At 45.4% G+C, this 115,343-nt stretch carries 94 protein-coding genes (1 of these 94 running past the window's edge); 53 read left to right on the top strand and 41 right to left on the bottom strand.

Features of this window, described 5'->3' with window-relative positions:
* A partial coding sequence (locus UF05_RS23765; protein ID WP_137406502.1) for a transposase occupies positions 1-124 on the top strand: 124 nt, incomplete at its 5' end.
* Positions 125-168: 44 nt separating this feature from the next.
* Here the strand turns inward: UF05_RS23765 and UF05_RS00300 are convergent.
* Together UF05_RS00300 and ydiJ are read right to left on the bottom strand one after the other, a co-directional pair.
* A complete protein-coding gene (locus UF05_RS00300) occupies positions 169-630 on the bottom strand; it encodes a methyltransferase family protein (RefSeq protein WP_005495530.1) in 462 nt (153 codons plus the stop codon).
* 70 nt (positions 631-700) lie between these two features.
* Positions 701-3,739, bottom strand: a complete 3,039-nt coding sequence (gene ydiJ, locus UF05_RS00305; RefSeq protein WP_045546101.1) for a D-2-hydroxyglutarate dehydrogenase YdiJ — start codon at positions 3,737-3,739, stop codon at positions 701-703.
* Between the two features lie 263 nt (positions 3,740-4,002).
* On the opposite strand from ydiJ, the gene UF05_RS00310 reads away from it, so the two are divergent.
* The 7 genes from UF05_RS00310 to UF05_RS00340 all read left to right on the top strand — a co-directional run bounded on the left by UF05_RS00310 (position 4,003) and on the right by UF05_RS00340 (position 9,959).
* Positions 4,003-4,683 carry a DUF3334 family protein gene (locus tag UF05_RS00310; RefSeq protein ID WP_005462648.1) on the top strand — a complete coding sequence of 227 codons (681 nt, stop codon included), beginning with the start codon at positions 4,003-4,005 and terminating at the stop codon, positions 4,681-4,683.
* A gap of 212 nt (positions 4,684-4,895) precedes the next feature.
* The gene (locus tag UF05_RS00315; protein WP_005462644.1) at positions 4,896-5,591 is read left to right on the top strand and encodes a DUF2786 domain-containing protein; all 696 of its coding nucleotides are present in this window, start codon (positions 4,896-4,898) and stop codon (positions 5,589-5,591) included.
* Between the two features lie 187 nt (positions 5,592-5,778).
* Entirely contained in the window at positions 5,779-6,438 is a 660-nt protein-coding gene (locus tag UF05_RS00320) for an OmpA family protein (RefSeq protein ID WP_374011541.1), read from the top strand.
* A 76-nt stretch (positions 6,439-6,514) separates the two neighbouring features.
* Positions 6,515-7,492 (top strand): J domain-containing protein, encoded by a 978-nt coding sequence (locus UF05_RS00325; RefSeq protein ID WP_045546103.1) that lies wholly within the window; start codon positions 6,515-6,517, stop codon positions 7,490-7,492.
* A gap of 177 nt (positions 7,493-7,669) precedes the next feature.
* Complete coding sequence (locus UF05_RS00330; protein WP_005462602.1) at positions 7,670-7,855, top strand: hypothetical protein; 186 nt, start codon at positions 7,670-7,672, stop codon at positions 7,853-7,855.
* A 405-nt stretch (positions 7,856-8,260) separates the two neighbouring features.
* The gene (locus UF05_RS00335) at positions 8,261-8,653 is read left to right on the top strand and encodes a SulA-like leucine-rich domain-containing protein (protein ID WP_017448643.1); all 393 of its coding nucleotides are present in this window, start codon (positions 8,261-8,263) and stop codon (positions 8,651-8,653) included.
* 202 nt (positions 8,654-8,855) lie between these two features.
* Complete coding sequence (locus UF05_RS00340) at positions 8,856-9,959, top strand: phosphoribosylaminoimidazolesuccinocarboxamide synthase (RefSeq protein ID WP_025442014.1); 1,104 nt, start codon at positions 8,856-8,858, stop codon at positions 9,957-9,959.
* 80 nt (positions 9,960-10,039) lie between these two features.
* Here the strand turns inward: UF05_RS00340 and UF05_RS00345 are convergent, their stop codons facing one another.
* From UF05_RS00345 to UF05_RS00360, 4 genes are all read right to left on the bottom strand, one after another.
* Positions 10,040-11,713 (bottom strand): alkaline phosphatase D family protein, encoded by a 1,674-nt coding sequence (locus UF05_RS00345; RefSeq protein WP_045546104.1) that lies wholly within the window; start codon positions 11,711-11,713, stop codon positions 10,040-10,042.
* 388 nt (positions 11,714-12,101) lie between these two features.
* Complete coding sequence (locus tag UF05_RS00350) at positions 12,102-12,479, bottom strand: hypothetical protein (RefSeq protein ID WP_045546105.1); 378 nt, start codon at positions 12,477-12,479, stop codon at positions 12,102-12,104.
* A gap of 236 nt (positions 12,480-12,715) precedes the next feature.
* The gene (locus UF05_RS00355; protein ID WP_045546106.1) at positions 12,716-13,474 is read right to left on the bottom strand and encodes a phospholipase A; all 759 of its coding nucleotides are present in this window, start codon (positions 13,472-13,474) and stop codon (positions 12,716-12,718) included.
* 187 nt (positions 13,475-13,661) lie between these two features.
* Entirely contained in the window at positions 13,662-16,016 is a 2,355-nt protein-coding gene (locus tag UF05_RS00360; protein WP_045546107.1) for a helicase-related protein, read from the bottom strand.
* A gap of 214 nt (positions 16,017-16,230) precedes the next feature.
* Here UF05_RS00360 and UF05_RS00365 point away from each other — a divergent pair, with 214 nt between their 5' ends.
* The 3 genes from UF05_RS00365 to UF05_RS00375 all read left to right on the top strand — a co-directional run bounded on the left by UF05_RS00365 (position 16,231) and on the right by UF05_RS00375 (position 20,422).
* Positions 16,231-17,919 carry an NAD-dependent malic enzyme gene (locus UF05_RS00365; protein ID WP_005462599.1) on the top strand — a complete coding sequence of 563 codons (1,689 nt, stop codon included), beginning with the start codon at positions 16,231-16,233 and terminating at the stop codon, positions 17,917-17,919.
* A 165-nt stretch (positions 17,920-18,084) separates the two neighbouring features.
* The gene (locus tag UF05_RS00370; protein ID WP_025612974.1) at positions 18,085-18,819 is read left to right on the top strand and encodes a SanA/YdcF family protein; all 735 of its coding nucleotides are present in this window, start codon (positions 18,085-18,087) and stop codon (positions 18,817-18,819) included.
* A gap of 232 nt (positions 18,820-19,051) precedes the next feature.
* Positions 19,052-20,422, top strand: coding sequence for an SLC13 family permease (locus UF05_RS00375; protein ID WP_005495550.1), 1,371 nt, complete (start codon positions 19,052-19,054; stop codon positions 20,420-20,422).
* A gap of 370 nt (positions 20,423-20,792) precedes the next feature.
* Here the strand turns inward: UF05_RS00375 and UF05_RS00380 are convergent, their stop codons facing one another.
* Positions 20,793-22,130 carry a diguanylate cyclase gene (locus tag UF05_RS00380; protein ID WP_029840161.1) on the bottom strand — a complete coding sequence of 446 codons (1,338 nt, stop codon included), beginning with the start codon at positions 22,128-22,130 and terminating at the stop codon, positions 20,793-20,795.
* A gap of 349 nt (positions 22,131-22,479) precedes the next feature.
* Between UF05_RS00380 and UF05_RS00385 the strand changes: the two genes are divergently transcribed.
* Positions 22,480-23,304: a DUF2797 domain-containing protein gene (locus UF05_RS00385; RefSeq protein ID WP_045546108.1), complete on the top strand. Its 825-nt coding sequence runs from the start codon at positions 22,480-22,482 to the stop codon at positions 23,302-23,304.
* 92 nt (positions 23,305-23,396) lie between these two features.
* Here the strand turns inward: UF05_RS00385 and UF05_RS00390 are convergent, their stop codons facing one another.
* Both UF05_RS00390 and UF05_RS00395 read right to left on the bottom strand, forming a co-directional pair.
* Positions 23,397-24,632 carry a cysteine desulfurase-like protein gene (locus UF05_RS00390; protein ID WP_029840160.1) on the bottom strand — a complete coding sequence of 412 codons (1,236 nt, stop codon included), beginning with the start codon at positions 24,630-24,632 and terminating at the stop codon, positions 23,397-23,399.
* Positions 24,616-25,272, bottom strand: coding sequence for a 2OG-Fe dioxygenase family protein (locus UF05_RS00395; protein ID WP_171901840.1), 657 nt, complete (start codon positions 25,270-25,272; stop codon positions 24,616-24,618). Before UF05_RS00395 ends, UF05_RS00390 begins: the two co-directional genes overlap by 17 nt.
* 360 nt (positions 25,273-25,632) lie before the next feature.
* Here UF05_RS00395 and trxB point away from each other — a divergent pair, with 360 nt between their 5' ends.
* The 3 genes from trxB (at position 25,633) to cydC (ending at position 30,197) form a co-directional block, all read left to right on the top strand.
* On the top strand, positions 25,633-26,592 hold the full coding sequence (gene trxB / locus UF05_RS00400; RefSeq protein ID WP_005495561.1) for a thioredoxin-disulfide reductase: 960 nt from the start codon (positions 25,633-25,635) through the stop codon (positions 26,590-26,592).
* A gap of 103 nt (positions 26,593-26,695) precedes the next feature.
* Positions 26,696-28,483, top strand: coding sequence for a heme ABC transporter permease/ATP-binding protein CydD (gene cydD / locus UF05_RS00405; RefSeq protein ID WP_031813408.1), 1,788 nt, complete (start codon positions 26,696-26,698; stop codon positions 28,481-28,483).
* A complete protein-coding gene (cydC, locus tag UF05_RS00410; RefSeq protein ID WP_025525322.1) occupies positions 28,476-30,197 on the top strand; it encodes a heme ABC transporter ATP-binding protein/permease CydC in 1,722 nt (573 codons plus the stop codon). The genes cydD and cydC overlap by 8 nt, the downstream gene beginning before the upstream one ends.
* A 68-nt stretch (positions 30,198-30,265) precedes the next feature.
* Here cydC and UF05_RS00415 read toward each other — a convergent pair whose 3' ends face one another.
* The 3 genes from UF05_RS00415 to UF05_RS00425 all read right to left on the bottom strand — a co-directional run bounded on the left by UF05_RS00415 (position 30,266) and on the right by UF05_RS00425 (position 34,201).
* Positions 30,266-31,597, bottom strand: coding sequence for a D-serine ammonia-lyase (locus UF05_RS00415; RefSeq protein WP_020840447.1), 1,332 nt, complete (start codon positions 31,595-31,597; stop codon positions 30,266-30,268).
* A gap of 105 nt (positions 31,598-31,702) precedes the next feature.
* Positions 31,703-32,797, bottom strand: coding sequence for a 3-phosphoserine/phosphohydroxythreonine transaminase (gene serC, locus UF05_RS00420; protein ID WP_045546206.1), 1,095 nt, complete (start codon positions 32,795-32,797; stop codon positions 31,703-31,705).
* Positions 32,798-32,935: 138 nt separating this feature from the next.
* Positions 32,936-34,201, bottom strand: coding sequence for a DUF945 family protein (locus tag UF05_RS00425; protein WP_020840445.1), 1,266 nt, complete (start codon positions 34,199-34,201; stop codon positions 32,936-32,938).
* Positions 34,202-34,387: 186 nt separating this feature from the next.
* On the opposite strand from UF05_RS00425, the gene UF05_RS00430 reads away from it, so the two are divergent.
* From UF05_RS00430 to UF05_RS00440, 3 genes are all read left to right on the top strand, one after another.
* Positions 34,388-36,328 carry an ATP-binding protein gene (locus UF05_RS00430; RefSeq protein WP_031817887.1) on the top strand — a complete coding sequence of 647 codons (1,941 nt, stop codon included), beginning with the start codon at positions 34,388-34,390 and terminating at the stop codon, positions 36,326-36,328.
* Positions 36,325-36,822: a response regulator gene (locus tag UF05_RS00435; RefSeq protein ID WP_020840443.1), complete on the top strand. Its 498-nt coding sequence runs from the start codon at positions 36,325-36,327 to the stop codon at positions 36,820-36,822. The genes UF05_RS00430 and UF05_RS00435 overlap by 4 nt, the downstream gene beginning before the upstream one ends.
* Before the next feature lie 197 nt (positions 36,823-37,019).
* Complete coding sequence (locus UF05_RS00440) at positions 37,020-37,565, top strand: hypothetical protein (protein WP_005459590.1); 546 nt, start codon at positions 37,020-37,022, stop codon at positions 37,563-37,565.
* Between the two features lie 172 nt (positions 37,566-37,737).
* Here the strand turns inward: UF05_RS00440 and UF05_RS00445 are convergent, their stop codons facing one another.
* A complete protein-coding gene (locus tag UF05_RS00445) occupies positions 37,738-38,325 on the bottom strand; it encodes a TfoX/Sxy family DNA transformation protein (RefSeq protein WP_005459593.1) in 588 nt (195 codons plus the stop codon).
* A gap of 370 nt (positions 38,326-38,695) precedes the next feature.
* Here UF05_RS00445 and UF05_RS00455 point away from each other — a divergent pair, with 370 nt between their 5' ends.
* The 5 genes from UF05_RS00455 to UF05_RS00475 all read left to right on the top strand — a co-directional run bounded on the left by UF05_RS00455 (position 38,696) and on the right by UF05_RS00475 (position 44,310).
* Positions 38,696-39,616: an HDOD domain-containing protein gene (locus UF05_RS00455; RefSeq protein ID WP_021449227.1), complete on the top strand. Its 921-nt coding sequence runs from the start codon at positions 38,696-38,698 to the stop codon at positions 39,614-39,616.
* A 94-nt stretch (positions 39,617-39,710) separates the two neighbouring features.
* Positions 39,711-40,616: a lysine exporter LysO family protein gene (locus UF05_RS00460; RefSeq protein WP_029829508.1), complete on the top strand. Its 906-nt coding sequence runs from the start codon at positions 39,711-39,713 to the stop codon at positions 40,614-40,616.
* A 207-nt stretch (positions 40,617-40,823) separates the two neighbouring features.
* Entirely contained in the window at positions 40,824-41,336 is a 513-nt protein-coding gene (locus tag UF05_RS00465) for a hypothetical protein (protein WP_005485575.1), read from the top strand.
* A gap of 160 nt (positions 41,337-41,496) precedes the next feature.
* Positions 41,497-43,143, top strand: a complete 1,647-nt coding sequence (gene panP / locus UF05_RS00470) for a pyridoxal-dependent aspartate 1-decarboxylase PanP (RefSeq protein WP_045546109.1) — start codon at positions 41,497-41,499, stop codon at positions 43,141-43,143.
* 312 nt (positions 43,144-43,455) lie between these two features.
* Positions 43,456-44,310 carry a MurR/RpiR family transcriptional regulator gene (locus UF05_RS00475; protein WP_005483567.1) on the top strand — a complete coding sequence of 285 codons (855 nt, stop codon included), beginning with the start codon at positions 43,456-43,458 and terminating at the stop codon, positions 44,308-44,310.
* A gap of 65 nt (positions 44,311-44,375) precedes the next feature.
* Here UF05_RS00475 and UF05_RS00480 read toward each other — a convergent pair whose 3' ends face one another.
* Positions 44,376-45,614, bottom strand: a complete 1,239-nt coding sequence (locus UF05_RS00480; RefSeq protein WP_031817882.1) for an iron-containing alcohol dehydrogenase — start codon at positions 45,612-45,614, stop codon at positions 44,376-44,378.
* A gap of 357 nt (positions 45,615-45,971) precedes the next feature.
* Between UF05_RS00480 and UF05_RS00485 the strand changes: the two genes are divergently transcribed.
* On the top strand, positions 45,972-46,238 hold the full coding sequence (locus tag UF05_RS00485) for a GrxA family glutaredoxin (RefSeq protein ID WP_005459605.1): 267 nt from the start codon (positions 45,972-45,974) through the stop codon (positions 46,236-46,238).
* 177 nt (positions 46,239-46,415) lie between these two features.
* Complete coding sequence (locus tag UF05_RS00490) at positions 46,416-48,098, top strand: aspartate:alanine antiporter (RefSeq protein WP_005483552.1); 1,683 nt, start codon at positions 46,416-46,418, stop codon at positions 48,096-48,098.
* Between the two features lie 84 nt (positions 48,099-48,182).
* Here UF05_RS00490 and fabV read toward each other — a convergent pair whose 3' ends face one another.
* From fabV to UF05_RS00530, 8 genes are all read right to left on the bottom strand, one after another.
* The gene (gene fabV / locus UF05_RS00495) at positions 48,183-49,385 is read right to left on the bottom strand and encodes an enoyl-ACP reductase FabV (RefSeq protein ID WP_005462412.1); all 1,203 of its coding nucleotides are present in this window, start codon (positions 49,383-49,385) and stop codon (positions 48,183-48,185) included.
* Between the two features lie 176 nt (positions 49,386-49,561).
* A complete protein-coding gene (locus UF05_RS00500; protein WP_025630910.1) occupies positions 49,562-51,844 on the bottom strand; it encodes an acyl-CoA dehydrogenase in 2,283 nt (760 codons plus the stop codon).
* Between the two features lie 82 nt (positions 51,845-51,926).
* On the bottom strand, positions 51,927-52,553 hold the full coding sequence (locus UF05_RS00505; protein WP_005462382.1) for a TetR/AcrR family transcriptional regulator: 627 nt from the start codon (positions 52,551-52,553) through the stop codon (positions 51,927-51,929).
* 426 nt (positions 52,554-52,979) lie between these two features.
* Positions 52,980-54,131: a Na+/H+ antiporter NhaA gene (gene nhaA, locus UF05_RS00510; protein WP_005462393.1), complete on the bottom strand. Its 1,152-nt coding sequence runs from the start codon at positions 54,129-54,131 to the stop codon at positions 52,980-52,982.
* Positions 54,132-54,469: 338 nt separating this feature from the next.
* Positions 54,470-55,555: a lipocalin-like domain-containing protein gene (locus tag UF05_RS00515; RefSeq protein ID WP_043041316.1), complete on the bottom strand. Its 1,086-nt coding sequence runs from the start codon at positions 55,553-55,555 to the stop codon at positions 54,470-54,472.
* Between the two features lie 38 nt (positions 55,556-55,593).
* Entirely contained in the window at positions 55,594-58,047 is a 2,454-nt protein-coding gene (locus tag UF05_RS00520; RefSeq protein ID WP_025630908.1) for an ABC transporter permease, read from the bottom strand.
* A complete protein-coding gene (locus tag UF05_RS00525) occupies positions 58,028-58,699 on the bottom strand; it encodes an ABC transporter ATP-binding protein (RefSeq protein WP_005462397.1) in 672 nt (223 codons plus the stop codon). Before UF05_RS00525 ends, UF05_RS00520 begins: the two co-directional genes overlap by 20 nt.
* A gap of 273 nt (positions 58,700-58,972) precedes the next feature.
* On the bottom strand, positions 58,973-60,349 hold the full coding sequence (locus tag UF05_RS00530) for an MATE family efflux transporter (protein WP_045546110.1): 1,377 nt from the start codon (positions 60,347-60,349) through the stop codon (positions 58,973-58,975).
* Between the two features lie 95 nt (positions 60,350-60,444).
* Here UF05_RS00530 and UF05_RS00535 point away from each other — a divergent pair, with 95 nt between their 5' ends.
* Complete coding sequence (locus tag UF05_RS00535) at positions 60,445-61,923, top strand: DUF2867 domain-containing protein (protein WP_045546111.1); 1,479 nt, start codon at positions 60,445-60,447, stop codon at positions 61,921-61,923.
* On the opposite strand, the gene UF05_RS00540 is transcribed toward UF05_RS00535, so the two are convergent.
* Both UF05_RS00540 and UF05_RS00545 read right to left on the bottom strand, forming a co-directional pair.
* Complete coding sequence (locus UF05_RS00540; protein ID WP_020840431.1) at positions 61,880-62,464, bottom strand: NapC/NirT family cytochrome c; 585 nt, start codon at positions 62,462-62,464, stop codon at positions 61,880-61,882. The genes UF05_RS00535 and UF05_RS00540 overlap by 44 nt on opposite strands.
* A 22-nt stretch (positions 62,465-62,486) precedes the next feature.
* On the bottom strand, positions 62,487-63,110 hold the full coding sequence (locus UF05_RS00545; RefSeq protein WP_025630907.1) for a c-type cytochrome: 624 nt from the start codon (positions 63,108-63,110) through the stop codon (positions 62,487-62,489).
* Between the two features lie 452 nt (positions 63,111-63,562).
* Between UF05_RS00545 and UF05_RS00550 the strand changes: the two genes are divergently transcribed.
* From UF05_RS00550 to UF05_RS00560, 3 genes are read left to right on the top strand one after another with little or no spacing between them, the layout of a single operon-like run.
* Positions 63,563-65,827 carry an OmcA/MtrC family decaheme c-type cytochrome gene (locus UF05_RS00550; RefSeq protein ID WP_045546112.1) on the top strand — a complete coding sequence of 755 codons (2,265 nt, stop codon included), beginning with the start codon at positions 63,563-63,565 and terminating at the stop codon, positions 65,825-65,827.
* 53 nt (positions 65,828-65,880) lie between these two features.
* Positions 65,881-66,861 carry a DmsE family decaheme c-type cytochrome gene (locus UF05_RS00555; protein WP_045546113.1) on the top strand — a complete coding sequence of 327 codons (981 nt, stop codon included), beginning with the start codon at positions 65,881-65,883 and terminating at the stop codon, positions 66,859-66,861.
* Positions 66,862-66,870: 9 nt separating this feature from the next.
* Positions 66,871-68,853 (top strand): MtrB/PioB family decaheme-associated outer membrane protein, encoded by a 1,983-nt coding sequence (locus UF05_RS00560; protein ID WP_045546114.1) that lies wholly within the window; start codon positions 66,871-66,873, stop codon positions 68,851-68,853.
* Between the two features lie 82 nt (positions 68,854-68,935).
* Here UF05_RS00560 and UF05_RS00565 read toward each other — a convergent pair whose 3' ends face one another.
* The 3 genes from UF05_RS00565 to rsuA form a co-directional block, all read right to left on the bottom strand.
* Positions 68,936-69,595, bottom strand: coding sequence for a DUF2913 family protein (locus tag UF05_RS00565; protein WP_005462414.1), 660 nt, complete (start codon positions 69,593-69,595; stop codon positions 68,936-68,938).
* Positions 69,595-70,797 (bottom strand): Bcr/CflA family multidrug efflux MFS transporter, encoded by a 1,203-nt coding sequence (locus tag UF05_RS00570; protein ID WP_005462380.1) that lies wholly within the window; start codon positions 70,795-70,797, stop codon positions 69,595-69,597. Before UF05_RS00570 ends, UF05_RS00565 begins: the two co-directional genes overlap by 1 nt.
* Positions 70,798-71,229: 432 nt before the next feature.
* The gene (rsuA, locus tag UF05_RS00575; protein WP_045546115.1) at positions 71,230-71,931 is read right to left on the bottom strand and encodes a 16S rRNA pseudouridine(516) synthase RsuA; all 702 of its coding nucleotides are present in this window, start codon (positions 71,929-71,931) and stop codon (positions 71,230-71,232) included.
* Positions 71,932-72,052: 121 nt separating this feature from the next.
* On the opposite strand from rsuA, the gene UF05_RS00580 reads away from it, so the two are divergent.
* The 5 genes from UF05_RS00580 to rplY all read left to right on the top strand — a co-directional run bounded on the left by UF05_RS00580 (position 72,053) and on the right by rplY (position 76,942).
* Positions 72,053-73,804 carry a DEAD/DEAH box helicase gene (locus UF05_RS00580; RefSeq protein WP_005489009.1) on the top strand — a complete coding sequence of 584 codons (1,752 nt, stop codon included), beginning with the start codon at positions 72,053-72,055 and terminating at the stop codon, positions 73,802-73,804.
* Between the two features lie 132 nt (positions 73,805-73,936).
* Positions 73,937-74,362, top strand: a complete 426-nt coding sequence (locus UF05_RS00585; protein WP_005495629.1) for a PepSY domain-containing protein — start codon at positions 73,937-73,939, stop codon at positions 74,360-74,362.
* Positions 74,363-74,380: 18 nt separating this feature from the next.
* Positions 74,381-75,040: a response regulator transcription factor gene (locus UF05_RS00590; protein WP_045546116.1), complete on the top strand. Its 660-nt coding sequence runs from the start codon at positions 74,381-74,383 to the stop codon at positions 75,038-75,040.
* Positions 75,030-76,379, top strand: a complete 1,350-nt coding sequence (locus UF05_RS00595) for an ATP-binding protein (RefSeq protein ID WP_045546117.1) — start codon at positions 75,030-75,032, stop codon at positions 76,377-76,379. Before UF05_RS00590 ends, UF05_RS00595 begins: the two co-directional genes overlap by 11 nt.
* Positions 76,380-76,663: 284 nt before the next feature.
* Positions 76,664-76,942, top strand: coding sequence for a 50S ribosomal protein L25 (gene rplY / locus UF05_RS00600; protein ID WP_005378066.1), 279 nt, complete (start codon positions 76,664-76,666; stop codon positions 76,940-76,942).
* A 140-nt stretch (positions 76,943-77,082) separates the two neighbouring features.
* Here the strand turns inward: rplY and UF05_RS00605 are convergent, their stop codons facing one another.
* Both UF05_RS00605 and UF05_RS00610 read right to left on the bottom strand, forming a co-directional pair.
* Positions 77,083-77,598: a GNAT family N-acetyltransferase gene (locus tag UF05_RS00605; protein ID WP_045546118.1), complete on the bottom strand. Its 516-nt coding sequence runs from the start codon at positions 77,596-77,598 to the stop codon at positions 77,083-77,085.
* A gap of 11 nt (positions 77,599-77,609) precedes the next feature.
* Positions 77,610-78,317, bottom strand: a complete 708-nt coding sequence (locus UF05_RS00610) for a GNAT family N-acetyltransferase (protein ID WP_024699890.1) — start codon at positions 78,315-78,317, stop codon at positions 77,610-77,612.
* 349 nt (positions 78,318-78,666) lie between these two features.
* Between UF05_RS00610 and ushA the strand changes: the two genes are divergently transcribed.
* Positions 78,667-80,382 (top strand): bifunctional UDP-sugar hydrolase/5'-nucleotidase UshA, encoded by a 1,716-nt coding sequence (ushA, locus tag UF05_RS00615; protein WP_005495634.1) that lies wholly within the window; start codon positions 78,667-78,669, stop codon positions 80,380-80,382.
* Between the two features lie 418 nt (positions 80,383-80,800).
* Positions 80,801-81,022 (top strand): hypothetical protein, encoded by a 222-nt coding sequence (locus UF05_RS26210; protein WP_005462330.1) that lies wholly within the window; start codon positions 80,801-80,803, stop codon positions 81,020-81,022.
* Between the two features lie 132 nt (positions 81,023-81,154).
* On the opposite strand, the gene UF05_RS00625 is transcribed toward UF05_RS26210, so the two are convergent.
* Positions 81,155-81,403, bottom strand: coding sequence for a DUF1289 domain-containing protein (locus tag UF05_RS00625; protein ID WP_020840419.1), 249 nt, complete (start codon positions 81,401-81,403; stop codon positions 81,155-81,157).
* Between the two features lie 189 nt (positions 81,404-81,592).
* On the opposite strand from UF05_RS00625, the gene UF05_RS00630 reads away from it, so the two are divergent.
* The gene (locus UF05_RS00630; RefSeq protein WP_005486896.1) at positions 81,593-82,039 is read left to right on the top strand and encodes an META domain-containing protein; all 447 of its coding nucleotides are present in this window, start codon (positions 81,593-81,595) and stop codon (positions 82,037-82,039) included.
* A 60-nt stretch (positions 82,040-82,099) separates the two neighbouring features.
* Here the strand turns inward: UF05_RS00630 and UF05_RS00635 are convergent, their stop codons facing one another.
* Together UF05_RS00635 and UF05_RS00640 are read right to left on the bottom strand one after the other, a co-directional pair.
* A complete protein-coding gene (locus UF05_RS00635) occupies positions 82,100-82,696 on the bottom strand; it encodes a response regulator transcription factor (protein WP_023623980.1) in 597 nt (198 codons plus the stop codon).
* On the bottom strand, positions 82,686-84,428 hold the full coding sequence (locus UF05_RS00640) for a sensor histidine kinase (protein ID WP_443083221.1): 1,743 nt from the start codon (positions 84,426-84,428) through the stop codon (positions 82,686-82,688). Before UF05_RS00640 ends, UF05_RS00635 begins: the two co-directional genes overlap by 11 nt.
* A gap of 362 nt (positions 84,429-84,790) precedes the next feature.
* Between UF05_RS00640 and UF05_RS00645 the strand changes: the two genes are divergently transcribed.
* The 12 genes from UF05_RS00645 (at position 84,791) to UF05_RS00700 (ending at position 98,715) form a co-directional block, all read left to right on the top strand.
* Positions 84,791-85,774: a sulfurtransferase gene (locus tag UF05_RS00645; protein ID WP_005462348.1), complete on the top strand. Its 984-nt coding sequence runs from the start codon at positions 84,791-84,793 to the stop codon at positions 85,772-85,774.
* Between the two features lie 21 nt (positions 85,775-85,795).
* Positions 85,796-87,592 (top strand): FAD-dependent oxidoreductase, encoded by a 1,797-nt coding sequence (locus UF05_RS00650; RefSeq protein WP_045546119.1) that lies wholly within the window; start codon positions 85,796-85,798, stop codon positions 87,590-87,592.
* Positions 87,589-88,359 carry a (Fe-S)-binding protein gene (locus UF05_RS00655; protein ID WP_005478886.1) on the top strand — a complete coding sequence of 257 codons (771 nt, stop codon included), beginning with the start codon at positions 87,589-87,591 and terminating at the stop codon, positions 88,357-88,359. The genes UF05_RS00650 and UF05_RS00655 overlap by 4 nt, the downstream gene beginning before the upstream one ends.
* Before the next feature lie 41 nt (positions 88,360-88,400).
* Positions 88,401-89,078: a TVP38/TMEM64 family protein gene (locus UF05_RS00660; protein ID WP_005462335.1), complete on the top strand. Its 678-nt coding sequence runs from the start codon at positions 88,401-88,403 to the stop codon at positions 89,076-89,078.
* 222 nt (positions 89,079-89,300) lie between these two features.
* Positions 89,301-90,461: an ABC transporter substrate-binding protein gene (locus tag UF05_RS00665; RefSeq protein ID WP_045546120.1), complete on the top strand. Its 1,161-nt coding sequence runs from the start codon at positions 89,301-89,303 to the stop codon at positions 90,459-90,461.
* A 9-nt stretch (positions 90,462-90,470) separates the two neighbouring features.
* Positions 90,471-92,180, top strand: a complete 1,710-nt coding sequence (locus UF05_RS00670; protein ID WP_045546121.1) for an ABC transporter permease — start codon at positions 90,471-90,473, stop codon at positions 92,178-92,180.
* On the top strand, positions 92,146-92,793 hold the full coding sequence (locus tag UF05_RS00675) for an ATP-binding cassette domain-containing protein (RefSeq protein ID WP_020840412.1): 648 nt from the start codon (positions 92,146-92,148) through the stop codon (positions 92,791-92,793). The genes UF05_RS00670 and UF05_RS00675 overlap by 35 nt, the downstream gene beginning before the upstream one ends.
* Positions 92,786-93,397, top strand: a complete 612-nt coding sequence (locus UF05_RS00680; RefSeq protein ID WP_045546122.1) for a CDP-alcohol phosphatidyltransferase family protein — start codon at positions 92,786-92,788, stop codon at positions 93,395-93,397. Before UF05_RS00675 ends, UF05_RS00680 begins: the two co-directional genes overlap by 8 nt.
* Before the next feature lie 124 nt (positions 93,398-93,521).
* A complete protein-coding gene (locus UF05_RS00685; protein WP_005462302.1) occupies positions 93,522-94,001 on the top strand; it encodes a glycine zipper 2TM domain-containing protein in 480 nt (159 codons plus the stop codon).
* Positions 94,002-94,213: 212 nt separating this feature from the next.
* Positions 94,214-95,743 carry a nitric oxide reductase transcriptional regulator NorR gene (gene norR / locus UF05_RS00690; RefSeq protein ID WP_045546123.1) on the top strand — a complete coding sequence of 510 codons (1,530 nt, stop codon included), beginning with the start codon at positions 94,214-94,216 and terminating at the stop codon, positions 95,741-95,743.
* Between the two features lie 173 nt (positions 95,744-95,916).
* Positions 95,917-97,578, top strand: coding sequence for a hydroxylamine reductase (gene hcp / locus UF05_RS00695; RefSeq protein ID WP_045546124.1), 1,662 nt, complete (start codon positions 95,917-95,919; stop codon positions 97,576-97,578).
* Between the two features lie 81 nt (positions 97,579-97,659).
* Positions 97,660-98,715, top strand: a complete 1,056-nt coding sequence (locus tag UF05_RS00700) for a hybrid-cluster NAD(P)-dependent oxidoreductase (protein WP_045546125.1) — start codon at positions 97,660-97,662, stop codon at positions 98,713-98,715.
* A 91-nt stretch (positions 98,716-98,806) separates the two neighbouring features.
* Here the strand turns inward: UF05_RS00700 and UF05_RS00705 are convergent, their stop codons facing one another.
* The 4 genes from UF05_RS00705 to UF05_RS00720 form a co-directional block, all read right to left on the bottom strand.
* Positions 98,807-99,739 (bottom strand): class I SAM-dependent methyltransferase, encoded by a 933-nt coding sequence (locus tag UF05_RS00705; protein ID WP_025632276.1) that lies wholly within the window; start codon positions 99,737-99,739, stop codon positions 98,807-98,809.
* A gap of 31 nt (positions 99,740-99,770) precedes the next feature.
* On the bottom strand, positions 99,771-100,463 hold the full coding sequence (locus UF05_RS00710; protein ID WP_025551686.1) for a TIGR01621 family pseudouridine synthase: 693 nt from the start codon (positions 100,461-100,463) through the stop codon (positions 99,771-99,773).
* Between the two features lie 49 nt (positions 100,464-100,512).
* Positions 100,513-102,126 carry a methyl-accepting chemotaxis protein gene (locus UF05_RS00715; RefSeq protein ID WP_025632277.1) on the bottom strand — a complete coding sequence of 538 codons (1,614 nt, stop codon included), beginning with the start codon at positions 102,124-102,126 and terminating at the stop codon, positions 100,513-100,515.
* A gap of 242 nt (positions 102,127-102,368) precedes the next feature.
* Positions 102,369-103,799, bottom strand: a complete 1,431-nt coding sequence (locus UF05_RS00720; protein WP_005462328.1) for a sodium-dependent transporter — start codon at positions 103,797-103,799, stop codon at positions 102,369-102,371.
* Between the two features lie 371 nt (positions 103,800-104,170).
* On the opposite strand from UF05_RS00720, the gene cls reads away from it, so the two are divergent.
* The 4 genes from cls to UF05_RS00740 all read left to right on the top strand — a co-directional run bounded on the left by cls (position 104,171) and on the right by UF05_RS00740 (position 109,103).
* Positions 104,171-105,625 (top strand): cardiolipin synthase, encoded by a 1,455-nt coding sequence (cls, locus tag UF05_RS00725; RefSeq protein ID WP_005462347.1) that lies wholly within the window; start codon positions 104,171-104,173, stop codon positions 105,623-105,625.
* A 253-nt stretch (positions 105,626-105,878) separates the two neighbouring features.
* A complete protein-coding gene (locus UF05_RS00730; RefSeq protein ID WP_029845783.1) occupies positions 105,879-107,087 on the top strand; it encodes a cystathionine beta-lyase in 1,209 nt (402 codons plus the stop codon).
* A 222-nt stretch (positions 107,088-107,309) separates the two neighbouring features.
* Entirely contained in the window at positions 107,310-108,239 is a 930-nt protein-coding gene (locus tag UF05_RS00735; protein ID WP_045546126.1) for an esterase/lipase family protein, read from the top strand.
* A 12-nt stretch (positions 108,240-108,251) separates the two neighbouring features.
* Positions 108,252-109,103: a lipase secretion chaperone gene (locus UF05_RS00740; protein ID WP_045546127.1), complete on the top strand. Its 852-nt coding sequence runs from the start codon at positions 108,252-108,254 to the stop codon at positions 109,101-109,103.
* 33 nt (positions 109,104-109,136) lie between these two features.
* On the opposite strand, the gene UF05_RS00745 is transcribed toward UF05_RS00740, so the two are convergent.
* The 5 genes from UF05_RS00745 to pspC all read right to left on the bottom strand — a co-directional run.
* A complete protein-coding gene (locus tag UF05_RS00745) occupies positions 109,137-109,703 on the bottom strand; it encodes a DNA-3-methyladenine glycosylase I (RefSeq protein ID WP_021822793.1) in 567 nt (188 codons plus the stop codon).
* Between the two features lie 76 nt (positions 109,704-109,779).
* A complete protein-coding gene (gene vmeI, locus UF05_RS00750) occupies positions 109,780-112,881 on the bottom strand; it encodes an efflux RND transporter permease subunit VmeI (RefSeq protein WP_005462306.1) in 3,102 nt (1,033 codons plus the stop codon).
* Positions 112,878-113,963, bottom strand: a complete 1,086-nt coding sequence (gene vmeH / locus UF05_RS00755) for an efflux RND transporter periplasmic adaptor subunit VmeH (RefSeq protein WP_021453990.1) — start codon at positions 113,961-113,963, stop codon at positions 112,878-112,880. Before vmeH ends, vmeI begins: the two co-directional genes overlap by 4 nt.
* Position 113,964: 1 nt before the next feature.
* Complete coding sequence (gene vmeG / locus UF05_RS00760; RefSeq protein ID WP_031854080.1) at positions 113,965-114,996, bottom strand: efflux RND transporter periplasmic adaptor subunit VmeG; 1,032 nt, start codon at positions 114,994-114,996, stop codon at positions 113,965-113,967.
* A gap of 161 nt (positions 114,997-115,157) precedes the next feature.
* A protein-coding gene (pspC, locus tag UF05_RS00765; RefSeq protein WP_021485402.1) for an envelope stress response membrane protein PspC crosses the window boundary here: on the bottom strand, positions 115,158-115,343 show its end. 204 nt of this gene lie beyond the right edge of the window; only the last 186 of its 390 coding nucleotides appear in the window; its start codon lies off the right edge, out of view; it ends in the stop codon at positions 115,158-115,160.

Below are 115,343 nucleotides of genomic sequence, written 5' to 3' on the forward strand. Positions count from 1 at the left end.
TACCTGTACGCTTGAAGGGATAAATAACAAGATAAAGTTAATCAAGAGGATGGGATATGGCTATCGAGACACTGATTACTTCTTCTTAAAGATAAAAGCGGCTTTCCCCGGAAAGCCGCGATGAACCTTTCTTTTTACTTAAAAAATGAGTCGATGGCAGTTCGGTATTCAAATCCAGCGACGAACTTGGTTTTTATAATCCAAGTATTCATCACCAAACAACCTTTCCAATACATGTTCTTCTGGTTTGATTTGAAATCGATTCATATAACTGACAAACAACACACCGCAAAGCACCACACTTAAATGTTGCCACCATAAACCCACCGCAATGATGAGCAGTAACAACGCCATGTACATTGGGTTACGTGAGAAGGCAAACACGCCAGTTCTTACAACGGAAGATGCTGCATCAGGTTTTACTGGGTTCACGGTAGTCTTTACTTTGCGAAATTCATATACACCGGCAATCCCCATGTAGCCAGACAACAAAGTTAGTGCGCCGACTACAAACTCAACAAAGGGCACTCGAATGTTCATGCTCGGCGTCAAGACTTTAAGCCCGTACATCAAGAGTATGACCAGCATAAACACCGCAACAGGTGGGACTTTGAGTTCAAGTTTTCTCAAGGTTCAGATCCTTTGAAATGGAATGTTCATCATTGGGGAAAAAAGCCCAGTTAGACTGGGCTTGATGTCATTATACCAAAGTTAACAGTGCTTGAACGGGATGCTTAGGCTTTGTTCCTTCAAAGCGTTTTACTTGGCTTCGGCAAGAATAACCAGTAATCAAACATCTTTCGTTATCTAACTTATCTAGGTTTGGTTTCCAACTTAAATTGTATATGTCTTTCGACATCGACAGCTTATCAACCTCGTGGCCAAATGTACCCGCCATGCCACAACAACCAACCGGTACTGTGTTCAATACCGCGCCAAAGTGAGCAAAAATAGCGCCCCATTCTTTCTCTGCGTTCGGCATTTTGGTTTTTTCAGTGCAGTGCGCAAACAAGTACCACGGTTCCTGATTTTCCCGTTGCTCTGCTGCTTCAAACGCTTCCAACCTTGGGTACAGCCATTCGTGAGCCGTCAGCACATCGAAATCGCCTCGCTTGCTACCAAGTACTTCCGCGTACTCATCTCGATAGCACAGCACCAATGCCGGATCAACGCCGACCAACGGAATGTCTAAGTCCGCCACCATCGCCAAGAACTTCGCCGTATCAGCCGCGGTCTCTTTAAACTGGCGTAGGAAGCCTTTGATGTGTTGCGCTTTACCATTTGGCTTAAATGGCAAAAGCACTGGATGCATACCTAGCTTTTTAACCAACTTGACGAAGTCTTCAACAACGTCCGCATCGTAATAACTGGTAAATGGGTCTTGAACAATTAATACGTGCTTGCTCTTTTCAGTCGAAGACAAACCACTCAACACTTGCAGGTCATACGGCGTTATCAGCGACTCTACGCGCTGTTTCAACGTAGGAACAGACAACAACGGCGCATCCACATACCCTACTGTTGAAGCCGTTAAACTCTTAACCCACGACTGTTTCAATACGCCGTTCACGACTGCTGGTGCTTTTGCCATCATTGGCAGCATGGTTTCAATGTTGGCAACCAAATAATCTTTTGCCGGACGCTGATAGCGCGAGTGATAGATGTTTAAAAAGCGTGAGCGGAAGCTTGGGACATCCACTTTGATCGGGCATTGGCTCGCACACGCTTTACACGCTAAGCAGCCATTCATCGCTTCATAGACTTCATGAGAGAAATCGTATTCATGACGACGATTAATGGAATGACGCACACGATCAATCATGGTTTTGATCGATGTTTTGTTTTCTAACGTTTGCTTTTCTAGGTCAAGAATATCAATACCCTGCTCAGTAAGCTGACGCAACCATTCACGAACCAATCCAGCGCGCCCTTTTGGCGAATGACGACGATCAGCCGTCACTTTCATCGATGGACACATCGGCGAGCTGGTATCGTAGTTAAAGCACAAACCGTTACCGTTACATTCCATCGCTTGCTTAAAGCTGTCACGTACTTGTACGTCAATTTGGCGATCATAGTAACCACGTTTGGTGTCGGTTACTTTTACCAACTCTGCATCGCTATCAAGTGGCGTACAGATTTTACCTGGGTTCATTTTATTGTGTGGGTCGAATGCAGCTTTTACGCGTCTAAGCTCAGTAAACAACTCTTTGCCGAAGAACTCCGGACCATATTCCGAGCGGAAACCTTTACCGTGCTCACCCCACATCAGGCCGCCGTATTTCGCTACCAGCTTGACGACTTCATCAGAGACTTCATGCATCAATGCTTCTTGGTGCGGGTCACACAAATCCAACGCAGGACGCACGTGCAGCACCCCTGCATCAACGTGACCAAACATACCGTAATTCAGAGATTTGCTATCTAATAGTTCGCGGAACTCTACGATGAAATCGGCCAAGTTTTCTGGTGGTACACACGTATCTTCAGCGAATGCGACCGGTTTAGCGCGTCCTTTTGCAGCGCCTAACAAACCCACCGCTTTTTTACGCATGTTGTAGATACGTCCAATACTCGCTACATCGTTACAAACTTGGTAGCCGATAATGCCCGCTTCTTCTGTTTCCAACATGATATCGAGTTTGGCGGTTAACGCCGCGACCTGCGCAGCAACTTCTTCTTCGTCTTGCCCTGCGTATTCCACCATATTGATGCCAAGCATTTCTTTGTTTGGCACGTCGGTGATCAAATCGCTCACGGTGTGCCAGACAATGTCTTGCTTCGCGAGATTAAGTACTTTTGAGTCAACAGTTTCGACAGAAAGTGCTTTCGCTTCGACCATAAATGGCGCGTTGCGCAGTGCAGAGTCAAAGCTGTTGTATTTCACGTTAACTAAGGTACGCGCTTTCGGAATTGGCGTCAGGTTTAGCTTCGCTTCCGTAATAAAGGCCAATGAGCCTTCTGCTCCACACAGCACTCGCGTGATATCGAAACGGTCATCGTCTTCATTTAACGCGTTCTTTAAGTCATAGCCCGTTAGGAAGCGGTTGAGAGGAGGAAATTTATCCACGATCTGCTGGCGTTTTTCTCGACAAACTGATTCCGTCACTTGTAACGCCGTCGCGGCAAACTCGCCTTCTTTTGGATAACCATGAGACAAATCAGACTCTAAAATCGAGCCATCAGCAAACACCGCTTGCAACGACAGTACATGGTCAGACGTTTTCCCGTATTTAAGAGAGCCTTGACCAGAGGCGTCGGTATTCACCATCCCGCCAATCGTTGCGCGGTTGCTGGTCGACAAATCTGGAGAGAAAAAGTAGCCGTAAGGACGAACCGCATCGTTCAACTGATCTTTCACAACACCAGTTTGAACGCGAACCCACCCTTCATCTTCATTCACTTCCAATACTTTGTTCATGTAACGAGACAAATCCACCACAATGCCTTTGGTCAGCGACTGGCCATTTGTACCGGTACCGCCACCACGAGGGGAGAATGTGATTCTTTCGTACTTTTCTTGATTGCTCAGTTTTCCGATGAGAGAAACATCTTGAGTCGTTCGAGGATGGACGACTGCTTGAGGAAGTTGCTGGTAAACGCTGTTGTCAGTAGCGACAGCTAAACGACTTGAATATTGGCTTTCGATGTCGCCAGTGAATCCGGCTTGTTCAAGCTCTTTCAGAAAACGAAGAACAAGAGGATCGACATCAGTTTGCGAGTGTAATCTTGGTAACATTTGCTTCCTGCCCCTACGACGCTGATCCCATCAGCTGCGGGTTATCTAATTATTTGCTCATTTCTCATACAGCGCAGCTGTCAGCACAACAAGACGCCGCAAAAAAGTGAGAGGAGTAATATTCTTTGAATTTCGTCACTTTACAACATTTAAAAAGGCGATCAAATCAGAATCTCAATACAATAATTAAACTTATGCTTTATTTTTTGAGGCTTGATGCCTTACATTGGGATAGAAATCGCGTTTCTAGATGAGCTTTCAGAATGAAAAAAAATAAAGTTGTTACCACGGAAGATATCCTTCTAAAACTTTGCCAGTCTGTTTCTGGCGTTCTTACTTCGGCCACCTCTTCTCAAGTTAATTACTCCGCAATGGTTCAAAAGATCAACAAGACCAGCCTCAAACCAGATTTTGGCTGTTTTGTCCTATTTGATGGCGGATTTACCGGACTTGTAGTGATTAACTTTACTGCAAAAGCCGCTTTAGAGATTTACACCAACTACATGCGTAACATGGGCATGCCAGAAGAAGAACTGGCTATCTCCCATACTTCTGATGAAGTTGCAGACGTATTGGGTGAACTCATGAATCAATTGGTCGGTGACTTTACCAATAAAATCCGTAAAGAACTGCAAACCAACATCACGCAAAACCAACCGAAGATGCTGGCGCTGAACAAGCAGGTAATTTTGCAAGTTGATACCAATTTGGATCGCCCTCAAGCACGTCGTGTGACGTTCTCGACCGCGAACAACAACATTTTCTATTTAGAGCTAGCGATGGACAAAACAGAGTTCATCCAGCTTGAAGAATTCGAAATTGCAGAAGATGAAAACCCAGATGACATCTTAGAAGCCGCGCGTAAAAACATGGCAGAAAAAGAGTCGGAATCTTCGAACTCTAAAGATGACGCTGACGACTTACTGAGCCAACTGGGTTTGTAACCGTCAGCGACGCCATCCCAAGAGAAGTCATCTCGATAAGGTAATATCGTTTCGCCTAATTAAGACGACCTAAAAACGCCTAGCCTCGCTCCTCGCGGGGCTTATTTTTTCTCGGAAGAACCCACTTCCACCTCGCCTTGTATTTCGTTTTTATGTCAAAAAAGGTAATATGTCTGACTTCGTAAATTTTCTGCTTTCGTTACTGGTTGTCGATGGATAAACAAAAAGCTCTGAAAAAAATCGCCAAGTGTTTGGAACTGGGTAACTCCGCCAACGTGAATGAGGCGGCTAACGCCATCAAGATGGCGCATCGCCTTATGCTCAAATATGGTTTGGACAAAGACGATATTGAGTTTATCAAAATGGGAAAAACTCAATCTTCTCATTTGTTGCCGTCCAACATCAGTTCTACCCTATTGCGCGTGATTCGTGGCATTAACACTAAGTTTGGTGTTGAAGCCGTCTTGTTGAATCACAAAGGGCTTAAACGCGTTGAGTTTATTGGTGAAGCCGATCGCGCTATCTTTGCTGCCTTTGCTTTCGACATCATCTATCGAGAATTGAATGAAAGCACCGGCCAGTTCCGTAATAGCTTTGCAGGTTCTGGTACGTCTTCAATGGAAGTGACTCGTCGCGTTAACTCTTTTGTTTCTGGCTGGGTAGAAGGCGCACTTGAAAAGCTACCTGTGATCTCACCAGATGAAGAGTCTGCAAACAAAATCAATGATTACATTGATAAAGAGTTTCAGAACATCGACCGTGAAACGTTCAAAAAACAATTAAGAGAAGCCATGAAGAATCTGACTGAAGACTACGAAGTCGGATTAAAGAAAGGCAGAAAAGTCTCTGTAAACCGTGGTGTCGGTGGAGAACAAGCCAGAAAAATGTTGGGCAACACCTCTAAATAAGCGCAACATACTCAACTAGATACGTAAAAGTGGGTTGATATTGAGCGTTATAAGAAAATTCTTACACAGCTTTCTATCAATCTTACTTTCGCATAACAAATATCAATATCTACTGATTCATAATTCGCATCCCATTATGAGGCACTCTTTCGCCTCAGTTTTATACGGAGATTTTCCCTTGAAAAAGATGTCTATTGCACTGGCACTAGTGCTAGCTCTTACAGGCTGTCAAGCTACTCAACGCCAAAATGCAACAACGGGTGAATACGAAACGAACTCTACCACGCAAGGCGCGCTAATTGGTGCTATTGCTGGTGCAGCGATCGGTTTGGCAACTGGTGATAACGCAAAAGAACGTCGTAAACATGCTCTTATTGGTGCGGCGGCAGGCGGTGCTACTGGAGCAGGCGTCGGTTATTACTTTGACCAACAAGAAGCAGAACTGCGTCGTGCGTTGCTAAACTCTGGCGTACAAGTACAGCGTGTAGGTGAAAACCAACTTCTACTTCGCATGGAAAATGGCATTGGCTTCTCTTCAAGCTCATACCAACTGGATGCAAGCATCCACAATACTCTACGTGGTGTTGCTCGTATTCTGGTTGAATACCCAGATACAAGCCTAGTCATTGATGGCTACACAGACAGCACTGGTAGCGAATCATACAACCAAACGCTTTCTGAGCGTCGCGCGGAATCTGTTCGTCAGTTCCTAGTGGCTCAAAAAGTGGCTCCAGGCCGTGCAATTGCACGTGGCTACGGTGAGCGCAATCCAATTTGCTCAAACCAAACTTCTGAAGGTCGTGCTTGCAACCGCCGTGTTGAAATCCAGATCTTGCCACTGAAGTAATTTGGTAGCACCATAACGGTAATAACAAAAATTACCGGAGCAGGCCTAGCAACATACGCTAGGCCTGACACATTCAATGTCATTCAAAACCATCGCCCTATCCTTTACGTTAAGCAGCTGTCTTTCTGTATCTGCATTTGCTTCTCAAGCACCAACATCCCCAGCAGAACAATTTGAACTGGCGCAGCAACTGGCTCTTTCTCCAAAATCAGATTCGCCATCGGATGTTCGCTATTGGCTAGAGCAATCCGCAAGCCAAGGCTATTTACCTGCGCAGAAACAGCTGGCCGAAGACTATTCCCGAGGATTGACCGGTGCGGTCAATTACCCACAGGCAACGTATTGGTTTACTTCTGTAGCGTTGAATGACCCTCGCGACCGCGGTTTTTTGTTAGCGGACTTTGTTCAGCATCACCAAAAAGACATCACCACCAGCGATCTCGTTGAGGCGTGGTACCAATTAGCCTCGGACACCAACCCTCAAGCGGAAGAAGCTTACAATCATTATCTCGAAGAGCGCTTCAATCAACTTCGTGCAAAGCAAGTCTCCGAAATTGTGGAATTAGATAAAGAAGCGACAAAAGAAGAGCAGCCTGTCGCTCCACAATCAACCGTAACGTCTGATAATGGCACGATTATGTGGTTGGCTATTGGTGGATTGGTGATCGCTCTAGCAGGCTTCGGTGGATGGGTAACTCTAAGGAAACAACAACGAGCCTTGGCCGCACTGTCTTCCCAAGAGGCAAACCAAACTCAGCAACTTGATGCGAAAGTAAAAGAGTTAGAGTTCACGAATAAACAATTGAAGCGTCAGCTGGAGAAAGTATTCAAAGAGTTTAAAAAGACTCGTAGCCAATCCGACAATCATAAAGTTGCGGTTGCCTGCGCGATGTTTGGTTACACACCACAAACCATTCCTGATAACCAAGCAGTGAAACTCCGCTATCGACAACTTTCAAAACTCTATCATCCAGATACTCGTGGAAGTGAAGAAGAAATGAAACGTTTGAACCAGGCGTTTAAAATCATCTCACAAAATGTTACAAAACAGTAAACCATAACTAGAAGGCGCTTGATGGCTAGCTTTAAGTCTAAGTAAAACAAGGTTCGCAATCGATCTCGCTCTCAAACAAATTAACAGACATTTAACGTCAATCTCTTTTTCATGCAATAATGCCCGGCGAAAAATAACACCTAACGACTCATATTTATCTAGGTGGGGAGAAAATCAATGTTCACTGAAGAAGGCACCTGCGATTGGTGTAAAAAACCTAGTTTTGTTACTCGTCACGATTATGTAGATGGCAAATATCATCACTCTTGCCAAGCCTGCTACGACATGGCGAAGATCGATGTTCGTCTATTTAACCAAGGCGAAATGCAAATGCGTGAGCGCATGGCACAACGAGCGAGCTAATCCGGTTAGAATCAATGGAACTGATTTTCAAAAGCGCCTTTTAGGGCGCTTTTTTGATCGCTTATGATTCACATCTCTTCCCCATAATCACGACGTAAACACGCTCATCGTGTGACTCATACCTGTATCGACCATCAAAAACCACTGTATAACATCAACAAAAGCACTGTATATACAGTAGTAAACACCTGTATATACCACTCGGATAATGTTGCTAACTTCACACTTTTCAATCCATACCCAACATATCAAGAACAAAGACAATTCATTACAAATCAATACTTTAAGCAAATCGCTCAACTATCAGTGAGCGTTATCTCACGTACTCATCAGTAAAAATGGGTTGATCAGATACCCAAAACAAACTACTGTATACACATACAGCATGTATAAAGGAACAGTAAGATGCAGTTACAAAGTCAATCTCGTACATACTCACGTTACAACGTACTGGCACAAACCACTCAACCAATGGATGTGTCTGATCAGCTTCTTTCTAAGTTGGCAGTATTGTCACAGCAAAAACAATGGATTCTGTTTACCGCTGAGTGTCCTCGTCCTGATTTTGAGCAACTCACTGCTTCCAATATTTGCTGCAAAAACGTTATTCAGATGAAGCCGTCTCAACAGCTTTCTGAAGTCGAAATCGTTATCAAAGCCATTCAGTCTGGCAATGCCAGCGCGGTTGTCGCATCAAACAAAATTGCTCTTATGAACCAATCCATGTTGCGTGACATCGCTCAGCGTTATCAGTGTGAAGTCTTTTTCGTCGATGGCAGAGTAAACCAGTATCACTAACAAGATCGACGTTATCCATCCTGCATCTCGCCTCCTTTTAAGGGGGCATTTTTTGTATTAAAGAAAAGAGGCAAACGTTTGCTTTTTCTCTGGCGAGTTAAAATAGTTCTGGTATGATGCCCTCATTCGATTTATTCAGCTGATATTTTCCGCTGAATATCTTCTCCTTAAGACGTTTGATTAAGATGATAGGAATGTCGCAATGAGCCTTGCTAATCAAGTACTTGCCGTCAATGACGACCTGCCAATTCGCACCCACAAACCCGTACACAGCGGAAAAGTTCGTTCAGTTTACTGGTTAACTGAAGAAGACAGTGCCCGACTGATCAAAGAAAAAGGATACGATGTCGCACCAGATGCGCCCCTGGCCATCATGGTGATCAGCGATCGTATTTCTGCTTTCGATTGTATTTGGCATGGTGAAGGTGGGCTTAAAGGTGTACCGGGTAAAGGTGCCGCATTGAATGCCATTTCGAATCATTGGTTTAAGCTTTTTAAAGACAACGGCTTAGCTGACAGCCACATCTTAGATATTCCTCACCCATTTGTTTGGATCGTTCAAAAAGCAAAACCGGTAAAAATTGAGGCAATCTGCCGTAAATACATCACTGGTTCCATGTGGCGTGCATACGCAAATGGTGAGCGCGAGTTTTGTGGTATCCAACTTCCTGAAGGGTTAGAAAAAGATAAGGCTCTACCGGATTTGCTAATGACGCCGTCAACCAAAGGCATCCTAAAAGGCATTCCTGGTGTACCAGAAGCAGACGATGTGAACATCACTCGCCAAAATATCGTGGACAACTATGAAGCGTTTAACTTCTCAAGCGCAGAAGATATCGCTCAGTACGAAAAATTGTTGAAAGAAGGCTTTAACGTTATCAGCCAAGCGTTAGAAGAAATCGACCAAATCTTTGTCGATACCAAATTCGAATTTGGTTATGTTCATGACGCCGCAGGTAATGAAAAGCTGATCTACATGGATGAAGTTGGCACGCCAGATTCTTCTCGTATTTGGGATGCAAAGGAGTACCAAGCAGGTAACATCGTTGAAAACTCGAAAGAAGGTTTCCGTCAGTTTCTACTTAACCACTTTCCTGACCCAGATATCTTATTGAACAAAGAACGTATGCCAGAGCGCGAAGCTCTTGCACGCGATAACGATCTTCCTGTTGAATCTTTGATGGATATTTCAAGAACCTACATTGGTATCGCCGAGAAAATTACAGGTAAACCAATTACGTTAAGCGAAAATCCAAAAGCTGAAATCATCGAAATTCTCAGCAAAGAGTACGGTTTGATCGACTAGCTATCTGAAAGCTGATTGAAAATTGCCAACAAAAAAGTCCGCCTTGATGAGCGGACTTTTACTTTTTTCGCCAGTTTAGATTAGATAATGTCTAACGTTGTGCCATTTGTCGTAGACGCCGACTTCGTCGTCACCTGATACTTTTTATCTTTGATGGTCGACACCAAGTACCACGTCGATTGAGCGGCATCAGCAGTAAAGGTCACTCGCATAAAGCCACGTTGTTTGATGTCAGCCCATTGCAGCTCGGAGACTAAATGCGGCAAGGTGTATTCCATTTGAGCAATCGCCACCGGGTCCAACGCCAAATACTCTTCTAACCCCGGAGAGCTCACCGAGCTCGTCGCAAACTCGACCCCTATCGGATTGTTTGACACATCTTTTAACTCACTTGCCCACGCGTTGTGAGTATCGCCCGCTAAACACACAAAATTGCCACTACTTGCTTTGGCCAGTTGGTAGACTTTTTCACGCTCGACATAGTAACCATCCCAAGCATCGAGGTTGTAAGGCAGAGAAATGGGATCTGCACTTGGATCGGCAAGATAACCTGTGATCGCTGTATTGACCGCCAACAAAGCTTCTGTTTTCTTCTCTTCTGTTGACGTAAACAGTTGGAACATCGCCGTCATCACTGAACTTGGTAGCTCCATTCGCGACATCAAAACTTGCTGGCCTAAAACGTTCCATTTTGCATCGTGCGTGTTGAACTCTTTCATCAACCAAGCAAGTTGTTCAGTGCCTAGCAGTTCTCTGTCTGCACTGCGTGATTGAGCAACTAACCCACCGATAGCTTCCATTGTTGGTGCACTGAGTGAGAAGTAATCCAACGGTTTATCACGACCGACAAGGCGCGTATCGAGCATCATGAGATTCACTAAGTTGCCAAATGAAAACTGACGATAAATCAACATGTTTGAGAATGTATTCTCACGAACTGGCAACCACTCAGTCCATGCAGCCGCAGCGGCGGCTCGACGGTCGATAAAGCTACCTTCATCGTCCTGATGGTTCTCTGCGCCATTTTTCCATGTGTCATTAGCTAACTCGTGATCATCCCAAACTGCAATCATGGGCAGTTTGGCATGTAATGCTTGCAGATCGGCATCTTGACGATATTGGGCGTATCTTTTTCGGTAATCGTCCAGCGTGATACATTCTGCACCTTTGCTCGGTTCGCGCCCTAATGCAGCGGCATCTTCACTGGCATAACCTCCAGTCCCATATTCATAAATGTAGTCACCAAGATGTAACACAACGTCAAATGGCGATTGTTCATGTTGATTTAAGATCTCGTGATAAACGTGGAAATAACCCGCTGGATAGTTGGCGCAAGACACCACAGCCATCGATGCTTTTTCTACACCATCTTCAGGCAGAGTTTGAGTTTGCCCTACCTCACTCATCATCTCGCCGACCATAAATCGGTAGTAGTACTGAGAATTGGCGTTGAGGTTTTGTACGTCCACTTTTACCGTGAAATCACGTCCTGTATCGGTAGTGAATACGCCACTTTGCACGACATTGGAAAACTCCACGTCGGATGCGACTTGCCAGGTCACATCCACGTAACTCGCGGCTGTAGTCACCCGAGTCCAAATAATCACTTGTGTTTGAGTCGGATCGCCACTGGCGACACCATGTTCAAAACTAACGGCAACGGATTCATTATCGTCGCTGCCACAACCGATTAAACCGGTAGCAACGGCGGTTGAAGAGACAACTTTCATAAAGTCTCGACGAGACAAAGACATACTGACTTCCTTTCTTATTGTGTTTTTGTTTTTGCCCAAATAACGCAACGAATAAAAATCTCCCTATCCGCAGACAAAAGAGTATTGATTCGAGCTCACAGCGCCGATGATTTGGGTCGGTAATTTGTCCTAAAAACACTAAGTTAGAAGCTAGTTATGACAATTGCATTTCCAAAAGTTACATTTTTGTTAAATTAAGTGTAAATACTCTATATTCATCACACTTCCAACAAAAGTGGCATTGGACTAAGCCAATCAATAATATGAGCTAGACAGAGCAGGTGGAATGCATAGCACTTGAGATACGAAAAAAGCGACCCAGAGAGGTCGCTTTTGTGGTGATTCTATTTAAGCGTATAAGTGAGATTAGAAGGCCACGCTTAAAAGCTTAAAACTTGATATTCAGAACATCTTGCTCCGATGCATCGACCTTCAACTTACTGCGAGATTCAATATATTCAATCTGCTTTGAGTCGAGTGAATATGGCATGACAACACGTAATTCATTTATCCCTTCATGCTTTGCGAGCTGAGTTAAACGAACTAAGTTCGATTCGTCACTTTGACGTGAAGACATCGATTTTAATGCCGCATCCCAGAGTCGATCTTCCGGTCGGCTCAACTCTGCAATGTTCTGCTTCCACATCAAACCAAAAATGGGCGCAATGGTGGCGAACGCCTCTAAGAAGGTCCATTTCTTACTTCCTGTAGCTCCTAAAAAGTTGGTGTAGTCGAACTCAATGCATGTCTTTCCTTGTTGATCCATTCTCTGCCCCCGACACTCGAAAATGAGATATACCAAATATCGTTCAACTATTTTGATATAGCAATGGGATATAAAAGAATAGTCTTTTATGCCCTTAATTACATTCAAAAGGAAATATTAAAACCAGCTTTGTAACAAGTGATGCACAGCTTCGCCATATATAAGCATTCAATTGATTAATATTTCAAACAGCAAACTAAAAACAGGGCTTAAGCGACGACGTCAATACCAAAAGCTTATAGATTCATCAGCTTAATACCAAGCCCAACACGGGTTTGAGAATGGTCATAGTCGATCAGCGTTTCACCGTAGCCATGGTAACCTTGAAGATATACACCAAGAATGTCATTGAAATAGAATGTGTAACCTAGTTCAACCCCACCTTTATCATCAGCAAAGTTGTAAAAACCGCGTGTATTGACCACGCCCGCATGAGTATAAACTTTCGCCCACAACTCGTACGGTGCGTAGTAATTTTCCATGTCGTCATTTTCTGTGGTAATCACCCACCATGCATGTACGCCATACTCGACTGGGCCAGAAAAACGCTCGGCAGCGACATATAGACGGTCCCAACTGCGTGACAGTTTGCTAGATTGACCGTTCGACTCATGTTTGTAACCGGCTTCAACATGATTGAACAACAACATGTTCGATTGATGCGCTAAGAACACTTGCGGCTTGTAGTTTGTTTCTCTAAATGGCGATGAGATATCAGAGTTTGCCAGTTGCCATAGGGACTTTTGAGTATAAGCCCCCATCAAAGCAGTGCCTGAGCTGAAGCGATAAAATGGAATTGATGCTGAGATCTGAAACTTCACTTCAAAATCTTGCAGTGAATCCATCTCTGAGCCCATTTCGCTATAGGCGCTTTGGTTGATGTCTGTGGTGTATGTACCTAGAACGTAGTTGTCTTCGTAGGTTGAGATATGGGTCATGTCTTTTCCGTAAGCAAGTACGGGACACAACAAGAGAGGAATTACTTTATACTTCATCGTTATCCTTTTGCCGCCAAATCATAAAGCGGCAATATCATTCCTTATCATCGATAACTTCGACAATAAACAGCAAGGGAAAAGCGGTTAAAGCAATTTTCATTCCGGATTTTATAATTAGCTGAAGATTTTACAATAAGCCGTAGATACACAGCTCAATATCTACCAACTCGTTGATAAAATTCGTTTATTTGACATCCACCACACGGCTGGCTTTTTTGTACTGAACTTTCCACCCAGCCCATCTTGGAAGTTCCCAGCGTTTAGGGTCACCTTTGCGATTTCCTTCTGTGTAGATGACATGAACCAACTTGCGAGACACAAAATATTCCACTTCAAGCTTGAGCTCAGCTAACACGAGCTTCAGAGGGTACTGCTCTGCGAAGTCGTTGTATTCCCACTCGGGAATGCCTTCAAATGGAAGGTCATCGGCCTCGAACAATTCGATGTCTTCAACACTTTCAACGCCGAGCGTTGCCAATTGTTCAGTCAACCAAGTAGAAAAACAAAGTTCATCAAGGACTTTCTTATCCACCAGTTCAGTACTCAGACCTAGGGAGTTGTAGATTTTCCAGTGCTGAATTTGTTGTTTTCGCAATGGAGCAAAGCCTGGCAACAACATTTCTTGTTCGATCATGTCGGCAATAGATTGAATCGCCACTTCACCTTGTAACGCTTGATGCTCGGTGAATATTATCCGGCCAGCGTACACTAAGTGCATAGTTGCTAGCGGAGTCTCATCTTCGTATTGAGTATCACCTTGCTGCCACTCTCCCAGTTCGAGCGTTTTAATGAGTTCGAGCGAAATCGGCATCATGACAGATGCAAGGTTGAGCGTTTGTTTAACTCCCCTACCCGGTACGCTGTGGCTATCTAGCACCAAAGCCGCTTCACTTTTATCCGGAAAACGACTGTTTCGACCAACGACCATTTCCATCGAACCATTGCCAAGTGCATCTCGGCGACGCTCTCTGCGCACAAACACCAATTCAGGATGCAAAGCCGCTATCGCTTGAGTCAGTTGATCTCGTCGATAACGCGAAGCCACTTCCAATTGAGGCAATTCAAATACGTCCCGCATCTGCTTTGCTAAGCCTTGCGCTTCTTCCAGCACACTGGTATCAACAATCACAGCAGGAAGCTGTTCTCCACGCACCAACCGAATCATTAGCGACGCGTCACACCCCAAAGGTTCTTCTCGCTCTAGTGCCTCTGCTGCCTCTCCCCTTTGCAGTTGATACAGCTGTGCAGGCACGGAGAGCGCTGCCGCTAAATCGATCATGGCTTCTTTTTCGGCTTTGGTCGGAATACGAGTCACCAGATCGGCGAATAACGCGTCAATTGGCAGTGGATAAACTTTTTTGCCGTGCTCTGTTACGTCACCGTTGTCGTCTAATGCACCCATCGCTTGCAAATACAGAAGTGCCGCGTTCAATGACTTTTCTGGAACTGCATCAAGGAAATGCAACTCAGATAAACGATAGCCACAACACGCCGCCGCAAGCATGGGCTCCACCAGCTCTTCACGATGCAACTCCGGTGGCGTGACCAACTCTAATGGAGCATGTTCGCCAAATAAACGGATACAGGAGCCTTCTGCTACGCGCCCTGCACGCCCCATTCGCTGTGCTGCACTGGCTTTTGAAATGTTGGTTAATGTGAGAGCAGTACGTCCGTTGCGCTGAACCGTTCTTCGCTCCAAACCGCTATCAATCACAACGCGGATGTTAGGAATGGTAAGCGACGTTTCCGCGACATTGGTTGCCAGCACCACTTTGCGCTGCGCTTGAACAGTTAAAGCTCGATGTCGCTCTTCATCACTGACTGAGGCATGAAGCTTCACCACAAGCACATCATCCAAGTGCTGTAACATCTGCGCGCACTGAGCGATCTCTTTTCGACCTGGTAAGAACACCAAGATATCGCCTTCCTCATCTTCAAGGGCTTCTTTTACTGTTTTCACCACGTCATTTTCACACCCTTTTTTATTGGGCAGATGACGACTGTCTATTACTCGATGAGTCACCGAGACAGGAAAACAGCGCCCTTCTGAGCGAAGACGATGAGCATTAAGATAATGTGCGAGTTTTTCGCCCTCTAATGTGGCAGATGTCACTATCAATCGATGCTGATTTTCTTGCTTCAAAATTGCGGTTAGTAGATCAATGTCCCAGCGACGCTCGTGAAATTCGTCCACTATCACGATGTCGAAGCTTGCAAGTTTGTCTTCCGCAAACCAACGCAACGCTACACCCGGCGTCACAAACACGACTTCCGTGTTCTCATCGAAATACGCATGCAGCTTGATCGCGTAACCAATTTTGTTACCTATCGGCTCACCAGATTGCTCCGCAAGAAACTCAGCTAATGAGGTACAAGCAATTCGACGTGGCTCGATGACCAAAACACGTCCGTGCTTTGCCGCCCAAAGAGGAAGGCGTGTTGACTTACCCGAACCCGTTTCTGCTTCCACAACTAGGTGGTGGTGCTTCACGTGTTGGTCAAATTCAGCTTGTAAGCTATCGATAGGCAGTTGAAACATAAAGAATGGATTTTGTTGTGATAATGCTGAGCATTATACCCAAGTGAAAAAATCCTGCTTTAGGTATCTCTTACAACAAATATTGACGATATTTTCGTCGGTAAACGAGTTTTTTTGCGACATTACATTGATGTGCGTCAACGCATGTTTACAACTAAATGGTGAACCCGTTAAAATTTCGTGCGCATCCTTCAACCCTACATTAAGGCACCCAATGAACAACGATAAACGCCCACTATATATTCCATATGCGGGTCCGGCTCTTATGGCAACCCCTCTATTGAACAAAGGCAGTGCTTTTTCTGCTGAAGAACGTAGTTCATTCAACTTAGAAGGTCTGCTTCCAGAGACAACAGAAACAATTCAAGAACAGGTAGAACGTGCCTACCAACAATACAAGAGTTTCGAAAGCGACATGGATAAGCACATTTACCTGCGCAATATCCAAGATACCAACGAAACCCTATTCTACCGTTTAGTACAAAACCATATTTCTGAGATGATGCCGATCATCTACACGCCAACCGTTGGTGCTGCGTGTGAGAACTTCTCGAACATTTACCGTCGTGGTCGTGGTCTATTTATCTCTTACCCGAACCGTGATCGTATCGATGACCTGCTAAACAACGCAGCCAACCACAACGTAAAAGTGATTGTTGTGACTGATGGCGAACGAATCCTAGGTTTGGGTGACCAAGGTATCGGCGGTATGGGTATTCCTATCGGTAAGCTTTCTCTGTACACCGCATGTGGTGGTATCAGCCCTGCTTACACATTGCCTATCGTTCTGGATGTGGGTACAAACAACCCTCAACGTCTTGCTGATCCAATGTACATGGGCTGGCGTCATCCTCGTATTACGGGCCCTGACTACGATGCATTTGTAGAAGAATTCATCCAAGCGGTACAACGCCGTTGGCCAGATGCACTTATCCAGTTTGAAGACTTCGCGCAGAAAAATGCGATGCCTCTACTAGAGCGCTACAAAGACCGTATTTGTTGTTTCAACGATGACATCCAAGGTACGGCAGCAGTAACCGTAGGCTCTCTACTGGCTGCATGTAAAGCGGCGGGTACTCAGCTTTCTAAACAGCGCATCACTTTCTTAGGTGCGGGTTCTGCGGGTTGTGGTATCGCAGAAGCGATCATTGCGCAAATGGTATCGGAAGGGATTTCTGACGAGAAAGCACGCTCTCAAGTTTACATGGTCGATCGCTGGGGCCTGTTACAAGAAGGTATGCCTAACCTGCTTGATTTCCAACAGCGTTTGGTCCAAAAACACAGCAACACAAAAGAGTGGGAAAATGAAGGAAATGGCTTCTCACTACTAGATGTAATGCGTAACGCGAAACCAACGGTACTGATTGGTGTATCAGGTGCTCCTGGCCTATTTAGCCAAGAAGTCATCGAAGAGATGCACAAACACTGCAAGCGTCCGATTGTCTTCCCGCTGTCAAACCCAACCAGCCGTGTTGAAGCAACACCAAACGACATCATCCGTTGGACAAACGGTGAAGCGCTAGTGGCAACGGGTAGTCCGTTTGATCCTGTGGTTCACGAAGGTCGCACTTACCCTATCGCACAATGTAACAACAGCTACATCTTCCCAGGTATCGGTCTTGGCGTTTTAGCGGTTAACGCAAAACGCGTGACTGACGAAATGCTAATGGAATCAAGCCGAGCGCTGGCTACATGCTCTCCACTTGCGATTAATGGTCGTGGTGCACTTCTACCTCCTTTGGAAGAAATCCACCTAGTATCGAAGAAGATTGCTTTTGCCGTTGCAAAGAAAGCAATCGAGCAAGGTGTGGCACTGGAAATCACAGACGAAGCGCTAAACGATGCTATTGACCAAGCGTTCTGGCAGCCAGTTTACCGCCGCTACAAACGCACAGCATTCTAAGCTTGAGACAACTTGTATAATTATTAGCCCCTACTCTGTAGGGGCTTTTGTTTTTTAAGCTGTTTTTTATCATCCTAACCAGATTTTGGCATAAATGGGCTTCTCTCTTTTTGTTTCTATCAGATATGATGAGGAATACACATTTATTAAAGGGTATAAGACGTTTTGCTGTTTTCTCGTATAAGGTCAAAGTGGAAGCTTAAGTGTTCGTGGAAGCGAATTGCTTTGATTTTGTCGATCTCTTTATTTGGACTCCTCCTGTCTGTGGTTGCTATCGACCGCTGGGTCGCATTACAGGCCAAAGACAATATCTTTATCGATTACGACCAAATACCCCAGCACGAAGTCGCGGTGGTGCTTGGTACGAGTAAATACATCGGAAAGACACTCAACACCTATTACACTCATCGCATCAATGCAGCGATTGAGCTTTATAAACAAGGCAAAGTGAAACAGTTTTTGCTTAGCGGAGACAACGCACATCGCTCTTACAATGAGCCATGGACCATGAAACGAGATCTGCTTAAAGCCGGAGTTCCAGAAGAAGTCATCCATCTCGATTACGCTGGATTTCGGACTTTGGATTCCATAGTGCGAGCAAAAAAGATCTTCGCCTCAGAGCGTTTTTTGATCGTGACTCAACGCTTTCACTGTGAGCGTGCGTTGTTCATTGCCGATGCGTATAACATTGATGCACAGTGCCTTGCAGTCGCAGGTCCAACGGCGAATAAACAAAAAACTTCGATGCGAATTCGTGAACTGCTTGCTCGTGTGAAAGCATTTTTGGATCTCTACGTGATGAATACGCAGCCACGCTTCCTTGGCCCTCAAGAGCCAATTCTTGCGGTAGAAGACCCAACAGAAGCATCAAATGCTGAACACAACATTCCTATAGAATAATCGGCTGGCACCATTTTCGTGCATCACGTCACACATGAATAACAATTCGTTAAAAACAAATGGGTAGAGTTCTACCCATTTCCAAATCTCAACCTCACATTTTCTTATTTCGCCAACGATTCAGGCCAAATTGCCCTTCGCATTCGCAGTAACATTTAATCAATAAATAACTACAAGTCAGTTACCTTGCCATAAAAAACCGACAAAAAGGCAATGCAAAAGGAGCACACCCATGACCGCACTCGCTGTGACACTGAAGAATTGGTTCTTCACTCGCAACAGCATGATTTTGAATGCCAACATTCTGCTGTTCATTATCTTGTTTAATACCCTACCCTTTGAACCACAAGTCGTAACCGGCATCAGCATCTTAGTTTTTGTTGCGATTCTTTGGTTAACAGAAGCGATTCACGTCAGCATTACTGCTTTGCTGATCCCGATGCTTGCCGTCTTCTTGGGCGTGTTTAACACCCAAACAGCACTGAATAACTTCTCGAACTCAATCATCTTCTTGTTCTTGGGTGGCTTTGCTCTCGCCGCTGCTTTGCACAAGCAGAAACTTGACCAAGCACTTGCTGACAAAGTGTTGCTGATTGCTCGTGGTCGAATGTCTGTCGCGGTATTTATGCTGTTCGGTGTGAGCGCAGGTCTTTCAATGTGGATTTCCAACACAGCAACAGCCGCAATGATGCTTCCTTTGGTGTTAGGTGTCATGACGAAACTGGACGCGAAGAAAAACCACAACACATTCTTGTTCGTTCTTCTCGGTATTGCTTACAGCGCCTCTATCGGCGGTATCGCTACGCTAGTTGGTAGCCCACCAAACGCGATTGCTGCTGCCGAAGTAGGTTTGAACTTCACGGAATGGATGAAGCTAGGTCTGCCAATCTCTTTGATTTTGATGCCAATTGCGATTTTGGTTCTGTACACCATGACCAAGCCAGATTTGAGCCACAAGTTTGAACTTGACCACAAACCTGTTGAGTGGACAAACGGCAAAATGGTCACACTGGCAATCTTCTTACTTACCGTCACTTTGTGGATTTTCAGCAAGCCGATCAACACCATGCTTGGCGGCTTTGCAAAATTCGACACCTTGGTTGCGATTGGTGCCATCTTGCTGCTAGGCGCATCTCGAGCAGTCGAATGGAAGGACATTGAAAAGACAACAGACTGGGGTGTTCTGATCCTGTTCGGCGGCGGTATCTGTTTGAGTAACGTTCTAAAAGCGACAGGCACCAGCGTTTTCCTAGCGCACAGCCTAACTGGCTTCCTCGAACAAGCAGGTGTATTGCTCACTATCCTTTCTGTGGTTGCCTTTGTCGTCTTCTTGACTGAGTTTGCAAGTAACACAGCAAGTGCTGCGCTACTGGTCCCAGTGTTCGCGACCATTGCCGAAGCACTTGGTCTATCACCAGTGATTCTGTCAGCACTTATCGCGGTAGCCGCATCTTGTGCCTTCATGTTGCCAGTTGCAACGCCACCAAATGCAATTGTGTTCGGTACGGGTCACATCAAGCAAAAAGAAATGATGAGAATCGGCTTCGTATTAAACATTGCTTGTATCGGTGCACTGACACTGTTCGCTTGGTTGTTCTGGTAAAGAAACACTGACTCGATTAGCACTACACTGCTGTTCACGGTGATCGAATTGATAGCCCAAACTTCCCCTAAAGTGGTGTTCAGCAGTTTCCCTCTTGGTGGCCAGTTGGCCACCTTTTTTCTTTCTTACCTCGTATTGGCGGATTCACTTTGCATTCTTCCCTCTAAAGGGGGAATTCCTAGTGCTCAATCAACCTTTACTCTTAAAGCCTGAACAACCTCTCATACCAGCTTCAATGAACAATCGAACTCAATAGCCTGCCAACACAAACTGTAGACACAAAAAAGCCGTCATACTTTGCTTTCATAAGCTCAGTACAACGGCGCGTTTAAACGAAAAGTGTGAATCGCTAGAACGTCATGCTATCTATTTATGCCTCATTCTTTTGGCAACTCAACAATCCGTAATTCACTTCAACGCGGTTTCGACCATTACGCTTAGCGAGATACAATACTTCATCGGCTCTTGCCATGGTCTCGGTTACGCGCTCGTTTTGCATTTGGGCCACACCAATACTACAAGTAAGCGCCTCACCATGAACCCACAAGTGGTTTACGACATTCTTGCGTATCATCTCGGCCTTTTTCACGGCTTGTTCGATATTGGTATCTGGACAGAAAACCACAAACTCTTCACCACCCCAACGAACCAAACGGTCATCAGGTGCAATAGAACTGGCAACGACCATGACGAACTCACGCAGAATATCATCCCCCATTTGATGCCCGAACTTATCGTTAATCTTCTTAAAGTTATCTAAATCCATATAAAGGATGCTCAACGTCGAGTGCCCCCAACGTACTTGGCGTGCTTGCTGTTCTAACCAAGTTTGTACAGCATGACGGTTCATCGCTCCGGTTAGCGCATCTCGGTGCGCCAACTCGGCAAATTCGTAATTCTGCGCGCGCAAAGTGCCATTCACTTTTTCTAGATGACGATGACGACGCTTCGCTTTTTCATACGCCGCTCTGTTTTTCCGTAGTTCATGCAGAGAGAAAGCCAACCCTAAAGCCATCCAAGAAAACAATAGAGCAAACAACAACGTCTCTTGTGCAAGATAGGCACCTTCAAATTCGATCTTATCAATCACAATTTTGTGCTGACCAAGCGCAGCACCTGAACCAGTGGCAATATCAATACGCGTAATGTTCGAAAACTCTGGCGCAGAATGTTCAATATCGACCTTGTTATCCGCAAGCCACCAGGTCATTACCTGTAAGTTCTTAATCGGAATCTCGATGGTTTCACTAAAATTCGATGGAGAAAACTGCATGCCATTGTATTTGATAGTGTATTCATCATCCGGTTTCGAGTATTCCGGATTGTAGTTTCTCAGATAAAGACGTAGGTCATGGCTTGGGTTTTGCCCATTGCCCGCCTCTTCATAATGAAGCTTTAATCGGATGGTATGGTAATTAGAAAGATCGATGCCATGCGTTGGCTTCGCAACATCGGTATAAACCGAGATACCGCAATACGGCCAAGCATAACTGCTTTTTTTTAGCTCACAATTGAGTACCAAGCTTTGCGCATCATAGGTGATATCGGCCGTACTTAGCCCACCTTCGCTCGCATCTTTTGTCGCATAAATATTGAATTGTTCAGGTGTGATGACGAGCTTACGCGTGTCACCTAACACACTGTACAGAGCAACTAAACTGATCGTACAAATCGAAAGAGCGAAGATTAATTTGTGTATCCACTTCATAGGCAAGTGACCTGCTTAACTTATATACAACACAGTGTACTCAATGATATTTCGAACTTCAAATAAAGTCATTTATCAAGAAACAAAATTACTTTTGGCTTGGGTTCTTATTTCCGATACATGATAACGCGTTTTGAACCGTTATCACGGTTTAAAATCGTCCAATTTGATGACTTACTTGTTATTTGCGAAGCAATTCACAACCACTCAAGTGAGGCACCATCGTGCTTTGCGACGAGAAACAATGGTCATTCATTGTGGAAACATTGCCAGTTATTAACCCTGTCAACCCTGCATCTTGAGCGCACTTCGTTATATACTGTCGCAAAACACAATAACGAGTAATGTCATGTCATTAATTGCTACTGGTACGCTAAACAAAATGTGTGCTTCTCTCGATGGTGCCGTCAGCTATCGTCTTCCTGTGGGTGATGAAGAAGTCGATTTGTCACCGTTTCTCGGTAAAACACTCACGTTGACGCATACCGGCAATATTTTTTGTTGCTCATGCGGTAAGAAAACCAAAAAGAGCTATTCTCAAGGCCACTGTTTCGTGTGTATGAAGAAGCTTGCGAGCTGCGATATGTGCATCATGAAGCCAGAGACTTGCCACTACGATCAAGGCACATGCCGCGAACCGCAGTGGGGAGAAGAAAACTGTATGGTGGATCACTTCGTGTATCTATCAAATACATCAAGCTTGAAAGTGGGCATCACTCGCCACACTCAAATTCCAACACGTTGGATTGATCAAGGTGCAACTCAGGGTCTGCCAATTTTCAAAGTCAAAACGCGTCACATTTCAGGCTTGATTGAAGTGGAACTGGCAAAGCATATTGCAGACAAAACAAACTGGCGCACTTTGCTTAAAGGCGATGGTGAACCGATTGAGTTACAAGATCGTTTTGCTGAACTGCTTCCTCTTGTGCAAGACAAGATTGCTGAAATCAAACAGCAATTTGGTGAAGATGCCATCGAGGTACTGAGCGAAACCATTACCGATCTTAGCTACCCAGTTCAACAACACCCAACGAAAATCACCTCTCATAACTTCGACAAAAACCCGGTTGTGACTGGCATTTTGCAAGGCATCAAAGGCCAGTATCTGATTTTTGATACCGGTGTGATTAACGTCCGAAAATTTACATCTTACGAAGTTGAAGTAAGCGCATAGATACGTCTGCTTTACTATACAAACTTCCTAGATAGAAAAAGCTCGAGCACTGGCTCGAGCTTTTGTTTTTCTTCGTTCAGAGCGATGAGAGATTAATCATCAAGGATGCTTTCTAGCACATCAAACAACATATCCACTTCTTCAATAGTGTTGTAATGCATACAACCAATTCGTACCACCCCACCTGATTCTTCAATGCCAAGCTGACGAACCAAACCAAGTGCATAAAAGTGGCCATTCCAAACACAGATATTGTGCTCACCTAAGGTCTTAGCGATAAACTCTGGTGAATACTTGTCAAATGTTAGGGCAAACGTCGGCGTACGTTGCTGACAATCTTCGCTCTCAATGCCATACAGTTTCACACCTTCTAGCGCGTCGAGTCGTTGCAAAAAACGCTCACTTAAGCGCTGTTCGTGTTGATTGTAAAGCGCGTAACTTTGTTCTAATCGCTGACGAAGTGGTAAGTCGTTGTCGCCAAACTGAGCCAAATATTCCACTGCGGCCGCGACACCAGCAAGACCTTCGAAGCTTTGTGTACCCGTTTCAAAACGACCCGGACCAATATTCGTAGCCGGTTCTACTTTATAAGGACGAAGGCTGCGCAACCATTGGTCGGCCACGTAAGCGATACCGACATGCGGTCCAAAGAACTTATAAGCTGAACATGCTAAGAAATCACAACCCAGCGCTTGTACATCGACCAAATGGTGAGGTGCATAATGCACGGCATCGACATAAACTTGAGCACCAACACCGTGCGCCATTTCAACTACGCGCTGAATATCAACTATCGATCCCGTGGTGTTTGACGCATATGTTACGGCAACCAAGCGTGTTTTTTCTGAAAGTAGGCTTTGTAAGTGCTCAAGATCTAAAGTGCAATCAGCTTCATTGATTCGAACTTGCTGAACCTTAGCACCTTTGTCTTCTGCTGCTTGTTGCCAGCTTGAAACGTTCGAGTAATGGTCAAGCGCTGAGACAATGATCTCATCCCCTTCTTGCCAATCACGACTGATTGCACGGCTTAACTGGAACGTCAGTGATGTCATGTTCGCGCCAAAGACAATATTACCAGACGAAGGTGCATTCAATAGCGCTTGTGCCGACTCGCGCGCACTCTGCATGACATCGACTGTAGCTTGGCTAGAGAAGTAATGCCCACCCAAGTTGGAATTAAAACGCCCAAGGTAGCCGACCATTGAATCAAGCACAGATTGAGGAACTTGCGAGCCACCTGGCCCATCAAAAAACGTAACTGGTTTGTCATTATGATACTGAGACAGGGCGGGAAACTGTTCTCTGATTTGATTAAGATTGAAGTTCATTACGTTTGTCCGTAGCGGTTAATACAAAGACATCCATGTGGCCTGCTTGGTCATCAATCACAGAACGAATTGGACAGGCGTTGTGCCAAAGTTTGCTGTCAGCCAACATCGCCACTTCCCCGTTTTCTAATATTTTGCGGAAAAATGGGGCTTGGTTATGGCTACTGTATAGCATGATGTCACCACCAATGATGTTGTGACGACCAACACCAACCATCGCGATATGATCAAAACCGTCTTGGTGCACACCTTCTGGCGCGACCTGCGTTTCGCTATCTAATGCAGTGATTCGAATCTGGTGAATTTCGATTTCTTGACCATTTGGAAGGTGGTTTGCGCTCACGAATAGCGCACACATTTCGCGAAAGCCTTCACTTGCTAAAATGTCTTTCTCGATAGGTTCAAATTGACGAATGACATCACCCTGAAATCGGTTGATATCTGAGGACTGTACAAAGCAGTTCTTGTTCAAATCGATCACTTGTCCATCTTCAAAACTCACGACTGAGTAGCGTCGTAATCGATATTGCCCATCAGCGTGCTCAGTATGAGGTAACGCTTCAAATGAAGGCGAAAGTTGCTCAATTGCTGCCATGCTGAGCTGAGTTAAATGTAGAGTGTTCTCACGCGAATGTAACATCATTGACTCCTTTAATGAGGCACATTTAATTAACATTTAATTTACAACATAGATTACGCAAATATTCTGCAATTGCCAGCTTTTAACGTTGATAGCTTCAACATAAATAAAAAAACGAGATGAAAACCCACAAACAAAAGCTAAGCTAGGTATATGTTTTAGATTAAAGCTTACGCAACATTTGAAACTAGATTTCTCTACTGCAAATAGAATTTTATGCTGGATTGAGACAATTTCTATCACGCGATAGTGAGTTCTAATCTATAACCATTTATTCGATCTCAATCGCCGTTTATGCTTTTAAAGCTATAAGAATTTCCATACAATCGAGAGAAATGTTCAGCCCTCTTTGGAGCCACAATGAGCGACGTAAAACACTGTAAACTATTAATTCTTGGTTCTGGTCCAGCAGGTTACACCGCGGCAGTATACGCAGCGCGCGCGAATCTAAACCCTGTGCTTGTGACGGGAATGCAACAAGGTGGTCAGCTAACCACTACAACAGAAGTAGAAAACTGGCCAGGTGATGCAGAAGGCCTAACAGGCCCAGCATTAATGGAACGCATGAAAGAACATGCGGAACGTTTCGAAACAGAAATCGTATTCGATCACATCAACGAAGTTGAACTGTCTCAACGTCCATTCCGTTTAAAAGGTGATTCTGGTGAGTACACCTGTGATGCTTTGATCATTTCAACAGGTGCATCAGCTAAATACCTAGGTCTGGAATCAGAAGAAGCGTTCAAAGGTCGCGGCGTATCGGCATGTGCTACGTGTGACGGTTTCTTCTACCGCAACCAAAAAGTAGCGGTTGTTGGCGGCGGTAACACAGCGGTTGAAGAAGCGCTGTACCTATCTAACATCGCATCTGAAGTTCACCTAATCCACCGCCGTGATTCATTCCGTGCGGAGAAGATCCTCATTAATCGTCTTATGGACAAAGTGGAAAATGGCAACATCATTCTTCACACCGATCGCACACTAGATGAAGTTTTGGGCGACGATATGGGTGTAACTGGTGTTCGCATTAAAGATGTAAACACAGGCACAACTGAAGATCTTGAAGTGATGGGCGCGTTTATCGCGATCGGCCACCAGCCAAACACCCAGATCTTTGAAGGCCAGCTAGAAATGAAAGATGGCTACATCGTTGTGAAGTCGGGTCTAGAAGGCAACGCAACGCAAACCAGCATTGAAGGTGTATTTGCAGCTGGTGACGTAATGGATCACAACTATCGTCAAGCAATCACATCTGCAGGTACAGGCTGTATGGCAGCTCTGGATGCGGAACGCTTCCTAGACGCACTTAGTGACAAATAACTTTTCACATTTGTGTCATATCCTTAAAGCCCAGCGGTATTCCCGCTGGGTTTTCTTTTGTATACTACCGCCTCATTAAAACAATTATCATTAAGCCTTCACGATGGATAAGAAAAAGCAAAGCAGCTTGAATAAGTGGCTTAAGCAACAGAGCAAGTTAGCCAAGCGCTGGCTCATGATTGCGATAGGCCTAGGCGTACTTTCAAGCGTGTTTTTATTGGCTCAAGCAGCCCTGCTCGCCTCCATTCTTCACCAATTAATCATCGAACAAGTCGATAAAAGTGAGCTCATTTGGCACTTTGTCGGATTAGTCGGAACCGTCATCGGCCGCGCTGCATGTGCGTGGGGCCGCGAAATTGCGGGCTACCGCTGTGGCGAACAAATCCGAGTTTACATTCGACAGCTCATTTTAGACAAAGTCCACAAGCTGGGGCCTGCTTACATTAAAGGCAAACCAGCAGGCAGTTGGGCAACATTGATTCTAGAGCAAGTTGAGAACATGCAAGACTTCTTCTCTCGCTACTTACCTCAAATGTCGCTGTCGGTATTAGTTCCTTTCATCATTTTGGTTGTGGTATTCCCAGTTAACTGGGCGGCAGGTTTAATCTTCCTTGTGACGGCCCCGCTAGTGCCTATTTTTATGGCATTAGTTGGTATCAAAGCCGCGGAAGCGAACCGTAAAAACTTCAAAGCAATGCAACGCTTGTCCGGTCACTTCTATGACCGATTGCAAGCGATGACGACTATTCGCCTTTTCGACCGTACAAAGTCAGAAACTGAGACCCTAAAAGGGGCATCAGAGGTATTTCGTACCCGCACGATGGATGTACTAAAAATCGCATTCCTTTCTTCTGCGGTACTGGAGTTCTTCACTTCTATTTCTATCGCTATTACTGCGGTTTACTTCGGCTTCAGTTACATCGGTGAATTGAACTTTGGTTACTACGGTGCTGGCGTCACCTTGTTTGCTGGCCTGTTCATCCTGATTTTAGCTCCTGAGTTTTACCAACCACTTCGAGATCTCGGCACTTTCTATCACGCGAAGCAACAAGCGGTGGGCGCTGCCGAAAGTATTGTCGAGTTTCTTGAACTAGAGGTCGATCAAGTGAAAGATGGAACTCAATCTCTTGAACAGAACACGCCAATTCAAATCGAAGCTCAAAATTTGGTTGTTTTCAGCCCTGAAGGGAAACAATTGGCTGGCCCTCTGTCATTTTCATTGGAAGCCAATCAAAGCACTGCGCTTGTTGGCCCAAGTGGCGCAGGTAAAACCAGTTTGGTTAATACCATTCTTGGCTTTATGCCATACAAGGGCAGTTTGAAAATTAACGGCTGCGAGTTGTCTCAACTTGATCTATCGACTTGGCGCGAAGCTGTCAGCTGGATTGGTCAAAACCCAATGTTATTGCACGGCAGCATTCGTGATAACGTCACGCTTGGTAAACACGATATTCCAGACGCACAAGTGAATGCAGTGCTCAACGATTCTTACGCGGCTGAGTTTGTTGAAATGCATGGCCTGGATTACGCAATCTCTGACCGTTCAGGCGGTTTATCTGTAGGACAAGCTCAACGTCTTGCACTTGCGCGAGCAATGCTACAAAACGGCCGTTTCTGGTTGCTTGACGAACCGACGGCAAGCTTGGATGCGCGCAGTGAAAAACTGGTGATGGAGGGAATTAATAAGTATACCCAATCCACCACTAACTTGATGATCACTCACCAACTTGCGCCTTTGCAAAACGTTTCACAAATTCTCGTGATGCAAGATGGTCAAATCGTACAACGTGGCGACTACGCTACCCTAGCCTCACAAGAAGGTTTGTTTAAAGACATGTTAGCTGCCAACCTAGCGCAGCGTGAATCAGACAAGGGGAACCTAGATGCGTGATTTACTCCCTTATCTAAAACTGTATAAAAAACATTGGTTCGGTTTGTCGCTGGGTATGCTATTGGCGTTCCTAACACTTGCTGCATCTATCGGCTTGCTCACTCTGTCTGGTTGGTTTATCTCCGCAGCAGCAGTGGCTGGTTTAACCGTTGCGCGTGAAACCTTCAACTACATGCTGCCAGGTGCTGGCGTGCGCGGTGCCGCAATGGCACGAACAGCTGGCCGTTGGGGGGAGCGTGTTGTAAGCCATAATGCGACATTTAAATTACTGACAGACCTGCGTATCTTCTTCTTCAAGAAACTTGCTCCGCTGATCCCAGGTAGAGTGTCAACAATGCGCGATGCTGATCTGCTGAACCGTCTGGTAGCCGATGTGGACGCAATGGATCACGTTTATCTGCGACTTGTCAGCCCAGTCATTATTGGCATCTTTGGCATTCTGAGTTTAACCGCAGTCTTAGCGTTCTTTGACTGGCATCTTGCGCTACTTTTAGGCTCAATTCTTACGATCATGCTTTTGGTGTGGCCAGTGCTTTTTTACAAACTGGGCAAAAACAATGGTGAGCACTTAACGCATAACAAAGCTCAGCTTCGTGTCGCGACACTCGATTGGCTACAAGGCTATAGCGAGCTGAGTATTTTTGGTGCAGAAGAACGCTACCGTAACCTGATTCTTGAAAAGCAAAAACAACTGCTTTCAAACCAGTTTGTAAACGCTAATCTGACTGGTATGGCGTCAGGACTTCTGATGTTGGTGAACGGCCTGACTTTAGTTGTCATGCTTTGGTTTGCTGCTGATGGCGTTGGTGGTCGGGCACCTGATCCTTGGATCGCCCTATTCGCTTTTGCAACAATGGCAAGTTTTGAAATTTTGATGCCTATTGCGGGTGCGTTCCAATACCTTGGTCAAACGCTGACTTCTGCCCGTCGCTTGAACGAAGTGATTCTTGCTGAGCCTGATGTTGTCTTCCCTGAGCAATCTAAACGCGAAGAAAAGCCACTGGATATCGAGTTCATCAACATTGATTTTGCATACCCTGATGGACAACAGAAAGTGCTGAAAGACCTTTCGCTTTCACTTCCTTTAGGCTCGAAAACCGCAATTGTTGGTCAAACGGGTTCAGGCAAGTCGACTCTGATTCAACTACTTTGTCGCTACTGGGATGTAAACCAAGGTGAGGTTCGCATTGGTGGCGCTTCACTAAAAGATTGGTGCGAATCCGATCTGCGCTCAGCAATTACCGTAGTGAGCCAACGAGTAGATGTGTTAAACGGCACGCTACGTGACAACTTGTTAATGGCGTCACCAAATGCGACTGATGAGCAACTGGCGGATATCCTAACGAAAGTAGAACTGGGTGCACTGCTTGAAGAGCCGGGTCTTGATGCTTGGCTGGGTGATGGCGGTCGTCAGCTTTCTGGTGGCGAGAAACGTCGTATTGGTATTGCGCGAGCGTTACTACGAGATGCTCCGATTTTGCTTCTTGATGAGCCAACCGAAGGCCTCGACAAGCGTACCGAACAAAAAATCATGGCGCTTTTCAACGAGTATTTTGCCAACAAGACGGTTGTGTTCATCACTCACCGACTCATCGAATTAGAGAACATGGACAACATTTGCCTTATGGAACAGGGCGAGATCATTGAGCAAGGTGACCATCAAACGCTACTCGCTCAACACGGTCGTTACTACCAGTTGCTTCAATCTCTATAAGTAAGACTAAAAAGCTCATCTTCGGATGAGCTTTTTCATTGACTAACTCAACAAATTTGAAGAACGCTCTAACGACCAGACTTCGCCAAGTAAGCTGACATTTCGGCTTCTGGCACCATCCCTCCCCCGGTAGCCCAAACTAAGTGTGTGGCATTTTTCAAACGTTCATCCGTAAGCTGTAAACGAGTCTGGTAGTGTAGAGAACTCGATACATGCACCGCGCCCATCATTCCGGCTAATGCAGAGGGCTCCAAATTGATGCCTTCTCGTTCGCTCAACTCTCCTAAAAGCTGATACATACGTTCATCCGTCACGGTGTAGTAACCATCAATTAACCGCTCCATGGCTCGCCCAACAAAACCAGAAGGACGACCAACGGCCAAGCCATCTGCCGCGGTGAGATTATCTATACCAATATCTTGCACCGCTATCTCATCATGCAAACCCGTATGTACTCCCAACAACATGCAAGGAGAATGTGTTGGCTCAGCGAAGATGCAATGCACGTGGTCACCAAAGGCCACCTTGAGCCCAAAAGCAACACCACCTGGCCCACCACCAACACCGCATGGTAAATACACAAACAGTGGATGACGTTCATCAACCACAATACCTAAATCATCAAATTGTTGTTTTAAGCGTTCACCTGCAACCGAGTAACCTAGGAACAAGGTTTGTGAGTTTTCATCATCGATAAAAAAGCAGTTGGGATCGCTCTCTGCCTGTTTTCGACCTTGCTCAACCGCAACACCATAATCTTGCTCGTACTCAACCACGTTGACACCGTGCGATCGAAGTTTATTTTTCTTCCACTCTCTCGCATCGGCGGACATATGAACCGATACTGAAAAACCAAGCTTGGCACTCATCATGCCTATCGACATGCCTAGGTTTCCCGTTGAACCAACCGCGATGCTGTATTGTTGGAAAAATTGTCGGAACTCACCACTCAGCAGCTTGCTGTAATCATCACTCTCACTTAACAACCCTGCGGCAATCGCCAGTTTTTCTGCATGAACTAACACTTCATAAATGCCACCACGGGCTTTGATCGAGCCGGATATTGGTAGGTGACTATCAAGCTTGAGCATAAGGCGGCCGAATATTGGGACGTTGTACTGAGTTTCCAAAGCCGCTTTCATCTTTGGAATGTCCACTACAGGCGACTCAATGAGACCAGAAGCGGCTTTGGTTTCAGGAAAAGCTTTCATAAGATAAGGAGCAAAGCGCTTGAGCCTTGCACTCGCGACATGAATATCTTCTGCGTTCAATCCGACGTGTGGCAAACCTTCTTCAAGCGAGGTCACGTTGGGATTAAACCAGCAAACTTCATCTAGGTTGATCAGTTGCTCTACAAGTGGGAATTGTTTTTTAAGCACTTCCAAATTCAACTTGTTCATATCCTCTATCCTGCAATTCGTTCTTTAAAATCTTCCATTCAATTGGTTACGCACATAAACAAAAGCGCCGCAATTGCGACGCTTTTAACTCATTCAATTTGTGCTCTATGCGTAGTTTTGCTCGAACTCTTTCATGAAGTCGACCAACGCTTGCACACCTTCTAGCGGCATTGCATTGTAAATCGATGCGCGCATACCGCCCACCACACGGTGACCTTTTAGCGCTTTTAGTCCTTTTGCATCTGCAAGCTCAAGGAAAGTCGCGTCAAGTTCAGGCTTCGCTAATTGGAAAGGAACGTTCATTAATGAACGGTTCGATGGATGAACGCCGTTGCGGTAGAAATCAGACTGATCAATGTAATCGTAAAGCAGTTTTGCTTTTTCGCGATTCACTGTTTCAATGCTCTTAACCCCACCTTGTGCTTTAAGCCATTTGAAAACAAGGCCAGACAAGTACCAAGCAAACGTTGGTGGCGTATTAAACATCGATTCTTTTTCAGCAAGAACTTTGTAATCAAGAATACTTGGCAGCACTTGTTTCGCCATGCCGAGTAGATCATCACGAACAATCACGATGGCAATACCTGATGGACCAATGTTTTTCTGAGCGCCCGCGTAAATCACACCGTATTTCGATACGTCGATTTCACGAGAAAGAATTGTCGAAGACATATCAGCAACAATTGGTTTGTCGGTGATTGGAAGATCATTGATTTCGAGGCCATCGATGGTTTCATTTGGGCAGAAGTGAACATAAGCCGCTTCTGGGGCAATTTTCCATTCGCTTGCAGGTAGAACAGCGACTTTACCGTCAATCTCTGTTTTGGCATCAAATACGTCAGGTTCGCAGTACTTCTTCGCCTCTTCGACTGCACTTTCAGCCCAGTAACCACCATCGATGTAGGTTGCAGTTTCTGCCTCACCAAGTAAGTTTAGCGGAACAGCGGCAAACTGAGCACGAGCACCACCTTGGCAGAACAGTACTTTGTAGTTGTCTGGAATATTCAGCAAATCACGTAAATCTTGCTCTGCTTCTTCTGCAACTTTGATGAACTCTTTACTTCGGTGGCTGATTTCCATTACCGAAGTACCAAGACCTTGCCAGTCGATCAGTTCCTGTTGTGCTTGCTGCATGACAGCTTTTGGCAAAGCCGCTGGCCCTGCACTGAAGTTAAATACGTTGTCCGTATTTTGTTCCATGATGCTCATTGCTCCTGCTATGTAAATATTACGAAATTAATATCACGTTTTTATGGCGATAAAAACAAGAAAAGAGGTCTTAAGACCTCTTTTAAACTGAAAACGTCAAATTAACGGAAAGCTCTAATCGTAATCGGCTTATTTCTGCATCAACGCGGGCATTAACAGACCAATCAATGGAAATTCATGACCATTTTCAAACTTAAGCTTGCCTTCACCGATTTGAGCTTTAAGTTCATAACCACCGTCGACTTTTTCAATCAACTCCATGATCAAAAGCTCATCAATGCCTTCTTGGATAAATGGATAGTGTTCAACAAGTTCATCTGAGAAGTAAGTACTCAATTCGCCGTTTGTTGCGGTCATCAACTTCATTGGGTCTTGCGTGATATGGTCTGTACCTTGAGGGACAGATAATTGCCACTCGTTGCGGAATTTACCTTCACCAAACGCCAAAGAAAGCTCATTAACTGAAAGCTTAAAGCCCTTACTAAATAGCATGTCGATGTGAGGCATTAACTCGGACACCTGTTGTTCATCAAGTACTGGTGAGCTTTGATAGATCGACATAATTTGATCGAACGAATTACTATCGACATCTGCGATAGCAAAATTCAACTTAAAGTTATCAACATCAGTGCCATCCGTTAGGCGCATTTTTTGAGCATTAATGTTCAATTGGCTGTTTAGCTTCTCACCGGTTTCGTCATTCGACGTGTTGCCGCTGTAGCTCGCCTTTTCAATCAAAAATACCTGTTTAAGCGATGAATCAACCACATCTAACTTTTCTAGAGAAAAGGTTTGTTCACCAAGCCAATAGCCTTTCGCTTGCTTACCCTTACCTTTTCCACTCAGATCATTCAGGTGTAGCTCGTCACCATTTTCAAAATCGACTTGAACCGAAGGAATCGATACTTGGTACTTCAAATCACCGAGTACGGTAACATCGCCAGTCACTTGTGCAGGACTTGTCGAAACCGATACGCCTTGTGCTTCATTGCGATAGTTCCAGCTGTCTAAATCCAACGTAAACGCAGTGTTACCATTAAGCTGTGTTTTGCTATGCATGGTAAGCGGGAGAAAATCGTTATCCACCAGCTTAGAGTCTGCTGTGAGGCTAGTTAAGCCATGGCTTACATCACTCGTAACTTCGAACATAATCGGCAAACCATCGCGTTCAAACTGTGTTTTCAGTTCAGGGTCAACCACTGAGTATCGAGTCAATACAACGGAAGAAAGGTAGCCACGTTGGTATTCAACAACTTCGCCTTTGATCATCTTATCGTTCATATTGGCGATACCGTCTTCAATGATCGACTGACCAATTTGACCAACCGCAAGCGGCCAACACAACGCCAATGAGATTGCACCACCGATGGCGCCTAGTTTTTTTAAGTTTTGCATAACATCACTTTTCAGGTATTTGCGCTCAGTCTACCCCAAACCATTAACGGATAAAACATTGAGATAAATCAGACTATTGATGCTAATTCTAGTCCATTAGTCAGGAATCATACGCAGCTCGCACTCATTACGCCGTTTTATTGATAAAGTTTGCTTGGCCAAGTTTTAACCGGAGCTCAACCACCTGTGAATCGTTACGCTGTATTGTGTCTCGACAATAATCCAATCAGTGCAGAGCAGTTTCGATTGGAACTGTCGGCTTTCTCAAGCAAGTTTGATATTTTTTCTGTCGAATCGATAGAAGAAGCGCAAAGCGCGTTGGAATATCTTGAAGAAAGAGAACAAACTGTCGCGTTAGTGATCGCTAGCCATCACGCGCACTTTAATGGTGTGGATTTTCTCATTGGGCTGGACAAAACACCGCACACAGAGCGCGCTCGTAAAATTCTCATCAGTTGCTCTTCAGATATTGACGCGATACTCACGGCCGTCAATGAAGGTCGTTTGGATCATTGTTTGACCAAGCCTCTACCAGATAACGTCCTTTTTAATACCGCTCAAAAAGAGCTGACGCAGTTTATCTTACGTAATTGCAAAGAAGACTTGCTCAGTTATAGCCAAATCTTGGACCAGCACAAATTGCTACGTGCTCATATCGAAAATCAGATGAGCAATTACCAAGCCGGTTTCTTACACGACTATCACTCGATGTCTGATAATGAACTGGCAGAACAAGTAATATCTGCCTTGCAACAATTTTTCAAAGAAAATGACGAAACAAAAGCTTGTCGAACCTACTCTCCTGAGCATTTGCTGACGGTTGAAGGGGAACCGAACAGCTTTTTATGGTTCATAACCAGCGGAGAAGTGGCGCTTTACAAAAGAGACGAACAAGGTATGCAGCGAGAAGTGGTTCGCCATACCAAAGGGAACATTGTCGGCGGCATGTCATTTGTGACTGGGGAATGCTCCTTTTCTACTGCACTTACGCTTACCGAAACAGAAGTAATTAAACTTGATAGAAATGTGTTTCGTAAAGTAATGCAGAGTGACTCAAACCTTCTCCCCCTATTTACGAACTTACTTCTTCGTCATTTCAATCGCCGATTACAGAGAAGCATCAACACAAAATTACAATTGCAGAAAACACTCGAGTCACTTGAATCTGCTCATCAACAACTGATTGAAAGAGAAAAAATGGCCATGCTCGGCCAGTTGGTTGCGGGCGTGGCCCATGAGCTGAACAACCCAATAGCTGCGATTTTGCGTGGTGTAGAAAACCTCACTCATACCCTCGAAGGGCTATTAACTCAACTTCCGACAGCAGAAGTACAAATCAAAGGCGTTCAGCTTCTAACCAGAGCTCAAACTGCCATGCCAGCCTCGACTGCGGAACTGCGCTCACGCGTCAAAGAGCTCAACAGCACGTTACCTGATCGTGCCATTGCCAAAAAAGTCGTCAATTTAGGCCTAGAGAGCGATTCCGAACTCGTTTCCCAGCTCGCCAAGAAGAAAGACAATGCCTCCTCTACGCTAGAGACGTTAGAACAATACCATCAAGCAGGTGCTTCTCTCCGTTCTATCAATGTTTGTGCCGCTCGCATCGCTGACATGGTGAAGAGCCTAAAAGGCTACGCGAGATCTGATGATGAACGCATGCACTACGCCGATATCCATGAAGGCATCGAAGACACTTTAGTGATTTTCGAAAACAAGCTAAAGGTACATCAAGTTTCAACAGATTACGCCCCACTTCCGCGTATGCTTTGCCAACCTATTGCATTGCAACAAGTATGGACCAACCTAATATCCAATGCGATTGACGCCTTTCCTGAAAAAGGGTCGTTAAAAATACAAACGAGAGAAGTTGAAAAAAACCAACAGCGTTATGCCGTGATTTCATTTGAAGATAATGGATGCGGTATTCCGGATTCGCAGAAAAAAGCAATTTTTGAACTCAACTTTACAACCAAAAAAGAAGGCAACTTTGGCTTAGGTATTGGACTGTCTATTTGCCAACAAATCGTTGCAGCACACAAAGGCTGGATTGATGTTCAATCGGAACTCAATGCCTTTACTTGTATGACCGTCTGGTTACCAGTCATTGAAGAAGGAGATGAAACATGACTAAGTATCTGATTTTATGCGTCGATGACGAACGAGAAGTCTTGGATAGTGTCCTTCAAGATTTAGCACCATTCGAAGAACATTTCATCGTTGAAGGCGCAGAGTCCGTTACGGAAGCAAAGCAAGTGATTGAAGAGATGGCGGAAGAAGAAGTTCAGCTTGCGCTGATTTTGTGCGACCACATCATGCCAGAACAAACGGGCATCAGCTTTCTTATAGAACTGAGTCAAAATGGTGACACCAAAGCAGCAAGAAAAGTGCTCCTAACCGGACAAGCGGGTCTTGAAGACACCGTTGAAGCGGTAAACCATGCTAGCTTAGATTATTACATTGCCAAGCCTTGGAAAGGTGAGGAGCTAAGACAAGCCATTAAATCCCAGCTAACAGCCTTTGTTATTGAAAATGATGACAATTTGTTGTCTTGGACGACGATTCTCGATTCAGAAGCAATCTTGAATGCAATGGCAGATCGCAGAGCCAGCTTCGGAGAGTAATAGTTGAGAATAGCTCTCTAGCAACTAGTGGCGCGCTTTTTGCTTTTGTTACGTCACCATTAAGTCAATTGACAAAACCTCGACACATTTTTGTTGGTCGTAGACCTTCGTTTTTATTATGATGTCGGACAAATCAGATTACGGTTCAAGCATTTGCCTGAATCCATGGAAATAAAGAACAAGGTTTATCGTTAGTTATGCGTAAAACACTATTAGCCGCTGCCCTATTAATGGCATCAAGCCATGCCCTAGCCGCAGACCGCAACGCGCCTGCAACTATGAGCAACTTTAGCTACGATTATTTCGAAGCTCGTATCGGCGCAAGCCCTGTGACATTTGGTGCTGGCTTCAGCAAATCTATTCACCCGAATGCGCACGTTATTGCTCGTATCGACTCTGAGTTTGATAGCGACTTTGATTCTGCTGCAGGTTTTGGCTTTCACTCACCGCTAAACAACTGGGCAGACCTTACAGGTGAAATGCTAATGCGTGTGGTTCAGCCAACAAGCTCAAGCAGCACAGATGTTGGTATGGAGCTAAACCTAGGCGTTCGCCAATGGCTTGGTCCTCAACTTGAAGTGGGTGGTAAAGTTGGTTACGTTTCAATCGACAACGATGACGATTGGACAGGTTCTGCTTACGCGCGCTTCCATTCAACAGAGCTTTTCTCTCTTGGTGCTGAAGCTCGCATCAACGATTTCTACGGTGATCAAATAATGTTCACTACACGCTTCAAGTTCTAATTGGCGTAAAAAAGCAAAACCGAGGCAATTGCCTCGGTTTTTTTGTTCATAAAATGACTAACTCAAATGAAGTGGTCAAAAACATCAACATCCCTTTTCTGCTTTTAACACTTACTTTTCTGACTCGCTAACTCCATTAGAAACGAGTCAATCATTGTGTGGTTCAGTTGCCTTATTCACACAGTGCCAGTAACTGTTTTTTGCGTGGCTCTTGGATTAGTTTCCAGTGCACACCATCAATGGCACCAGCAAACTTCCACAGCAGTTTAACGTCAACATCATTGCCGTAAGCAACTCTTACTTTGTTGAACACTTCAACTGGACCAAGTTCCAAAAAGGTTTCAACATCATCAATACCCGCCTTTTTAACCATGCGCTCTAATGTAAGCTGCATGTTCGGTAGATCTCTCAAACGTTTACTTGCAGAAGACTTTTGGTATTTTCGCTCCTTAATTGAGCAATCAATAGATTTGCGTAACAAATCGTCAAGGCCAGTAAATCCGGACTCAAATAAATCGGTTACGTCATAATAGTTTACAGTAGCCGTCGTCTGTTTTTTGACGTGCTTGTATTTTTCACAATTAAGCAGAGTAAATTCTTCGTCTAAACCATTACCGCCGCGCAAATAACAGCAATCATTGCTGACAAGCGCAAACATGGCGTCATCGCTAAACAAGCCGATACCACCAAACATAGAACGTTTCTGATACTCATTAAAATTGCGTACATATTTAAAAAAAGCTTGGTCTGTCATGTCCATTGACCTCTTTAATCTGAATAAATTACCCCGATTAGCGATGTCACCAGATAAACAGCAGCTTGTAGCGAATTTAAAATGTCGATTTGTTGGCGATATTTTTGTGAGTTGTGCTCACCAACTTGCTTAATCATACTTAACGTTGAAAAATAAGTTAGGACATAGGTCACATATAAAAAAGTATAAATTCATCATACGTGATTAGTTTCACACTTATTGGGTATTTAGCGATATTTTTTTGACGCATGGCGTGCCAAAAACCACGCATCGTTATGATCCGTATACCATTTATAGAGAACTTAGTACGCATTTCATTGATAATGTTCTTCGGGTAAGGGTACACTGTACGAAAGTTCTCTAACACCACGTCACAATGGAACATCTATCATTTTTTTGGCTACCAAATAACAAAGATAAGCTTATAAAAGCGCTTGAATCTGAATTCGCCCAATTGGTCGAACAATCCATATCTACAGGTAAAATTTCGTTACCACCCATCCCCGATGTAGTCATCAAAATTCAAAAACTTTGTATAGAAGAAAACACCACGGTTTCTGATGTCGCAAATTGCCTTTTAGAAGATCCAGGGTTAGCTGCTATTGTGATTCGCGTAGCTAACTCGGTGATTTTTAACCGAAGAAACATTACTTGTAGTGATTTAACTACCGCCGTCTCTCGTTTAGGTATCTTCCGCGTTCGAGACATCGTGACCGCACAAGCTATCGAGCAATTGAAACACGCGGTCAATCTGAGTAAAGAGTGCAATGACATACTGGTAAAAAGTGCGGCCGTCTCTCGAGAGCTTGGCGCCACGATGGTGCTGGTCGTACAAGAATTCCACAAACACGAGCCTTCTGTTTACACACATCTGGAGCTGGAAAAGGCACTTCTAGTTGGCTTATTGGCCGATATTGGCTTGTTCTGCCTCATTAACGAATATCACCTGTATCTGGATAGTGGCAATTACCTTGACCCTGATATCGCGTTGCAAATCTTCCAAACTCGCTGCTCTGCAACCAGTAAGTTGGTGCTAGAACGCTGGGGGTTCGACAACGATTTTCGAGAAGTCTCTTCAAACGAAAAGTTTGTTACCGCTCGTCCAGAAGTCAGTTATTTGGACATTGCTCGAATTGCAAACCACTTATTGATGTTCCGCAATCAAGACGAACGTATTGATGAACATGAAGTGGAATTCAATTTAACAGGTGCAGAGGTCTTGTATGACCTAAGCAATATGAGTGATACTGACTTTCAAAACGAAATCAACGCAGTACTCAGTGCTAGCGGCTTGTAATTAAGTTAACTAACGTCATCCACGATAAACATTAAACTCAAGGTCGAGTGTTGTTTTGTCAGTGGCTTGTCTCACTAAGGAATTATCAAGTTTTATGTTCTCAGGGATGCTATTCATTTTTGCCCCTCTTGTAGTGGGGTACTTAATTCCTATTTCTCGCGCAGCTTTACTAGAGAAAATTAACCAATCAACTTCATACCTTATTTACGTCATTCTTTCGTTGATGGGTTTAAGTTTAGCTGCCTTAGACAACTTGAGTAGCAACTTGCAGAGTATACTGCTGTACGCTGGTACTTTTTTCGTCTGCTTGAGTGTATGTAACTTACTCGCTCTGCCAATAATCGATAAGATTATTCCGTTGCAGACCAATCACAACCAAAACAAGCTTCCACTTTCTTCTATGGCATTAGAATCAGTAAAACTGATTGTTGTCGTTGGTGGAGGCTTAATTGCTGGTCTCATTTTGCCGATAGGTCTGGAGTGGGTAGACACCGCGAGCGAATGGATCCTCTTCCTTCTGCTCTTTTTCATCGGCATTCAACTCAGAAACAGCGGTTTAACTCTGAGACAGATCTTGCTCAACAAACAAGGCATGGCGATTGCTGTCATTGTTATCGCCACTTGTATGCTCGGCGGCGTTATCGCTTCTGTGATTTTAGACTTACCACTTTATCAAGCATTAGCGATGTCTTCCGGATTTGGCTGGTATTCATTAGCAGGCATTTTGATGGGCGACGCATTTGGTCCTGTGTTTGGTGGGGCGTCTTTCCTTATCGAACTCATGCGTGAGTTGATAGCGCTGGTCGCGATCCCACTCTTTATCCGTAGCTACCCTTGTACGGCTATCGGTTATGCGGGCGCAACTGCGATGGACTTTACTTTGCCTGTGATTCAAACCACAGGTGGTGTCCGCTGCGTCCCTGTCGCTATTGTTAGTGGTTTTATCTTGAGTTTACTTGTGCCCGTTATGATGCTTTTCTTTGTATCACTTGCTAGCTAGATCTCAGGTTTTATCTTTAACATCTATTACAATACGGCAAAAATTTAAATACCCAGTTAACGTTAAAGTGGTCAGTACACTGACAACTTCTTTATTTGAATTTTGTTATTTAGCCCAACGATTTATACAACAAATCCAATTGAGAAGAGCAACATCATTCGATGCGCTTAAACGTTAATGAAGGGATAACAACCAGAAGGAAGAAGAATGAAACGCTTTGTCGTTGCAGCGCTCCTCGCTACAAGCTCAACTTTTACGTTTGCCGCAGATCAACAGTGTCTTGCTAACAAGTACGATGGCTATGTCGATGCTTCACTACAATGGTATCAAGATCTTGTTGATTTAACGGTCTCCCAATATCCTGACTTAAAAGAAGTCAGCCAGTGGTTCTTAGATGGTCGCAAACACCACTTTGAACTTAATCGTGAGGCTGTTCATTACTTTCTTAAAAATGATCCAAGCCGCGTAGCAACAGAACAACCTATCGAAGCTTGGTTGAAATTAGAGCAACACGATGTCAAACAGCTTGCAAGTCGTAGTGATGATTTAGGCGAAGCCGCTAAGAAAACATTTAGCGATCGTCAATCAACCAATCATCCGAAAAACTACGAACTTCGCTCAGCGTTTGCTGATTTGTTAAGTCACCCTCAACAAATTGACTCGGCACTCAACAAGTACAACCAATCGATTGAGAAGCTTGAAAAACAAAAGTGTGACTAATCGCTAACTGACTATAAAACCTCCGGTTTAGAGCGATTAGATATGACCACGCTTTCATTTCAGTAACATGGGTTTCAATAATTAAAACGGGACTTTGCGCCCGTTTTAGTTTAGATTGTGCCGCTCGCATTACCAAAATAACTACAAATGATTCTTTGCCATGGTTAAGGAACAAAAAACCGCTGACGTTAGCTTTGAGAGCTTGCTAAAGATCTTCACCGTACCTGAAGGTCCTGATTCTACGTTGACAAAAATTGACGAAAGTCTCTCCCGAAACTTAAACCAATTTCTTCGTGAACACATCGTGGCAGAAGAAAAGCCTTTACGTGAAATCGAAAAAGACTTTTCTTCTGCTCAGATTCCTGAGCAACCTGAATTCGTGTCAGACCACACCGAGCACCTGCTAGATACGTTAGTGTCGCACTCGGTTCACACTTCAGCCCCAAGTTTTATCGGTCACATGACCTCGGCGCTACCCTACTTCTTGATGCCTTTATCCAAGATCATGATCGCGCTAAACCAAAACTTGGTTAAGATCGAAACATCAAAAGCATTCACACCTCTTGAACGTCAAGTTTTAGGGATGTTACACCGCTTAATTTACGGTCAAAACGACAAGTTTTATCGTAAATGGATGCACAGCGCGAACCATTCACTTGGTGCGTTTTGCTCTGGTGGCACAATCGCGAACATTACGGCACTTTGGGTTGCACGCAATAAAGCGTTGAAAGCAGACGGTGATTTCAAAGGGGTAGAAAAAGAAGGTCTATTCAAAGCCATGAAGCACTATGGCTACGAAGGTCTGGCAGTTCTGGTTTCTGAACGTGGTCACTATTCACTAAAAAAAGCAGCAGACGTACTTGGCTTAGGTCAAGAGGGTTTAGTCGCGGTGAAAACCGATGCAAACAACCGTATTGTTGTTGACGACCTAAAAGCAAAAATTGCCGAGCTTAAAGAACAAAACATCAAACCAATTGCGGTTATCGGTGTAGCTGGCACAACAGAAACGGGGAACGTCGATCCTCTGTCGCAGATCGCTCAAGTGTGCCAAGAGCACAATTGTCACTTCCATGTGGATGCCGCTTGGGGTGGTGCAACGTTGATGTCTAATCATTACCGTCACCTTCTCGAAGGTGTTGAACTGGCTGACTCAGTAACTATCGACGCGCACAAACAACTGTACATCCCTATGGGTGCAGGCATGGTGTTGTTCAAAGACCCAGACGCGATGAAGTCCATTGAACACCATGCGCAATACATCTTACGTAAAGGTTCAAAAGATTTAGGTAGTCATACACTAGAAGGCTCTCGCTCAGGCATGGCCATGTTAGTGTATGCGGCGATGCACATTATTAGTCGCCCAGGCTACGAACTATTGATCGATCAAAGTATCGAGAAAGCGCGCTACTTTGCTGACCTCATCAAACAGCAAGATGACTTCGAACTCGTTTCTGAACCGGAGCTTTGTCTACTGACATACCGCTATCTACCGCCATTGATTCGTGAAGCGCTAGATAAAGCGGAAGGTACTCAAAAGGAGAAACTAAACGAGCTCATCAACCAGCTCACGCAGTTTATCCAGAAGCGTCAACGTGAAACGGGCAAATCGTTTGTTTCTCGTACAAGGCTGAACCCTGACCAATGGCAAAGAATGAACACCATCGTATTCCGAGTGGTGCTTGCCAACCCATTGACGACCAGAGATATCTTGAGCTCAGTACTGGACGAACAACGCGAAATCGCCAAACAAGCACCAAGTTTGACCGCAAAAATCGAAGAAATGGCCTCAGATATTTTAAGCGCGTAAGCTTAAGAATGAGTTACATCAACTTGAAAATTTCTTTCTTTTTGATGTAACTCAAACATCATTCTCGTGCGACTGGCGCAACAAAACTACGATTCCACATTCAATTCTGTAGTTTTTACAACATTTTGTTTGAGGCCTGTCAAATTCTCACTAAATAGTAACCGTATTTGGTTTAGCCAGATTGAAGATCAGGTTTATACTGAAACTATGGCGCTGGTAGTTTTCGTTAACGCCCCTCTCTAACTTAGAAACCGATGTGTTTCCACCCGTTAACAGAGCCAGCGAGTTGTTCTCTATACCCTCGTGAACACTATGAATACATTAGAAAAAATTCAAAAAAATCTGGAGAATTTCAGTAAGTCAGAGCGCAAAGTTGCAGAAGTAATTATGGCGTCTCCACAAACTGCGATTCATTCTAGCATTGCAACGTTAGCAAAAATGGCTGACGTGAGTGAGCCCACTGTAAACCGCTTCTGTCGCCGCCTGGATACCAAAGGTTTCCCGGATTTTAAACTTCACTTGGCTCAGAGCCTTGCTAACGGTACGCCATATGTAAACCGTAATGTGGAAGAAGATGACGGCCCAGATGCATACACGCATAAGATTTTCGAATCGACAATGGCGTGTTTGGATGTTGCTAAAAATAGCCTAGACCCGATGCAAGTAAACCGTGCGGTTGACTTGCTGACTCAAGCAAAACGTATTTCTTTCTTTGGTCTTGGTGCGTCTTCATCTGTTGCTCGCGATGCTCAAAACAAGTTCATCCGTTTTAATATCCCAATTACTTGTTTTGAAGATATTGTCATGCAACGCATGAGCTGTATTAACTGCAGCGATAACGACGTGATTGTTCTCATTTCTCATACTGGTCGTACGAAAAGCCAAGTTGAAATTGCGAATCTGGCTCGTGAGAACGGTGCAACTGTCATCGCTATCACTGCGAAAGATTCTCCATTAGAGAAAGCAAGTTCACTGGCTATCACTTTAGATATTCCTGAAGATACGGACGTATACATGCCAATGGCAAGCCGTGTCGTTCAAATGACCGTTATCGACGTATTAGCCACAGGCTTTACACTTCGTCGTGGTACAGGTTTCCGCGAAAACCTAAAACGCGTGAAAGATGCCTTAAAAGACAGTCGTTATGACAAGCTAAGTCAGTACTAAGCATTGATTAAGGGGAGCCCAATTGGCTCCCCTTTTATTTCTTCTCGCAACGACTTTACTTGTATTTACTCATTCACACTTGATAAATCGCTTCTCGATTCCAATACCTCTACTGAACTCATGTGCGGCGTGCTTTCTGCAACGCAATCTCCACTGCAATCGCACACCTGTTTTAGTATGAACACCAAACGCTCCTGATTAAGAGGTAAAGGGTTACCTTTAATCGCAATAGACTTAAGCGCATCGTTTGCTACCTGTTCAAACGAAGTTTGGCAAACACCAAACTTACCAAGCAATGGCAATTCTAGCTTATCTAACACCATCGTGACCCAAAGCACGCCGTCATGTTCATTCGCATTCGCTCTGTCCGTGACAAGTCGAGCCAGTTTTCGATAACGATTGATCACATCATTCCTGCCCGCTTGCTTTGCTGCATTGATGTTTTCTTGCATCACATGAGGTGCTAAACGTGCAGTTATCACACTGTGCGGAGCATCAAGTTTCCCACCAAGTGCAGAGGCTAACCCATGAGCAGCGCCCAATTTAGCGTTAGTGATCGCCATCCCTCCAAGCAAAGCTGCAAAAGATAAATCCGAACGAGCCTTATGATTATCCTGCTTGCAGCCTGCAATCACTGATCGACTCAATCGACGAAGCCCTTCTTCGCATACCATATCAGTGAGAGGATTCGGCTCGCCGCACACATAAGCTTCCATCAGATGCGTAAATGCATCCATAGCGCCTCGTCCAGATGTGTATTGATCAGTCCCATAAGTCAATGTTGGGTCGACAATCGCAACGTCAGCCAACATGTCCGGACTTCTTAAACTTACTTTTACTTTGTCCTGCCCAGACTTAAGAACGGCATTTCTAGTCACTTCTGAGCCAGTACTCGCAGTTGTGGGAATCGCGATGAAGTGAATCGGTTTTGCTTTGAGAGGAACGTTTCTTCCAACTACTTCCACATAATCGTAGACATTACCCTGATTGGGAATGATTGCGGCCAATGCCTTGCCCATGTCGATGACGCTACCACCGCCGATCGCGATGACCATATCAGGTTGAAATTTTCGCCCGAGCACCGCCGTTTCTTCCACCATCGTAATGTTGGGCTCCCCATTGATGGCGACGTGCTGATAACGCATATTTTGAGCTTTGAGATAATTGATGATGGGCGTGGCGCGCTGAGTCTCTTTTCCCGTCACGAGCAAGACGCTATACCCAAATTGATTGATAACTGATAGTGAAGATTGGAGCGCTCCTTCACCGAAAATAATCCGTGTTGCAGTCATAAACTGAAACATACACTTCCTCCCCAAAACGACAACTTTTAATAGATTGCTATGGTTTGCGTTAAAAAAAGTTGACCAAATCCACCTTGCCATCAATAACCCTTCAAAAAGTATGTTTTTATGCGTCACTTCACATAGTTACCATGTCATTTTTAAGGCTTATTTTTGTCCGATTAAGCGGTTATTTACGTCTTTTGGTTTAAAGCTCGTTTAGTTTTTATCCGATAGATTTCGCCTATAGATACAAGAGGTAATTGCTGCTTTATTTCCGTATCTGGATAAGGCATAGTTACTTCAACAAAAGAGAGCGCACCAAGCCTCTATGTTTGTACGCTTTCAAAAAAGAATAGATTTAGGAGAAATAAGAATATGTTCGTTGTTATTTTTGGTCGTCCTGCATGTCCTTACTGTGTTCGCGCTAAAGAACACGCAGAAACACTAAAAGCTAAACGTGATGACTTTAACTACCGTTACGTTGATATCCAAGCTGAAGGCATTTCTAAAGCAGACCTTGAGAAGACAGTTGGCAAACCAGTTGAAACTGTTCCTCAAATCTTCATCGACCAAGAACACATCGGTGGTTGTGACGATTTCGAAGCTTACGCGAAAGAGCATCTAGGTCTATTCGACGAGTAATAAGCATTAGATTTTTTAAAAGCCGCATGATGCGGCTTTTTTATTATTTTTCAGCTTGTTACTTCCCTAAGTCAACTAATAGCAAAACCTAAAAAAATTCACTTATCTTTTTGCTATATTTAGTTACAATTCGCAGTTCTAAACCTTTTTTTGGCACACACTTTACCGAGCCACACAGTGAACATAGACGTCGTACAACTTCTCGATCAAAACCCCATTCTTCTAATCTTCGTCGTATTAGCCATTGGCCTTGCCATCGGAAAAATTCGCTTTGGAAACCTACAGTTAGGTAACTCTATAGGTGTTCTAATTACCTCGCTGATAATGGGTCATTTAGGCTTTTCCTTCAACGCAGAAGCGCTAACCATCGGCTTTATGCTCTTTATCTATTGCGTTGGCATAGAAGCTGGACCTAACTTTTTTGGCATCTTCTTTAGGGATGGTAAACACTACTTCATCCTCAGTATGACCGTGCTTGTCGCTGCAGTGAGCTTAACTTACGGTTTAAGCCACTACTTTGGCCTCGATTTCGGTCTTTCTGCCGGTATGATGGCCGGTGCATTGACAGCGACACCTGTTCTAGTTGGTGCTCAAGATGCTTTGAACTCTGGTCTTGCGACAATACCGCGCAATATGGATTTTTCTTTGGTATTAGAAAATCTATCCGTAGGTTACGCGATGGCTTATCTGATTGGTTTGATCAGCATGATCATGTTCGCTAAGTTGCTACCAAAGTTACAAAAGCAGAACCTTTCAGACTCTGCTCAACAAATCGCTCAAGAGCGTGGCCTTGGTAACTCAAGCCAGCGCAAAGTTTATCTACCTATTATTCGCGCATATCGAGTTGGCCCGGAGCTTATCGATTGGACAGACGGCAAAAACTTACGAGAACTTGGTATTTATCGCCAAACGGGTTGTTACATTGAGCGTATTCGCCGTAATGGTATTCTCGCCCACCCTGATGGTGATGCGATTTTGCAAGAAGGCGATGAAATAGCACTGGTAGGCTTCCCTGACAGCCACGCTCGTTTGGACCCAAGCTTCCGCAACGGTAAAGAAGTGTTCGACCGTAACCTTCTCGATCTGCGTATTGTGGAAGAAGAGATTGTCGTTAAGAGCGACGCGATTGCCGGCAAACGTCTATCTGATTTGAACCTGTCTGAGTTCGGTTGTTTCCTAAACCGTGTGGTTCGTGCGCAAATCGAAATGCCAATGGATTTAGACATTGTTCTTGCCAAAGGTGATGTGCTTCAGGTGAGTGGTGAGAAGAGTCGTGTACATGGCCTTGCTGAGAAAATCGGTTTTATCTCGATCCACAGCCAAATGGCCGACTTATTGGCGTTCTGTAGCTTCTTTATTCTTGGCATTATGTTTGGCCTAGTGACCATGACATTTGGTCAAGTATCGTTTAGCTTAGGTAATGCAGTAGGCCTTTTGCTGTCAGGTATTACACTAGGCTTCCTTAGAGCCAACCACCCTACTTTCGGCTACGTACCGCAAGGCGCGTTAAACATGGTCAAAGATCTTGGTTTAATGTTCTTTATGGTCGGTATCGGTTTGAGTGCTGGTGGCAAGATGTTCGAGCATTTGACTCAAGTTGGCCCACAGGTGATTGGTCTTGCGTTTATTGTCAGTGTCGTGCCTGTTGTGATTGCTTACCTTGTTGGTGCATACATTTTGAAGATGAACCGCGCATTACTATTCGGGGCGATCATTGGCGCACGTACTTGTGCACCAGCGATGGATGTCGTAAACGAATACGCGAAATCGACTATCCCTGCTCTTGGTTATGCGGGTACTTATGCGATCGCCAACATCCTAATGACGCTAGCTGGTACGATTTTGATAATTCTGAGTTAACCGGTTTGAGTTTGATGAAACGGCCCAATCATCAAGTACAAAAAAGGCGCTCAATGAGCGCCTTTTGCATATCTTTCCAATCAATTAGATTTGAATGAAGTCTGTTTCTACAGCTGGGTTTACATCCGCTTCGTAATCAACACCTTCGACACCAAAACCGAATAGCTTCAAGAACTCTTCTTTGTACTCAACGTAGTCAGTTAGCTCTTTTAGGTTTTCAGTTGTAATTTGTGGCCATAGCTCACGACAGTGTTGTTGGATGTCTTCACGCAGTTCCCAATCATCCAGACGTAGACGATTCATATCATCCACTTCTGCTGCGCTGCCATCTTCTTTGTAAAGACGTTGGCTGAACATGCGGTAGATTTGCTCCATACAACCTTCGTGTACACCTTCTTCACGCATCTTCTTGAATACCATTGCGATGTAAAGAGGCATAACCGGAATTGCAGAGCTTGCTTGAGTCACAACTGACTTAAGTACAGCCACGTTTGCGCTGCCGCCAGTTGCACCCAGTTTCTCGTTTAGCGCTTTTGCCGCACGGTCTAGGTCCATTTTAGCTTTACCTAGCGCGCCATCCCAGTAGATTGGCCACGTTAGTTCAGTACCGATGTAGCTGTAAGCAACCGTCTTACAACCTTCCGCTAATACACCAGCGTCAGAAAGTGCATTGATCCAAAGTTCCCAGTCTTCACCGCCCATTACGGTTACTGTGTCTTTGATTTCTTCTTCTGTCGCAGGCTCAACACTTGCTTCAATGATTACGTCTTTGTTGGTATCAACCGCTGTCGATGTGTAAGTCTCACCGATAGGTTTAAGAGCTGAACGAATAAGCTCACCTGTTTCTGGCATTTTACGCACTGGTGAAGCCAGTGAGTAAACCACCATATCAACCTGACCTAGGTCTTCTTTGATCAGATCAATGGTTTTCTGTTTCGCTTCGTTTGAGAAAGCATCGCCGTTTAGGCTTTTCGCGTATAGGCCTTCTTCACGAGCAAGCTTTTCAAAAGCTGCCGCATTGTAGAAGCCTGCCGTACCAGGTTTCTTCTCTGTGCCTTCTTTTTCGAAGAACACTCCGATAGTTGATGCGCCGCCACCAAATGCCGCAGCGATACGAGAAGATAGACCGTAGCCACTTGAAGCACCAACGACAAGAACGCGTTTAGGCGCGTTTTTGATTGGGCCTTGCGCTTTTGTGTAAGCAATTTGTTCTTTTACGTTAGCTTCACAACCAACTGGGTGCGTTGTAGTACAGATAAATCCACGAATTCTAGGTTTGATGATCATATTCAACTTCCTTTAAAAAACCTTGTTAGGATAAAAGTTTCGCTCGAAGTTCGCATCTAATTTCTGTAAAAATGCTTCGAAAATGCAAGTGGTTGGAGCACTATCTCTCCTTGTAATGAATAAAAGACACAAAAAAGCACCTCTAGGAGGTGCTTTTCATTACCGAGGTTCACTCATTAGGCTGCTGGATTCAAGTGTGATTTTTTCGGGCTATCAGTACGAACTTCAGAGAAATCATGACTGAAGTGGTCTACTTGAATAGCTTTGTAACGAAGTTGGTCAGCAGCAGTGATCTTTTCAACCTCTTGCTCTGTCAACACACCAGCTTCAAGTGCTTGCTGTAAGCGATCTTGCAGAAGACCTTTACGAGCCACTTTGCCATCTTTCGCTGCTTTCATTAGCTTACGCTCCAATGGTTTGACGTCGTACATGGCTAGGAAGGCATTTTCCATCAAACCTACGCTATCATTTTCGGATTTTCCGATGTAACACAAGTGGGTTAAACGGTCACGCTGCACGCCTGGGGTCATCATGGCTTCAGCAATGCTGACACTTAACTCATCACTTGGTTTGTCGAAGTGATTCCCTAGTGGGAATAACAAGCCTTTCAACACGCCACCAACATATTTCACTGGGAAGTTTGCGTACGCTTCGTTCAGCGATTTAGCTGCGTTGTACAAACAGTATTGGACAGCGTAATGCACGAAGTTTAAGTCGCCTTGCTGACGCCCTTCATCTTCGTATTTTTTCAACGTCGCGGATGCCATGTACAGGTAGCTCAAACCATCACCCAAACGTGCAGAAATCATCTCTTTACGCTTCAAGTCACCACCTAACGTCAACATGGCAAAATCGGCGCTTACCGCTAACGCTCGGCTCAGACGGGTGATGTCTTTGTAGTAGCGTTGAGTTGGACCGCTCATATTCGCTTTCACAAAGCGCGAGCCTGTTAGTGCTGCACCTAGCGCACCAAACGTATTCCCCATCGCATGACCAATATGTTTGAACAATAGAGAATCAAATTCTTTAGCACCCTGCTCTGAGTCTGGGTTCGCCGCCGCTTCCATCTCTTTAAGCACATATGGATGACAACGGGTCGCACCTTGACCAAAGATCATCAAGTTACGCGTTAGGATATTTGCACCTTCAACTGTAATCGCAACAGGAATACCCAAGTAGTGTTTCGCAAGATAGTTCATTGGACCATCTTGAATCGCACGACCTGCGTGAATATCGAACGAGTCGTTCAAAATCGTACGTGCAATTTCAGTCATGTGGTATTTGGCAATAGCCGTAACAATGCCAGGTTTCTCTTTCATATCGAGAGAGGTAGTCGTCAACGTACGCGTTGCTTCCAAAAGGTAAGTCAGACCGCCAATACGGCCCATCGCTTCTGCTACCCCTTCGAACTTACCGATAGACATACCAAACTGCTTACGTACGTATGCATAAGCGCCAGTGGTTCTGGTTGTCAGGTGGCCGATTGCAGTACCAAGTGCTGGCAGTGAAATACCGCGGCCAGCAGACAAACACTCAACCAACATACGCCAGCCTTTGCCCGCGTAATCTGAGCCACCGATGAGCCAATCCATTGGAATGAAAACATCTTCACCACGAGTCGGACCATTCATGAAAGCAGAACCAAGTGGATCGTGACGCTCACCAATTTCAACGCCGTCATGGTCAGCAGGAATGAGCGCACAAGTAATGCCTACGTCTTTCTTATCGCCGAGTAAACCGTCTGGGTCCTGCAGCTTGAAAGCTAGACCAAGAACAGTCGCAACAGGTGCAAGTGTGATGTAACGCTTGTTCCAGCTAACTCGAACACCAAGCACCTCTTCGCCATCGTGCATGCCGTAACACACCACACCCTGGTCAGGAATGCCGCCCGCATCTGAACCTGCTTCCGGTCCAGTCAAAGCAAAACAAGGAATGTCCGTACCATCAGCAAGACGTGGTAACCAGTAATCTTTTTGCTCCTGAGTGCCGTAGTGAGAAAGAAGCTCACCTGGACCCAACGAGTTAGGAACCATTACCGATACCGCAACACTAATACTGCGCGTTGCAATACGAGACACAATCGTTGAGTTTGCCAATGCAGAAAACTCACGGCCACCGTACTCTTTCGAGATAATCAGTGAGAAGAAACGTTCTTTGCGCAAGTATTCCCACACCTCCGGTGGCAAATCACGATCTTCTTTCACGATTTTTTGATCGTCTAACATGTCTAAGAGCGTTTCAAGTTCATTATCCATAAACGCTTGCTCTTCAGCAGTTAACGTCGGCGCTGGGTAATGGTGTAGCGTCGTAAAGTTTGGCTTGCCAGAAAACAACTCGGCATCCCACCATACACTACCGGCTTCCATCGCTTCTTTTTCTGTACTCGACAGCGGAGGAAGAACTTTCTTAAACACTTTAAATGCTGGGTCACTAATCCATTTTCTTCGTAGAGAGCTCATAGTTCAGATCCTTTTGTTCACGTCACCGCTTGCGGCTAATCCTTATTATTGGTTTCACTTTTTACTTGTCGTTATCGAGCGACTATTTCGCCGACATACCAGCGGACAAGTAAGGAATCAGTAAATCGACGACAGATTTCACATCGATTTCTTTTTCAAATTTGCTTTCTGCCAGCTCGGTCAAAGCTTGACTTGAGGCCATCGTAAATACACACGTTCCCAACGTGAAATGTAATCGCCAAAACAACAACTCTTCCGTCAACTCTGGGTTTGCTTTCATGATAGAGAAAGTAAACAAATTCAATACTTCTGAGTATCGAGTGCTGATAAACCAACGCAAATGACCTTGTACATCGGTGTAACCTCGACCAATCAACAACATAAATAGTGCTGTACCATTTGGTCTAACATCATTAAGTGTACGCAGCGGTAAACGTAATGATTCAAACACTTCGTCCATGTTGTAGCTTTCACGGGTATTCAACTCAATGAGAGACGCCTTTATGCTCGGCATCAGTGCTTCAAGGTACCGGTCTAATACCGCGCGCACTAACGTCTTTTTGTCACCAAAGTGATAATTCACCGATGCAAGATTTACATTTGCTTTGCCTGTAATGGTTCTTAGCGACGTATCATTGAAACCATATTCAGCAAAAAGTCCTTCTGCGACATCGAGTATTTTTTCTTTTGTTGTGCTTCTCGGGGCCATTTTAATCACTCGTATTAAACAACTGTTTGAAAATATACTCTCGAAACTTTAGATTAACAAATGATTAACATCACATTTCCAGACATTGGTCGGACCACGAAGTAGATAAGCCACTTAAAAGAATGAATTTGAAACGAATAAATTTAGTGCAAAATTTTTTGAAAAAAAATGGAACTGTTCTGAAATAGCTCGGTCTGAATAGATGTAACAACTAGGGCATTTAAAGTTTCACTGGCCGTCAAACTTGTTTCAATCTAATTGTTACGTTGCTGCTTTTTTCTTATTAACTCCTATGTTTGTATCCGCCCAGTCAACTTTTCGGCTGGGCTTTTTTTCGCCTGTCGATCAGGCTTTATCTAACGCTCTTCAAAAACAAAAAGCCTCCCAAGTGGGAGGCTTTGAGTTACAAATCAGTTAAATACGAAGTTAGTCTTGTGCTTTCTTTGGTAATGAGAAATGCAGTAGAGCGTAACCAAGTACCGCCGCAGTAGTTGAGCCCATCAAAATACCTAATCGAGCGTATGTATCAAACTCAGGGCTTACATTACCGAACGCCAGTGAAGAGATAAAGATCGACATCGTAAAGCCAATACCACACAACACTGATACCGCGAAGATATGCTTGAAGTTTATACCCTCTGGTAGCTTCGCAACGCCCAGTTTCACAGCTGCCCAGCTAAAGCTAAAGATGCCTAGAGGTTTACCAATCAATAGACCTAGTGCAATACCTAGAGGCAGCATTGAAGTTAGGCCAGACATCGATACGCCTTCTAGCGAGATACCTGCGTTCGCAAACGCAAACAGAGGAAGAATACCAAATGCGACATAAGGGTGAAGAGCATGCTCCATGTGTTTCAGTGGAGAGTGTTCGCCCTGCTTTCCTTTCAGCGGAATCGCGAAACCGATCACTACACCTGCCAATGTTGCGTGAACACCAGACTTAAGTACAGCAAACCACAGAATCGCACCTACAATCATGTACGGTGTTAGCTTGGTGACTTCTTTCGCGTTCAGCATGAACAGTACACCTGTCATTACGAAGCCGACAAGCAATGCCATTGAAGAAAGATCACCGGTGTAGAACAGAGCAATGATGACTACAACACCTAAGTCGTCAATGATCGCAAGAGCCAACAAAAATACTTTTAGACTCACTGGTACGCGCTTACCAAGTAACGCCATGATACCCAGAGCAAATGCAATGTCTGTCGCCGCAGGAATTGCCCAACCAGAGATCGCTTCAGGGTCATTTGCATTAAAAGCAACGTAAATAAGTGCCGGAGCCAACATACCACCGACCGCAGCAATTGCAGGGAAGATGGCAGTTTCTTTCGATTTTAACGCGCCTTCAAGCAGCTCGCGCTTTACTTCAAGGCCAATAAGTAGAAAGAACACAGCCATCAGGCCGTCGTTGATCCAGTGAGAAACAGACATACCAAATACATAAGTATGCAGTAGAGATTGATAAGTTTCGCCCAGTGGTGAGTTTGCAATGGTCATCGCAATTGCCGCTGCAATCACGAGAAGAATACCACCTGCGGATTCCATTTTGAAAAAGTCACGGATGACATCGTTCATGGTTTCGTCCTTATATTTATTATCTTAATAAACGATTAACAAAGAATGATAAGAGTGTATAGCTGCAGAAAATTTTAGAATAATCGCTTGTTCAGAGTATAAACTTCGATTTTTCCGAGGTTATCTTCACTACTCATCGTATTTTTCAACAAACTAACAAACTATTGAGGCGAAGTAAGCCTTCTCGCCTCCTCTTATCTATCCAGTTATTAACCAAGATCGTTATTAAAGTAGCATAAGATGATGTCTCACTTCACGGTAAGTCTGTGATTTTTTAGACAGAACTAACGTGCTTCAGACACAAAAAAACCACTTTGCTAAGTGGCTTTCGATAGATTTTAGTAGCCGGTGAGCTGCATAAAGCCCCACGCCTCGTTGGAGCCAGAAGCCAAGATGGGACCTTCCCAATAAGGGATAACAAATGGCAACCACATATCGGATTTTATGATACGAGTCGTCAAATTAATTTTGTGTTCAGGTACATTGATGATCCATTGCAACGGTAAACGTCTGCCATTCGACAGGCTTGTTACCTGCATTGGCGTAATCGAGACCTCTTTCTCTGATAGATTGACCACTTTTCCCGAACGGGTCGATAGCGTACCGAAAATATGAGGCGTCTGACCGTGGTGACGGTAACGGCTAACCGTTAACGCACGTCCATCATCAAAGTTAAAGACAAACCAATCCCAACCTTGTTGGCCTTGGCCGATTAAGCCACTGCCCCATTCTTTTTGCGTCCAGGCTGAGCCTGTTACGGGGATGAGGCGGCCATTTAAGTTCAATGTACCTTTTACATTAAGAAACGGTGCGCTAAAGCTAAACGACGCCACAGATTGCAGTGCATGTTTAACTTGAAAGCCTTTGTCTCCATTTACCACAAACGGCCCGCTTGTCATGGTATTCAGTTCGAGTCCGAATGTGTCCGTTGTAACATTGAGGTTGCCTGGAAATGGTGTAGAGCCTAATGAGCGCCAAGTCCAGTTATCTATCCATAAACGGAATGGTCGGTTTGTCATGCCAGCTTGACCAATACCACCGCGTGCAACACGCTGTTCTTTCCACACATGCGAACCATGGCTCACGACAACATGTGAAATGTACAGTTGCGGGTTTTGCCAACCGCTGGTTTCTCGTTCATCGGTGGCGACGCGAAAATAGCTCCACTGCACGTTGTAAGTACGACCTTGCTTATCTTGCAGCTTCGCAAAGTAGTTCCACCATTCATGTTGATATTCAGGATGGAAGCGAAAGTCTGAAGGCAATGAGACATGCTCGTCCGGTAAAACGGGCTCAAAAATGGTTTTATTTTCTCGCGTCAGTACCGAATTGATTTCGTTTTCTTGGGTAGCAGTAGGCTCTAGCCAAAACGTTGAATACAACGTCGCTCCAGTCAACATGGCAAAAACAACTACGATCAGCATCGAAGCAAAAACGCGTTTTTTAGAGTTTTGTTTTTCCACTACAACGCATCCCTCAACGACTTCATTGGCGTACTCTTAATCATTCGAATTACGGGTAACGCCCCGGCGATCATAATCGCGAGCATTGCCCAAGCGATAGTTTGTGCATATTCCCAAGGAATGGTTTGCAGTTCGAGTGACCAACCAAAAGATTGTTTAATAATGATATCAACAATTAGGTGGGCCAAGGCCAATCCTAACGGTACTGCTATAATCGCAGAAATGGCACCAAAGGCGAACAGTTGCAAGCCCCCCAAGGCAACCAACTCTTTGCCAGAAACACCCATGCATCTCAGCAGCGAGAAGTGTCTTTGACGAGAGAGTTCTCCTGCTAGGGTTGCAAAGAAAAGACCAAATACAGCAATGATAAGAGTAATGTTGCCTAACGTGCCAGCGATGGCGAACGTGTGATCAAATACTCTCATGGCTTGAGTGTAGATATTGCTGTTGTCGAATACGCGGTCTTGTGGCAATCGGAAGACATTTTCTAAACGATTCTTCAACCCTTCTCCATTCACGCTGTCTTTCAGCAATACGCCTAACCCTACGTTGCCCGTTCCGGCAAACGCATAAAGCCAGTTTCGGTGTGACATCATCACTTGGTTGTATGGGTTGCCATAATCGTAGTACACACCCACGACTTGCCAACCTTCACCCAGTGGTGCTTGCAGATCAATGTAATCGCCCGGACGAATATCCAGTTTGAGAGCCATAGATTCACTGACCATCAAGCTCTTAGTTTGATGCAGCTGATACCAGTAGTTTGGAACACCGAGCTTAACCGTTAACGAATCTAGCTCCCCTTCAGAAGGGCCTGTGCTGACCACTTGCAAAGCGCCATGCTCGGTAGGAACATCTTTTTCCCAGCGCCACCAAACCGATTCAACTTCTGGCTGATCTTGTAACCATGCGCTCATTCGCCCAGCCGAGTTGTTTGTTGGATAAATATAGATATCTGCGGCCAAGCGTTGGCTTAACCATTTGTCAGTGGTGTCTCTAAAGCTACCCACCATGGTCTCAACACCAATATTCGCAGCGAGTGCTAACATAAACGCCATCGTTGCGACACCACGATAGCTCATACTTGCCGCCGCATCAGCAAAGAACCAACGCACACGAACCCAGCGTAACGTGTATGAGAAGCTTTGGAACATGTGCCACATCAAAAATGGCATGAATAGAGCCACACTCACCAACATCAATGCGATAATGGCAAAACCCGTCTCTTGCGTTTTAGGTGCTTGGTAAACCGCAACCGCGGCTACACAGAAAGCACATGCCGCCAATGCTTGCCAAGAAAACTCTCTTCCTGCAAAGCGCATTAACGATAAACGCGAAGACAAACGGATTGGTTGCGATTTCAACAATCGAATCAGTGGCCACAAACAGGAAATCAGAGCGCCCATTGCCGACATAATCAAACTGTATAAACTCGACTGCCACGACCAACCGATAGTAAGGCCAACGTTGGCGTCATATAGATCGCTCAAACTGGAAGATACTGCAGGGATCAACTCGTTCGCCAACATGAGTCCAAAGAAGTTACCGCAAGCCCAAGCGACCAAAACGAGTATCGAGAGCTCAAGTAATAACGCTTGCGCCAATTGGGCTCCATTCACACCGGTTTGACGCAAAATGCCGACTAATCTCTGACGCTGAATAAAAGATAGTGACATCGCTTGATAGAAGATAAAAAGTCCAACCAAAAACGACAACATCCCCATCGCGGTGAGGTTCATGTGGAATGCTTTGGTCAAAGATTCAAGCTCAGTACGAGTGTTTCGAACCAAAGTCATGCCATTTGGCAGTATGTTTTTTAATGCGATCAATTTTTCTTCTGGCATCTCGCCACATGAAATCGCTGAAAGACCCGAGCTTCGCTTCAACATTCTTAATAAAGAAATGTCGGTAACTAAACGTGTACCTGATAAGAGCTTGTTTTGATCCACTTGAACAGGGCCAAGACGGCTGCCGTCATTCAACTCAATAAAGTCGCCGTCTTGCCAGTTCATGTAAGACGCCAAATCTTGACTGATCAAGATCGGATACGGCGGCTTCATCAAGGAGAGAACAGGCATCTCATTAAGTGACTTGCCGTGCTGAAGAGGGATCATTGCGACAGGATCGATGCCGACGAGCATCAAGTTCATGTCCGTTTTGGCATCCAGATGAAGGACGTCAAAAGGCGCGCATTGATTGAAACCAGCGCGGCGCAACTGAATGTAAAATCCTTGAGGAATTTTATTTGCAGAATGTTTGGTACGAATTCGGTAAGGAAGTGGGTTTGAGAAAAGCTTCTCACCTGTTTCGTAACTCTGCTTCGCATGTTGGTTGATAGAAGTAACACCAACGAGAAGCGAAACACCAAGCGTTAAGCCTAACCAGACGAGAATAATTTGCAGTGGGTAACGACGGTAATGACCGAGTAGTGCCTTAACTACGGGCCATAACATGCAGTTGCCCTCCTTGAAGACGAATTTTCCCTTCCATGTGTGCCGCAACTTTCTCACTGTGCGTCACTAATAACAAGGTACAGTCCAATTGGCGTGCAAGACTGGTCAGCAAACGCATTACCGCTTCCGCATTTCGCTCATCCAAACTTCCCGTTGGTTCATCGGCAAGCAGAATTTTGGGTTCCATGTACAACGCGCGCGCAATCGCAGCACGTTGTTGCTGGCCACCCGACACTTCTTCTGGATAGCGTCCTAATAAAGGCATGAGATCCAGAGCCGAAAGAATTTGACGCCAGAGACCTTTATCTTCCGGTAACCCTTTTAGTTGACGGCAAAAACGGATGTTATCGGCGATGTTCAAAGTAGGAAGGAGGTTGAATTGTTGGAAAATGTTACCAATATTGTTGCGGCGGTAGAGCGTTCTTAAGTGTTCTGGAGCATCATGCATCGCAAAATTTGGAAACTGAACCTCGCCTGAATCAGCGGTATCTAAACCAGCAATGACGTTTAGCAACGTACTTTTACCAGAACCACTTTCCCCCATCAGAGCGACTTGCTCACCTTGCTGTAATGTTAATTCTGCCCCTTGTAGCACAGGATGAAACTCTCCCCCGTCTACATAGCCTTTACATAGGTCTGACAGTTTTAACATTGATTTTGCCGCTCAAATGGTGTTTAAAAATTGGGATCAGAATCTACACTAAAATCCTGTTAGTAGGAAGTATTTTGAATGCTTGATCACACTATGAGAGTACAAATGCAACTCGATTCACTTTCCATAACAGATTTTGTTGACGTTATAAGCAGATTTTTGCAGCAATTTTTCTAGCTATAGCAAGCAAAAAACTTGAAACGGCTGCAAAATGTGAAATATAAGCAAACTATGAACGAGATTTATTAGAAACTTCAACCAACTTCAATATCGCTACTTTTCAATTAAGTTTTTCATCCACTTTTTGCTCTTTATTCGAGGCAAACAGATACACCACTTCACTACCTCTTCAGTGAAGAAAAGTAGATACACCCACTGTGGCTCCCACCCCAAATATATCGCTGCAAACGCAGCGAGCGGAATACCGATTATCCATTGAGCAAACACATCTTGATACAGGCAGAATTTCACATCTCCACCAGCACGAAGAACCCCCACAATGACCATCATAGGCACTGAGCGCAATATGACGCCAAGTGCCAGAATCACCATGAACTGCTCTGCCAAATGACGAGTCTCGGCGCTCAATGCACTGAACGCATCGAGTATGAGCTGATTGGTGAAAAATAGAAGTACCGCAACACCGAAAGCAATCAGAACATTCAAGATTACCGTCGCCCAAGCTTGGTAATACACTGGTTCAAAGTTTTTCGCGCCGAGTTGGTTACCCACTAAAACCGCAGCCGCGTTCGATAGGCCAATCATCATAGCGAGAGCAATCGACTCAACGGGTGTCATCACCGACAACGCTGCCAAACCTTGCACGCCTGCTTGTCCCATGATCGCGTGGTAAGCAAACAGCCCTCCAGCCCAAGCGAGAAAGTTGAACGTCGTGGGTAAAGATAAGCTAAGAAAACGAGTGATTTTGTCCAACACTAAGCTGGCACGAATATCGCCCCAACCAAAGGCGATAATGTGTTTTTTCAACCACAAATAACCAAATAAGCAACCAACTTCAATGGCTCCACTGATCACCGTTGCAATTGCTGCACCGGTAATACCAAGGGCAGGAAAGCCTAGGTGACCGAAAATCAACACCCAGTTTAAAAACACGTTAGAGAGAATACCGATGCCGCTAAAGAAAGTACTCAACCCTGGTTGATGCATAGCACGTAATCCCACCGCCATACTGGCAACACACGCCACTGCGAACATACTGGCTGATGAAATTACCAAGTAGCTTGACCCAAGCTCAATCACCTCTTGGGAATCCGTGGTCAAGCCCATGATTGGCTGCGGGAAAAAGACGAATAAACAAACGGCCAGCGCGGCAAACACCATCGCAATCATCCAAGTCAGCGACGTACTTTGTCTTACGCCAATTTTGTCTCCCGCTCCCCAGTACTGCGCGGTCAGTAATGCACCACCCGTCGTCACCCCAACTAACATGATGGTAGTAACAAACGTCGCGCGCGCCGCTACCCCAACAGCGGCTATTTCAGCCTCACCAAGTTGGCCGAGCATAAGCACATCGACGAGGCTTCGGCTAGAAAACATCATGCTTTGCAGTGTAATTGGTAGCGCGATCGCGAATAAGCGACGTAAGAATGCTTTATCTGCATGTATTGAGAGTTGAGAGAGAAAAGTCACAAGCGCTCCAACGACAACTTATTGATAGAATGGGGAAAGTGTCTCATGATTATACTCTGTGGTGTTTATTCCACCAACGATTAAAAGGACAGATAATGAAAAAGGTGTTGGTGCTAGGCGCCTCGGGTTACATTGGTTCTCAACTTCTTCCGTTACTCTTAGAAAAAGGTTACGCCGTCACGGCCGCGGCGCGACATATCGATTATTTGGAGTCAAGGACTCGGCCCCATCCTAATTTAACGTTGCGATATCTGGACCTAGCCGACGCAGAAGCCACGCTCGCTGTGGTGAACGATTTTGACTTGGTATTTTTCCTAGTACACGGAATGGCACAAGGCGATGACTTTGTTGAGTACGAGCTAAACCTTGCTTTGAACTTTAAATACGCATTGGAGCAAAGCAGTGTCAAACATGTCATTTATTTAAGTGCCATCCAACCGCAAACCGGAAACTCGCGCCATTTAGCCGCACGCAAAGCAACGGGCAAAATTATCCGACAGTCTGGCGTTCCAGTAACTGAATTGCGTGCAGGCGTCATCATTGGCCCCGGCTCCGCGGCTTTCGAGATCATGCGAGATTTTGTCTACAACTTACCTATTTTGATCGCGCCTAAATGGGTCGACTCAAAAGCCAACCCTATTGCCCTACCCAACCTCAATCACTATTTATTGCAGTTGGCCGAAGCATCACCCCCAGAAGAAAGCCAAATTTATGAAGTTGGTGGGCCAGATACACTCAGCTACCGCGAGCAGTTTAAAGTCATTTGCCGAATCACCAACAAGCCTTATCGGCTGTGGTCGACACCGTTGCTTACCCCCAAAATGGCATCGTATTGGCTCGGCTTGGTCACCTCTGTACCAGCAAACATCGGCAAAGCATTACTCGCGGGGTTAGAGCATGACTACATTGCCGATTCAAAAGCGATTGAAGCACGATTTCCGCAAACGCTGATCAGCTACGAGCAAGCAGTATCCGATACCATCCAAGATGAAGGCACGTTTGTGCGCAGTAATGTTTGGGGCTTTGAGCCAGCGGCACTTCGTCGATGGCAACCGGGGTATGGCTACTACCCTAAACAAGCCGGTGCGAGCATAAAAACTCAAGCCTCCGCTGCGGCATTATGGAAAGTGGCTCAAAAAATCGGGAGTCGTGAAAAAGGCTATTACTTTGCCAACATTTTGTGGCGCACACGTGAATGGCTCGACATCTTTTTTGGTGGCGGGAAACCGATTCGCGTTTCTCCTCCGGGGCCGGAGCTCAAAGTCGGCGATTATATAGACTCTTGGAAAGTGATTCGCTGCGAGGAAAATCAGTTCCTCTCCCTGTTTTTTGGGATGAAAGGCCCAGGGCTTGGACGTTTAGAAATTACCATCAAAGACCATGGTGATGAACGAGAACTGGATATCACCGCTTGGTGGCACCCACAGGGATTTCTCGGGCTGCTTTACTGGTTTGCCATGATGCCAGCCCATCTATTCATATTCAAAGGCATGGTCAAAGCCATCGCGAAAGAAGCCGAAAGTATCAGTATTACTCCTCAGGAGGAACAGTCTCTGGAGAATCTAGAGAAATAGGCAGGTGATGAGCAATCCCCGCATGGCAATCAATGCACGATTGCTCTCGACTTTCCATCATCTGATGTCGACGCGCAACGGTTCGTCCTTGCGCTTCGAAATCCATCTTGTCAACGGAATGGCAATATCGACACTGTTTTGATTTATTCTCGATAAACTGCTGTGTGACTTCAGCAGCCAACCTCGGGCGATGCTCCGCCTCGAAGTTCTCAAGTGTAATGTCACCAGTCAGTTTGTGATAGATGTCGGCTGTAGCGCCTATTTTCAACGCGATTTTAGCAAAAAACTCCCTAGGGACATGGCAATCACTGCACGTAGCGGCAACCACACCCTGAGCATTTTTGAAGTGTGGGGATGCTTGGTACTCCTCAACTATCGTATCCATCCCAATATGGCAACTGTAACAAAACTCGTTGCTATTGGTGTAATCCATACCAAAGTGAAAAACACTGATTGCCGCACCACCAAGGATAAACGCCAATAAGCCACCAATTGGTATGCCGAGCATCCATTTTCTGTTTGGTTTACGCCATAAACTCATTGGTGTTCATCCCAAAGCAGCGCTAGCGGTAACTCGCATAGTATTCTACGAGCGCGTTTAAATCATCGGAACTAAGTCCTTTGAACGCCTCATCCATTTTTTTATCAACGGAGCGTTTGCCTTGCTTAAACTGTTGCAACGTAGTGGCGAGATAGCCCTTCTGCTGACCAGCTAAAATCGAAGCTTCATCCAGAGCGTTACTGCCACCATCCGAATGACAGTTCTCGCAGCTTTTCGCGTGGATAGCCTTACCTTTCATCGCTAACGCTTGATCAAAAGACTGCTTAGCAGGCACAAACTCAAGCCCAGCATAATGTTTTGCTAACTCTTCAATCTGCGCTTCAGATAAAGATTTGACTATCGTCACCATGTCGCCTTTTTGGCTCGTGTCTCCGTATACGTGATTAACCGAAGCTGAGGGTCTGCCTTCAAGGTAACGCAACATCTGGTCGAAAAAGTTGAACTCGGGAATCCCTGCGATGGTCGGAATATTCGTTTCTGAGCTAACACCGTTTGGCCCATGACAAGCTTCACATTCATGTTGTGAAATTAGCTCACTTGGTGACGCTAAACTGTGGGAGACCAAAACTGAGCTAATGGCTAACATCGAGGAAAATTTTAGAGATAATTTAATTAGTTGGTGCATATTAGACTGACTCCGTAGTAATTATCTTTGTTAATCAAAACCAGACAGCGAATAAACGATAAGAAAATCACTTTATAAACGCGACTTAAAACCAACGATATCCAAGATAAAAATATTAAGCCGTCAACCATTTAAAGTAGCGTAGTTCAATACCCTTACTTTTTCTGCACCGACCTCTTCAAGAACAACAAACTTCAATGCAAACAATTGATTTAAAAACACAATAATTTAAAACCCAAAATTCACGCGTAGAAAAAGCGGTTTATTTTAATAATATTTCATATTGCGTCTATACTCTTACAAGCCATGTATTTCGATTTATTCAAGCGATGTAAATATGGATATTTTGCTTTTGGCTTGAATACAAAATTAATATTTCAATCAATTGTTTATTGAAATATTTAACCATTCCAACGCATTCCCACTTACTTTAGGACGAATCGAGAGGGACTATGAACGGTTTAAAGTCGATCGCTACATTAATATTTTTTATTTTACTGCTCACCGGATGTGGTCCAGACAGCAAAAACGATCAAAATACACCACCACCTGCACTTGGTGATTTCGAGGTCAGTGTTTCCGAGCCATCATTGGTCACTCAAGAAACCGGAGAAACCAAACTGGTGGTCGATTTTACCGTCAAAGACGGCAGTGGCAGATCTCATGAGCTAGACGAAACGAAAGATTTTCGCATCGCACTTCTTAAAGCAATGCCCTCTCGTGTCGATACACAAAATTCGAGCGATCCAGCCTTTGCCTTCAATGGGCGTCATGGCAATACCTATTGGAAGAGTTTCCATCACTCAAGTAACACCGCAAATAACCGTGCCAGCATGGAGAGTGTTTGGGATGGAACACTCGTAAAAACAGACGGGGGATATCGCTACACGTTTGCCATTCCTGACGTTTTGAAAGTGCCCGATCCTTATACTGCCGACTCTTCTAGCAACAATGGTTTTATCGCTTGGGATGCGGATAAACTCCACCGAATCGTCATGGCGTATGGCGAGCAAGGCAATGGTTTTACCTACGTGTTTGAATGGGTGCCGCAAGAAAGTTCAGATACGGCTGTCTCCCGCAATGTGATTGAAACAGGTACCTGTGAAAACTGTCATATGGGCGAACCGCTTCATCATGGACCCGGCTATCGCTCAATTGATAACAACATTGCCGTTTGTACCGCTTGCCACAATGACAGTAATCCTGGCGCTGCGCCAGCCAGACGCCCTCTCGCTGCCGTTGTTCATCAATACCACGGTAATGTTTTCAAATTAGGTAGCGACAGAAATAACACCGATACTTACAAACAGCCTGTCGACGACAATGACATGCTCGTTACCGACATCAATGGTTTAGTCATTGAAGGCAACCCTTTCCCGCAAGATGCCCGCAACTGTACAACCTGCCATTCAACCGATGTCGCGAAAGCATCAGACGCCAACAATTGGTTTGAACACCCAAGCCAAGTTGCCTGTGAGACTTGTCACTTGTACCGAGACAGAGGCGCGCATGATAACCAAGTCGGTACGGCTTGGGTAAGAAACGGCGAGCCACAAAACTCCTGCTCGGGCTGTCACCGACCTTATGACCGAGACGACAATGGCGATCCAATCATCGGCCAAGACGCAAGCCAAAGTGCTAAAACGGTTCACGTAATGCGTTTAGAGAATCTTGCAAAAGCGCGTGATTCGCTTGAAATCAACGTTGAAAGCGCGCGATTTATTGATGACCAGTTTGAGGTTGAACTAAGAGTGTCGAAAGCGGGCACAGGTATTGGATCCATCAACGAACTGACCCCTTTCATTAATGAACATGGGCACCTCAATTTGTTGCTGAACTGGGATAACGGCCAAGGCCCGATGGTCGCAAACAACAGTCTCAACGTCGCCGATGATGGCGCACTTGGTGACGGCTGTGAGGCTCAAGGAGAAGGCCTATTCTTGTGTCATAAAGACTTCACTGACGCTGTGATCAAGCCAACCTCCAACTCTACGTTGACGGTTAACATCGCCGACATGCCACTTTGCGCCAACCGTAGAGATGGCGAGCTCGCCGAATGCGTCACGTTTGAAGGCATCGATCTTATCAAATCGCCTTTCGTCATTGCCGCCAATAACGCATCCGGCTCGTTTGATTTGTCTGGTATCAACAAGCAACACAAACTGCCAGTGGGCGCGGACATTTCATCGTGTAACGATTGTCACAAAGAGCTGACTATCCATAAGCTTGGTGAGCATCCACATGCCGCCACCGACTTCCAACAATGTAAAAATTGCCATAACTCTGAACGTTCTGCGTTTTATCCTGGAATGGCGGCTGATCTAAAGTACCACGTGCACTCATTCCACACCTTTGGCTCCGCTCATAGCGGTGAAGCTTCTTTCCCTGGCGCAGTCAACAACTGTGAGGCCTGCCATACCAATGCTCAATACAACTTACCTAGCCAACAAAATACGCGCCCTTCTCTGGCAAGTGGTAAGTACTTTAGTCCTGCGTTAGTCGCCTGTGGCGCGTGTCACCTAGAGTCATCTTTAGCTAATGCTGACCCGGATACCGTGGCAGGAGATGCGCCTCTGAACCATATGCTGAATCACGGCGCGGTATTTGGAGCAGACACAGCAGCACAAGCAACGGGCTCCGAACAATGTGCAACTTGCCATGCTATTGGTCAGTCACAAGGGGTAGATAAGGTTCACAAGGTATACGACTACCGTTGAATTCGTCATTGAACACAATGCTTTGACAATTAAGGACAAGAAAAGGAAGAGCTATGAAAGCAATGTTTCTGCGGTGGTTGGTAGCTGGGATACTTGGGTTAGGCGTCATCTTCACCGTCAGTTCGGAAGATGTCGCCAAGCCAGAACCCGAAGCGGCAACGTTAACTCAAAAAGAAATTGAAACCATATTAGACACCAAGTTTTCCGAGGGTAAATATTCACGCCGCGGACCAGATGGCTGCCTTCGTTGCCATGACGATACATCAGATAAACCTGCAACGGGTATTTTCGATAACATTCATGGCAAGTCCGCAAACCTGCATGGGCCAATGAATGATAAACAGTGTGAAGCATGCCATGGCCCAGTAAACAATCACGAGCGCAATCCACGAAAAGGACAAGTTCGTGAACCGATGATCACTTTTGGGCCAAACTCCCCTGTTCCGGCCGAAAAGCAAAACAGCGTGTGTTTATCTTGTCACCAAGATGCGAAACGCTCGACTTGGCATAGTAGCGAGCACGCTTTTGAAGGGCTGTCTTGTGCAAGCTGTCACCAACTGCATCAAAAAGACGATCCGATGATGGTTGCCGAAATGCAAGCAGACAAATGCACCGATTGTCACTCCCGCACCAAATCGGATATCCACAAACGCAGTCGTCATCCTATCATTGACGGCGTCATGACTTGTTCTAGCTGCCACAATCCACATCAGACATTAAATGAAGCGAGCCTGAACTGGTCAACCGTCAATAACGCTTGTTACGAGTGTCATGCGGAAAAACGCGGCCCATTCTTATGGGAGCATGAGCCGGTAACTGAAGATTGCACATCCTGCCACACACCTCATGGTTCAGTGAACAAAGCCCTGCTCAATAAACGGCTGCCAATGCTATGTCAGGAATGTCACCGTGTGCCACATGCAAACGTAGCCATTCCTGAAAACGACTTGAGAGTGCGTGGCGGAAGTTGTTTAAACTGCCACAATCAAGTGCATGGCTCTAACCACCCACGTGGTCAAACATTAAGTTATTAGGAGGGAAGCATGAAACTATCTCAACTGTGCATCGCTATTTCCCTTGCTTTTGCTGTGCAAGCGCACGCCAACGATTATTCGTTACAACGTTCTCAACCAGCCGACACTAGCCGCTGGCAGTGCAGTGAATGCAGCAGCGACGGCACATGGAGTGGAGAAGTCAGCGCGGGCGTCGGTTACCTTAACAACGACGGTTCCTCTCGATTCTATAATTGGAATCCGCCCGTTTACGGTACAAACTCTGACAATAAACACTTTAACGCTAGCCTAAACGCCGATATCGAACAATATGAAGACGAGGGATTCTACAATCGAATCGTCGTCGAAGATCTTGGTTTGCAACGCTTCTTACTGCAGTGGGAAATGGGCCAGTACGACGGATTACGTATCCTCGGCAGTTACAGTGAAACTCCGTATTTCTGGAATCAGTCCTCACTCAGTGCGTATCATCCAAGAGAAGATGCACTCGTTAGTGGTGACCTATCGAAATATGAAAACTCAGTGACGCGAGAGACGTTTAAGTTAGAACTCAAGTACACACCACATACGCCATGGAAGCCATATGCCTCCATGAAGCACGAACGTAAAGAAGGCACAACGTCGCGCTATTCATCGACCATTCCGGGTTACGCCAACGCGCCGGGATTCATACCCAAAGCCGTCGATCATGAAACCTTAAATACTCAAGTAGGAGTGAGCTACATTGAAGATTTGTGGCTGGTGGATATTGCGTATCGCGGCTCGTTTTTCCGCAATGACAAGTCCGCACTCTATTACGGCGGCATTACCAACCCTTACGCCAACCACATCGCGTATGAGCCTGACAACGACTTTCACCAGTTTGTTGTCACGGGGAATTATCGGTTGAATCAACAAACGTTCAGTGGCCGCTTACTTTGGTCACAAACGTCTTCTGAAGGCGGGTTAAATCCGTTTCCGCAGTCCCCCGTTAACTCCAATACATTCCATGGCGAAACCAACACTTGGCAAATGAGCGCGGATTACCACAACAAGCTTTCGCGAGACACAGCTTTCGCCATTTCTGCGGACTATTCAGACAAAGACGATAACTCCGATAGAAACACCATCATCGGCTCTACAAGAGAAAAATACGACCACACAAAAACCAAACTGGAAACAACGTTAACGCATCGTGTTGCGTCTGATGTGAAGGTGAATGCGGGTTATCACTTCAAACAAGACGAGCGAAGCTATGCCGACCGAAAACGTACCGATGAACAACGCGTTTTTGTTGGTGCTCAGTACAGACCAAACAGTCCGTGGCAATTAGGCGGTAAAGTCTCCTACTCTTTCCGCGATGGCTCTGATTGGCAGGACGACAGCAGCGACTCGCCTAATTTGCGCCAATACTATTTAGCCGACAAAGAGAGGATTGAGCTCCGTGGCGACGGCAGTTATGACATGACAGACGATGTCCAGCTACTTGCAGAACTTTGGTACGGAAATGATGACTATGCAAAACCTGATATTGGTTTAAGCGAAGGGGAAGATTACGGCTACGACCTCAGCCTCAACTTCAATTTACTCGACGGATTAAGCGGGCATGTTTTTTACAATCAACAGATCATCCGCTCCGAGCAACAACAAGCAAACTCTGACATTGTCGGCTGGAATCGCTACACCACCAAGCTCAAAGATGACATCACAACCATTGGTTTTGGTGTGAGTAAAGAGCGACTGCTGGACGACAAACTTTCTATCTCATTTGATTACAGCTACAGCCAAGCGGACAGTAAATCTTCAACCACATCTGGTGGTTATCAATATCCTGATAACGAGGCGAACTCGTATCGATTTGAAGTCATCGCTGACTATGAAGTATCTGAAAATCAAAACGTGCAGCTTAACCTTCGTTATGAAGACTACTCAGAAGAGGATTACTTGTTTAACAACGAAACCGGAACGATGGGCGACGTTTTGCAAAGCTATGAAGGTCTGTATGGCGGCGTCTATTGGAAATATCGCTTTTAAACACAGAGTGACGTAAAAAAGCATCAGACGTTTCAAGCGTCTGATGCTTTCGTATTTCAATTCTACTGCTGTGAGAAGTTGATTAAGCTTGGAAGCTCAAAGGAATCTCAGCCAATTGGTTACCTTCGTTTGCAGGGAAGATAAGGTACTCGCCGTGGTATTTCACCATCGATTTGTAGTCCGTCACTTTATGCACCATAAAGCCCGCTTGCGCTGCTTTCTCAACAAACTCAGCATGGTTGCCACGCACAAACCAGCTCATTGGTTTGACGAGCAACTCGCCGTCGAAGCAGCTTTCGCATTGGTCGGCACACAGTGCCAAAGAATTTTGGCCTTCCGTGAAGATTTGGATTTTGCCACAACCAACCAATTGTTCAGAGGTAGAAACCTCCCAACCCGCTTGCTCCATGACGTCCAAAAAAGCTTCGACGTCAGAGTCTTTGATCACTTTTGAATCTTCACCTTCAGGGAAGAATTGCGCGTAGAAAGCAGAAATACGTTTGAAGATAAACAACAAACCAGCGTCATTCCCCTTTGAACGACCCGCCTTTTGCCAACGAGTTAAGTCATCGCCGACCGTTCGACCAAAACGCTGAGATTTCAGAGCTTTTGTTACCCAACGAACAAGATAGTGGTTGTTCGCTACTGGCGCATTGGCCAACTTGCCAGAACGATGTTCCTGCTCCAGTTCATTCAGAGCAGAGTTAACCAAGTTTTGAATTTCTTTAGTGTAATTCGACATTACGCCTTTCTTCCTAAAGTCCAATAAAACAGTGCTGAAAGCACAGAACAAGCAAACATAACGATGATCATAGGCCACGCAACATTACCTGGTAGTGATGCCACCAGCGCGCCAACCAATGAGCCGATACCGAATCTTAACGTCCCCGCCAGAGACGATGCCGTACCCGCCATTGATGGGTAGCCACTTAAAAGCAGCGCCATCGCATTACTACCAATCGTCGACAATGTGCCGATAAACAGCACAACAAAAGGCACGATGCCCCACAATCCGAAGTCCATCAACCAACTTACGAACAGACCAATACCCGCCAAAAGTTGCACGAACAACCCAAAACGAAGCATGGCATGAGAGCCCACTTTTTTCACCAAACGACCGTTAATGCTGGTCATGATGATCATCGCCACAATGTTCAAACCGAATAAGTAACCAAATTGGTCAGGTCGAACACCGTATAAATCAATATAAACAAACGAACCCGCAGTTAGGAATGCAAACATCCCCGAAAACGAGAATGCACCAGACAACATCAAGCCCAACGCTTCAGAACTTGAACACAAACGGGCGTAGTTTTTTAATGTGGTGCGAAAACGCAGTGGTTGGCGGTTTTCTGGTTTTAGCGTCTCCGGAATTTTCCAGAACACCAGCAGAATGACAACCACAGCGAAAATGGCTAACACCCAAAAGATAGAGCGCCATCCAAACCAAATCGCAAGGTGACCGCCAATCATCGGCGCAACCAACGGGGCAATCGTGATAACTAATGTGACGAAAGACATTGCACGCGCAAAGTCTTCACGGTCAAACATGTCACGCACCACAGCTTGAATAATGACCGCCGCAGCCGCGCCAGCAAAACCTTGGGCGGTACGAACATAGGTTAACGCATCAATGCCGTTTGTGGTCGCACTCACCACTGCTGCTAATCCAAAGAAAAGCACACCCAAAATCAGTACAGGTCTGCGGCCAAAACTGTCGGCAAGCGGCCCATGAATTAACTGACCAATCGCAAAACCCGCCGTATAAGCCGTTAACGTAATTTGAACCGCACCAGGTGCAACGCCCAAATCTTTTGCGATGGTCGGCATTGCCGGTAGATACATGTCGATCGCCAATGGCGTTAGCGCGCCAATTGCACCGAGCACAAGAAACAGTAAAAAACTGATTTGAGATTGGGGAGCGCTTTGAGCTTTTTCTGTCATTCTTTTACCTCTAGTTGTGTCCTTGCCATCAGCCATTTCTTTGCAGAAACTAGCAAGGATGCTTCTCGTACCATTGAAAACAAAGCACAGTGCTTTGCTGATTCAATTTTCGAGGGTCATAAGGACGAATGTTTACCAAGGTGGCCTTGACGAGCTCGACATAGAAAAGCGCATGATAACGATGCATGTTCACCCGATAATTGCGCGCAATAAACCAAAGATGACAGCTTGATTGATTCACTACGAACGGATGTTTCGCGAGAAAAGTATGCGTGAGCCTGTGATAAAACACCGCGGCATAACACTGAGGTTAAGCATGCATACCGAAATTGTCTAGGCACGAAAACATTTTGGTAGGAATCGTCATTTTGAGCCAATTCCTACCAAAAGACTAGTTCCTGCTAGGAACTAAAGAATTTCCGAGAGCGACGATTAATTCCACACAGAATCCACTTCTTCTTGAGTCAGATAACGGTAATCACCCGGTTCTAGAGTGTCATCCAACACGATATCGCCGATTCGCTCACGATGAAGTAGTTCTACTTTGTTACCAAGTGCAGCAAACATGCGTTTCACTTGGTGGTACTTACCTTCAACGATAGTAAGCAGTACTTCGTTTTCTGCTTCATTCACGATCTCAAGGTGCGCTGGTAACGTCGCTTCGCGTTCGTTTCTCAACTCAATACCTTGCGCAAACTTTTCAACGTAATCAGGTTGAATCGCATCCTCTAGCCACACGCGGTATGTTTTTTCGCATTTGTGTTTCGGTGATGTAATACGGTGAGACCATTGGCCATCATCTGTAATCAACACCAAACCCGTCGTGTCCACATCTAAACGGCCAGCGAAGTGAAGGTTTTCGACTTTAGGTTCATCAAGCAATACAAAGGCCGTAGGGTTGTAACCATCTTCGTGTGAACAAACAAAATCCGCTGGTTTGTACAACATGATGTAGCGAGGCCCTGGCGCACCGACTTCTCGGCCATCCCATTCCACAACACCACCTTCTGGCACTTTGAATGAACCACTTTTTTGTACTTCGCCATCGACGAGCACTTCGCCACTTTTGATGATCTTTGTTGCCTGCTTGCGAGTCGCACCCAGAGCATCACACAAATACTTATCTAAACGCATGAATACCTCATTGAATTATACCCAAGTGATCTCCGAATTACGGTTCAAAGGTCACTTGGGTATAAAAGTCAGGTATTATAGCCTTCCTAGTTCGAATAGTTGAGCAATTTCACATATTTTCATGTACACACTTCGCCCATATCAAGCTGACTCTGTTAAAGCCGTTATTCATTACTTTCGCAAACATTCCACCCCCGCAGTGATCGTACTACCAACTGGTGCTGGGAAAAGCTTAGTTATTGCAGAACTAGCACGCCTTGCCAAAGGGCGTGTGTTGGTTTTGGCCCACGTAAAAGAGCTGGTGGAACAAAACCACGCGAAATATGAAGGCTACGGTTTGAAAGGCGCCATATTTTCGGCAGGATTAGGAAGAAAGGAAACCGACCAACAAGTGGTGTTTGCCTCGGTGCAATCGGTAGTGCGCAATTTGGACTCATTCAAAAACCAGTTCTCACTTCTGGTTATCGATGAATGTCACCGTGTGCCAGACGATAAAAACAGCAGCTATCAAAAAGTGATTACGCACCTTCGAGAGCTCAACCCTGGCATCAAAGTTTTGGGCTTAACGGCAACACCCTATCGTTTAGGAATGGGATGGATTTATCAATACCACACCCGAGGTCAAGTACGCACCGAAGAGTCGCGCTTTTTCCGCGACTGTATTTTCGAACTGCCGATCCGTTACTTGCTTGACGAAAACTTCCTCACCCCCGCACGCATGATGGATGCGCCCGTTTTGTCTTACGACTTCTCGCAGCTGAAACCCGCTAATACCGGACGCTACAAAGAAGCGGAAATGGACATGGTTATCGACAAAGCCAAACGCGCCACTCCTCAGATCGTAGAGCAAATCATTCAATACGCGAGAGAGCGTAAAGGCGTGATGATCTTTGCTGCAACAGTTCGACATGCTCAAGAAATTCACGGCCTGCTGCCAGAAGGCGAAACCGCCATCGTCATTGGTGATACTCCAACGCCAGAGCGCGATGCGATCATTCAAGCTTTCAAAAATCGTGAAATCAAATACTTGGTGAATGTCTCTGTGTTAACCACCGGATTTGACGCGCCTCATGTGGATTTGATTGCCATCTTGCGCCCCACAGAATCGGTCAGCTTATATCAACAAATTGTTGGACGAGGTTTGCGTTTATCGGAAGGTAAAAATGAATGTCTGGTACTCGATTACGCGGGTAACAGCTACGATTTGTATCAGCCAGAAGTGGGAGATCCAAAACCCGACTCCACCAGCGAGATCATTACTATTCCTTGCCCCGCTTGCGGATTTAACAACAATTTCTGGGGTAAATTGGACAGCAATGGCTTTTTACTCGAACACTTTGGCCGACGATGCCAAGGTTACTTTGAAGATGAAGACACGGGCGAACGCGAACATTGTGGCTACCGTTTTCGTGCCAAATATTGCGGCGAATGTGGCGCAGATAATGATATTGCCGCTCGTATATGCCATGAATGTGATGCAACATTGGTCGACCCAGATAAGAAACTAAAAGAAGCACTGAATTTGAAAGACGCACTGATCTTCGAGTGCACAGAAATGGACTTGTCCGTATTCAAATCAAATGATGGCAAATCACAGCTCAAAGTCACGTATTCGGGGGAACCATACCAAGGCGAAGGTCATGCGTTAGTTCATGAGTTTTGGTCATTAAACACCAAGAAACAGAAGCAAACTTTTAAAGACCAGTTTGTGCGCCCTCACCTTGCAGATAAACATCGCCCGTTTGAAGAAGCATCGCCTACACGAGTCGTCGCCAATCAACACCGTTTCCGTTTACCGCAGTTTGTCATTGCCAGAAAGTCTGGGCGCTTTTGGAAGTTGCGCGACAAGATTTTTGAAGATGAACTTAAATAACGCTCGATTCGCACCAGTGATTTTGCCAAGAGCAAAGTGAATGTGACTGAACCGACAGTTCACACGATGATTCACTTTCTGTTCATGTACAGCTAGATATAATTTTGCCAACTCTTCAGAAAAGGTTTTGCTATGTATAAACCAGTGACCTCTCAAAATCTTGCGTTGTTTTTCAGCCTCGCCCCGATGCTGCTTTCTGCACCAAGCTTCGCGCAGCAAAATGATATTTACACCACGCAAAATGGCCACGCCATCGTGCAAGATGTCGAAAAGCCCGGCACACGTATCGAATTTGATGAAGACCAAGATGAGGTCTACCGCGCCGTACAAAAAGGCTACATTCGTCCCTTCTCTGAGCTTTACGCGGCCGTCGAAAATGACCTTTATGGTCGCATCATCAAAGTCGAGCTTGAAGAAGATGACAATGAATGGGTTTACGAACTGAAAATACTCTTCAACAATAGCGTGTTGAAGGTCGAATATGACGCTGCCACATTGGAAATGCTGGAAGTAAAAGGTCGAAACTTCAATAAAGCTTTAAAACCACCACAAAACTAAATAATAAGAAACGCTGCCATGAAAATACTTGTTGTCGAAGATGATCCTCGTCTAGGCGAGCAAATTATCGAAACGTTGGAAAATAACGGTTGGGTACCTGAGCTATCACAAGATGGCATTGACGCGCTCTACCGAGCGACATCCGAAGAATGGGACGCGATTGTACTCGACCTTGGTCTACCGAAACTCGATGGCTTGACCGTTTTAAAGGGCATTCGAGATGAAAACATCAACACTCCGGTCGTGATCCTAAGTGCGCGTGATACCTTAACTCAACGAGTAGAAGGCCTAAACGCAGGCGCCGATGATTACCTGACTAAACCGTTTGAAATGGTTGAGCTTATCGCTCGTCTTCGCGCCCAACTGCGCAGAGCATCTGGTAACGCTTCTCCGGTCATGCAAATAGGCGATTTAAGCCTAGATACCAGAACCTCAAAAGTGATGTGGCAAGGCCAAGCAGTGAGCCTAACAGCGCTGGAATATAAAGTAGTCGCTTACTTTATGCATAATCCTGAAAAAGTCATTTCACGCACGGAGCTTGTGGAGCACATTTACAAGCAAGACTTTGATCGTGACTCCAACACAATTGAAGTATTTATCGGTCGTATTCGTAAGAAAATCGCTCCAAAAGTCATAAAAACCGTGCGTGGCTTAGGGTATCAACTGAATGCCGAATAAGAACAAACTGCCGCTGCATGCCTTAAAACGCTTAAGTATCAAAAGCCGATTGGTGTTGGCGGCGGTTGTATGGCTCACCGCCATGATCCTTGCTGCGGGTGTCACCATTCCTACCCAAGTTTATAGCTATATGGTGGACGATACGCGCTCCCAACTGAGCATCTTTATGGATGAAATCGCCGCACAATTGGAAGTCGATCATACAGGCCATCTTTCGTTAGCTGCTCAACTGTCGGATCCTCGCTTTAGTCGCCCGTACAGCGGCTTATATTGGAGTGCATCGACAGATACAAGCCTCGAACGCTCTCGCTCGTTGTGGGATAAAAGAATCGAGTATAAAGGACTCGATAAAGATGCTTATGGTGCAAGAGACGAAAAACTGATTACTCTGGAAAAAGCGCTATATCTACCCGACTACGATGGTCCAATTCATATCATCGTAGGTATCGACGAAGAGCCAATAAAAAGCACACTGCAAACCCTTATTGGTCAACTCTGGCTAATTCTAGGATTGTTGTTTGCTGGCGTTTTGACTGTCATTCTCTTGCAAATCGTTTGGTCATTGAGTCCATTAACTAAACTGCAAAAAGAGCTGGCAGAGCTCAAAGCTGGAAATAAAAAGAGTTTAGAAGAAACTTATCCGAAAGAGATTTCGCCGCTTATTTCTGACCTCAATGCTCTTCTTTTCCACTATCAGGAGTTACTGGAACGTGCGCGTAACCACGCGGGTAATTTGTCACACGCACTTAAAACGCCGCTATCTGTGTTAAAAAATGAAGTGCAAACGCTAGAGCCCAAAACGCAAGCCCGCTTAAACGCCCCACTCAACCAGATTCAAGATCACATTGACTATCATTTAGGTCGCGCTCGAATGGCGGGTTCCATGAACATCCTTTCTGTCAAAGCCAATCCAGCAGAGCGAGTGGATGCTATCTCAATGGCGTTCGATAAAGTCTATGCCGAGCGAGACATCACCTTAGTTAATGAGCTTGATTCTGAGTTGAATGTTGCAGTCGAAAAAACCGACCTCGATGAAATGATCGGTAACTTGCTTGAAAATGGCTATAAATGGGCAAATAGCATGATTCGCGTCCACTCTACTCAGGATAAGGATAGTATCCACCTGATTATAGAAGACGATGGGCCTGGAATCCCTCAAGCGCAATTAGGCCAAGTCATCAAACGTGGTGTCAGATTAGACGAAACAACGCCAGGTTCTGGGCTCGGTTTAAATATTGTGAGTGAAATGGCGCACAGCTATCGAGGCCAATTGGCTTTGGAAAAGAGCAAAATGGGTGGCTTAAAAGCCACATTAACGTTGCACCGTAGCCGTACTTAAAACGAATCACGAAAGACTCTTTTTCATCGGTAAACGCTAATCAAACCGATGAAAATAGAAGCGATACGAGCATTTTTCACGCTAAGTGATGAAAACCATCAACTTCGGATCCGCCAAATGATGTGTTTTTATTGATTTAGATACGATTTGGGTTGCCCAATTCTAAGTGGAATGATAGTATCCGCGCTCGCTTGAACAGTTCCTGTTTCAAGCTTTACCACGAACAACAAGGTCGCATTGTTGATTGTGAACATTTGATTTTTACTAATTTGAGAGTAAATACTATGAAATTCGAAGCAGTAGTACGTACTGAACTAGGTAAAGGTGCGAGCCGCCGCCTACGTCACGCTGGCAAATTCCCTGCAGTTGTATACGGCGGTGAAGAAGCAGCAGTAGCTATCGTTCTTAACCACGACGACATCGTAAACCAAATGGACAAGCCTGAATTCTACGAAGGCATCGTTCTAGTTATCGATGGCAAAGAAGTTAAAGTTAAGCCACAAGACGTTCAACGTCACGCGTTCAAGCCAAAAGTTGAACACATGGACTTCATCCGTATCTAATTCCCTACCAAGGAATTAATCGGATTAAATCCAGACCTTTTGCATAAAAGATAATCGGATTTACCAACCGAGACATCTAAAAAATTTCAAAACCCCGGAGTCTTACCACCTCCGGGGTTTTACTATATATGGCATTTGATTTACGAACGGGCGATGTACTTCACTAAAGTGAGGTCAGTCAGTGTCATGCTATCAATCACTTCGGCTTCTTCTTCCCCAGTACGCACAAAACCACACTTCTTGTAAAAGTTCAGCCCTTGATTATTGGTGTTCAGTGCTTTCAGACTTATCTGCATAACTGGCGTCGAGAGTAGACGTGTTTCGAGCTCATCTAACAGCGCACTTCCTGCCCCTTGCCCATAATGTAACGGCGAGACATAGCAACACGTTACCAACGCCGTTTTATCTTCACTGGTGTGGTTAGGCAACTCGTAACTTAAAAACCCGACGATTTCCCCTTGTTTCTCAACCACGATCAATTGAGCCAGTTGCTCCGTGATAACTCGTGTCCACATCCTTTCTCGGCGCTCAATGGTAAACTGCTCTATATAGCTTTGTGGCATTAACCCTTTGTACGCCACCTGCCACGAATCGACATGTATTTTAGCAATTTGAGCTGCTTCTTCTCTGACAGCATTCCTTACTGTGTATCCCATTACTTTCCTTTCTATTCATCCTGAGTAAATACGCGCAATCGGTTATAAGCTTCAAATCTCAAAGATTCGCACAACTTAATCGAAGGTGTATTTTCGATATTTACTCGGTATCTCACTTTACGATCTCGCGTTTTAACCTCCGCCACTAAGTGTGAAAGCAAGCGCTTACCGTACCCTTTTTCTCTCGCTTTAGGGCTAACCAGTAACGATAACGACTCAAATGGCTCCTTTCCTTCGTAGCAATATGACGCTAATGCCGCAACCAATTTACCCTCTTCTAAAATGCCATAGAAGAAGTGGCTATCGAGCTCGAAATCGGCTTTCTCAATATCTTCTGCGCTGTTACTACGTAAAAATACGTCAAGCAACTCATTGTCAGATTCAATATTCAAAGTGAAAACATCAGCATCTTTATTGAAGGTATTATCATTAAATAAATGATAGTCGACGTCGTCATATTCGCAGAATAATTGCAGATTATTTAATTTTCTCTCTAGCTCACTCGGCTGAAAATGTTTAATTTTATGCCAGAGATTTTCCGGACAGGATAAAAGAGTAAACGCATCAGATTGGAATAAATAAACAGCGGTGTGTTCGGAAAACCTTTTCCAAAATTGGGAGTCATAGTAATAACCGTTGTACGGTTTTTGACTGAGTTCAAACTGATTGCGCCAAGAGCAATCGATTTCTGCTGTTTTCGCAGATGATTTTATAAGCATCCCTACCTCTCTACCTTTGCAGTAGAAAATTATAACTATTTGTTTCGTAGGAACTTAGAAAAACATGAATTTGGCAAAATAATAACCAAACTTAGCGTCATACCTCACCAAAGTGCGTATTGATTCACACAAATAACACGCATTCAATTAACTGCCTCACAAAAAATAGCTTAAGCCACATAAAATAGATGCTAAATACCAATTCTGTTTATTTATAGACGTAGTTTGCATGCTTATTAATTCGTATCTTCGATAGAAGTATAAATAAGAGATAGATCACTAAACTTTCACATTAATTCCGTATATTTCACGCCGTAACAATAACAAAATCACAAAGAAAGGATCCCTTATGAAGTTTTCCAAATCTCTATTGGTAGTGGCAGTGGGCGCTGCGCTAGCAGGATGCGGCTCAGACAGCGACAATTCACCAGTAACCTGTGAGACTGCAGATTCTTGTACTAAATTCACCGTTCTACACACTAACGACAACCATGGCCGCTTTTGGGAAAACAGCAAAGGCGAATACGGCATGGCTGCACGCAAAACTTTGATCGACTCTATTCGTGCAGAAGTGGAATCAAGCGGTGGCGAAACCATTCTATTGTCTGGCGGTGATATCAACACAGGTGTTCCTGAGTCAGACATGCAAGATGCAGAACCGGACTTCATAGGGATGAACCTGCTTGGTTACGACGCAATGGCTGTCGGTAACCACGAGTTTGATAACGCTTTAGATGTTTTGAACAAGCAGATCCAATGGGCTGACTTCCCTATGCTCGCTGCAAACATCTACAAGAAAGACACCGATGGTAAAGTAACCGACGAACGTTACTTCGCGCCTTACAAAGTCTTCACGATTAACGGACTTAAAGTTGCGGTTGTTGGCCTAACAACAAAAGATACAGCGAAACTGGTAAACCCAAGTAACGTTGCTGATATCTACTTCGAAGATCCTCAAGTTGAAATCAAAAAAGTACTTAAGGAAATCGAAGCAAACGAAACTGTCGATCTAGTTTTTGCAACAACACACATGGGTCACTACCAAGATGGTAACCATGGTAGCGAAGCACCAGGTGACGTTTTATTAGCGCGTTCTCTTGAAGAAGGCCAACTAGATGCAATTATTGGTGGCCACTCACAAAACCCAGTATGTATGGAGCCGGGTACTAACGAATACGCAGACTTCAAACCAGGTGACGAGTGTGCTCCAGACCAACAAAACGGCACATACATCATGCAAGCGCATGAGTGGGGTAAATATGTTGGTCGTGCAGACTTCGAATACTACGATGGCAAACTGCACCTAGCAAACTACGCTTTGATTCCAGTTAACCTAAAGGCAAAAGATGCGAACGGTGACTACCAATTCATCGCTGAAGAAATCAAGCCAGATGCTGTAGTTAAGCAAATTCTTCGTACTTACCAAGAGCAAGGTCAAGATCTGCTTGACGTTAAAGTATCTTCTACGGATGGCAAACTTGAAGGCGACCGCGGTGTAGTTCGCTCACAGCAAACGAACCTTGGCCACCTACTAGGTGAAGCGTACCGTACATACGAGCTAGTGAAAGCAGACTTTGGTGTGATGAACTCCGGTGGTGTTCGTGATTCAATCCAAGCTGGCGATATCACTTACCGTGATGTACTAACAGTACAACCATTTGGTAACTTCGTAACAAAAGCGACCATGACAGGTAAAGAAGTAAAAGAATACCTAGACGTCGTTGCTACGAAATCTGCGGGTTCTGGTGCTTACGCTCAACTAGACAACATCACTCTAGATGTAGATTGTGATGCTGGCTCAGTAACTATTACTGACATTAACGGTAAAGGCTTCAACCTAGACGCAACTTACACGTTCGCTGTAATTAGCTTCAGCGCTGCAGGCGGTGATGACTACCCAGTTATCCAAGTTGAATCAACTCAAATGACAGACGCATCAGTACTGCGTGAGTTCTTCGTAAACAACCCGCAAATCTCGGCGGATAGCTACAACAAGAACCTAGACAACATCAAGTACTTCAGCAATAGCCAAGCAGTGAAAGGCTGTCCTGCAACTGGTAGCTAATACTCTACACCTTACGCTCTGACTAGAATGGTTCTATCGAATCAATCCGTCAGAGCTCCTAAATCAAAACCGAAGCTTTGTGCTTCGGTTTTTTATTTTCGATAAATTGCTGATAATTCTCCACCTTCACAATCTGTTCAAAAATTGTTCATTTGTGTTGTTGACGCCCCTGTGCTGGGCTTCTATGTTTGATAAGGTCTTTCAAATATGCAGGCTCATCGGCTAAATTTCGCGAGACATTTTTATTCGCATAGTCAATGATTCTGAGAAAGATGTGAATGGCGTTACAAACACTGCTCTCAAACAATTTGTCTTTGGACTTCAAACGATGGTGATGTGCCTCCACGCGCACGCCAATGAGCAGCGATCTGGACGTCAATGTGTTCAAACTGCTGCCATCGAGTTCTGGAGGTCAAAAATGAAACGAGCCAGCAATAGCTACAGACTCCAAATGATCAAAGAAGTGGTCATCCGCCGAGAACGTGAAGCATGTACCGACCCTATGGCAAGGTACATTCACCAGTTAATGGATGAGCTTCCAACAAGCAAATTAGAGGTTGAGCTCAACCATCGATTTGCAGGAAATCACTTTGACGAACAAGCGGGAGGCTGGGTTAGCGACCGTTGGTCGATGAAATAACGCCAATTACCGATTTATAGGGAAAAATGGATAGGAGATTCCCGGTTCTTAAAGGATACCTTGCCGGGCCGGGAATATGTAAAAAGCAGAAACAAGAACGATGGCGTGTCCGCACCTTAATTAGAAATGCTTCTAAAACAAATCTTGTTGAGGTGATGAATTATCTTGAAGCTGTTCTGGCTTCGTCTTCCCTGCCAACATCTTTCTTCTGTATCTTTGACGACACAACTTAATAACGTGCAACTGCTGAGCGGGGGTTAAGTTCAGCCAATTAAACCGTTCCTCTCTTTTTCTCATACACCCCTTGCAATACCCTTTTTCATCGGAGGTACATACTCCAACACAAGGGCTTGGGACAGTGAAAAATTCCAGTTGCTCCATACTATAAACGCTCTTTCCATGCTAGGGCGTGTTTGCCTAGTTTAAATAACTAAACGAGAAGATTACTCACCGACAAAATCTGTTATACACTTCGTTATGTCAAAAACATACGAAACCATAACCGTATGCTGACAAAAACAGTGTTTTATTACTTATACTTACCGCGTTTCTAAAAACGGAGTCTATAAAATGAAGCTTAGCCTAAAAACGTTAGTTACAGCAATCTCTCTCCCTGTTCTTATGACTGCTTGTGCTAGCAACGGTGATGATGTGAAAGAAATTACGGCTCAAGATTTACAGCACCACAACTGGGAACTTGTTCAAGTTGATGGTAAGAATATCGTTCTAGACGAAAACCAAAAAGCGGCTCGCCTAGAAATCGGTGAAAACCTAACAGCAAACGGCAATGCGGGTTGTAACAACTTCTTCGGTCAAGCTGAGCTGAAAAACAACCAACTACGCATCGAAAAAATGGGCATGACCATGAAGATGTGTATGGAAGATCAAATGAAGATCGAAAATGCAATGACACAAACACTATCTAACTGGAGTGACATCACTCTAACTAAAGATGGTCTTGTTCTGAAAAATGCCGATCATGAGTTGACGTTTACTTTACGTGACTGGGTAAACTAATCCCAAGTCAGTAAACAAAACCATTTTTAAAAGCAGCCAACTGGCTGCTTTTTTTTATACCTAAATTACGTGCCCTACTTTATGAATCAATGCCGCTAAACTTTCTACTTCCAACTTCTTCATTACATTGGAACGATGAACTTCTATAGTGCGAAGCGAAACACACAGTTGGTTAGCCATATCCTGATTTTTCATCCCTTTAACCACCAGAATCAGTACTTCTTTTTCTCTTCTAGTAAGGCTTTGAAGAGTTAGTTTTGCACTTTGTTTTTCTTGGTTGTTTAGTGAACATTCCATAGCATTATCGATTGCCGCCACTAAAGCATTACCGTCCACAGGCTTTTGAAAAAAGTCCAACGCGCCTTCTTTTAAGGCCTCGACTGCCATTGGAATATCACCATGCCCAGTCAGGTATATAACGCTGATTGGACTACATTGATTACGCATTAGCAGGTGAAGCTCCTGCCCACGCATTTCTGGCATTCGGCTATCCAACAATACACATCCAGCTTGATGCAGATTCACACTCTGTAAGAAATCTTGCCCGTTTGAATAGACATCGACGCTATAACCATAACTTTCTAACATAAAGGCCATTGATTCTAAAACAGGCACTTCATCGTCAACGATATAAAGTGGGCAAAGATTACGACTCATTCTGAGCTTCCTGATATGGTAAAACGATAGTCACTTGACACCCAAATGGGTCAATTGACCTAAAATTGATGGAACCTTGGTGCGCTTCAATTACATCGCGACAAATAGCAAGCCCTAACCCTAGGCCATTTTCCTTCGTGGTATAAAAAGGCTGATCAAGAGGGGTATTTTGCTCTTCGAGCCCGACCCCGTTATCCATAACATCAATGATGACAACGTCATCACAAAAGCTGATATGGAGATCAACAAACAACTCTTTTTGCGAAGTCGAATGAGCAAGACAGGCATCTTTGGCGTTATTAAGCACATTAATGATCACCTGTTGCAATCCAGTCACATCCGCATAAACGTTTTGTACCTCGCCAGAATACATCACACCTAGTTGGATATTGTGACGTTGGAACTCATAATCCACCAACTTCATTGCATCATTGATGACGGCAGGTAAGTCAACCCAGCTTTTCTCGATTGGCGTCCGGTGAATCAAACTACGTAAACGCTGCACTATGTCACTCGCAGACGTCACTTGTTGTTGAATTTTCTCTATTATCGGCAACATTTCCTCGGGTGTAGTGCCTTGCTCCATCCGCATCTTTGCACCTTGACTGTAGTTTTTAATCGCAGCCAATGGTTGATTAATTTCGTGTGCGATGCTGCTACCTAATTCCCCCACAATCGTAATCCGTTGAGCGTGTTCCAACATGCTACTCTTGCGACGTAAATCATTGAGGGTAGCTTTCAACTTTTCTCTACTACGTTTGAACGTCCACTCTAGCCAAAAGTGATAGATAGTCAGTAACACCAATGTTAGCAGCGCTGCGATAGCGACTGCTTGGTTTTTATGTAGCCACTCTTGAACCTTTTGCGCCCAAGGTTTCTGTAAGGGATGTAAGTCCAAATGCTTGTAGACTTTATCTACGTTAACGCTAGGCGCAGGTAGCGTCCAACCCACATTGTTGGCAGCAATAGCGGCTGAATGATCTGCAGGCATTGCAAACAGGGTTTGTGCGACCTTTTGCCCAACATCTACCGGAGCACGCTCCGTCATGGCCATGGTCCAATTTGGGTACAGAGGAGTACTAACTGCGCAAACGGAATCAGCAGGCCTTCTTTCGTTGAGCACTCGCAAATTATGCAGCTCTATCTTGCCTTCGGCCGCCATGTTTTCCAGCGTACAAGCAGGAACAATTGCAACATCAATTTGGTCGTCGATCACATCGAGAATCAACTGATCGGTCGGTGGGCCAGTAAAGTGGATTGTTTCAAAGAACGATGAGTTGAAATACCCAAGTTTGTCGAGCTCATAACGTAGTGCAAGAAAACCACCAAACGCCTTTTCTGATACAGCGGCAATACTGGCTTCATTGATGTCTCTCAGTGTTTTAAAAGTCGATTCTTCACGCACAACAACGACTGATGCTATCGACTTGTTCGGCACATTGCTGTAAGCCGTTTTCTGCGTTGCTAGCCAGTTAATAGGGTACTCACGAGCAAGCTTAGTTGCCTGTCCTGGGCTCGTTAATATGAAATCCAACCAACCGTGTAAAAAGGCTTCTTCTAGTTGGTCAAAATCGTAAGTATGTAAGTTGAATTCATAGTTAGGGTTTTGTTCTTCCAACCATGTCATTGTGGGTTGCCAAGATTCTTTAGCGTGAGAATGCCCTCTCAAAGCCAGCACACCTACATCAAATGTTGTCCTATCAGGCTGATGTTCTGCTTTGACTTGAGAAATACAGGTAAAACCAACAAATACAATAGAATAAAGGAGTTTCTGAAAATAATTTTTAGTCACTTAATAAAGCACAACGACAGCGTATTGGTTTCGCATTTTAGCACCGTTCCCCTCTCTAACTTTGTTGCTTTAGATCAATCCCACATCATTATTGTGGGAAACCACAATACCACCTAACTATTGATTTCCTCAGAATGCCTTACCCACAAAGGGGTAGAGTGCATTTCCGCTTATTTTAAGCCATGAACACCAAAAATGATTAAGAAACGTTCATGCCTGTACTCCCCCTTCAAAAGCATTCTATCTGTCGAAACATCAAGGATTCGGCAGCAAAACTTTAAATTAAAATACGGAAGCAACTCATGAAAAAATCGACAATTGCGTTGGGTGTGTTGGCCGCTGTCGCAGCGGTTGGCTACTCAGCTTACAATACGATGTTCTCAGCTGAGGCTGTAATAGTGGATGCTGCTGCTCAAGAGCAGAAGTTCACACAGTACGCTCACCCAGAACACTTCATTTCTGCACAACAACTGAAATCTCTGATGGATGGTGACAAAGACGTGGTTGTGATCGGTGCGCTAAACCCTATCAAACCAGATAGTCCTATTTCTGGTTCTTACACTATGTGGCGTAACGATTACTCAGCGACTGAAGACGCCTACGACTTCGGCGGTATGAGTAATAGCACAGAAGAAATGGAGACGATCCTAGGCAGCTTCGGCGCAACAACAGACAGCACAATCGTCGTCTACGCTGCGGGCTCACACCACGATGCTGCGCGTCTTTACTGGCAAATCCATAACCTTGGCCATCAAGATGTTCGTTACCTTGACGGGGGCTTGAACGCTTGGATGGGCGCTGGCTACCCAACTGGCTCTGCAAACCAAAGCGTTGCAGCGGTTGAATACAACGCACCTAACACACAACAAGAGAACAATGCCCTAGCAACGCTAGACATGGTTATCGCAGCGCAAAACAACCCTGATTGGGTGATCCTAGATACTCGCGGAAACGACGAGTTCAACGGTGAAGTTGCGGTTTCTGGCGCATACGGTCCGGGCACTATCCCAAGCAGTGTTCACATTAATTGGACCAAAGCGTTAAACGAAGACACGACGCTGAAATCAGCAGAAGAACTGCAAGCCCTTTACGGCGACATCATCAAAGGTAAGAAAGTTATCGCTTACTGCCAGTCTGGTGTTCGCTCTGCCCACACCACCATGATTCTTACTGAAGTATTAGGTGCAGAAGGCGTCTACAACTACGACGGCTCATGGATCGAGTACAGCCATGCTCACTACGAGCAAAAGAATCCTGAAGTGAACGTTATCAACGGCAAGAGCTAATCAACACGGAAACCGCAGTTAATGAACAATGTAATTTTTAGCCAAAAGCTATACGACACCGCGCAAATGATTGTCGATGGCTGTATGGGTGATGCCGATCCGGCATGTCAAACCGCATGTCCAATGCACACAGACGTAAAACAGTACGTTCGCATGGCTGGTGAAGGGAATTTCCAAGGCGCTTTGGATCTGATCCGCAGCAAATTATTCCTTCCTCAAACTCTTGGTCGTATTTGTGCCCACCCTTGTGAAGCGTCTTGTCGTCGTAACACTGAGTTCGGTCAGCCAATCAGCGTTGCAGGCATCAAACGTTTCGTCGCAGAGAAAATGGATAACCAAGATCACTGGGATCTCAACATTGCCCCTATGACGAACAAACACATCGCGATCGTTGGTGCAGGCCCTGCTGGCGCGCAAGCGGCTATTGAGCTTCGTCGTCAAGGCCACGAAGTAACGATTTACGAAAAGCTAGACGTTTACGGCGGCATGATGCGTGTGGGTATCCCTGAATACCGTCTACCACGCGATGTTATCGATTTCGAATACAGCTACCTAGCGATGCTGGGTATCAAAACTCAGTTTGGCGTTGAGATCGGCAAAGACATTAGCTTCGACACTCTACGTAGCGAACATGATGCTGTGATTCTGGCTCACGGTGCACACGTCGGTTCGATCATCCCTCTGCCGGGTCATGACAACGATGGCGTGTTCTCTGCGGTTGAATACCTAAAAGAGATTTCTGAAACTCGCCAATTTCCACGTGCAGGTAAACGAGTGATGGTTGTCGGCGGTGGTGACGTTGCAATGGACTGTGCGCGCTCTTCATGGCGTATTGGTGCAAGCGACGTGTACCAATGCTCACTTGAGAGTATTGAAAACCTGCCAGCAAGCCAAGTCGAAATCGACGAGTCACTAGAAGAAGGCGTCGAGTTCAACGCAGGTTGGGGCCCAGTTGCTATCGAACACGAGAACGGCAAAGTAACCGGCATCACTATCAAGAAAGTCCTGTCTATCTTTGATGAGCAAGGCAACTTTGCACCTCAGTACAGCGAAGAAAGCAAAACCATCTCTGTAGACACCATCGTTTTTGCAACCGGTCAAATCGTGGCAGACATTACTGACGGTGCACTAGAGCAAACTCGCGGTGGTCGTTACGTGGTCGATAAACAAACACTAGCATCGAGCCTAGAAGACGTCTTCGTAGCCGGTGACGCGTGTGGCGGTAACATCGTGATTGAAGCGATGGCATTAGGTCGTAAAGCCGCAATGAGTGTTGAGCGTTTCCTAACGACTCGCCCACTAACTGAAGACCGCGACTTCGAGCAAGAATACAGCTACTCATCTCGTCTAGACGTACCACTACCAAAAGGTACGGTAGATACCCCTCGCCTACACGGTGAATTGCGTGACGCTGAAGAGCGTAAGCAAGATTTTGCCCAAGTGGATTTAGGCTTTACTGAACAACAAATCAAACAAGAAGCATCTCGCTGTCTGCAATGTAGCTGCAAGCTGTGTATGACCGAGTGCATCATGATGAACGACTTCAGTGATTGTCCGAAGACCATCTTCTCTGACTTCGTGAACAACAAGTCGATGGATCCATTGCTGGCTTACTCATGTAACGCCTGTGACCAGTGCACCATCGTGTGTCCGAAAGACTTCCCGATGAAGGAAATGTTCCTAGGCGCACGTACTGACTTTGTTAAGGCAAACAATGGTGAATCACCAATGCCGGGTCATAAAGCGATCAATATGCACCAGAAACTGGGCTTCTCAAAAATCTTCACTATGGCAAAACGAGCGGTATCGACAAAATGAGTAATAAAGTATTTATGCCAGGATGCAGTTTGCCATCCTATTCACCAGAAGGCGTAGCGGCCATTGCGAGCTACCTAAAAGAAGTATTCCCAGAAATGGGCGCAGTACAGAAATGCTGTGGCAAACCGACCGCGGCTATCGGCCAAACAGAGAAATTCAAAGAACGCTACGGCCAGCTTCAAGCAGACTTCGACAAGCTAGATGCACAAGAAGTCATCGTGGCGTGCCAAAGCTGCTACGGCATGATCAAGAAGTCTGGCGGCACACAAAAGCCGGTTTCATTATGGAAACTGCTTCCAGAAATCGGTTTGCCAGAAGCGCTACGCGGCAAAGCAAAAAACAGTGACGTGGTGTTTACCATTCATGATTCTTGTTCGACTCGCTACGAGAAAGAACTGCAAGACGGTATTCGTTGGATCTTAAACGAACTTGGTTACAAAACCTCTGAACCAGAACACACACGTGAAAACACGCGCTGTTGTGGTTTCGGCGGCATGGTTGTACCTGCAAACCCAGACGTGGCAACACGCGTAATCAAGCGCCGTGTTGAAGAGTTCGAGACAGACTACGTCGTGGTTTATTGCTCAGCTTGTCGTGCATCCATGATGGGGGTTGGTACGAAATCTTGGCACATTCTGGATCTGATGTTCGGCCCTGTGATCATGCAAGGCGATGAACCGCCAGTCAACGTACTCGCTAGCCCTGTGAAAGCTTGGTTCAACCGCTACAAATCAAAAGCGGGTCTGATCAAGTGTATGTCTGTATAGCTATCTCTTTTTAATTATTAGGTTTAAGTGAAGTTGAACTTATGAAATTCGTAAAAATCGCTCTTATTGTCGCTGTTGTAGCTATTGCTCTGTTCGCGGCTAAACAAACTGGCATTCTTGAAATCATCACAGACATCAAGAGCCTACAAGATTGGATCGCCAGCTTTGGTGTGTGGGGCTACGCCGTATTCGTAGCAGCATTCGTGTTTGCGTGTGTTTTCCTACTACCGGGCAGCGCGTTCACCATTGTGGCAGGTATCGTATTTGGCCCTATCAAAGGCGGTATCTTAGCGCTGTTTTCTGCAACGCTTGGCGCAGTAGCGGCATTCATCGTGGCACGTTTCCTACTGCGCAACACCATCATGAAAAAGTTTGGCGATAACCCAATCTTCAAGAAAATCGATGACGGTGTAGCAGCAAACGGCACCAGCTTCTTGATTCTGACTCGTCTTGTGCCTGTATTCCCATTCAGCCTACAAAACTACGCTTACGGTCTAACCAGCCTCAACCTTGGCACTTACGCTCTGGTTTCTCTGTTGACCATGGCACCAGGCGCATTCATCTTCGCTTACATGGCGGGGGATATTGCGACAAACGGCGTGTCTGTGATGTTGCTAGTGAAATTTGCGGTTGCGGGTCTTGTGCTGTTTGGTATGTCTCTGATTCCAAAATACATCGCGAAGAAAAAAGGCATCAACATGGAAGAATTAGCGAAGTAGTCCGGTCTATCCAACATTGACGCTAAAAGAGTGCAGCTATCGTGCTGCGCTCTACCCTTTACATCATTGATAGTAATTCCCTGAATCAATTAATAAATCCTATTGGGATTCACATTGATAATACCGCGAGATAGATTACTATCCTTGTGAAGGACAGAGGCCATTCGCGAACAAACTCAGCGAAGCTTCAAACAAGAACCAGAAGAAAAACACGGACTACGTATGAAAAAGCTACTCAGTACCATTGGCATTTTAGCCACCACTTTTGCGACTTCATCTTTTGCTGACTCATCGGCCGCTAGTGAATGGCAAAAAATCGAACAACAAGCCGACGGACAAACCGTCTATTTTCATGCTTGGGGTGGTAGCCAAGAGATCAACCGCTATATCCAATGGGCAGGCAAAGAGCTTAAATCTCGCTACAACGTGACGTTAAATCACGTGAAAGTCACTGATATTTCCGAAACCACCACTCGCCTAATTGCAGAAAAAGCCGCAGGCAAAAACAGCGGTGGCAGTGTTGATATGGTTTGGATCAATGGCGAGAACTTCAAATCAATGAAGGATAACCAATTACTGTTTGGTCCTTTTGTTGAAGGTTTGCCAAGCTGGCAGTACGTTGATAAATCATTGCCAATTAATGTGGATTTTTCAGAGCCGACTGAAGGTATGGAAGCACCTTGGGGGGTGGGGCAATTAGTGTTTATTCATGATGAGCAAACCCTGCATAACCCTCCTCGATCTTTTGCTGAAATGCTGAGTTACGCAAAAGCGTTTCCAAATCGCCTAACTTACCCTCGCCCACCAGAGTTTCATGGGACAAGCTTTATTAAAGCCTTGATGATTGAGTTGACCAACAACGATCCCGCTTTGCAAAAACCAGTCACTGGTGAAACATTTGAGCAAATCACTCAACCGCTATGGGCTTACCTAGATGAGTTCCATAAAGTTGCTTGGCGTGGCGGTAAGCAATTCCCAGGAGGGACGGCTGAAACGCTTCAATTACTGGATGATGGTCAGATTGATCTTGCGATTACCTTTAACCCAAACGCGGTTTTTTCTGCGCAATCGAGTGGTAATCTTGCAGAAAGCACCAAAGCGTATGCGATGGACGCAGGTGCACTCTCAAACATTCACTTCTTAGCGATTCCTTGGAACGCAAATGCCAGTGCCGGTGCGCAAGTTGCGATAAACTTTTTATTGAGCCCTGAAGCACAATCTCGCAAAGGTAACCTTAACATCTGGGGCGATCCTTCAGTGCTAAGCAGCCAATACCTAACAGGTTCGGCTAAAAATACTCAACAATTCAAATCTATCGCTGAGCCGCATCCGAGTTGGCAATCTGCCTTAGAAAAAGAATGGTTGAAACGCTACGGGAATTAATAAGAGCCCATGTTAAGAGCGCTATATTTAGTCATTATCGCTGTTTGTATTTTACCTACCATTCCGGGACTACTCGGAGTGGTGGTTTCTGCGCTCGGTTATGTACCTCCTATCGGCTTGCACCACTTTTCTTTGGATGGCTTTAACGCTGTTTTTGATTGGGAGGGTGTTTGGACATCCATCGGGCTGACTTTCTACTCTGCCATTTTCAGTAGCTACTTGGCTTGCTTGATCACATTTGCGATTTTGCAAGCATCGTGGGGCAGCAAGTTTTGGCGAAAAATTGAAGTTAGCCTCTCGCCACTTCTCGCTATGCCGCATGTCGCGTTTGCAATTGGCTTTGCGTTCTTGTTTGCACCAACCGGTATGGGCGTTCGTGTTCTCAACCAACTGTTTGGTTATGATCCAAATGCGCAAACGGTGAATGACTTAGCGTTGCTAATTAAAGACCCGCATGCACTCGGTTTGGTCATCATGCTTGCGATTAAAGAAGTGCCGTTTTTATTGTTGATGAGTATTCCAATTCTTCAGCAATTGAAAGTCAATAAGATTGAAAAAGTCAGTCATTCGATGGGCTACAGTTCGGCGCAAGCGTGGTGGAAATGCGTATTCCCACAATGGATAGCAAAACTGCGCTTTCCAATGCTGGCGGTATTGGCTTACAGCTTGTCGGTTGTTGATGTTGCATTGATTATTGGCCCTACCAACCCACCAACGTTTGCGGTTTTGGTATGGCAGTGGTTTAACGATCCTGATTTATCACTTCTACCAAGAGCTGCCGCAGGCGCGGTCGTGTTGTTTGCTATCGCTAGCCTTTTGATTGGATTTGCACGCTTAATGGAATGGTGTATTACCAAAGGCTTCAAACGCTGGCAGTACTCTGGTCGAAACGGGTTTCGTTTACCCGGTAAAACCCTATTTTCACTGATCGCGCTACTTGCACTTCTAATGATTCCACTCATGGTGGTATGGAGCTTTGCTCAACGCTGGCGCTTTCCAGATTTACTACCGAGCCGCTATAGCCTGCGTTTTTGGGAATACGAATGGCACAGTATTCTTGGTACGCTGGAGCAGAGCATGCTGATTGCCGTTATCAGCGCGACCGTCGCTCTAGCCCTTGCCTTGATCGCACATGAGTATCGCCTTCGTTATCGCTGGCAGGTGCCCGGTTACATCATCGCCATCCCAATGCTGATTCCTCAGCTATCCGTGCTATTCGGTATGCAAGTAGTGACGCTGTACTTAAACAGTAACGCGTATTTCTTTTGGGTATGCTGGGCGCACGTGTTCTTCGCGTTCCCATTTATTTACCTCTCGCTAGACGGTCCATGGCGCAGCTTCGATAACGGCTTAACTCGCGTCGCACTCAGCTTGGGTAAATCACCGATGCAAGCTTGGTTAAAAGTGAAACTGCCAATCCTCCTACCTGCGATTGCATTCGCATGGGCTGTCGGGATTAGCGTAAGTCTGGCGCAATACCTGCCGACATTGGTGCTAGGGGCTGGGCGCATTAGCACCATCACCACCGAAGCCGTTGCGCTATCCAGTGGTTTTGACCGACGTGTCACCGCGATTTACGCCATTTGGCAAGCACTCTTGCCTTTCTTGTTCTTCTCTTTTGCGATACTACTAAGCCGCTTACACGTGAAGTATCGCCGCTTGTCTATAAAAGGTTTACTACTGAATGAGTCTTTGTCTCGAAAACCTCGCCATCCGTAAAGCCAATGGCGACACGCTTTTTTCAACGTTCAACATGACCGTAGAGAAAGGTGAAATTGTTACTCTGATGGGACCAAGTGGTTGTGGTAAATCCACTTTGTTGGATGCTATTGCTGGGCACCTATCCGCCGAGTTCAACTACTCTGGATCCATTACGCTTGATAACGAAAAGTTGGATGCCCTCCCTGCCCATAAGCGTCAGGTCGGTATTCTATTCCAAGACGATTTGCTCTTCCCTCACTTGACGGTGTGGGAGAACCTTGCCTTCGCGCTACCAAACTCAATCAAAGGTGAAGAGCGTAAAGCTCACGCCATGCAAGCACTGAAGAACATTGCATTGACCAAACTTGCCGAATCCTTCCCAGATCAAATCTCCGGAGGACAACGTGCCCGTATTGCTTTGACTCGTATGCTGTTGGCAAAGCCGAAAGTTGCGCTACTCGATGAGCCCTACAGCAAGTTAGATAAAGATCTGCGCGTACAGTTTCGCAATTGGGTGGTCGAGCAATTGCAGCAAGCGAACATCCCTACTTTGATGGTAACGCACGATGAAGACGATATTCCCAATGGCAGCCGTTGTCTAAACTGGCCGTGGGAGACAAATCATGCTTGATAGCCTAAGTATAAAGCTCATCCGCAAACCGCTGGCACTCAGTGCGACATACCTCGACAAATGTGGTATCACCGCAAATCAAACGACAGTATTAGGTTTTGTGCTTGGCTGTTTTGCTCTGCCGGCTTTGATCACCGAACAATACTTGTTGGCATTGCTGTTTATTTTGCTTAACCGAATCTGTGATGGATTGGATGGCGCACTTGCAAGGATTCAGGGTATCACTAATGCTGGCGGTTTCCTCGATATCAGCTTGGATTTTCTGTTCTATTCGCTGATTCCTTTTGGCTTTGTGTTGGCAAATCCAGAGCAAAATGCCATTTCAGGAGCATTTTTGATTTTTTCCTTTGTCGGGACGGGAAGCAGCTTTTTAGCTTTTGCCATCATGGCGGGAAAACAAGGCATCGATAATCCGGTGTATAAACACAAATCTCTCTACTACATGAGCGGTTTAACCGAAGGTACGGAAACCATCGGCTGTTTTGTGTTGTTTTGCCTGATGCCACAGCACTTTTCGGTCATTGCATACATCTTCGGTGCGGCATGTTGGTTTACCACATTCACGCGAATTTACTCTGGGTTTCATACGCTCAAAGACCATTAATACGGTTAGAAAATGTACGTTTACTAGAGAGAAAACATCACTAAGTAACTGTTTTATAAAGCATCAAAGCACATGTTAAATTGAGGTATATACTCTTTGGGTGGAGAAACCATTCGGAGGCTATATGAAAAAACACATCAAGTTAGGCATGTTGCTCACCATTACTTGTGCGATCGTGCTTGGCGGCTGTAGCTCACCTAACCCGTACGGAGATGCATACGGCTCGTCCGACACTCGCAAAGTTCAGCAGGTTTACTACGGCACGATAGAAAAAGTAGAACCCGTAACCATTGATGCCTCTACCCAATCCAACGCCATCGGTACAATAGCAGGGGCTGCCGTGGGTGGCATTTTGGGTTCGAAAATTGGGGGCGGTTCTGGCTCGGATATCGCAGCCATTGGTGGTGGTTTATTAGGTGGTTATGCAGGTAGTAAAGCCGCCGAAGCAACCGCGAAAAGAAATGGTGTGAACCTGACTATTCGCTTAGAGGATGGAAAGATCATATCTGTCGTTCAAGAAGCAAACCCAAACATGATTTTCCAGCCAGGCCAAGCCGTTCAAATCAACATGTCTGGTAATGACGCAAGGGTTGTACCTCGCTAATTTGAACACGATGACTCCGTTCCATTGTTCTGCTGTTTTGGCTCAAAGAGTTTAATCCGCGCAAGCGTACGTTGCTTACTCATCGGCTTGCGCGATTCTACTTGTATCAAGTTTGATCGTCGTCAATGGAACATCAATCTCCCACACCTTTCGATGTTAAAATGACATCAAATTGCTAGCATGAGCCCATTCCTGATAACTTTGGGCTTGTTATGACACCGACTGTTGACCACGTACTCCTTAATATCGCGCTAAACCTCAGCTCTAATCGTTCTCACGAGCAGCAATATCAAAACCTCATTGATGGGGTCGCGCAAGTATTCCCATGTGATGCGAGCTGCCTGTTTATCTTTGATGAGGATGGTTTTTTGACTCCTGTCGCGGTAAAAGGCTTATCTAGCTCGGTCTTAGGTCGTCGCTATTTCCCCAAAGCACATCCACGCTTAGATGCCATTATTCATAGCCGTGAACCGGTGCGTTTCGATGCCGATTGTTCACTGCCCGATCCTTTTGACGGCACGTTGTTAACCGAAGACCAGTGTATTGATGTTCACGATTGCATGGGCTTTAGCTTGTATGTGGAAGGACAACTTGTCGGCGCGTTAACTATGGATGCCCTAACGGTGGGCGCGTTTGATGACATTGACCCTGTCGCTATCGAAACCTTTGCGGCTTTGACCGCTGCGACGCTGCGTAACATCGCTCAATTAAAAGCACTCAAAGCGCAAAACCAGAAGCAAAAAAGCGTCACTCAAACCCTTATCCAGCAAGCCCGTTCTCAACATGGCGAAATGGTGGGTTTGAGTCCGCAGATTAACCAGTTACGAAACAACATTGCGACCGTTGCTCAATCAGATTACGCGGTACTTATCACAGGAGAGACCGGTACGGGTAAAGAACTGGTCGCGCACTCGGTACACGCGCAATCTCATCGTAGCGATAAGCCGATGATTTACGTCAACTGTGCGGCCCTGCCTGAAGGTCTGGCTGAGAGTGAACTGTTTGGCCATGTCAAAGGCGCATTTACAGGTGCTAATAGCCACCGTGCCGGTAAGTTTGAACTGGCAGACGGTGGAACGATTTTCCTTGATGAAGTGGGCGAACTGCCTTTGATTTTGCAAGCAAAATTGCTGCGCGTAATTCAGCAAGGTGAGCTGCAACGTGTAGGTAGCGATCAGCATTTGATGGTCAATGTGCGCATCATCGCCGCGACCAATCGACAATTAGAAAAAGAGGTCGAAGCTGGCACGTTTCGAGCAGACCTTTTCCACCGTTTAAACGTGTTCCCAATCCAAGTCCCCCCACTGCGTGCCCGTGACGGGGATATTCCCGTTTTAGCAGGATATTTGTTGGAAAAAGTACGCCAACAATTCAATGCACCCAATCTGCACGTTCACCCTAAAGTGTTGACTCAATTGGAATCTTTACCTTGGTACGGAAACGTGCGCGAGCTCGAACATACGTTAACTCGCGCGGCTTTGCACGCCATTCAACAAGGCGCAAGCACGATCATGCTTAACCATTTCGACACCTCATTGGCTCTCGATGATGTAAAAAACACATCACATTATCTGCCCAAAAAAAGTCAACCAATGCGAGAACTGATAGAAAGCTATCAACGTGATTTAATTGAACATGCTTTAAGCCAAACTGGTGGCGTTTGGGCAAAAGCGGCGGAGTTTTTACAAATGGATCGCGGTAACTTATATCGAATGGGTAAAAAGCTCGGGATCAATAAATAACCAACCACAGGAATCCGATGTAATTAAGACATCGTTTGCGTTGTCTTAATTACATCACCCGCCCTATTAAAAACAAACAAAGCCATTAAAAATCAACAAGATAACAATTGGCACGCATTCTGCTCTCTAGTGGTCAACATCACGACTATTAAACAATCACTGGAGAACCCAATATGTTCTGTATTCAATGTGAACAGACAATTCAAACCCCTGCTGTTAAAGGTTGTTCTTTTGCACAAGGCATGTGTGGCAAAACTTCTGAAGTATCAGACCTACAAGACGTGTTGGTTTACACACTGCAAGGGGTTTCTTTTTGGGCATCAAAAGCACTTGAATTCAACATCATTAACGATGAAATCAACCAATGGGCACCAAAAGCATTTTTCTCTACATTGACGAACGTAAACTTCGACCCTGAACGTGTCCTAGAGCTGACTTCTCAAGCAGCAACGTACAAAGCATTGCTAAAAGAGCAAGTGATGTCGGCAGCAACGCTTGCCGATACCGAAGTCGCTGACATTCCTGCGGTTGCTCACTTTGAGCTACCAAACAGCGCAGAAGCAATCTTAGCTTTTGCTCCGCAAGTCGCGGTTAACCGTGGTAAAGACCAAGTACATGAAGATGTTATTGGCCTACGCCTACTTTGCCTATACGGCCTTAAAGGTGCAGCCGCGTACATGGAGCACGCACGTGTTCTTGAGCAAACCAACAACGATATCTATGCCGAATACCATGAAATCATGGCGTGGTTGGGCACAGATCCTGAAGATCTCGGCGAACTACTTGATTGCTCAATGCGCATTGGCCTGATGAACTACAAAGTGATGGAAATGCTCGACCAAGGTGAAACAATGACCTTCGGTCATCCAGAACCAACCACGGTGAACGTCAAGCCAGTAAAAGGCAAATGTATTCTTGTTTCTGGCCATGATTTGCATGACCTAGAAAAAATCCTGCAACAGACTGAAGGCAAAGGCATTAACGTTTATACCAACGGTGAAATGCTGCCTGCACACGGCTACCCTGAGCTGAAGAAATACCCTCATCTTGTCGGCAACTACGGCAGCGCATGGCAAAATCAACAGAAAGAATTCGCAAACTTCCCTGGCGCAATCGTAATGACGTCAAACTGCTTGTTGAATCCAAATGTGGGTCAATACGCAGACCGTTTATTCACGCGTAGTATTGTTGGCTGGCCTGGAGTGGCTCACATCGAAGGCGATGATTTTAGCCAAGTGATTGAATGTGCTCTAGCGCAAGACGGTTTCCAACACGATGAAATCGAACACCACATCACGGTTGGTTTTGGTCGCAATGCACTGATGAACGCCGCCCCTGCGGTTATCGACCAAGTGAAGCAAGGCAACATCAAACACTTCTTCCTAGTCGGCGGTTGTGATGGTGATAAAGCGGAACGCAGCTACTACACCGATTTTACGGCTGAAGCGCCAGAAGACACGCTAATCCTGACCTTGGCGTGTGGTAAGTTCCGCTTCAACAAGAATACGTTCGGCGATATCAACGGTATCCCTCGCCTATTGGATGTGGGCCAATGTAACGATGCTTACTCTGCAATCCAGCTTGCACTTGCACTGGCGAAAGAGTTTAACTGTGACATCAATGAACTGCCACTCACGCTTGTACTTTCTTGGTTCGAGCAAAAAGCGATCGTTATCTTGCTAACGCTATTTGCATTGGGCGTGAAAGGCATTTACACAGGCCCTACTGCACCGGCATTCCTTACGCCAAACCTAATCGCCATCATCCAAGAGAAGTTCGATATGCGCAGTATTGGCAATGTTCAGGATGATCTAAAAGCCATCCTAGCAGCCTAATAAACCTGCTTGTTACGCGCCTCCTTACGTGGAGGCGCTATCTATTTCGAACTAAGAATAGCCACAACCAAAGAGATTGTTATGTTTTTTGAATGGCAAGGTAACCAACCCGTCACACTCCGTTGCATCGACAAATACTTCGAAACACACGACACAGTCAGCATCAAATTGGCCGAACTAACCGAATCACTTCTGTTTCAGTTTAAGCCTGGCCAGTTTATTAACTTGGGCGTCGAAATTGATGGAAAAATGGAGTTTCGTGCCTATTCAATCAGCTCGATCAATGAAGACGATCACCTTCAACTCACCATCAAACGAGTAGTAGGCGGTAAAGTATCGAACTACATCGTTGACTCGCTGCTGCTCGGTGATACCGTTCAAGCATTACCACCAGCGGGCGAATTTAACTGCATTGACCACCCACCCGTTTTACGTGATGGCGAAACAAAAGCCTTGCTTATCAGTGCAGGTTGCGGCGTCACGCCCGTATTTTCGATGGCAAAACACTGGCTGAGTGAGCAAGATGAAAACGACAACGATGTGGACATCGCATTTCTTCATATCGCACGCAGCCCAGAAGAGACGATTTACTACGATCAGCTAGAAACGTTCGACGCTGTGTATCCCAACTTCCATTTAAAGCTGTTGCTGAAAAACCGCGAAGGAACGTCACACCCACAAGGTCGTTTGAATGCCGACTGGCTTAAAGAGCTTGTTCCTGATTTCAAGCAACGCACCGTTTACCTGTGTGGTCCAAGTCAGTTCATGCAAGATGTTCACGGCTATTTGAATGACCTTGGTTTTGACATGACGAACTTCTACCAAGAGAGTTTTACGCCAGCGACTGGCGCAGAAACATCGGTCTCCGATGAAGTTGTTCGTGTTTCTGTTCCTGACTTTGCTCAAACCATCGATGCGCAAAGAGGTCAGGTACTGGCCGATGTGCTTGAAGGCGCAGGTTTACCATTAATCGTCGCTTGTCGTAGCGGCATTTGTGGCTCGTGCAAATGCAAGGTTCGTCAAGGCAGCGTCTCTTCCACCAGCCTAGAAACATTGACGCAAGAAGAAATTGAACAAGGCTATGTGCTCGCCTGCTCATCAACCATTGAAGCAGATCTTGAACTGCAGATTGGTTAGTTTTCCAAATACAAAAAAGCGCCGCGATACGTCTGTTTAGATGTTTCGCGGCGCTTTTTTTTGATGTTACTTCTGTTGCAACAAAAGTCTTTTAGCTAAATAACAACACTTTCAATGCAGCTTCGCTGTCTACGTCCATAAACTCTGGTGGGTTATCCAGACGCTCACGGAATGTCAACTCTGGCGCTTCTTCTTTCATGTTTTCAATCAAGAAGTCGCTTGTCACAGATGGCGAGTTCACACATGCCATCACTTGACCGCCTTCTGCCAACAAATCTGGCAACCGACGTAGAATCTTTTTGTAATCTTTAGTCAGCGCAAAGCTGCCTTTCTGGAATGAAGGCGGATCGATGATAATCAAGTCATACTGACCAGATTTTTTAATCTTACCCCACGATTTAAAGATATCGTGCCCCATAAAGCTTACCTGGTTGATGTTATGACCATTTAGCTTGTGGTTCTCACGACCTTTAGACAGCGACGCTTTTGCCATGTCGACGTTAACCACTTTATCTGCGCCACCCGCAATGGCAGCGACAGAAAAGCCACACGTGTAAGCAAACAAGTTGAGCACGTTTTTATGCTTCGCATTTTCGCGAACCCAATCACGACCGTAGCGCATGTCCAAAAACAGACCGAAGTTTTGGTTGCGGCCAATATCCAATTGGTATTTCAAACCGCTTTCTTCAACGACAGGGCGAGCGTCTAATTCACCAACAAGCACTTCTGAAGGCGCACCATCGGCATAACGGTGCTGAAGAACCATAGTGCGACCTTGCTTATCTGCCCACAGTTGTAATTGTGCCAACGCATTAAGGCCGCTTTTCAGCTCGGCGAGAAACGCGTCGTCGACTTCTTTAAACAAGTTGATGATCAACTGACCTTGTAACCAGTCACAAGTGATTTGCTCTAGGCCTTCAAAACGACGGCCACGACCATGAAACAGTCGACGAATTTCATTCGGAGCTTGCGCGAGCTCGGTTTCTAGATGCTGAAAAAACAGCGGAAGTTGTGATGCTTGCATCGAGTTCTCTTATTAGTTTTCTTTGTGACGGTTATTTGATCGTAGGCCAGTTCAGTTCCCAAGGGGAAAGCCAAGTATCCAAACCCTGAGAGACGATTTCACTGTGCCATTTGTTACCCAGCACTTGGTATTCTCGTGGGTCGCAAACAAAACGATATTGCTCATCTCGGTATTGGAAGCAAAGTGAAAGTGCATGCAGGTAACCGCGATCAGCCTCATTGCCTGCATTGTAAATCGGGTCGCCAACAATACCTGAGCCAACCGATTTTAATGCCACGCGGATTTGATGCGTTTTACCAGTGTGTGGCTTACATAAAAATAGGCGCTCTCCGGGCTCTGCCGCAAGAGAGAAAAACTGGGTGACGGCTGGGTTATTTTTGCTGTTGACCAGCTTCCATGATGAACGGCGCGAACGCTCCATATCACCAACGACCAAACCTTGTTTCTTTTTCGGCTTTTTAGAGCCAATCGCCAGATAAAACTTTTCCACTTGGCGGTCTGCGAAGGCTTGCGATAACGCACTGGCCGCTTTAGCGTTGCGTCCGAGGAGCAGAATACCCGATGTCATTTTATCCAAGCGATGGATAAGATAGAGCTGCTCATCACCACTCTGCTTAGCCACTTCTTGCAACAGCATTGTGTCGCCATCGTCTTTATGAACAGAGACGTTGGGATGTTTATTGATGATCAGAAAATCGGGATGGGTATGTAGAATATCGAACATAAAAAACTGGCTCCACGTTTGGAGCCAGAAGTATACCGATTCTGATTGATTAGGCGAGCTTAAACTTACCCACTAGTGTTTCCAACTCGTGTACCTTGCGGTTCAAACCTTCTACGCTTTGTGAGCTGTCATTCGCTAGTTGCAGTGAGCGAACCGAAATGTCGCTGATCGACGTAATATCTGCGGCAATTTCTTTTGTCACCGCAGTTTGCTCTTCGGCGGCGGTTGCAATAGAGTTCACCATGCTTTGCACGTGCCCTGCACCAGCAACGATTTCTTCCAATGATTCCACCGCTCCCGAGCTTTGGCTAACACCAATTTCCACCAAACGGCAACCATCTTCGGTGTAAGTCACGGCTTCTTGCGTGCCAACTTGAATCGCTTGGATAATCTCGCCTACTTCTTGTGTTGCTTTCGTCGTACGCTCGGCAAGTGCACGGACTTCATCAGCCACAACCGCAAACCCGCGACCAAACTCACCCGCACGTGCAGCTTCAATTGCCGCGTTTAACGCAAGCAAGTTAGTTTGCTCTGCGATGTCTTCAATCACTTTAATGACTGCGCCAATTTTCTCGCCATGAGCACCAAGGTGATTCATCTGAACCGACATGTCCGCCATTTGCTTCGATACCTGTTGAATGCTCTCTACCATTTCAACAATGACAGTACGGCCTTGCTCGGCTGTGGCTTCTGACTTACGAGCTTCTTCAAACGTAGACGCACCTTGTTCCGCCACTTGTGAAATGGTCAAACTCAGCTCTTCTGCTGCCGTTGCGATGAGGTTCGCTTTGTCGGCTTGGCTACTCGCACCAGAAACAATGTCTTGGCTAACAACAGACAGCTCACTCGTGACCGACTTAACTTCTTCAGACACGACTGAAATAGAGCCGATCAACCCCGTTAGAGATGCCTGCATTTTATTTAAAGAGGTCGCTAAGTTAGAAAGCTCATCACCCGATTCGTCTTTGATAGGAGAAGCTGTCAAATCGCCTTCCGCCACGCGTTGTGCCAAAGTATCCAGTGCGGTCAAACGCCCTGTGATTGAATTAGACAACAAGTATGCAATGAACATTGTTGCGATCGCCGCAAGCGTACCTAGCGCGTAAATGGTGTTCTCAATATCGTTGAATGAATCGGTCAATTGGAGAAGCGCATCATGTGTGCTTTGGCGGCCTTCTGCCGTTGCCGCATTGAGCATGTCTTCAATTGGGGCTAGATTCACCTCGTACAACTGACGGACTTGCTCAACGTTTTCTTCTAAACTGCGATGCCCAATATTCGGCTGAATTTGGCTCTCAAAGCTCGACGTAAAATTCGCCATAAGCTGCTCAATTTTTTCGATATTGCGATAGTCTTCTCCACCAGCGGTTTCAAGACGTTTTACATCAGCCAACGCAGAGGCAAACTCTTTCTTGTTCGATTGATATTCACGTTGTGCACCACTGGTATTGATGATCATACCGACAGCATCTCGATAAATATCCCCAGCTTCATCGATCAAAGCCATGTATCCGATGGTCTCTGGGACGTCGTCTGTTCTGACTTCTTGTGCCACTTTATGTGAATTAATCACTTCAAACGTAATAATCGCGATCATCACCAACATTGTTGCCAAAATGGCACCAAAGCTCGCATATAACTTTTTACGAACTGACATTTTCACTGACAAGGTTCCTTATAAATTATGTTCTGTGCAGACATTGCTGTATCAATCTGCACATGAATTATTTCGGGACGATAGACACCCCTTTGCAGTGGTTGCGCATTTTATGTGACAAAAATCACATTGCAATTAAAGTTTTATAAAAAGACACAATTAATCTAAAAATGTCAGTCTTATCCTACAGACACAAAAAAAGCGGGAGCCTTACTAAGCCCCCGCTTTTCTTTATCTTTTTAAGCCGTTTACAGTTTCTTCGAAAGTAATCCTGCAAAACCAATAATCGCGATACCTAAAACCATGATTTCGCCTTTGCCGCTATCGAAGCCAGACTTAATGCCCATGAAGGCAACAATAGCAATCGCTACCGGAATGACGTATTTAACGAGGTTGTACCATAAGCCAAATAGTGGGAATGATACTTCGCCATCATTCGTGATTTCTTTTTCAAGCTCTGCACGGTTTAAGCGCCAGCCAGCAAAGATACATACCAACATACCCCCAACCGCTAGGAAGATTTTATCTGTCAGTAGGTCGAAGATATCGAATGCGCCAGTACCAAATAGCGTTGGTCCCATACCGCCTAGCGAAAGCGATGCAAAGACACAAAGTGATGCCATCACGACACTTGCTGAAACTACTGCGTTAGAACGTTTCATGCCTTTCTCATCGATAAGATAAGAAACCACTACTTCTAACAATGAAACCGAAGAGGTAAGCGCCGCTACCGTTAATCCGATGAAGAACAGAAGCGCAAGTAGCAAACCAATCACACCGCCCATTTCCGCGAACAATTGAGGAACAACGACGAACACCAGACCCGGACCTGCTGCTGGCTCCATGCCGAAAGCAAACATTGCAGGGAACATCGCGACACCAGCAAGGATCGCTACGCCGGTATCCATTGCCGTAACCATGCCTGTTGTTTGAACGAGGTTTTCTTTCTTCTTCAAGTAAGAGCCATAAGTCATCATACAACCCATACCAAGACTCAATGAGAAGAACGCCTGACCTAATGCTGCAAGTACCACGTTACTGTCCACTTTTGAGAAGTCTGGCATGAACAAGAACTCAAGACCTGCCATCGCACCTGGAAGCATCAAGCCTTTCACCGATACGATGATCAAGATGATGAACAGCAGCGGCATAAGAACTTTACCTGCTTTTTCGATACCGCCAGAAATACCTTTCATTACGATCAGTACGTTAAGGAAAAGGTACACACCCATCCAGAACAGCGGTTGTAGCGGATCAGAAATGAAACCACCAAAGCTGTCACCGATTGCCTCTGGCGTGCTTAATAGACCACCACCGACTTTAAAAATGTAAGCTAACGCCCAACCACCTACGACAGGGTAAAAACCCATGATAAGTAGCCCACTAAATACACCAATTACGCCGGTGAACGTCCAGCGTCGGTCAGTGGATTTAAATGCGCCTACGGCTGATAGACCTGTCTTACGACCAATAGCGAACTCAGTAAGCATGACGCTAAAGCCGATAAAAATAACAAAGAAGAGGTAGATCGCAACGAACGCACCGCCGCCACTCTCACCTGCTGTGTACGGGAACTTCCAGATGTTACCCAAACCAACAGCGGAACCCGCTGCTGCCATTACGAAGCCTAATTTAGACCCCCACGTATCACGTGGTGCTGCTGTATTAGTTGTAGCCACGCTTATTCTCCAAAGATTTGTTGTGTTGTGTATGCATAGAGATAGGCGTCTAAAATGTTTGTGTAAATATTTATATACACTTATAAGAAGTTTGTTCGACGCTCTATGTATAGCAAGTAAAGCAGTTCCCCATTAGAATTGGAACCCCAAAAAGTACATTTATCGCACAAGTGTAGTATTACGCACGTTAAATGCTGCTTTTTTGTTCAAAAGTTAAAGAATAGCCTTATTTTTCACATTAAAATAACAGAATCACCTGTTATGAAATTTGTTCCTCATGTAGGGTCAATCCCACTTCTCATTGGGAAATCTGTTCCCCCAACCCACTTTTATGCTTAATATCCTAGATGGGCATATTACTTTGAGCGTATATGGACAAGTTCTATCATTTTCTTACTCTTACTGGCATTGGACTGTATTGGTTCTTAGTTGCTGGTGTTACTTTACGCGTTGTTTTGAAGCGTCGTGCGGTGAGCGTGTCTTTAGCTTGGCTAATGATCATCTATATCCTTCCCGTGCTTGGCGTCGCGTGCTATTTCCTATTTGGTGAGCTGAACTTAGGCAGAAAACGAGCTGAACGAGCAAAAGAGATGTTTACCCCTTTTGCCAAGTGGTTTAGTCAACTCAATGATTGCCACGCGCACATGCCTGAAACCATGGGTCGCCATATCTACCGCATCGATGAACTGTGTAACAACCGTCTTGGGCTACCTGCTCTGAGCGGGAATACTCTGTCCTTGCAACAATCTCCTGATGAAATTCTGCACTCCATCATCGAAGACATCGAGAATGCCAAAACGAGCATTCGAATGGTGTTCTACATTTGGCACCCAGGCGGCTTGGCCGATTCGGTAGCATCCGCTCTTATCCAAGCATCTAAACGTGGTGTGGATGTGAAGCTGTTATTGGACTCTGCGGGTAGCCCACGCTTCTTCAGAAGTCCTTGGTACAAAATGATGAAAGATTCGGGTATCGAGGTTATTCAGGCGCTCGAAGTGAAGATGTGGCGTATGTTCTTACGTCGTCTTGATCTTCGCCAGCACCGTAAAATCATCGTCATTGATGATGAAATCGCCTATACAGGATCAATGAACCTTGTCGATCCTGCATACTTTAAACAGAGCAGCGGCGTTGGGCGTTGGATCGATATCATGGTGCGAGTTACAGGGCCAACCGTAAACGTGCTGAGTGCGATTCACTGCTGGGACTGGGAAGTAGAAACGGGCGAACGTTATCTGCCGAAGTTGCCAGAGTGCAAAATTGACAACAGCAAATACCAACATCCGATTCAGGTCGTTCCATCTGGCCCCGGCATGCCAGAGTATTTGATTTATCAAGTGCTTACTTTGGCAATTAACCAAGCCAATCGTTCGGTACGAATCACAACACCGTATTTTGTACCTAATACCGACTTGCTTGAGACGTTAAAAATGACGGCGCAGCGCGGTATTGATGTTGAGCTGATCATACCGCACAAAAATGACTCACTTATGGTTCAGTGGGCATCGCGCGCTTTCTACAGCGAGCTTTTGGCCGCTGGCGTGAAAATTTACGAGTTCTATGGTGGCTTGCTGCACACCAAATCGGTCGTTATCGACGACCAGTTCTGTTTGGTGGGTACGGTGAATATGGACATGCGCAGCCTGTGGCTGAACTTTGAAGTCACTCTGGCTGTCGACGATGAAGAGTTCACTAAGCAATTGTCATGGTTGCAAGATGGTTATATCAAGCAATCTCATCCTGTCGTTTTGGACGAGTGGGAAAAACGTAGCCTTTATTCTCGTTTCCTTGAGCGTGTGTTCTACCTCTTCAACCCATTGCTCTAAATCAGTGACCATTTCAGTTCAAACCTCCAGTAATGAGAGTCCTTGCTGGAGGTTTATTTTATCTGCGTCTTACTTTTCGCATCGACTATTCTGTGCTTTCCCCAATACGTCTCATGTAATCATCGCTACCACACGGCGCTCTAAACGTTCAATCCAAACGGTTATTGGTTGATATGTGACTTTTCCCTTGCAAACCCTATGTCGTCCATGTTTTAAATAATCCAAATTGTAATATTTAAGACAGGGAATATTTATGTCAGAGGGCAAAAAGACCAAACTCATTACCGCAGGCCGCGATAAGAAGTGGACCAACGGCGTGGTAAACCCACCAGTACAACGCGCTTCTACTGTCGTGTTTAATACTGTTGCAGAGAAAAACCAAGCCGCAATAAACCGCGCAAACAAAACGCTGTTTTACGGACGTCGTGGCACTAACACTCACTTTGCTTTTCAAGATGCAATGGTCGAGATCGAAGGCGGTGCGGGTTGTGCTCTTTACCCTTGCGGAACGGCAGCTATTTCTAACGCGATCCTTTCTTTCGTTGAAGCTGGCGACCATATTTTGATGGTTGATACGTGTTACGAACCAACACGTGATTTCTGCAACGTGATCATGAAAAAGATGGGCGTAGAAACCACTTACTACGATCCGATGATCGGCGAAAACATTCGTGATTTGATTCAACCAAACACCAAAATACTGTTTCTTGAATCGCCGGGGTCAATCACGATGGAAGTTCAAGACGTTCCAACCATGGCGCGCATCGCTCACGAGCACGATATCATTGTGATGCTCGATAACACGTGGGGCGCAGGCGTGAACTTCTCACCTTTCGAGCATGGCGTGGACATTTCTATTCAAGCGGCGACAAAGTACATCGTTGGACACTCTGACGTCATGCTCGGCACCGCAGTAGCGTCTGAGAAATACTGGGACCAGCTTCGCGAACAAAGCTACCTGATGGGTCAATGCGTTTCTCCTGATGACGCTTACCTTGGCCTACGTGGCATTCGCACTTTGGATGTTCGCTTACGCCAGCACGCTGAAAACAGTTTGAAAGTCGCACAGTGGTTGGCAAGCCGCCCTGAAGTGGATCATGTTCGTCACCCTGCCCTAGAGACTTGCCCTGGTCATGAGTTCTTTGAGCGTGATTTTACTGGCGGCAATGGCTTGTTCTCATTTGTGCTGAAAACCTCGTATCCAAAAGCGACCACAGCTTTGCTTGATGGCATGAAACACTTCAGCATGGGTTACTCTTGGGGTGGTTATGAGAGTTTGATTTTGGCTAACGAACCTCGCAGCTTTAACAGCTTACGCACGGTCGCCAATCCGAACTTTGAAGGCACTCTGATTCGTATTCATGTGGGCTTGGAAGATGTTGAAGACTTAATCGCCGATTTAGAAGCCGGATTTGCTCGATACAACGCCCTAATGCTTGAAAAAGAAGTCTCTCTGAAATAACTCATGTTATCGCCCTGCTCAGCAGGGCTTTTTTATAAGCTAATGAAATAACTGGAGATCTACCGCCTCCCTTCTTCCTCTCCTTCAATGTTCATCATTTGTGTTGTTTTTCATTTGAGCAATCACAGAATAAAAACATGTGCTACATGAAGACTTCCCATCTTCTCAATTTGTCTCCTACCTTTTATCACTCATAAGAGGTCATACCACAAGGAGATAACTTTGAAACTCAAACTCATAGCAGTGTTGCTTTTTACTCTAATTACCCTGCCGATTGCTTCAGCCAACGCCGCCACTGGCTATACGCAAACCAAATACCCCATTGTGTTGGTTCATGGTTTGTTCGGCTTTGACTCGCTGGCTGGCGTGGATTATTTCTTTGGTATCCCTCACTCATTAACCAAAGATGGCGCTACAGTTTATGTGGCACAAGTTTCTGCGACAAACAGTAGCGAAGCCCGCGGTGAGCAGCTTCTTTCTCAAGTCGAAACCTTACTCGCCGCCACAGGTGCTAGCAAAGTGAACCTCATTGGTCACAGCCATGGTGGCCCAACAGCGCGTTATGTAGCCTCTGTACGCCCTGATTTAGTGGCTTCTGTCACCAGTATCGGCGGAGTGAACAAAGGCTCAAAAGTCGCAGACTTAGTACGCGGCACCGTTCCAGAAGGATCGGGGACAGAACAGTTAGCCGTTAAACTCGCGCAGGGGTTAACCACTCTGATCAATCTGCTTTCAGGTGGTTCAGATCTTGATCAAGATCCACTGGCTTCGTTAGCCGCATTAACGACGGAAGGCTCGCTAGCTTTTAACCAACACTACCCTGAAGGTACTCCAACCAGCGAATGTGGCGACGGTGATTTACTGGCACCAAACGGCGTGTATTACTACTCATGGACCGGATCATCCACTTTTTCCAACGTTTTCGATCCGACAGACGCAGCCATGATGGTACTCGGCTTGGCATTCGATGGGCCAAACGATGGGCTCGTTGGCGCATGCAGCACTCATTTAGGAAAAGTCATTCGTGATGATTACAAAATGAATCACTTGGACGAAATAAACGGTTTACTCGGTATCCACCATCTTTTTGAAACCGACCCCGTCACGCTGTATCGCCAGCATGCGAATCGTTTGAAACTGCAAGGTCTGTAACAGGAGTTCCGTATGAAGAAAGTCGCTCTTATCGCTGTGCGCATTCTTTCGCTTCTCGGTGTGGGAGCGGCTTCCCTCTACGTATCGGACTCACCACAATCCAAGATGGCTCAATCGCAACATGACACTACTATCGACCTCTCCTCTCAGAAAGACTTTTTTGAGTACTCATTAAGTGGCTTGGGGGAACATAGCCTTGAAGAAATCCAAGAAAATGTTGAAGAAAGTATCTCGCAGCAAAACTCACTAGGCATTGATGTTGAGTTGTTTCAAACCTATCTCGCGTACAAACGGGCGCTTTCTAAATTAGAACCACTTGAAGATACGACGTTGTCGTTAAACCAACTGCAACGGCTGAATGAAGCCATTCTAAATTTGCAACTTGAATACTTTAACGATCAACATATTTCCCAACTATTTGATGAAGAAAATCGACTACGCCAACTCGCAATAGAGAAACTGGCGATTAAAACGTACGAGCAAGACTCTGATTCTCAGCAACTACTACTCAACCAAGCGTTATCTGAACAACCTGAGTACATCAAGCAAAGTGAACGCAACAATGCCTTAACGAGGCAACTCGACCAAACCGCATTACTCAGCTCACAGGATAAGTATCTCGCTCGCGTCGAGCTGGTAGGAGAAGAAGGCGCGCAAAGGCTGCAAACATTGGATGAACAACGAGCAATGTTTGAAACAGAGCTAACAAATTACCTAGAAAAACGTGCAGATATTCTTGATGATGAGTTTTTGGGTCGCGAAGAGAAGCAGTTAGAAATTGCCAACTTAAGGAAGCAAAGCTTCGAGACAACTCAATGGCGCCGTATCGAAGCCTTGGAACGTATTCATGACAGCCAGAACTAGCTGTATAAACTGAACAATTATATAAACGAAACGTTACTGGTTTTGTTTTTTAGGGCATCCAACGATGTGGTCATCCACCATGCCAACGGCTTGCATAAAGGCATAACAGATGGTTTCACCGACAAACTTAAAGCCTTTCTTTTTGAGAAACTTGCTCATGGCTTTGGACTGTTCTGTCGAAGCAGGTACGTCACTCATTTCATGCCACTGATTTACCACAGGCTTGCCATCGACAAACTGCCACAACGCCTCTGATAAGCTGCCATATTCAGCAATAAGTGCTTTGGCTGCTTTAGCGTTGCTAAATACCGAATTGATTTTGCCGCGATGCTTCACTACATCGAAGTTTTCGACGATGAACTCGGCACGCTCTTCATTTCTCTGTTCCAACGCGTCCAAATCATAGTTTTCAAACGCTTCTCGGTATCCTTCACGTTTTTTCAGAATCGTAATCCAACTCAATCCTGCTTGCGCACCTTCCAACGTAATAAATTCGAACAACACTTTGTCGTCATAAACCGGAACGCCCCACTCTGCATCGTGATATTCGCGCTCTAGAGGGTGGTTCATCGCCCACGCGCACGTTTTGTGTTCTGTCATTTTTCGTCCTTATAAAAAGCGCCTCTAACTCACCAGCTAGAGGCGCTGAACTTTACATCGTTACTTTACATTAAGCCTATTTCGGCACCGACACTTTATGGAACAGACGATACAACACTGGCACGACAATAAGTGTCAGGATGGTGGCAAAACCTAAACCAAACATAATCGTTACCGCCATCGGTTTAAAGAAGATATCAGGTAGAAGAGGAATCATACCCAAAATGGTGGTAATCGCTGCCATACACACTGGGCGAACACGACTGACTGCCGCATCAACCACTGCGTCATACGCCTCTTTCCCCGACTTCATCTCAATTTCAATTTGGTCGAGCAGAACAATGCCGTTTTTGAGTACCATACCAGATAAGCTCAAAAAGCCCAGCAACGCCATAAAGCCAAACGGCGTATTGAGTGCCAACAAGCCAGTGGTCACACCAATCAATGCCAGTGGCACAGTGAGCCAAACAATCAGCGGTTCTTTAATCGAGTTGAATAGGAACACGGTGATCAAGAACATGAACAAGTAGCCCATTGGCATCGTTGTGAACAGAGACTCTTGAGCATCACCTGAAGACTCGTACTCACCACCCCATTCTAAAGAATAGCCAGGTGGCATTTGAATCGCTTCGATTTGCGGCTGTAGGCGTTTTTGCAACGTCGATGCGGTTTCTTCACCGAGAATATCAGGGTCCGCCATCACAGTAAGCATACGCTTACGGTTCTTACGCACGATGATAGGGTCTTCCCAACGCATGTCGTAACCCATTGTGACTTGCTGGAGTGGGATAAACTCACTCTGCGCAGGGCTCCAAATTTTCATGCCTTCGATGTTACGAATATCGATACGCTCGTCTTCTGGTAAACGCGCCACAATCGGCATCAACGTAGTACCGTCGCGGTAAAGACCTATCGTCATTCCCGAGAACGACATCGACAAGAAATCATCCACATCAGATTTAGTGATACCGTAACGACGCGCTTGGCTTTCGTTGAACTGAGGCTCAAGCACTTGAGTACGCTCACGCCAATCGTGGCGAATATTGGTCGCGCCCGGATCGGCGTACATGATATCCATTACTTGCGCCGCAATCGTGCGAAGCACCGTTGGATCAGAGCCGATAATACGCGCTTCAATTTTCGCGCCACCACCAGGGCCCAATTCAATCTGTTTGAGCTTGTAATTGATCTCTGGATAGTTGGCTTTTAGGTGATCCCTAAACCGTGCCATTAACGGCGCAAGCGCTTCGTAGTTATCAACTCGCGTAGTGATTTCACCATAAGCGGCATAGCTTTTTTCCGGAGCATACGTCAGCATAAAGCGTTGCAGACCTTTACCCGCAGTTGTTGTGATGTGATCAACGTGCTCTTGCTCAGCAAGCCAAGATTCCAGTTCTTTTAGCTTATCGTTAGTCGCACGAATATCTGTACCTTCCGGTAGCCACACATCCAATTGGAAAATTGGCGTGGTTGAAGATGGGAAAAACGATTGTTTTACCAAGGTAAACCCATAAACACTTGCACCAAGCCCAACAATCAAAACTACGACCGTTAACCACGCGCGACGCATACAAAACTCTAAAAACTTTTTATATGCCACAAAAATAATGCCGTTATATGGGTCGTTTTCCTCACCTTCACCTTGCTTGATTTTCTGTCCCTTAAAGAAAATATCGGCAAAGAACGGCGTTAGAGAAATAGCGGTAAACCAACTCAGCATGAGGGAAATCAGCAGCACCGTAAACAAGGTGCCACAGTACTCACCCGTGGAGTCTTCAGACAAACCAATTGGCGCAAATGCCGTTACCGCAATTACAGTTGCACCCAATAGCGGCCATTTGGTTTGAGTGACGATATCCGTCGCGGCTTGTAATCGCGTTCGCCCTTTTTGAGTGCCGATTAATATCCCTTCCACCACCACGATGGCATTATCCACCAACATACCGAGTGCGATAACCAACGCACCCAGAGAGATGCGCTGCAAGTCAATCGCGAGATATTTCATGAAGATGAACGTACCTAAAACCGTGAGTAGCAAGATCAGGCCTATCAATAGACCCGAGCGCAGCCCCATAAAGAACAGCAATACGATAATTACGATGCCAACTGCCTGCGCCAAACTGATCACAAAGCCGCTGACCGATTTATCTACCTCTTTCGGTTGGCTGTAAATCTCCGAGATCTCGACACCAACCGGTTGTTGGTACTTCAACTCGGCAAGGCGACGATCAAAGGCCTTACCGACTTCAACCACGTTGACACCTTGAGCAAACGACACACCGACGTTCAGCGCTAAGCTGCCGTTAAAGTTGATGATGTTACTCGGCACTTCAACATAGCCACGTTTAATTTCTGCTACGTCTTTGAGGAAGATAAGCCCTTGCGCACCAGATTCGGTGATCAACAGATCCCCTAACTCATCAACGCTTTGGAACTCACCCGTAGGCTGAATTCGAATGTACTCATCACCAATACGAATAGCGCCAGCATCAGACACAATATTTTGCGTGGACAGCAAGTTAAAAACCGTATTTGGCGACAAACCAATACTGCTTAACTTCTTCATCGAAACTTCAATAAAGACTTGCTCTTGCTGCTGACCAGAGACTGAAACCTTGCTGACGCCATCGACCAGTTCAAGCTCACGGCGTAAGTAGTCGACATAATCCAGCAACTCTTTATAGCTGTAGCCATCCCCTGTCACTGCCAACAAGATGCCGTACACATCACCGAAGTCATCAATAACCTGAGGCTCATTAACACCCGGTGGTAACGTGACTTTTAAGTCATTCACTTTTCGACGCAATTCATCCCAAATTTGTGGTAAATCATCGGGACCATAGTTGTTTTTCATCGTCACGGTGATCTGAGATAAACCACGGTTGGAAATGGAGTTCACTTCGTCAACGTAAGTCAGTTGCTGGATGGCTTTTTCCAGCGGGTACGTCACTTCTTCTTCCACTTGTTGCGGCGTCGCACCTGGGTATGACGTCACTACCATCGCATCTTTGATGGTAAAGGCCGGATCTTCTAAACGTCCCAACCCGAAGAAGGCAGCAATACCACCAATCAAGAAGATCAAAGACACCATCCAGCTAATCACGCGATTTCGAATGAAATAAGCCGCAATGCCAGTTACGTCATCATCACTTTGAGGCACTTTATTTTGCTCGCTCATAAACCAGCCTCCTGCTTAACCACTTCCACTTTCATTCCATCTCTGAGTCGCGAAACGCCCGCAACCACCACTTTGTCGTTAAGCGCTAATCCATCAAGCACTTGAATCGACGTTTTAGAGGCTTTACCGGTTCGGATTTGTTTTCGTGAAATAGTACTGTCGTCATTCAGCACCCAAACAAACTTGTTCTCACGTCCAAGCTCGTCTCCATCGGCATTGAAAATCGCCTCAATCGGCACATTGATCCCAACGTTCAGCTCTAAACCCACTTTTTCATCTTTCGAGGTCACTTCAACGGCCATGCCATCAAGGATGTATTCCTCTTTTGGCATCGGTAAAGAAAGCGTCACGGTAAACGTTCCCGTGGTTGGGTCAGGTTCAGTGGTGAACTCTTTAACCGTCGCCTTGTACTCGTTGCCACTAGGAACACGAACCACCGCATTAATTGCCGTTAATCTTTCTTCTGTAGGAGGCTGTTTGACGTACAAGCGATCTGGCAATTGAATCAGAACTTCTACGCGATCCAGACTGTGGATATTGACGATGTGTTGTCCAACTTGAACATTCTCAAATTGATCAATATTGACCCGAGAAATGATGCCATCAACCGGCGCTTTTAATGTGGTGAACGATAAACGCAACTTAGCGAGTTCCAACTCCGCCAATGCGATTTGGCGCTGCGCAGCAATTTCATCAAACTGCGACTTCGCCAACAAACCTTTATCCACCAAAGGTCGAGAGCGGCGATATTGACTGTCGACCACAGAAAATCTCGCCGTGGCATTATCGACATCCAGTTGATAATCCGTTGGGTCTAGGGTGGCGATAACAGCGCCTTTTTGCACTTTATCCCCTTCTCGCACCATCACGCGACTCACTTCGCCCGCCACACGGAAACTCAAATGAGAGCGGTCCGCGGCGTTCGCAACAGCAGGAAAATACAGATTGTCATCAACTCGATTACCTTCCAGCGAAACCACTCTTACTTTGGGAGTTTCGACGGTTCTTTCTGGCCCTTTTTCACCACAACCAGTCAAAGTAAGCGCCGCGAAAATCGTGGTTAAGGTTATGATTCCTTTCATACTACAACCCTCGCTCCTTCACCCAAGCCCGGACTTTGATTCCCGGCTCAATGACATTAATGCCTGAGATAATGATTTGATCGCCATCCGCTAACCCTTGCAAGATCTGTCCGTTGTCATTCATCGTAATGTCGGCTCTCGCAACCACACCTTGGTCATCGACGCGCCAAACGTAAGTTTTTCCATTTTCTTCAAAGAGCGCAGAATCTGGAATTTTGGTCGCTCCGGAGTTTTGTGACACGAGATACGCATTGCCTGACATACCAGGAAGAATGCCTAGCTCTGGCGGTCTTTCCATCACCATCGTCACTTTATAGCTGCCTGTTTTTGGGTCGGCTTCGGTGTCAATTTCTTGGAAAGTCAGATCGAAAGAGCGTTCGGGAAACGCGTCGAATATCATTTTTGCTGAAACATTCACGCCTTGCGTATAGCGGTTGAGCAAATAGTCAGGCAGTTGAAAAATCACCTTCATTACCTGATTGGTTTGAATGTTCATCACCCCTTCTTTGGCGGCAACGTATTCATGATTTTCGGCAGGAAGATAAGAAATGGTGCCATCGTAAGGAGCAACGAGTTGGGTGTAGCGCAAATTCGCTTTGGCTTGATCCCATTGGGCTTTAGCAGAGTTATGATTGGCTTTCGCTTCATCAAAATCTTGTTCAGAGACCACTTGGTCTTTCCGCAGCTTTTTATAGCGCTTGTACTGAACATCAGCTAACGCAAAATTCGCTCTTGCTTGCTTTTCCAATAAGGAATATTCATCTGGGTTAAGAACTGCTAGCACATCGCCTTTTTTAACGACTTGCCCTTCATTAACTTCGATAGATTGAAGCAATCCAGGGACACGAAATGCGAGTACAGCTCTGTCACCGGCTTCTGTGGTGGCGGGGAAATGGCGTTCAAATTGTGCGTTGCCAACAGAAACAGTAAAAAGTTTTGCGGGGCGAGATTCTGGCTCAGGAACTGGTGGAAGCTCTTTACCACAACCCGACAATGCAGCCGTGACGGCTATCGGAATGAGCAGTTTTCTCATCACATTCATCCATAAAAAGTAAGTGATTACATTTAAAGTAGATGAATTATGAATTAACTTCCAGAGCACAAAAGATTAATTATGCTTAAAAATTAGTAATTTGTGACAAAAAAGCAGGCTTGTCGCCTGCTTTATTTAAATCATTGATAGATGCATCAAGTTTAGAGTTTGCTGAACTCTCGGTTCACCCTAAATGTATCGGACGTCACATACGCTTCCATGTTACGAATTTTGCCATCAAGACGGTCAAAATCTCTTTCCAAAACACTGAGTAATTGATCCGGACTTTGTCCTTTCTGCCAAGGCTTACTTTTAAGCGTATGCTCTTGCTGCTCTCTTATGTTTTC

It is taken from the genome of Vibrio sp. S457-15 (assembly GCF_000960545.1).
In the GTDB taxonomy this organism is placed as follows: domain Bacteria; phylum Pseudomonadota; class Gammaproteobacteria; order Enterobacterales; family Vibrionaceae; genus Vibrio; species Vibrio parahaemolyticus.

Bases quoted from the DNA above. Each gene is read 5' to 3' on its own strand.
- UF05_RS00650 (WP_045546119.1), top strand. From the start codon at position 85,796: ATGAACAATGTAATTTTTAGCCAAAAGCTATACGACACCGCGCAAATG.
- cls (WP_005462347.1), top strand. From the start codon at position 104,171: ATGGACAAGTTCTATCATTTTCTTACTCTTACTGGCATTGGACTGTAT.
- UF05_RS00730 (WP_029845783.1), top strand. From the start codon at position 105,879: ATGTCAGAGGGCAAAAAGACCAAACTCATTACCGCAGGCCGCGATAAG.
- UF05_RS00475 (WP_005483567.1), top strand. From the start codon at position 43,456: ATGAATACATTAGAAAAAATTCAAAAAAATCTGGAGAATTTCAGTAAG.
- norR (WP_045546123.1), top strand. From the start codon at position 94,214: ATGACACCGACTGTTGACCACGTACTCCTTAATATCGCGCTAAACCTC.
- UF05_RS00645 (WP_005462348.1), top strand. From the start codon at position 84,791: ATGAAAAAATCGACAATTGCGTTGGGTGTGTTGGCCGCTGTCGCAGCG.
- UF05_RS00435 (WP_020840443.1), top strand. From the start codon at position 36,325: ATGACTAAGTATCTGATTTTATGCGTCGATGACGAACGAGAAGTCTTG.
- UF05_RS00480 (WP_031817882.1), bottom strand. From the start codon at position 45,614: ATGTTTCAGTTTATGACTGCAACACGGATTATTTTCGGTGAAGGAGCG.
- UF05_RS00360 (WP_045546107.1), bottom strand. From the start codon at position 16,016: ATGTTTCAACTGCCTATCGATAGCTTACAAGCTGAATTTGACCAACAC.
- UF05_RS00535 (WP_045546111.1), top strand. From the start codon at position 60,445: ATGAAAAAGGTGTTGGTGCTAGGCGCCTCGGGTTACATTGGTTCTCAA.
- UF05_RS00630 (WP_005486896.1), top strand. From the start codon at position 81,593: ATGAAGCTTAGCCTAAAAACGTTAGTTACAGCAATCTCTCTCCCTGTT.
- UF05_RS00440 (WP_005459590.1), top strand. From the start codon at position 37,020: ATGCGTAAAACACTATTAGCCGCTGCCCTATTAATGGCATCAAGCCAT.
- UF05_RS00665 (WP_045546120.1), top strand. From the start codon at position 89,301: ATGAAAAAGCTACTCAGTACCATTGGCATTTTAGCCACCACTTTTGCG.
- fabV (WP_005462412.1), bottom strand. From the start codon at position 49,385: ATGATCATCAAACCTAGAATTCGTGGATTTATCTGTACTACAACGCAC.
- UF05_RS00325 (WP_045546103.1), top strand. From the start codon at position 6,515: ATGTCATTCAAAACCATCGCCCTATCCTTTACGTTAAGCAGCTGTCTT.
- UF05_RS00740 (WP_045546127.1), top strand. From the start codon at position 108,252: ATGAAGAAAGTCGCTCTTATCGCTGTGCGCATTCTTTCGCTTCTCGGT.
- UF05_RS00310 (WP_005462648.1), top strand. From the start codon at position 4,003: ATGAAAAAAAATAAAGTTGTTACCACGGAAGATATCCTTCTAAAACTT.
- UF05_RS00590 (WP_045546116.1), top strand. From the start codon at position 74,381: ATGAAAATACTTGTTGTCGAAGATGATCCTCGTCTAGGCGAGCAAATT.
- ydiJ (WP_045546101.1), bottom strand. From the start codon at position 3,739: ATGTTACCAAGATTACACTCGCAAACTGATGTCGATCCTCTTGTTCTT.
- UF05_RS00660 (WP_005462335.1), top strand. From the start codon at position 88,401: ATGAAATTCGTAAAAATCGCTCTTATTGTCGCTGTTGTAGCTATTGCT.
- UF05_RS00385 (WP_045546108.1), top strand. From the start codon at position 22,480: ATGTCATTAATTGCTACTGGTACGCTAAACAAAATGTGTGCTTCTCTC.
- UF05_RS00570 (WP_005462380.1), bottom strand. From the start codon at position 70,797: ATGACAGAAAAAGCTCAAAGCGCTCCCCAATCTCAAATCAGTTTTTTA.
- UF05_RS00315 (WP_005462644.1), top strand. From the start codon at position 4,896: ATGGATAAACAAAAAGCTCTGAAAAAAATCGCCAAGTGTTTGGAACTG.
- UF05_RS00375 (WP_005495550.1), top strand. From the start codon at position 19,052: ATGACCGCACTCGCTGTGACACTGAAGAATTGGTTCTTCACTCGCAAC.
- UF05_RS00425 (WP_020840445.1), bottom strand. From the start codon at position 34,201: ATGCAAAACTTAAAAAAACTAGGCGCCATCGGTGGTGCAATCTCATTG.
- UF05_RS00670 (WP_045546121.1), top strand. From the start codon at position 90,471: ATGTTAAGAGCGCTATATTTAGTCATTATCGCTGTTTGTATTTTACCT.
- UF05_RS00365 (WP_005462599.1), top strand. From the start codon at position 16,231: ATGAACAACGATAAACGCCCACTATATATTCCATATGCGGGTCCGGCT.
- UF05_RS26210 (WP_005462330.1), top strand. From the start codon at position 80,801: ATGAAACGAGCCAGCAATAGCTACAGACTCCAAATGATCAAAGAAGTG.
- UF05_RS00455 (WP_021449227.1), top strand. From the start codon at position 38,696: ATGGAACATCTATCATTTTTTTGGCTACCAAATAACAAAGATAAGCTT.
- UF05_RS00585 (WP_005495629.1), top strand. From the start codon at position 73,937: ATGTATAAACCAGTGACCTCTCAAAATCTTGCGTTGTTTTTCAGCCTC.
- UF05_RS00415 (WP_020840447.1), bottom strand. From the start codon at position 31,597: ATGAACAAGTTGAATTTGGAAGTGCTTAAAAAACAATTCCCACTTGTA.
- ushA (WP_005495634.1), top strand. From the start codon at position 78,667: ATGAAGTTTTCCAAATCTCTATTGGTAGTGGCAGTGGGCGCTGCGCTA.
- cydD (WP_031813408.1), top strand. From the start codon at position 26,696: ATGGATAAGAAAAAGCAAAGCAGCTTGAATAAGTGGCTTAAGCAACAG.
- trxB (WP_005495561.1), top strand. From the start codon at position 25,633: ATGAGCGACGTAAAACACTGTAAACTATTAATTCTTGGTTCTGGTCCA.
- UF05_RS00610 (WP_024699890.1), bottom strand. From the start codon at position 78,317: ATGCTTATAAAATCATCTGCGAAAACAGCAGAAATCGATTGCTCTTGG.
- UF05_RS00745 (WP_021822793.1), bottom strand. From the start codon at position 109,703: ATGACAGAACACAAAACGTGCGCGTGGGCGATGAACCACCCTCTAGAG.
- UF05_RS00485 (WP_005459605.1), top strand. From the start codon at position 45,972: ATGTTCGTTGTTATTTTTGGTCGTCCTGCATGTCCTTACTGTGTTCGC.
- nhaA (WP_005462393.1), bottom strand. From the start codon at position 54,131: ATGAACGATGTCATCCGTGACTTTTTCAAAATGGAATCCGCAGGTGGT.
- rsuA (WP_045546115.1), bottom strand. From the start codon at position 71,931: ATGCGTTTAGATAAGTATTTGTGTGATGCTCTGGGTGCGACTCGCAAG.
- vmeH (WP_021453990.1), bottom strand. From the start codon at position 113,963: ATGAAAGGAATCATAACCTTAACCACGATTTTCGCGGCGCTTACTTTG.
- UF05_RS00635 (WP_023623980.1), bottom strand. From the start codon at position 82,696: ATGAGTCGTAATCTTTGCCCACTTTATATCGTTGACGATGAAGTGCCT.
- UF05_RS00685 (WP_005462302.1), top strand. From the start codon at position 93,522: ATGAAAAAACACATCAAGTTAGGCATGTTGCTCACCATTACTTGTGCG.
- UF05_RS00320 (WP_374011541.1), top strand. From the start codon at position 5,779: ATGTCTATTGCACTGGCACTAGTGCTAGCTCTTACAGGCTGTCAAGCT.
- UF05_RS00705 (WP_025632276.1), bottom strand. From the start codon at position 99,739: ATGCAAGCATCACAACTTCCGCTGTTTTTTCAGCATCTAGAAACCGAG.
- UF05_RS00350 (WP_045546105.1), bottom strand. From the start codon at position 12,479: ATGGATCAACAAGGAAAGACATGCATTGAGTTCGACTACACCAACTTT.
- UF05_RS00605 (WP_045546118.1), bottom strand. From the start codon at position 77,598: ATGGGATACACAGTAAGGAATGCTGTCAGAGAAGAAGCAGCTCAAATT.
- UF05_RS00345 (WP_045546104.1), bottom strand. From the start codon at position 11,713: ATGTCTTTGTCTCGTCGAGACTTTATGAAAGTTGTCTCTTCAACCGCC.
- UF05_RS00560 (WP_045546114.1), top strand. From the start codon at position 66,871: ATGAAACTATCTCAACTGTGCATCGCTATTTCCCTTGCTTTTGCTGTG.
- UF05_RS00580 (WP_005489009.1), top strand. From the start codon at position 72,053: ATGTACACACTTCGCCCATATCAAGCTGACTCTGTTAAAGCCGTTATT.
- UF05_RS00550 (WP_045546112.1), top strand. From the start codon at position 63,563: ATGAACGGTTTAAAGTCGATCGCTACATTAATATTTTTTATTTTACTG.
- UF05_RS00395 (WP_171901840.1), bottom strand. From the start codon at position 25,272: ATGTTACATTCGCGTGAGAACACTCTACATTTAACTCAGCTCAGCATG.
- UF05_RS00515 (WP_043041316.1), bottom strand. From the start codon at position 55,555: ATGCTGATCGTAGTTGTTTTTGCCATGTTGACTGGAGCGACGTTGTAT.
- UF05_RS00525 (WP_005462397.1), bottom strand. From the start codon at position 58,699: ATGTTAAAACTGTCAGACCTATGTAAAGGCTATGTAGACGGGGGAGAG.
- panP (WP_045546109.1), top strand. From the start codon at position 41,497: ATGGTTAAGGAACAAAAAACCGCTGACGTTAGCTTTGAGAGCTTGCTA.
- UF05_RS00540 (WP_020840431.1), bottom strand. From the start codon at position 62,464: ATGAGTTTATGGCGTAAACCAAACAGAAAATGGATGCTCGGCATACCA.
- vmeG (WP_031854080.1), bottom strand. From the start codon at position 114,996: ATGAGAAAACTGCTCATTCCGATAGCCGTCACGGCTGCATTGTCGGGT.
- UF05_RS00335 (WP_017448643.1), top strand. From the start codon at position 8,261: ATGCAGTTACAAAGTCAATCTCGTACATACTCACGTTACAACGTACTG.
- UF05_RS00340 (WP_025442014.1), top strand. From the start codon at position 8,856: ATGAGCCTTGCTAATCAAGTACTTGCCGTCAATGACGACCTGCCAATT.
- UF05_RS00680 (WP_045546122.1), top strand. From the start codon at position 92,786: ATGCTTGATAGCCTAAGTATAAAGCTCATCCGCAAACCGCTGGCACTC.
- UF05_RS00380 (WP_029840161.1), bottom strand. From the start codon at position 22,130: ATGAAGTGGATACACAAATTAATCTTCGCTCTTTCGATTTGTACGATC.
- serC (WP_045546206.1), bottom strand. From the start codon at position 32,797: ATGGAACAAAATACGGACAACGTATTTAACTTCAGTGCAGGGCCAGCG.
- cydC (WP_025525322.1), top strand. From the start codon at position 28,476: ATGCGTGATTTACTCCCTTATCTAAAACTGTATAAAAAACATTGGTTC.
- UF05_RS00355 (WP_045546106.1), bottom strand. From the start codon at position 13,474: ATGAAGTATAAAGTAATTCCTCTCTTGTTGTGTCCCGTACTTGCTTAC.
- UF05_RS00465 (WP_005485575.1), top strand. From the start codon at position 40,824: ATGAAACGCTTTGTCGTTGCAGCGCTCCTCGCTACAAGCTCAACTTTT.
- UF05_RS00330 (WP_005462602.1), top strand. From the start codon at position 7,670: ATGTTCACTGAAGAAGGCACCTGCGATTGGTGTAAAAAACCTAGTTTT.
- UF05_RS00625 (WP_020840419.1), bottom strand. From the start codon at position 81,403: ATGGAGCAACTGGAATTTTTCACTGTCCCAAGCCCTTGTGTTGGAGTA.
- UF05_RS00545 (WP_025630907.1), bottom strand. From the start codon at position 63,110: ATGCACCAACTAATTAAATTATCTCTAAAATTTTCCTCGATGTTAGCC.
- UF05_RS00460 (WP_029829508.1), top strand. From the start codon at position 39,711: ATGTTCTCAGGGATGCTATTCATTTTTGCCCCTCTTGTAGTGGGGTAC.
- UF05_RS00655 (WP_005478886.1), top strand. From the start codon at position 87,589: ATGAGTAATAAAGTATTTATGCCAGGATGCAGTTTGCCATCCTATTCA.
- UF05_RS00595 (WP_045546117.1), top strand. From the start codon at position 75,030: ATGCCGAATAAGAACAAACTGCCGCTGCATGCCTTAAAACGCTTAAGT.
- UF05_RS00555 (WP_045546113.1), top strand. From the start codon at position 65,881: ATGAAAGCAATGTTTCTGCGGTGGTTGGTAGCTGGGATACTTGGGTTA.
- UF05_RS00390 (WP_029840160.1), bottom strand. From the start codon at position 24,632: ATGAACTTCAATCTTAATCAAATCAGAGAACAGTTTCCCGCCCTGTCT.
- rplY (WP_005378066.1), top strand. From the start codon at position 76,664: ATGAAATTCGAAGCAGTAGTACGTACTGAACTAGGTAAAGGTGCGAGC.
- UF05_RS00500 (WP_025630910.1), bottom strand. From the start codon at position 51,844: ATGAGCTCTCTACGAAGAAAATGGATTAGTGACCCAGCATTTAAAGTG.
- UF05_RS00700 (WP_045546125.1), top strand. From the start codon at position 97,660: ATGTTTTTTGAATGGCAAGGTAACCAACCCGTCACACTCCGTTGCATC.
- UF05_RS00565 (WP_005462414.1), bottom strand. From the start codon at position 69,595: ATGTCGAATTACACTAAAGAAATTCAAAACTTGGTTAACTCTGCTCTG.
- hcp (WP_045546124.1), top strand. From the start codon at position 95,917: ATGTTCTGTATTCAATGTGAACAGACAATTCAAACCCCTGCTGTTAAA.
- UF05_RS00675 (WP_020840412.1), top strand. From the start codon at position 92,146: ATGAGTCTTTGTCTCGAAAACCTCGCCATCCGTAAAGCCAATGGCGAC.
- vmeI (WP_005462306.1), bottom strand. From the start codon at position 112,881: ATGAGCGAGCAAAATAAAGTGCCTCAAAGTGATGATGACGTAACTGGC.
- UF05_RS00520 (WP_025630908.1), bottom strand. From the start codon at position 58,047: ATGTTATGGCCCGTAGTTAAGGCACTACTCGGTCATTACCGTCGTTAC.
- UF05_RS00505 (WP_005462382.1), bottom strand. From the start codon at position 52,553: ATGGCCCCGAGAAGCACAACAAAAGAAAAAATACTCGATGTCGCAGAA.
- UF05_RS00710 (WP_025551686.1), bottom strand. From the start codon at position 100,463: ATGTTCGATATTCTACATACCCATCCCGATTTTCTGATCATCAATAAA.
- UF05_RS00445 (WP_005459593.1), bottom strand. From the start codon at position 38,325: ATGGACATGACAGACCAAGCTTTTTTTAAATATGTACGCAATTTTAAT.